At 48.8% G+C, this 111,474-nt stretch carries 105 protein-coding genes and 1 tRNA gene; 69 read left to right on the top strand and 37 right to left on the bottom strand.

From position 1 onward, the window contains the following. The first annotated feature begins 123 nt into the window (after window positions 1-123). From MN202_RS15120 to MN202_RS15140, 5 genes are all read left to right on the top strand, one after another. The gene (locus MN202_RS15120) at window positions 124-747 is read left to right on the top strand and encodes a hypothetical protein (protein WP_335736973.1); all 624 of its coding nucleotides are present in this window, start codon (window positions 124-126) and stop codon (window positions 745-747) included. 81 nt (window positions 748-828) lie between these two features. Next, window positions 829-1,374 carry a hypothetical protein gene (locus MN202_RS15125; RefSeq protein WP_335736974.1) on the top strand — a complete coding sequence of 182 codons (546 nt, stop codon included), beginning with the start codon at window positions 829-831 and terminating at the stop codon, window positions 1,372-1,374. 82 nt (window positions 1,375-1,456) lie between these two features. Beyond that, window positions 1,457-1,951 carry a P-loop nucleotide/nucleoside kinase family protein gene (locus tag MN202_RS15130; RefSeq protein ID WP_335736975.1) on the top strand — a complete coding sequence of 165 codons (495 nt, stop codon included), beginning with the start codon at window positions 1,457-1,459 and terminating at the stop codon, window positions 1,949-1,951. Window positions 1,952-2,065: 114 nt separating this feature from the next. After that, on the top strand, window positions 2,066-2,560 hold the full coding sequence (locus MN202_RS15135; protein ID WP_335736976.1) for a hypothetical protein: 495 nt from the start codon (window positions 2,066-2,068) through the stop codon (window positions 2,558-2,560). A gap of 90 nt (window positions 2,561-2,650) precedes the next feature. Then, the gene (locus tag MN202_RS15140; RefSeq protein WP_335736977.1) at window positions 2,651-2,857 is read left to right on the top strand and encodes a hypothetical protein; all 207 of its coding nucleotides are present in this window, start codon (window positions 2,651-2,653) and stop codon (window positions 2,855-2,857) included. Between the two features lie 154 nt (window positions 2,858-3,011). Here MN202_RS15140 and MN202_RS15145 read toward each other — a convergent pair whose 3' ends face one another. Then, window positions 3,012-3,674 carry a lysozyme inhibitor LprI family protein gene (locus MN202_RS15145; protein ID WP_335736978.1) on the bottom strand — a complete coding sequence of 221 codons (663 nt, stop codon included), beginning with the start codon at window positions 3,672-3,674 and terminating at the stop codon, window positions 3,012-3,014. Between the two features lie 471 nt (window positions 3,675-4,145). Between MN202_RS15145 and MN202_RS15150 the strand changes: the two genes are divergently transcribed. Together MN202_RS15150 and MN202_RS15155 are read left to right on the top strand one after the other, a co-directional pair. Further along, a complete protein-coding gene (locus tag MN202_RS15150; protein ID WP_335736979.1) occupies window positions 4,146-4,754 on the top strand; it encodes a cold shock and DUF1294 domain-containing protein in 609 nt (202 codons plus the stop codon). Window positions 4,755-5,112: 358 nt separating this feature from the next. Further along, window positions 5,113-5,838 carry a hypothetical protein gene (locus MN202_RS15155; protein WP_335736980.1) on the top strand — a complete coding sequence of 242 codons (726 nt, stop codon included), beginning with the start codon at window positions 5,113-5,115 and terminating at the stop codon, window positions 5,836-5,838. A 117-nt stretch (window positions 5,839-5,955) separates the two neighbouring features. Here the strand turns inward: MN202_RS15155 and MN202_RS15160 are convergent, their stop codons facing one another. Both MN202_RS15160 and MN202_RS15165 read right to left on the bottom strand, forming a co-directional pair. Then, the gene (locus MN202_RS15160) at window positions 5,956-7,599 is read right to left on the bottom strand and encodes a response regulator (protein WP_335736981.1); all 1,644 of its coding nucleotides are present in this window, start codon (window positions 7,597-7,599) and stop codon (window positions 5,956-5,958) included. Window positions 7,600-7,773: 174 nt separating this feature from the next. After that, complete coding sequence (locus tag MN202_RS15165) at window positions 7,774-8,487, bottom strand: PEP-CTERM sorting domain-containing protein (protein ID WP_335736982.1); 714 nt, start codon at window positions 8,485-8,487, stop codon at window positions 7,774-7,776. Window positions 8,488-8,801: 314 nt separating this feature from the next. On the opposite strand from MN202_RS15165, the gene MN202_RS15170 reads away from it, so the two are divergent. After that, window positions 8,802-9,110 carry a DUF6482 family protein gene (locus tag MN202_RS15170; protein WP_335736983.1) on the top strand — a complete coding sequence of 103 codons (309 nt, stop codon included), beginning with the start codon at window positions 8,802-8,804 and terminating at the stop codon, window positions 9,108-9,110. A 6-nt stretch (window positions 9,111-9,116) separates the two neighbouring features. Here MN202_RS15170 and MN202_RS15175 read toward each other — a convergent pair whose 3' ends face one another. Both MN202_RS15175 and wecA read right to left on the bottom strand, forming a co-directional pair. Then, entirely contained in the window at window positions 9,117-10,277 is a 1,161-nt protein-coding gene (locus MN202_RS15175; protein ID WP_335736984.1) for a polysaccharide pyruvyl transferase family protein, read from the bottom strand. Between the two features lie 23 nt (window positions 10,278-10,300). Continuing rightward, window positions 10,301-11,371, bottom strand: coding sequence for a UDP-N-acetylglucosamine--undecaprenyl-phosphate N-acetylglucosaminephosphotransferase (gene wecA, locus MN202_RS15180; RefSeq protein WP_335736985.1), 1,071 nt, complete (start codon window positions 11,369-11,371; stop codon window positions 10,301-10,303). A 188-nt stretch (window positions 11,372-11,559) separates the two neighbouring features. Between wecA and MN202_RS15185 the strand changes: the two genes are divergently transcribed. The 5 genes from MN202_RS15185 to MN202_RS15205 are packed head-to-tail and all read left to right on the top strand — an operon-like array spanning window position 11,560 to window position 16,252. Next, window positions 11,560-12,615, top strand: a complete 1,056-nt coding sequence (locus MN202_RS15185) for a glycosyltransferase family 4 protein (RefSeq protein WP_335736986.1) — start codon at window positions 11,560-11,562, stop codon at window positions 12,613-12,615. Then, a complete protein-coding gene (locus MN202_RS15190; protein ID WP_418334551.1) occupies window positions 12,608-13,369 on the top strand; it encodes a WecB/TagA/CpsF family glycosyltransferase in 762 nt (253 codons plus the stop codon). The genes MN202_RS15185 and MN202_RS15190 overlap by 8 nt, the downstream gene beginning before the upstream one ends. Window positions 13,370-13,378: 9 nt before the next feature. After that, entirely contained in the window at window positions 13,379-14,284 is a 906-nt protein-coding gene (locus tag MN202_RS15195) for a glycosyltransferase (RefSeq protein WP_335736987.1), read from the top strand. Next, window positions 14,284-15,567 (top strand): O-antigen ligase family protein, encoded by a 1,284-nt coding sequence (locus tag MN202_RS15200; protein ID WP_335736988.1) that lies wholly within the window; start codon window positions 14,284-14,286, stop codon window positions 15,565-15,567. The genes MN202_RS15195 and MN202_RS15200 overlap by 1 nt, the downstream gene beginning before the upstream one ends. Then, window positions 15,551-16,252, top strand: a complete 702-nt coding sequence (locus tag MN202_RS15205; protein WP_335736989.1) for a hypothetical protein — start codon at window positions 15,551-15,553, stop codon at window positions 16,250-16,252. The genes MN202_RS15200 and MN202_RS15205 overlap by 17 nt, the downstream gene beginning before the upstream one ends. On the opposite strand, the gene MN202_RS15210 is transcribed toward MN202_RS15205, so the two are convergent. The 5 genes from MN202_RS15210 to MN202_RS15230 form a co-directional block, all read right to left on the bottom strand. After that, window positions 16,231-17,373, bottom strand: coding sequence for a PAS domain-containing protein (locus tag MN202_RS15210; protein WP_335736990.1), 1,143 nt, complete (start codon window positions 17,371-17,373; stop codon window positions 16,231-16,233). The genes MN202_RS15205 and MN202_RS15210 overlap by 22 nt on opposite strands. A gap of 90 nt (window positions 17,374-17,463) precedes the next feature. Continuing rightward, window positions 17,464-18,798 carry an O-antigen ligase family protein gene (locus MN202_RS15215; RefSeq protein ID WP_335736991.1) on the bottom strand — a complete coding sequence of 445 codons (1,335 nt, stop codon included), beginning with the start codon at window positions 18,796-18,798 and terminating at the stop codon, window positions 17,464-17,466. A gap of 98 nt (window positions 18,799-18,896) precedes the next feature. Further along, on the bottom strand, window positions 18,897-19,334 hold the full coding sequence (locus MN202_RS15220; RefSeq protein WP_335736992.1) for a hypothetical protein: 438 nt from the start codon (window positions 19,332-19,334) through the stop codon (window positions 18,897-18,899). After that, window positions 19,321-21,300 (bottom strand): EAL domain-containing protein, encoded by a 1,980-nt coding sequence (locus tag MN202_RS15225; protein ID WP_335736993.1) that lies wholly within the window; start codon window positions 21,298-21,300, stop codon window positions 19,321-19,323. Before MN202_RS15225 ends, MN202_RS15220 begins: the two co-directional genes overlap by 14 nt. A gap of 84 nt (window positions 21,301-21,384) precedes the next feature. Then, the gene (locus MN202_RS15230) at window positions 21,385-21,990 is read right to left on the bottom strand and encodes a transglutaminase-like cysteine peptidase (RefSeq protein ID WP_335736994.1); all 606 of its coding nucleotides are present in this window, start codon (window positions 21,988-21,990) and stop codon (window positions 21,385-21,387) included. A 460-nt stretch (window positions 21,991-22,450) separates the two neighbouring features. On the opposite strand from MN202_RS15230, the gene galU reads away from it, so the two are divergent. From galU to MN202_RS15280, 10 genes are all read left to right on the top strand, one after another. Beyond that, window positions 22,451-23,416: a UTP--glucose-1-phosphate uridylyltransferase GalU gene (galU, locus tag MN202_RS15235; protein WP_335736995.1), complete on the top strand. Its 966-nt coding sequence runs from the start codon at window positions 22,451-22,453 to the stop codon at window positions 23,414-23,416. A gap of 106 nt (window positions 23,417-23,522) precedes the next feature. Beyond that, a complete protein-coding gene (locus MN202_RS15240) occupies window positions 23,523-24,866 on the top strand; it encodes a UDP-glucose dehydrogenase family protein (protein WP_335736996.1) in 1,344 nt (447 codons plus the stop codon). A gap of 4 nt (window positions 24,867-24,870) precedes the next feature. Next, complete coding sequence (locus MN202_RS15245) at window positions 24,871-25,842, top strand: NAD-dependent epimerase (protein ID WP_335736997.1); 972 nt, start codon at window positions 24,871-24,873, stop codon at window positions 25,840-25,842. Further along, window positions 25,835-26,695 (top strand): ATP-grasp fold amidoligase family protein, encoded by an 861-nt coding sequence (locus MN202_RS15250; protein ID WP_335736998.1) that lies wholly within the window; start codon window positions 25,835-25,837, stop codon window positions 26,693-26,695. The genes MN202_RS15245 and MN202_RS15250 overlap by 8 nt, the downstream gene beginning before the upstream one ends. A gap of 41 nt (window positions 26,696-26,736) precedes the next feature. Beyond that, a complete protein-coding gene (locus MN202_RS15255) occupies window positions 26,737-27,513 on the top strand; it encodes a WecB/TagA/CpsF family glycosyltransferase (protein ID WP_335736999.1) in 777 nt (258 codons plus the stop codon). Window positions 27,514-27,585: 72 nt separating this feature from the next. After that, window positions 27,586-28,746: a polysaccharide biosynthesis protein gene (locus tag MN202_RS15260; protein WP_335737000.1), complete on the top strand. Its 1,161-nt coding sequence runs from the start codon at window positions 27,586-27,588 to the stop codon at window positions 28,744-28,746. Window position 28,747: 1 nt separating this feature from the next. Further along, window positions 28,748-29,686 carry a glycosyltransferase family 2 protein gene (locus MN202_RS15265; protein ID WP_335737001.1) on the top strand — a complete coding sequence of 313 codons (939 nt, stop codon included), beginning with the start codon at window positions 28,748-28,750 and terminating at the stop codon, window positions 29,684-29,686. Between the two features lie 22 nt (window positions 29,687-29,708). Further along, window positions 29,709-30,977 carry an O-antigen ligase family protein gene (locus MN202_RS15270; protein ID WP_335737002.1) on the top strand — a complete coding sequence of 423 codons (1,269 nt, stop codon included), beginning with the start codon at window positions 29,709-29,711 and terminating at the stop codon, window positions 30,975-30,977. After that, window positions 30,978-32,114 (top strand): endo-1,4-beta-xylanase, encoded by a 1,137-nt coding sequence (locus MN202_RS15275; RefSeq protein ID WP_335737003.1) that lies wholly within the window; start codon window positions 30,978-30,980, stop codon window positions 32,112-32,114. It abuts the gene before it with no gap. 23 nt (window positions 32,115-32,137) lie between these two features. After that, window positions 32,138-33,055, top strand: a complete 918-nt coding sequence (locus MN202_RS15280) for a glycosyltransferase family 2 protein (RefSeq protein WP_335737004.1) — start codon at window positions 32,138-32,140, stop codon at window positions 33,053-33,055. A gap of 196 nt (window positions 33,056-33,251) precedes the next feature. On the opposite strand, the gene MN202_RS15285 is transcribed toward MN202_RS15280, so the two are convergent. Next, window positions 33,252-33,887: a PEP-CTERM sorting domain-containing protein gene (locus tag MN202_RS15285; protein ID WP_335737005.1), complete on the bottom strand. Its 636-nt coding sequence runs from the start codon at window positions 33,885-33,887 to the stop codon at window positions 33,252-33,254. Window positions 33,888-34,526: 639 nt separating this feature from the next. On the opposite strand from MN202_RS15285, the gene MN202_RS15290 reads away from it, so the two are divergent. The 9 genes from MN202_RS15290 (at window position 34,527) to MN202_RS15330 (ending at window position 45,197) form a co-directional block, all read left to right on the top strand. Then, window positions 34,527-35,924, top strand: coding sequence for an undecaprenyl-phosphate glucose phosphotransferase (locus tag MN202_RS15290; RefSeq protein ID WP_335737006.1), 1,398 nt, complete (start codon window positions 34,527-34,529; stop codon window positions 35,922-35,924). 12 nt (window positions 35,925-35,936) lie between these two features. Further along, entirely contained in the window at window positions 35,937-37,130 is a 1,194-nt protein-coding gene (locus MN202_RS15295; RefSeq protein WP_335737007.1) for an outer membrane beta-barrel protein, read from the top strand. Continuing rightward, window positions 37,130-37,654 (top strand): polysaccharide biosynthesis/export family protein, encoded by a 525-nt coding sequence (locus tag MN202_RS15300; RefSeq protein WP_335737008.1) that lies wholly within the window; start codon window positions 37,130-37,132, stop codon window positions 37,652-37,654. Before MN202_RS15295 ends, MN202_RS15300 begins: the two co-directional genes overlap by 1 nt. Further along, window positions 37,655-39,841, top strand: a complete 2,187-nt coding sequence (locus MN202_RS15305) for a GumC family protein (protein ID WP_335737009.1) — start codon at window positions 37,655-37,657, stop codon at window positions 39,839-39,841. 3 nt (window positions 39,842-39,844) lie between these two features. After that, complete coding sequence (locus MN202_RS15310) at window positions 39,845-40,597, top strand: tyrosine-protein phosphatase (RefSeq protein ID WP_335737010.1); 753 nt, start codon at window positions 39,845-39,847, stop codon at window positions 40,595-40,597. After that, window positions 40,597-41,304, top strand: a complete 708-nt coding sequence (locus MN202_RS15315; RefSeq protein ID WP_335737011.1) for a hypothetical protein — start codon at window positions 40,597-40,599, stop codon at window positions 41,302-41,304. The genes MN202_RS15310 and MN202_RS15315 overlap by 1 nt, the downstream gene beginning before the upstream one ends. A 135-nt stretch (window positions 41,305-41,439) precedes the next feature. Next, window positions 41,440-43,182 carry an ABC transporter transmembrane domain-containing protein gene (locus MN202_RS15320; RefSeq protein WP_335737012.1) on the top strand — a complete coding sequence of 581 codons (1,743 nt, stop codon included), beginning with the start codon at window positions 41,440-41,442 and terminating at the stop codon, window positions 43,180-43,182. A 144-nt stretch (window positions 43,183-43,326) separates the two neighbouring features. Beyond that, window positions 43,327-44,649, top strand: coding sequence for a PP2C family protein-serine/threonine phosphatase (locus MN202_RS15325; protein WP_335737013.1), 1,323 nt, complete (start codon window positions 43,327-43,329; stop codon window positions 44,647-44,649). 53 nt (window positions 44,650-44,702) lie between these two features. Then, window positions 44,703-45,197, top strand: coding sequence for an STAS domain-containing protein (locus MN202_RS15330; protein ID WP_335737014.1), 495 nt, complete (start codon window positions 44,703-44,705; stop codon window positions 45,195-45,197). 20 nt (window positions 45,198-45,217) lie between these two features. Here MN202_RS15330 and MN202_RS15335 read toward each other — a convergent pair whose 3' ends face one another. Then, window positions 45,218-46,369, bottom strand: coding sequence for a GGDEF domain-containing protein (locus MN202_RS15335; RefSeq protein WP_335737015.1), 1,152 nt, complete (start codon window positions 46,367-46,369; stop codon window positions 45,218-45,220). Between the two features lie 194 nt (window positions 46,370-46,563). On the opposite strand from MN202_RS15335, the gene MN202_RS15340 reads away from it, so the two are divergent. The 3 genes from MN202_RS15340 to MN202_RS15350 all read left to right on the top strand — a co-directional run bounded on the left by MN202_RS15340 (window position 46,564) and on the right by MN202_RS15350 (window position 49,929). Beyond that, a complete protein-coding gene (locus MN202_RS15340; RefSeq protein WP_335737016.1) occupies window positions 46,564-47,916 on the top strand; it encodes an amidohydrolase family protein in 1,353 nt (450 codons plus the stop codon). 15 nt (window positions 47,917-47,931) lie between these two features. Beyond that, window positions 47,932-48,486 carry a YdeI/OmpD-associated family protein gene (locus tag MN202_RS15345; RefSeq protein ID WP_335737017.1) on the top strand — a complete coding sequence of 185 codons (555 nt, stop codon included), beginning with the start codon at window positions 47,932-47,934 and terminating at the stop codon, window positions 48,484-48,486. Between the two features lie 225 nt (window positions 48,487-48,711). After that, window positions 48,712-49,929 carry a serine hydrolase domain-containing protein gene (locus MN202_RS15350; RefSeq protein WP_335737018.1) on the top strand — a complete coding sequence of 406 codons (1,218 nt, stop codon included), beginning with the start codon at window positions 48,712-48,714 and terminating at the stop codon, window positions 49,927-49,929. Window positions 49,930-50,059: 130 nt separating this feature from the next. Here the strand turns inward: MN202_RS15350 and MN202_RS15355 are convergent, their stop codons facing one another. Together MN202_RS15355 and MN202_RS15360 are read right to left on the bottom strand one after the other, a co-directional pair. Then, the gene (locus MN202_RS15355; protein WP_335737019.1) at window positions 50,060-50,716 is read right to left on the bottom strand and encodes a hypothetical protein; all 657 of its coding nucleotides are present in this window, start codon (window positions 50,714-50,716) and stop codon (window positions 50,060-50,062) included. 37 nt (window positions 50,717-50,753) lie between these two features. Further along, window positions 50,754-51,590 (bottom strand): DUF2306 domain-containing protein, encoded by an 837-nt coding sequence (locus MN202_RS15360; RefSeq protein ID WP_335737020.1) that lies wholly within the window; start codon window positions 51,588-51,590, stop codon window positions 50,754-50,756. Window positions 51,591-51,898: 308 nt separating this feature from the next. Here MN202_RS15360 and MN202_RS15365 point away from each other — a divergent pair, with 308 nt between their 5' ends. The 5 genes from MN202_RS15365 (at window position 51,899) to MN202_RS15385 (ending at window position 57,671) form a co-directional block, all read left to right on the top strand. Continuing rightward, window positions 51,899-53,005, top strand: a complete 1,107-nt coding sequence (locus MN202_RS15365; protein WP_335737021.1) for a helix-turn-helix transcriptional regulator — start codon at window positions 51,899-51,901, stop codon at window positions 53,003-53,005. 137 nt (window positions 53,006-53,142) lie between these two features. Continuing rightward, the gene (locus MN202_RS15370) at window positions 53,143-54,675 is read left to right on the top strand and encodes a carbon-nitrogen hydrolase family protein (RefSeq protein ID WP_335737022.1); all 1,533 of its coding nucleotides are present in this window, start codon (window positions 53,143-53,145) and stop codon (window positions 54,673-54,675) included. Window positions 54,676-54,773: 98 nt separating this feature from the next. Continuing rightward, window positions 54,774-56,495 carry a phosphate ABC transporter substrate-binding/OmpA family protein gene (locus MN202_RS15375; protein WP_335737023.1) on the top strand — a complete coding sequence of 574 codons (1,722 nt, stop codon included), beginning with the start codon at window positions 54,774-54,776 and terminating at the stop codon, window positions 56,493-56,495. A gap of 39 nt (window positions 56,496-56,534) precedes the next feature. Next, the gene (locus MN202_RS15380; protein ID WP_335737024.1) at window positions 56,535-57,179 is read left to right on the top strand and encodes a hypothetical protein; all 645 of its coding nucleotides are present in this window, start codon (window positions 56,535-56,537) and stop codon (window positions 57,177-57,179) included. 75 nt (window positions 57,180-57,254) lie between these two features. Next, window positions 57,255-57,671 (top strand): YbaN family protein, encoded by a 417-nt coding sequence (locus MN202_RS15385; protein WP_335737025.1) that lies wholly within the window; start codon window positions 57,255-57,257, stop codon window positions 57,669-57,671. A 32-nt stretch (window positions 57,672-57,703) separates the two neighbouring features. Here the strand turns inward: MN202_RS15385 and MN202_RS15390 are convergent, their stop codons facing one another. Next, window positions 57,704-59,467 (bottom strand): alpha-amylase domain-containing protein, encoded by a 1,764-nt coding sequence (locus tag MN202_RS15390; protein ID WP_335737026.1) that lies wholly within the window; start codon window positions 59,465-59,467, stop codon window positions 57,704-57,706. A 227-nt stretch (window positions 59,468-59,694) separates the two neighbouring features. On the opposite strand from MN202_RS15390, the gene MN202_RS15395 reads away from it, so the two are divergent. Both MN202_RS15395 and MN202_RS15400 read left to right on the top strand, forming a co-directional pair. Beyond that, complete coding sequence (locus tag MN202_RS15395) at window positions 59,695-59,883, top strand: VOC family protein (protein WP_335737027.1); 189 nt, start codon at window positions 59,695-59,697, stop codon at window positions 59,881-59,883. A 36-nt stretch (window positions 59,884-59,919) separates the two neighbouring features. Beyond that, on the top strand, window positions 59,920-60,873 hold the full coding sequence (locus MN202_RS15400; protein ID WP_335737028.1) for a carboxylesterase family protein: 954 nt from the start codon (window positions 59,920-59,922) through the stop codon (window positions 60,871-60,873). Window positions 60,874-60,994: 121 nt separating this feature from the next. Here MN202_RS15400 and MN202_RS15405 read toward each other — a convergent pair whose 3' ends face one another. After that, window positions 60,995-61,882: a LysR family transcriptional regulator gene (locus MN202_RS15405; RefSeq protein ID WP_335737029.1), complete on the bottom strand. Its 888-nt coding sequence runs from the start codon at window positions 61,880-61,882 to the stop codon at window positions 60,995-60,997. 115 nt (window positions 61,883-61,997) lie between these two features. Between MN202_RS15405 and MN202_RS15410 the strand changes: the two genes are divergently transcribed. The 3 genes from MN202_RS15410 to MN202_RS15420 are packed head-to-tail and all read left to right on the top strand — an operon-like array spanning window position 61,998 to window position 63,199. Beyond that, window positions 61,998-62,600 carry a glutathione S-transferase family protein gene (locus MN202_RS15410; protein WP_335737030.1) on the top strand — a complete coding sequence of 201 codons (603 nt, stop codon included), beginning with the start codon at window positions 61,998-62,000 and terminating at the stop codon, window positions 62,598-62,600. Further along, window positions 62,600-62,983 carry a nuclear transport factor 2 family protein gene (locus MN202_RS15415; protein WP_335737031.1) on the top strand — a complete coding sequence of 128 codons (384 nt, stop codon included), beginning with the start codon at window positions 62,600-62,602 and terminating at the stop codon, window positions 62,981-62,983. The genes MN202_RS15410 and MN202_RS15415 overlap by 1 nt, the downstream gene beginning before the upstream one ends. Before the next feature lie 9 nt (window positions 62,984-62,992). Continuing rightward, window positions 62,993-63,199 (top strand): 2-hydroxymuconate tautomerase family protein, encoded by a 207-nt coding sequence (locus MN202_RS15420; protein WP_335737032.1) that lies wholly within the window; start codon window positions 62,993-62,995, stop codon window positions 63,197-63,199. A gap of 40 nt (window positions 63,200-63,239) precedes the next feature. On the opposite strand, the gene MN202_RS15425 is transcribed toward MN202_RS15420, so the two are convergent. From MN202_RS15425 to MN202_RS15435, 3 genes are all read right to left on the bottom strand, one after another. Next, window positions 63,240-65,111 carry a M48 family metallopeptidase gene (locus MN202_RS15425; RefSeq protein ID WP_335737033.1) on the bottom strand — a complete coding sequence of 624 codons (1,872 nt, stop codon included), beginning with the start codon at window positions 65,109-65,111 and terminating at the stop codon, window positions 63,240-63,242. 163 nt (window positions 65,112-65,274) lie between these two features. After that, the gene (locus MN202_RS15430; protein WP_335737034.1) at window positions 65,275-65,610 is read right to left on the bottom strand and encodes a hypothetical protein; all 336 of its coding nucleotides are present in this window, start codon (window positions 65,608-65,610) and stop codon (window positions 65,275-65,277) included. A 143-nt stretch (window positions 65,611-65,753) separates the two neighbouring features. Continuing rightward, entirely contained in the window at window positions 65,754-66,647 is an 894-nt protein-coding gene (locus MN202_RS15435; protein ID WP_335737035.1) for an AraC family transcriptional regulator, read from the bottom strand. 207 nt (window positions 66,648-66,854) lie between these two features. Here MN202_RS15435 and MN202_RS15440 point away from each other — a divergent pair, with 207 nt between their 5' ends. From MN202_RS15440 to MN202_RS15470, 7 genes are all read left to right on the top strand, one after another. Continuing rightward, the gene (locus MN202_RS15440; RefSeq protein WP_335737036.1) at window positions 66,855-67,610 is read left to right on the top strand and encodes a HesA/MoeB/ThiF family protein; all 756 of its coding nucleotides are present in this window, start codon (window positions 66,855-66,857) and stop codon (window positions 67,608-67,610) included. A 132-nt stretch (window positions 67,611-67,742) separates the two neighbouring features. After that, on the top strand, window positions 67,743-69,314 hold the full coding sequence (locus tag MN202_RS15445; RefSeq protein ID WP_335737037.1) for a glutamate synthase-related protein: 1,572 nt from the start codon (window positions 67,743-67,745) through the stop codon (window positions 69,312-69,314). A gap of 73 nt (window positions 69,315-69,387) precedes the next feature. Continuing rightward, entirely contained in the window at window positions 69,388-69,819 is a 432-nt protein-coding gene (locus MN202_RS15450) for a VOC family protein (RefSeq protein ID WP_335737038.1), read from the top strand. Window positions 69,820-69,844: 25 nt separating this feature from the next. Beyond that, window positions 69,845-70,375: a DinB family protein gene (locus MN202_RS15455; RefSeq protein WP_335737039.1), complete on the top strand. Its 531-nt coding sequence runs from the start codon at window positions 69,845-69,847 to the stop codon at window positions 70,373-70,375. A gap of 76 nt (window positions 70,376-70,451) precedes the next feature. Further along, on the top strand, window positions 70,452-71,096 hold the full coding sequence (locus tag MN202_RS15460) for a hypothetical protein (protein ID WP_335737040.1): 645 nt from the start codon (window positions 70,452-70,454) through the stop codon (window positions 71,094-71,096). A gap of 140 nt (window positions 71,097-71,236) precedes the next feature. After that, on the top strand, window positions 71,237-72,097 hold the full coding sequence (locus MN202_RS15465; protein ID WP_335737041.1) for a DUF5694 domain-containing protein: 861 nt from the start codon (window positions 71,237-71,239) through the stop codon (window positions 72,095-72,097). A 133-nt stretch (window positions 72,098-72,230) separates the two neighbouring features. Beyond that, on the top strand, window positions 72,231-73,001 hold the full coding sequence (locus MN202_RS15470) for a hypothetical protein (RefSeq protein ID WP_335737042.1): 771 nt from the start codon (window positions 72,231-72,233) through the stop codon (window positions 72,999-73,001). On the opposite strand, the gene MN202_RS15475 is transcribed toward MN202_RS15470, so the two are convergent. From MN202_RS15475 to MN202_RS15495, 5 genes are all read right to left on the bottom strand, one after another. Beyond that, window positions 72,965-74,287, bottom strand: a complete 1,323-nt coding sequence (locus MN202_RS15475) for a HAMP domain-containing sensor histidine kinase (RefSeq protein ID WP_335737043.1) — start codon at window positions 74,285-74,287, stop codon at window positions 72,965-72,967. The two genes, MN202_RS15470 and MN202_RS15475, sit on opposite strands and share 37 nt — an antisense overlap. Further along, window positions 74,284-74,979, bottom strand: a complete 696-nt coding sequence (locus MN202_RS15480) for a response regulator transcription factor (RefSeq protein ID WP_335737044.1) — start codon at window positions 74,977-74,979, stop codon at window positions 74,284-74,286. The genes MN202_RS15475 and MN202_RS15480 overlap by 4 nt, the downstream gene beginning before the upstream one ends. 28 nt (window positions 74,980-75,007) lie before the next feature. Then, entirely contained in the window at window positions 75,008-76,138 is a 1,131-nt protein-coding gene (locus MN202_RS15485) for a type 1 glutamine amidotransferase domain-containing protein (RefSeq protein ID WP_335737045.1), read from the bottom strand. Window positions 76,139-76,247: 109 nt separating this feature from the next. Next, window positions 76,248-78,758: an ABC transporter permease gene (locus MN202_RS15490; RefSeq protein WP_335737046.1), complete on the bottom strand. Its 2,511-nt coding sequence runs from the start codon at window positions 78,756-78,758 to the stop codon at window positions 76,248-76,250. Continuing rightward, a complete protein-coding gene (locus tag MN202_RS15495) occupies window positions 78,748-79,449 on the bottom strand; it encodes an ABC transporter ATP-binding protein (RefSeq protein ID WP_335737047.1) in 702 nt (233 codons plus the stop codon). Before MN202_RS15495 ends, MN202_RS15490 begins: the two co-directional genes overlap by 11 nt. Before the next feature lie 166 nt (window positions 79,450-79,615). Here MN202_RS15495 and MN202_RS15500 point away from each other — a divergent pair, with 166 nt between their 5' ends. The 3 genes from MN202_RS15500 (at window position 79,616) to rsgA (ending at window position 81,425) form a co-directional block, all read left to right on the top strand. Next, entirely contained in the window at window positions 79,616-79,849 is a 234-nt protein-coding gene (locus MN202_RS15500; protein ID WP_335737048.1) for a ribbon-helix-helix domain-containing protein, read from the top strand. Continuing rightward, a complete protein-coding gene (locus MN202_RS15505) occupies window positions 79,830-80,099 on the top strand; it encodes a type II toxin-antitoxin system RelE family toxin (protein WP_335737049.1) in 270 nt (89 codons plus the stop codon). Before MN202_RS15500 ends, MN202_RS15505 begins: the two co-directional genes overlap by 20 nt. Before the next feature lie 288 nt (window positions 80,100-80,387). After that, complete coding sequence (rsgA, locus tag MN202_RS15510) at window positions 80,388-81,425, top strand: ribosome small subunit-dependent GTPase A (protein WP_335737050.1); 1,038 nt, start codon at window positions 80,388-80,390, stop codon at window positions 81,423-81,425. A gap of 182 nt (window positions 81,426-81,607) precedes the next feature. Here rsgA and MN202_RS15515 read toward each other — a convergent pair whose 3' ends face one another. After that, a complete protein-coding gene (locus tag MN202_RS15515) occupies window positions 81,608-82,354 on the bottom strand; it encodes an SDR family NAD(P)-dependent oxidoreductase (protein ID WP_335737051.1) in 747 nt (248 codons plus the stop codon). Window positions 82,355-82,463: 109 nt separating this feature from the next. Between MN202_RS15515 and MN202_RS15520 the strand changes: the two genes are divergently transcribed. Next, window positions 82,464-83,399, top strand: a complete 936-nt coding sequence (locus MN202_RS15520; RefSeq protein ID WP_335737052.1) for a LysR family transcriptional regulator — start codon at window positions 82,464-82,466, stop codon at window positions 83,397-83,399. A 149-nt stretch (window positions 83,400-83,548) separates the two neighbouring features. Further along, entirely contained in the window at window positions 83,549-84,910 is a 1,362-nt protein-coding gene (gene hemN, locus MN202_RS15525) for an oxygen-independent coproporphyrinogen III oxidase (RefSeq protein WP_335737053.1), read from the top strand. Between the two features lie 41 nt (window positions 84,911-84,951). Here hemN and MN202_RS15530 read toward each other — a convergent pair whose 3' ends face one another. The 4 genes from MN202_RS15530 to MN202_RS15545 form a co-directional block, all read right to left on the bottom strand. Continuing rightward, on the bottom strand, window positions 84,952-86,226 hold the full coding sequence (locus tag MN202_RS15530; protein WP_335737054.1) for a GGDEF domain-containing response regulator: 1,275 nt from the start codon (window positions 86,224-86,226) through the stop codon (window positions 84,952-84,954). A gap of 259 nt (window positions 86,227-86,485) precedes the next feature. Beyond that, window positions 86,486-86,562 (bottom strand) — tRNA-Val (locus MN202_RS15535). 129 nt (window positions 86,563-86,691) lie between these two features. Further along, window positions 86,692-87,702, bottom strand: coding sequence for a DUF3080 family protein (locus MN202_RS15540; RefSeq protein ID WP_335737055.1), 1,011 nt, complete (start codon window positions 87,700-87,702; stop codon window positions 86,692-86,694). Between the two features lie 3 nt (window positions 87,703-87,705). Further along, complete coding sequence (locus MN202_RS15545) at window positions 87,706-89,064, bottom strand: MATE family efflux transporter (RefSeq protein ID WP_335737056.1); 1,359 nt, start codon at window positions 89,062-89,064, stop codon at window positions 87,706-87,708. Between the two features lie 60 nt (window positions 89,065-89,124). Here MN202_RS15545 and MN202_RS15550 point away from each other — a divergent pair, with 60 nt between their 5' ends. Next, window positions 89,125-89,754: a riboflavin synthase subunit alpha gene (locus tag MN202_RS15550; RefSeq protein WP_335737057.1), complete on the top strand. Its 630-nt coding sequence runs from the start codon at window positions 89,125-89,127 to the stop codon at window positions 89,752-89,754. Here MN202_RS15550 and MN202_RS15555 read toward each other — a convergent pair. The 3 genes from MN202_RS15555 to MN202_RS15565 are packed head-to-tail and all read right to left on the bottom strand — an operon-like array spanning window position 89,751 to window position 91,660. Beyond that, window positions 89,751-89,951: a CPXCG motif-containing cysteine-rich protein gene (locus MN202_RS15555; RefSeq protein ID WP_335737058.1), complete on the bottom strand. Its 201-nt coding sequence runs from the start codon at window positions 89,949-89,951 to the stop codon at window positions 89,751-89,753. The genes MN202_RS15550 and MN202_RS15555 overlap by 4 nt on opposite strands. A gap of 23 nt (window positions 89,952-89,974) precedes the next feature. Further along, on the bottom strand, window positions 89,975-90,739 hold the full coding sequence (locus tag MN202_RS15560; RefSeq protein WP_335737059.1) for a pteridine reductase: 765 nt from the start codon (window positions 90,737-90,739) through the stop codon (window positions 89,975-89,977). Between the two features lie 60 nt (window positions 90,740-90,799). Next, window positions 90,800-91,660 carry a fructosamine kinase family protein gene (locus MN202_RS15565; RefSeq protein WP_335737060.1) on the bottom strand — a complete coding sequence of 287 codons (861 nt, stop codon included), beginning with the start codon at window positions 91,658-91,660 and terminating at the stop codon, window positions 90,800-90,802. 376 nt (window positions 91,661-92,036) lie between these two features. Between MN202_RS15565 and thrS the strand changes: the two genes are divergently transcribed. The 4 genes from thrS to rplT all read left to right on the top strand — a co-directional run bounded on the left by thrS (window position 92,037) and on the right by rplT (window position 95,195). After that, window positions 92,037-93,947 carry a threonine--tRNA ligase gene (gene thrS, locus MN202_RS15570; RefSeq protein WP_335737061.1) on the top strand — a complete coding sequence of 637 codons (1,911 nt, stop codon included), beginning with the start codon at window positions 92,037-92,039 and terminating at the stop codon, window positions 93,945-93,947. Window positions 93,948-93,989: 42 nt separating this feature from the next. Further along, window positions 93,990-94,532 (top strand): translation initiation factor IF-3, encoded by a 543-nt coding sequence (gene infC / locus MN202_RS15575; RefSeq protein ID WP_335737075.1) that lies wholly within the window; start codon window positions 93,990-93,992, stop codon window positions 94,530-94,532. Between the two features lie 88 nt (window positions 94,533-94,620). Next, complete coding sequence (gene rpmI, locus MN202_RS15580; RefSeq protein WP_027672243.1) at window positions 94,621-94,818, top strand: 50S ribosomal protein L35; 198 nt, start codon at window positions 94,621-94,623, stop codon at window positions 94,816-94,818. Window positions 94,819-94,835: 17 nt separating this feature from the next. Beyond that, window positions 94,836-95,195, top strand: coding sequence for a 50S ribosomal protein L20 (rplT, locus tag MN202_RS15585; RefSeq protein ID WP_068235207.1), 360 nt, complete (start codon window positions 94,836-94,838; stop codon window positions 95,193-95,195). A gap of 64 nt (window positions 95,196-95,259) precedes the next feature. On the opposite strand, the gene MN202_RS15590 is transcribed toward rplT, so the two are convergent. From MN202_RS15590 to upp, 3 genes are all read right to left on the bottom strand, one after another. Next, on the bottom strand, window positions 95,260-96,369 hold the full coding sequence (locus tag MN202_RS15590) for an META domain-containing protein (protein ID WP_335737062.1): 1,110 nt from the start codon (window positions 96,367-96,369) through the stop codon (window positions 95,260-95,262). A gap of 59 nt (window positions 96,370-96,428) precedes the next feature. Then, a complete protein-coding gene (locus tag MN202_RS15595) occupies window positions 96,429-97,319 on the bottom strand; it encodes an alpha/beta fold hydrolase (protein WP_335737063.1) in 891 nt (296 codons plus the stop codon). Between the two features lie 69 nt (window positions 97,320-97,388). Next, window positions 97,389-98,015, bottom strand: a complete 627-nt coding sequence (gene upp, locus MN202_RS15600; RefSeq protein WP_335737064.1) for a uracil phosphoribosyltransferase — start codon at window positions 98,013-98,015, stop codon at window positions 97,389-97,391. A 117-nt stretch (window positions 98,016-98,132) separates the two neighbouring features. Here upp and MN202_RS15605 point away from each other — a divergent pair, with 117 nt between their 5' ends. Next, complete coding sequence (locus MN202_RS15605) at window positions 98,133-100,352, top strand: S9 family peptidase (RefSeq protein WP_335737065.1); 2,220 nt, start codon at window positions 98,133-98,135, stop codon at window positions 100,350-100,352. A 54-nt stretch (window positions 100,353-100,406) separates the two neighbouring features. On the opposite strand, the gene MN202_RS15610 is transcribed toward MN202_RS15605, so the two are convergent. Both MN202_RS15610 and MN202_RS15615 read right to left on the bottom strand, forming a co-directional pair. Next, window positions 100,407-101,663: an HD-GYP domain-containing protein gene (locus MN202_RS15610; protein ID WP_335737066.1), complete on the bottom strand. Its 1,257-nt coding sequence runs from the start codon at window positions 101,661-101,663 to the stop codon at window positions 100,407-100,409. 116 nt (window positions 101,664-101,779) lie between these two features. Next, the gene (locus MN202_RS15615; protein WP_335737067.1) at window positions 101,780-104,383 is read right to left on the bottom strand and encodes a TonB-dependent receptor; all 2,604 of its coding nucleotides are present in this window, start codon (window positions 104,381-104,383) and stop codon (window positions 101,780-101,782) included. A gap of 477 nt (window positions 104,384-104,860) precedes the next feature. On the opposite strand from MN202_RS15615, the gene psrA reads away from it, so the two are divergent. From psrA to MN202_RS15645, 6 genes are all read left to right on the top strand, one after another. Next, window positions 104,861-105,547, top strand: a complete 687-nt coding sequence (psrA, locus tag MN202_RS15620) for a TetR family transcriptional repressor PsrA (RefSeq protein WP_335737068.1) — start codon at window positions 104,861-104,863, stop codon at window positions 105,545-105,547. Between the two features lies 1 nt (window position 105,548). Continuing rightward, window positions 105,549-107,864: an acyl-CoA dehydrogenase gene (locus MN202_RS15625; RefSeq protein WP_335737069.1), complete on the top strand. Its 2,316-nt coding sequence runs from the start codon at window positions 105,549-105,551 to the stop codon at window positions 107,862-107,864. A gap of 70 nt (window positions 107,865-107,934) precedes the next feature. Beyond that, the gene (locus MN202_RS15630) at window positions 107,935-108,429 is read left to right on the top strand and encodes a GNAT family N-acetyltransferase (protein ID WP_335737070.1); all 495 of its coding nucleotides are present in this window, start codon (window positions 107,935-107,937) and stop codon (window positions 108,427-108,429) included. Window positions 108,430-108,551: 122 nt separating this feature from the next. Beyond that, window positions 108,552-109,346: a PEP-CTERM/exosortase system-associated acyltransferase gene (locus MN202_RS15635; RefSeq protein ID WP_335737071.1), complete on the top strand. Its 795-nt coding sequence runs from the start codon at window positions 108,552-108,554 to the stop codon at window positions 109,344-109,346. A 66-nt stretch (window positions 109,347-109,412) separates the two neighbouring features. Next, window positions 109,413-110,264, top strand: coding sequence for a ThiF family adenylyltransferase (locus MN202_RS15640; protein ID WP_335737072.1), 852 nt, complete (start codon window positions 109,413-109,415; stop codon window positions 110,262-110,264). Between the two features lie 175 nt (window positions 110,265-110,439). Beyond that, window positions 110,440-111,342: a PEP-CTERM sorting domain-containing protein gene (locus tag MN202_RS15645; RefSeq protein WP_335737073.1), complete on the top strand. Its 903-nt coding sequence runs from the start codon at window positions 110,440-110,442 to the stop codon at window positions 111,340-111,342. The last annotated feature ends 132 nt before the right edge of the window (window positions 111,343-111,474 follow it).

Consider the following 111,474-nt stretch of genomic DNA (forward strand, 5'->3'; position numbering starts at 1 on the left):
ATAAGCGAACCGGGCCGTTCAACAGGCGTTTAGCCGTCACTGAACAACGTGCCGGATAAAACGCTAAAGCGTTAGCAAAATGAGGGCGCAGAATTGATACATAGCTCAATAAAAGATAACTGGATGCGGGTTGAGATCATGCAGTCTATTGCGAGTGCATATTTCTCAGCAACACGCGGCTCAGACTTTAGGTCCAGAATTACTCAGGGAGGGGCTCCGTTCCCGTTTGATGCCATTCAGTATGAAACAATGGAAAAAGAGTCGTGTATTGTTGGAATGGTCATGGCATGGTCAGTCATCACTTTGGAGTCGTTAGTTAATCACGCTTTAGCAGAAAAAATTAATAATAAAGTATCCGCAATTATGGCTATAGAATATCCAGGTCAGATAACCGAAAAATTAAAAATTGCCAAATCAGCCAGATCAGAGTTAGCAAAAAAAATAGCGATACTCTCTGATAACCGTCAAGGGAGTGATGTGTATATACAGTTAGCAGATAAGATAACTGAGGATCGGAATATTATTGTTCACGACAAACCGTTTGAGCTAACTGATCTTGAAAATGGCGAGGTAAAAATCACACACTTTAAATCTCGCGGTAGAGAAAATGAACGTAAGCCAAGGTATGAAAATTTAGCTGATTTTTTTATGGATTGCGAAAATGTAAGCAATTATATTTATTCTTCTTCTGCACTTAAAGAGGCAGGTGTTACTGAAATTTCTTTTGCCAGCTTAATAAATAGCTAGCTTTTTTGCTGATTTTGCTAACTAAATATCTTCAGATTCGATAAATTTTTTGTAGCTTTTATATATTGAAAGGGATTTAAAATGAAATATTGGATAATTGCATTAGTCATCGCCGCTTTATCTTCTTGTTCCAGCATGCCTGGGATGCCTGGTTTTATTGATGTTAAAGAGTCGAAATTTGATGGTTCTAAAATTGTATCGATGGAGCCTGCGTTCGTAGGCTATTCAGATCAAATAAAGATGGGATTGTACTGGCAATCAACACTTCCTGAAGAGGTAATATTACTCACTGTTTGGGTAAGGGGTGCAGAGTTATTTTCGAGTGGAAAATCGCTGCATTTCAACGTGGATGGTGAGTTTTACAGTTTAGATGCAAATGATGACTCATTTAACGTCAAAACAACTAACGGAGGAGTATACAACTCAGTAATGATTCCACCATCAAACTGGTCAGGAATAACGTACCGTACAAGCAAGAATTTTATTAAGAAAATTAACAGCGCTAAAAAAGTAATTGTTAAAGTAGATTTACGTGCTGGATATTTGGAAGGAGAACATACTGTATCCAATCCAACTAGTTCCAAAACGGGATTTGTAAATTTTTTCAAAAAAATTGATTCATATTAATTGAGTATTTACTGCTAACAAAAAAAGCCAGCCGACGCGAACCGCGCGCCTGCTTTGAGCGTTATGCAATACGAGGTAAGAAATGGATAAAGGAGTATTAACGTTTTTCTGTGGAAAAATGGGGGCAGGGAAAACTACGAAATCTCGTGAAATTTCCCAAGAGCGAAATGCCGTTTTACTCTCAGAAGACGAGTGGCTTTCATCACTTTATCCAAATCGTATCAAGACGTTAGCGGACTACATTGAATATTCTGGCCTGCTGAAGCCTCAAATGAAAAGATTGGTTCAGTCAATCTTGGCATCTGGCGCTAACGTGGTAATGGATTTTCCAGCAAATACAATCCAACAACGAGATTGGTTTAAGGCTATTTTTTCAGAAATTCAGGCACAGCATGAGTTAGTTTACATCGACCAACCTAATGAAATTTGCTTGGAGCAAATCGCAAAACGGCGGATAGAACAGCCAGAGAGAGCGGCGACTGACACTGAAGAAATGTTTGAGTTGGTTAGCAAGTATTTTGTTGCACCCACTTCTGATGAAGGGTTCAACACAACTGTCATTTCAGTAAATGCATAACAAGGCGCGCCACTTTGCGGCCTTCGGCCGCAGCGACGCTCACTGCGTTTCGCGCGCGTGCGCTTATCGTTATGTGCCTCTATGAATAATCGAAAACTCTTCTCGGAAGAACGAATGTTTTACGATCTAGCTCAAGCGCAAAGTCTGATTGGGAAAACCCTAGCAGGCGTAAGGAATGTTCAGTATTACTTCGAGTCCGAAAGGGTAACCGATGATATAGGCGACATTGAGTGGCGTTGCACTGATGGGACCGTTGTTTCAATGTTCTTGCTCACAAATGGTGAGAGTGTTGGTGCAGACACCTTGCCCGCTGAAGTACCTCTAGCTTTCGATCTTCAAGTAGGTGAGCGATGCTCATGGCAAGCCGAAGACCTTCTTTTAGCACTAACCGCAAATCACTTAGCAGGTGAAAATATTGCGAGCGTACAGGCCCACGTGGACTGCCATATCAATTATGGCTACAAAGTTTTATCTGGATTCAAAGTGGCATTCGAGTCTGGAGAATTTATTTTGTACTACAACCGTGGCGATGATAGTGCTGCTCTACTTAACCAATTACCCAGCATTTCGGAAAGCATCAAGAGCGAACTTCTAGAATCTGTGTTGTGACACACAACAATTGGTTCAAATCGTTCGCTTCGCTCACAGGGACGGGCTAAAGCCCGCCCCTTAACCAAACGTTAAATGCCTCGGGGAAGTATGAAGCACGAACTATGGATGGATGAAGAAGGTTTAGGAACCTTTTGCCTTGCAGGAGAGCGAGGAGATGATGCTAGAGCACTCCTCGAACCCGGCTCAAAACTTGTTTGGAGCTGTGACGCTAAAGACTTTGGCATTATTCAGCCGCTGTTAAAAGGCAATCGGGTATTTGTGCATATAAAAGCGCTGCAAAACCGTTCGCACTAAGCCGTGAGCGCAGGTTTGGTTACTCTGTTGACTCCGAGAGGCTAATGGGTGACCCCAATTATTTACCGCTATTATTTTTGAGATACGCTGAAACCGGTAACGCTATGAACCCAATACTGATATCGATAGCCTTATTGATTTGCCGTAATCTATTTTAATTCTTGTTGCTAGTTACATTATTGGGTTTCACTTGCTCGCTTTGCAGAGCTTCTATACGTTGTTTATATTTGCTGATTGAGCAATTAAGTTTTGCGCCAATTTCTTTCCAGCATTCATTTCGAACTTTTATCCAACTAATTTGCTTTTGTTTTAACTCACGTATCGCTTTTTCTGAGCCCTCAGGCTTTGTTTTAGCGGCTGCAATAGCATCTTGATAAACTGACGCTAACTTATTATCCAGTAAAATCAGTTCGGTGTTGCCACAAATTAAGATCTCAATTTCATGGGGGTGAGCAGTATTGCAACTAAATGAAGGTTTTTCAGATATATGATTGCCTTCTTTAAGATACTTACTAAGTATCCATCCAGTTTGACCATGCACACTTACATGGCACCATGCACTATCTTTAGATGTTTTTCTTTCTTGCTCTGTCATTTCTTGCCATTCCGACAATGAAACAAAGCCAGTACAGCCTAAATTTTTAATTCCATTTGTGTCAGGCGGAACAAGTAAAACCAACTTGCTGTCATCCTGCATTTTTTCAAACATTTGTATCGAGTTATCACTCGAGATCCGAAAATAATCCGGCCCATCTGCAGTCGCCATAGTTAATGGTGTAAACAGAGATAGACTTAAAAGAAATAACACTTTGTTCATTAAGAATCCTTTGAGATTTAAGTTGCAAAGTTAAAATAGCGGCTTTGCTTCAGGGGCAACTTTTTCACATTCGCCCGAAAATTCATTAAGCCCACTTGCAAACACAATAGTTCCTGTCGTTCGGTCAATACGGATTTTTGGCTTCACCAGTTACTTCTGTGCTGGTGAGTTTGTAATCACGAATAACTCAAATTGTTAGCAAAAGTAAATAGTAGCACAGTGTATTTTTAAGCCATCAGGTTGTTTGAAAAGTACACCACGCAATGTCTGCGCTGGATGTTTGTTGATAATTTTTTGACGAGCGTTTTCACCCAAAGCAGACAGAACATGCATCTATAGTGCTTTAAAAAACCACAAGGTCACATTCTTGCTTTTGTCTTGTTGACTAACAGAGCCTCACGAGTTTCAATCGTTGTCAAATTTGCAAAAAGCCTAGCAGTTAGGCAGTAGCCCGAAAAGCAAGGAGCAGTAATGCTGGTAAAAGGAAAAATTACCCAGTGGGATGACGATAAAGGCTTTGGCTTTATTCAGCCGCTGTTAAAAGGCGAGCGGGTTTTTGTGCATATAAAAGCGCTGCAAAACCGTTCGCGCCGTCCGGTGATGGGCGAGGTGGTTACTTATACGGTCGGTAAAGATGAGCAAGGCCGGTTGCAGGCACAGCAGGTCACCTTTGCGGGTGAAAAACGCAAACTTAAAACCGCAAAGCGCGCTACAACGTGGCCGTTGTGGTGTGTGTTGGCCTTCGCTGCAGTGTTGAGCGTTGCTGTTGCTATGACCAAACTGCCGCTGTATGTGCCGCTGCTCTACGCCGGGCTGAGTGTTGTGACCTTTATGGCGTACTGGCTGGATAAACGTAAAGCGCAGGCCAAACAAAGTCATAAGCGTACGCCCGAATCCAGGTTGCAATTTATGGCGCTGCTGGGCGGCTGGCCCGGTGCTTTACTGGCGCAAAGTTATTTGCGGCATAAGTCACAAAAACGCGCTTTTCTACAGGTGTTTTATTTTGCGGCTTTGCTAAATCTGATTGCCCTGGCCTGGCTACACAGCCAGCATATGCTGCCAGCCGGTATTGGCGGATAGCCGGCAAAAGCAGCCAAAACCACAGGTATCGCCGCTTTGGGCGCTATTAACGCAGCAGCTGGCTGATAAATACCGTGCTCGGCGCTACCTTAGCTGGCTGAAAAAACACTGACAGGTGTTGCTGTTGTTACAGCTTTTGGCTTGTTTGCTGTAGGTTAATGCTAATGTGTCAAAATAATTTACATTAAGTCTGCATTTTTGTTGAATTTAAAATTATTTTTTATTTAAAACATGAAGATAAATTGTTGGTGTTTAATTTGCATGGTCCGCCGGATTTCGAATTATGCTGGTATAAGGCGCTAGGAATCGTGGTTTTAACTTTAGTTAAAGTAAATAATTAAAAAAAGGATGTTTTTGCATGAAGAAGTATTTGATAGGGTCAGCACTGGCCTTGTGTTGTCAGGTAAATATCTCACAAGCAGCAATTATACAGTACAACGATTTAACCAGTTTTAATGCCGCGCTAACTGCCGGTACCACAACGTTGGAGACCTTCGACGATGCCTTAACCGGCCTGCTTACCTTAGGTGATGAACGGCTGTTTGATGGCTTTGGTTTTTCATACACAAACTCAGTTGGTGGAAATCAGCGTGCTGGCATCTATAGCGCGACTCAAATTGGTCAAAATTCAGGGACCGCAATAAATAATACCAATAGTGTAGGTTGGGGCGAGTACCTGAATGGTAGTTATGTAAGTGGCGGTGATGGCCCTAATATAGTGTTCCGTTTTTTTGCACCTATTACTGCTTTTGCTTTTGATTTCTCTGATTCCGACCCAACAGACAGCTACAGCGTGCGGTTTGATACCGAGGCACCGTTTGCGTTAGCTGTTGGCTCTGGTGCTACACAATTCACCAGTTTTTTTGGTTTTGTCAGCACAGAGCCATTTTCAACTATTACGTTTAGCCAAACGGCAACCGGCGGTATAACCGAAACCTTTTCCATCGATAACATCCGTACTAACGGTTATAGAACGCCAGAAGATGCTGCAGCTGCGGTGTCGGCACCGGCATCGGTAGCTTTATTCGGCCTGTCGTTGTTAGGCTTGATGATGCGCAGAAGAGCGTCGCGTAATAAGGCGTAACAATATCGCTGTGCAGGCTAAACTAGTTAAAAAGGCGCTTTAAGCGCCTTTTTTATTACCACTAAGCTGTGTTGAGCTTGCTGTATAAACCGGGCTAAAGCCCGTCAAAGTCGCTGCTTATTCTTCGGTTTCTTTGCTGCGTGGCCGCAAATCGGGGTGCTGTTTTAATACTGCCGTGAGGTATTTACCAAAGCGCGACCGGTTGTCGTCGTTTAACTCGCTTTGGCTAAGCAGTTTAATCGCTGCACGACAGTAACGGCTTGTTACCTCATTTAGTACGGCGCCCTTGCTCATGGCCTGCAGAATATTCAGGGCCAGAGTAGGGTTGGTCGGCATATGATCGAAGGTTTCGCCAAACAGATCCACCGCCCGGCTGTATTGCCCCTGTTGATAAGCGTAGCTTGCCTCGTTGTTGATTTGCTTAATTTTGGCTTTTAACTCGTCATGGCGCCTTTGTTCGATGTTTTTCATAATACGCTGGGTTTCAGTCAGCATGTCATCGTCTTTTAACATAGCCGCCATTTGCTCGATATAGTGTTGGCTGGCGTATAAGTCGCCCAGTTCAAAATAGGCTTTGGCAGCGTCAAGGGCGGAATCTGTGGTGGTGTGCTCATCTTGATTAAGCGGCACTTCGCGGATCATTTTGCGTGCTTTTGGAAGTTCGCCCCGGGCGGCAATAATACGGGTTTTTAACAGCGCGGTTTCACGCTGGTGTTTTTTAACGTCAAAACGTTTGGGTAAGGCGCTCACCAGCCGCTCGGCATGGCCCAGCATCACAGCGCGCTCCAGAATATTAACGCAGTATGATTGGTCGATAATTGCCCGGGCCTGGTTCAGGTAGTTATCTACCGTGTCGTGGCTGGAGTGACGGGCTTCAGTGACCAGGCGGGTACAAATACGCACACAGGCGGCTTTGTCATTGGTGATAGACGCCAGATTGGCCAACGCTTTTTGCCGGACAATATTTTTCGGTGACAACAATACTGCCTGCTGCAGTGTCTCAAAGGCTTTTTCGTAGCGACCATATTTGATATAGAGCCGGGCTAGCCAGTCCAGCGCTTCGACTTTGGTGTCATCGAACTGGGTTAAATCCGCCAATTGCAGCTCGGTATCTTCCCAGCGGTCCTGGTAAAAGCAAGCAACGGATAACCCCAGCCTGGCCCAGTTAAGTGATTTGTACGCGGTGAGCTGCTGATAAAAGGCTTCAGCGTCGGCGTAACGTTGCAGTTTTAGTAGCAGTTCACCTTTAATACGGCGGGCAGCCATACTGTGGTCGTTTTCCTGGCGGATGACACTGTCACATTCGTCCAGCGCCAGGTTGTAATCTTGCTCATACAGGGCGTAATACACTTTGCGCAGCCCTATACGGCTTTTAATGGCTCTGACTATGCGCTCTTCCAGCACTGGGGCGGAAAAGGGTTTTAGCAGGTAATCATCAGGTTGCAGTTCTATCAGGCCATGCACGATCTGGCGCTGGTTTTCGGCGCTAATAATAATAAAACAGCATAGCGGGCTTAATAGCCGGTCATTTTTCAGCACTTCAAACAGCTGATAACCGTCTTTGCCATCGCCAAGGTTAATATCGCACAGGATAAAATCGAACGGGATTTCATAGCACTTAGCAATAGCTTCATTGGCATCGCGCGCCAGATGGATGGCGTCAAATCCCAATTGCTGCGTCATGCCCTTAATAGAAGCGCGAACAGGGGCGCAGTCGTCAATAATCAGTAATTGTTTACAGCGAAAAAAGCTGGCATCCATAGCAACACGCTAAAACTGCATTTACATAACCGGATACTAGAGGATGGCAACACTTAGGTAAAGCCTGTCGCCATTGCAGTAACTAAAAGTAAGCCATAATGTGGCAATGGCGAATTATTCTGTTTTGGTATTACAAAAAAAGGCACTGTTAGCGCCTTTTTACTTCAATGGAGGTTACTTTTTCTGCCGGCGAGAGGTAACTAAGCCGCAGATTGCCAGACCGAACATGGCCAGTGTTGCCGGCTCTGGTACTGTTGGGATTCTAATTTGTTGGCGGTCGCCGATAGTGAAGTCATCAAAACCGAAAAAATCGGTGCCTGCTGCGGTGTTGCCAAAACTAATGCTGGTGTAGGCGTTATTTACGTCAATAAAGCCCCAGAACAGGTTGGCACCATTTATACCATTAATGCTGTTATCGATAACCAGATTGGTAACGACATTATTGATATCAAGCAGGGCAACAGTGATCTGGCCATCAAAGTCACCAATGTCGGTACCAAAAAAACCAAAGGCTGAGATGGCAGTATCAAAATTGATACTAAATAGACCGCTGATTTCCCACCATTGCGAACCGCCGGCAGAGGTATTAAAACGACCCGCACCGGTGGTGTTAGCAATTTGGCCACCTCCAGTCATGGTAGCCGTAATATTTCCGGTTGAACCTGCAAACAAAATATCTAAAGGAGCAATTGTAGGTATACTGAAGCCCTCAAAATCTTCTGTGCCGACGCCTGTCAGGTTAGATAAAAAACTGGTTTGTGCCGCCGCCGGATCCGCACCTATGGCAAAAGGATCGGTTTGGTTTTCACCAAAAAATATAATGGGTGCAGCCTGCGCACTCATGGCTGATCCTGCCAGTAGTAGCGCGGCTAAACATCTTTGTTTCATAGTAAAAGTCCTTATTCTCGATTGCTGATATTTTTATAAAACAGTTACTGCAGTTATGTTGAAGCAACTAACAGACCAATGTTTATAGTCTAATAAAATCAGTTTGTTAGTGTGTTTTTGAAGTCGGGTTTTAGTTGGCTTGTAAAAAAACAAGACGGTTACACAGCTTTGATGCAGCTGGTAAAATTTGGTAGTCAGGTTAAATAGCAGGGTATTAGCTGTGGTTAGTACAAAAAGCAGTTTTCTGCTTAAATAAAAACTGTCTAGTGTTACACAACGTAGCTAACAGAGGGTTCTCTATCGGAGGTTGCACTATGCCTTATCATCGTGTTGCACATTTAAACCATCAGGATGTTCGTATTAATGAACTGGTTATCCATTCGTTTGAAATGGGGGTATACCTAGCAGAAGCCGATTACGACGGCCGTACAGCATTTTTGGTAGACGACGATAATAAACCGCAGAGGTTTCACAGCTTAGATGAAGTAAAGCTGGCGTTGGACCGCTGCACTATTTACCAGGCGTATTTAGTGCACCAGTCGGCTTATGATGAAATGTGCGGTGGCGCAGACAAAGGAGACAACACTTTAAAAGTGCCTATATTTGTGCCTGGAGTTGGCTGATTAATATCAGCTTATTGCCTGATACAAGCGTTGCCACATAGCACTGTTTTGTTGTTTTAACAGTGCGGCGCGCTGCTTTACCTCTGTTTCCAGTATGGTTTTGCTGTCAAGCAGGTGTTGCAAAGCACTGAGTAAACTTTGTTCGCTAAGCTCGGCGACACAATAATCGCCCATGCCAAAATCTGACATCATGGCGTGATATTTATGGCTCCAACTGGTCGCGATACAGGGCACACCCTGGCTAAGCGCATTGACCGCGCCGTGAAAGCGCGAGCTAATTGCCAGTTCAGCTTTGCCGATAAAGGCTTTAACGGCCAGTGGATCTTCGATCTGAATGATTGTGCATGCTGCTTTAGCGGCAATTTCTTCACACAGTTGTGCATCTTCTTTGCCTTCATGGTTTACCAGCACGCATTGCATACCTTCGGCGGTCAGTTTATTGGCTGCAGCAGCAAAGGCGGCAATATAGTCAAACCGTTGTTGCTCGGCGTTGGCATGGTTAAACTTCGAGACCACTTTGTTGTTTGGAATAAGCGCCGCATAAGGGCCTTGTATTGATGGTATTTCGTGGTTGGCCCGGGCAGTTAAACTAACGGTGAAGTCCGGCGTGAGTACTACCGAGTCAGGCAACGTTGGCATACAGCTTTGCAGATGTTGTAGCGACACCGGATCGCGGACAAAAATCAACCGTGCGTGCTGAATAATATCGCGCATCGCCGCTTTGCTGTCAGCAGATGTAAAAGGGCCAAAGGCTTGTGGCATAAACACAAAGGGTTTGCCGGCTTTAGCAAAACGTACTACCTCTTTAGCGGTATTTTGTAGAAAACGCAGTGGCCACTGATCGCCATAGGCAAAACCGCTGGCTTCCAGCACCAAATCAACCTGACGCTCGCTTAGCATGCCGTAGCGGTTAAATAAGCGTTGCACAGCGCCTGGCAACTTGCCAATAAGCGGTGTCAGATCGAGGCCGCCACGACGGAAAGACAACTTTTGCCAGGCGCCTAAACGTGCCCGCTCCGGATAGGGCAAATTAGGGCCGGGCGACAACACCAGCTCGACCGGGCGTGGCAGTTGTTTTAACCCCTGCAGACAGGCCAGCAACATTAAATAGGCGCCTTTATTGCGAAACTGTACACCTTTAATTTCAACGAAAAGCGGTTTGTTCATAAGTCACCTGAAATACAAAGTTATTATTTAATTGTTTGGCGTTGTTGCAGTACCTTGTGCCGCAGCTTTGAAACAATGCGCCAGATATGCTGCAACAGATATAAATAAGCAGCAAACAGCAGTAAAAATAGCAGCAGCATAAAATAGTCCGGCAGAAGCAGGTATTCGCCGATAATACCGATACAGGCAAAAATACAGGCCAATGAAGTAATAAGCGCCAGTGACTCGCGAGAGGTTAAACCAAGGCGCAGCGAGATATGGTGCAGATGTTCACGGTCGGCGACAAAGGGCGACTGCCCCTTACGAATACGCCTTAGCATAATGGCCACCATATCCATCAGTGGAATGGCAATGATCCACAGCGCCGTTACCGGACGGAAACTGGCAGTTTCGCTTTGGGTGCCAAGCAGCAATAACCAGATCACGCTAAGACCAATTAACATACTGCCGGCATCGCCCATAAAAATACGATAACCGGGGAGCAAATTCAGATTACAGGCCAGATAAGGCAACATGGCCAGCGCCAGTAACCAGGCCAGGCCGGCGTATGTTTGCTGGCCCCACAGTGACATAAAGATGGCAATACTGATAAAGCTAACCAGGCTTAACATACCGGCCAAACCGTCGATACCGTCTGTCATATTAAAGGCATTAATGGCCGCAATCACCGCCAGCAACGTTACCGGCAGGCCAAATACGCCCAGCTCAATAACGCCAAAGCCAAACAGATCACCCAGGCTGGACAGATGCAAGTCCAGGCTGTAGGTCATGCCCAGCGCCACTAAAGTTTGTACCGCCAAACGCAGTTTAACGCTCAGGTCCAGATAGTCATCAAACACCCCAAGCAACACTATGCTGCCGGTGCAGAGTAAAAAGTACAGCGGCTGCAGCGTCGTGTCGGCAAATAACAGTAATGCCAGTGCCAGGCCACAATAGGTGGCGATACCGCCAACAAGCGGCACCGCGCCCTGATGTTGTTTACGCCCGCGTGGTATGTCAACCAGTCCCACCCGCACGGCAACCGGCCGCAGCACAGCTATTGCCATACAGGCACAGATAAAGGCGCTGCTAAACATCAGTAGGGATTGCTGCATTATCTTGTCCGTTTTTGTCTGCCATACACTGTGCATGCTGCGCCCGGCATCATTCAGCAGGGCGTCAGCTAAAATAAGTTACTAATACTAACCGTAGCTTAAGCGCAATGCGCTATAAACTAAGTGTTTTTTTTTCTCACAACACGTATTGTACACAGCCGGTACGGCTGCCAGGAAGAATTCTCAGCGTGCAAACTATTAAGCCAAATATTCTTATTATCAGTAATATGGGCGCTAAGCCTTCAGCGCCGTTTCAGGGCAAATTTGTCCATAATCAGGTGTGGGCACTGGCCCCGCTTAACCCTGCTTATCATTATATGCGCTGGCATAGTGACTCTTTGCTGAACAAATTTTTAAAGTATCCGGTGTTTTTACTCGATTTTATCTGGCGTTTTCTGCTCAGCCGCCGCCGTTTTGATATTGTGCATGTGCATTATTTTTATCCCACCATTTACCTGGCATTACTATATCGTGCACTGCGTAACCGCAGGCTAAAAATAGTTGTTACCTGCCACGGTAGTGATATTTATTTGTATCAAAGGCCGGCTAAACTATACCGCTATTGCGCTACTAAGGTTGATCAGTGGATCTTTGCCAGTAGCGCTTTGCGCAAGCAATTTAGCTTGCCGGTTAAACGCGCTGTCGTACTTAGCGCCGGTATTGCCGAGCTGTATGGTCAGAGTGAGCCTTTGAGCTGGCAGCAAAAAAGCATTGATCTGTTGTACGTCGGCAGCCTCGATGTCAACAAGGGTATGGATCGCTTATTAACCATCTTGCCAGAGCTGGCAGATAAAAAAGTCGTTATTGCCGGCAGCGGCCCAATGCTGAGCGCCTTGCAGCATGCGGCCAGGCAGTTTCCTAACGTGTTAGTTGTCGGGCCAAAAGACAGCAATGCGTTAAAGCAGTTATACCGCCAGGCGCGTTGTTTTATCAGCTTATCGCGACATGAAGCTTTTGGTTTGGTAATGGCAGAAGCAATGGCAAGTTACACGCCGGTTATTGCCACCGCTACCGACGGCGCGGCAGAGCAACTTCAGCACGACGTTAATGGCTATGTTGTTAGTCAGCATAATGATGAGCAACAGATCTGCAGCGGTTTACTAAACGCGATTAATGAATTGTTCCAGTCGCCACAGCAGTATCATGCTATGCAACTGGCGGCGTGGCGCAGCGCTCAGCCGTATTTACTGAGTAATATTGCCCGGCAGTTGCAGCAGTTATATCAGGAGTTAGCGGATGAATGAGGTAAAACACAGTGTAACGGTGCCAGCAGCGCCCGTTAGTGTGCCGCAGGTGCAGGTCGGGCCGGTACAGGTAGCAGCCTTTAGCGATATGCAGCAACTGCTGGAAACTTTGCTGCCGGATGATGCCAGTGTCTTTGCCGGTTCGGCCATTGCCATTAATCCGGAAAAAATTATGTCAGCCATGCGTGATAATCAGCTGTCGCAGGTTATTGCTGCTGCCGATATCCGTTATGCCGACGGCATAGGCGTGGTTAAAGTGATGCGCCAGCGCTTGGGGCAGCGGGTACAGCGTATTCCCGGCTGTGAGTTATGGCAGCAACTAATGCTGAGGGCTGCCCGGCTTAACACACCGGTGTTTATTGTCGGCGCCAGGCCGGATGTTAACCGGCAAACCGCGCTAAAGCTGCAGGCACAACAGGTTAACCTGGTTGGCGCAGTGGATGGTTATTTTACTGATGAAGCGGCGCTTATTGCTCAAATTAAGCAAAGTGGTGCCCGCATTGTCAGTGTGGCGATGGGATCGCCGAAGCAGGAATTGCTGATCCAACGTATCCGGGCTCAGCATCCGGATTGTTTTTATATGGGTGTGGGTGGTACCTATGATGTATTTACCGGCAATGTAAAACGGGCGCCGCCGCTTTGGTGTAAGCTGAACCTGGAATGGGCCTACCGCTTGTTAGCCCAGCCCAGCCGTATTGGCCGCCAACTGGGGCTGGCACGTTATGTCTGGTGGTATTGGACCGGTAAAATCTGAGGCAGAAAAATGACGAATAATAACGCAGCAATGCCACTGATCAGTGTCTATATGCCAACCTTTAACCGGGCGCAGATGGCAATCAGTGCCATTGAATCGGTATTGGCGCAGGACTATCCGAATATTGAGTTACTGGTTGTCGATGATGCTTCAACCGACGATACCTGGGCGGTTCTGACTAACAAATATATTAACGAGGCACGCATCCGCTTTTTCCGCCAGAGTAAAGGTCAGGGCGCCTGTGCGGCGCGTAATCGGGCTATCAGTGAGGCAAAAGGCGACTTTGTTACCGGTATTGACGATGACGATGAGTTCTTACCACATCGTTTAAGCAGCCTGTATCAGGCCTATGATGACAACTACAGCTGTGTTTGCAGTGGCTATATATGGGATTATGGGTCGGTGCAAAAAACACTGTACGCCAGACGTGATGTGGTTAACTTAACCCAGCTGCTGGACTTACATACCTTGTCTAATCAAGCCCTGGTAAAACGTGAGCGTATGCTGGCCCTTGGCGGTTTTGATACTGGTCTGGCTGCATTTCAGGATTACGATATGTGGGTGCGGGTGGTGCAGGCTTATGGCCCGGCACTGCGTATTGCACAGCCCAGCTACAAGGTTAACGTCGGCCATGAATTGGGCCGGATCACCAACTCACCGAAACGGTTGGATGCGCACAAACAGTTTGTCGCCAAGCACCGGGTGCATATGAGTGAGCGCAATTTACAAAACCAAATGTTTTACCGGCAGATGATGCAACAAAGCCCAATGTCGCTGCCTGCGTTGCTAAGCAGTATCCGCTATGGTCTGGTTAAGCTGAAATGGCGTTACTACCTGAAACACAAACTGGGGATACTAAGCCGCTGGCGCATCAAACTGCTGAGTAAAGGTGTCATGGGGTTGTTTAAAAAATAATGCTCAGTGCCAGCATCTCACTGCAACGGCAACAGGCCACGGAAAAGCTGTTATGTTGGCTGATGCCATGGTTCTTGCTGATTGATTGTATCAACGGTGCCTTGCTGCAGCTCTCTGGCAGCAGCTATGGGCTTTCGGCCGCCTACAAACTGACGTTACTGTTACTGATGGCGTACAGCACCTGGTTGCGGCAGCCGAAATACCTATTGGCTTTGCTGCTGGCACTGCTATTAATGCTGGCCGGGCCGGCGCTGCACTGGCCACAGCTGCCTTTGCGCTGGATGCTGGCAGACATGCAGCTGGCGCTTAAAGTGCTAAGCCCGCTGTTGGCACTGTTATATCTGGTTGGCCTGGCTCAAAATTCTGCTCCGTTAGCCAAACGCCTGTTGTTACACACAGTGTGGCTCAGTGCTGTGGTGCTGCTGCTGAATACCCTGGCCGGTGCGGCAGGTTTGGGCTTTAGCGCTTATCAGCCTTTAGAGGGCGTAGCGCAGACGTTTTTGGGCATAAAGGGCTTTTTTTATTCGACCAATGAGTTATCGGCGGTGCTGCTGGTGATCAGCTGCGCTTGTCTGGTGCTAAGCTGGCCGCAGCATAAAGTGAATTATGTGCTGATCAGCTGCTGCGCTTTGCTGCTGGCAGTGCTGATGCTGACCAAAACCGGGGTATTTGGTGTCGCCTTGCAGGTTATTTTTATACCGCTGCTGATGCAAGACGCAGCATTTTGGCAGCGACAACGCCGTGTTTTGTTAATAGCCGCAGCGTTGCTGCTGGCAGTGCTAATGCTGTTGCTGCTACACGGCCAATATTTGCTGCAGCTGTTGGGTATTTACGACAAACTGAATTTCGTTTACCAACAACGTGGCCTCAGCGGTATTTTGCTGTCATCGCGTGACTATTATGCCAGCCGGATCTGGCAAACTGCGGCCGACAACTACCCTGACTGGCAGCGTCTGGCCGGGTTGGGGCAGGGCGCTATAGCGCTGCAGCTAAAAAAATACTTTGCCGAGCTGGACTGGTTTGATCTGCTGATTTTCCATGGCCTGGCCGGTTTGCTCAGTGCAGCACTGGTGTTTGCCGCCTTTATCCGCCACAGCTGGCAGCAGCGTAATTATGGTGCGGGGCGCAGTGTACTGTTACTTAACCTGCTGCTGGTGTTGGTGTCGTCACTGGCCGGGCATGTACTGACTTCAGGTATGCTATGGCTGCCCTGGGCGATGTGCAATGCATTGTTGTGGCAACAGGCAGTTGGCAAAGAGAGAGCGAATGAAAGATATACTTGAACCTTTTATGTTTCCGCAAAATATAATGCTGTACGCTCTGTTACTGGCTTGTTGCTGCTATCGAAAAAAAGGCCTCTGGCTGTTGCTGGCGTTTTATTATCTGGCCGGTAACAGTTTTGTGGCCAATCAGCTGCGGGACTGGTATGGCAGTTACAGCAACAGCTACACCTTAAGCGCCCAAAGCACTGTGGTGGTGCTGGGCTGTGGCGGTTCTGAGGCGGCGTTGCCAGCCTGTGCTAAAGCGCGCTTGCAGCAGTTGGCTGCTTTAATGCCGGATGGCGGCAGCGTTATTATTACCAGCCGTTACTGTCAGCCTTATGTCGATTATTTGCTGTCTATGCCAGGCAATTACGCTATTGATTGTTTTTTTGGTGGCGATAACACCTATAAAGAATTTAATAGCTTAGCAGCGAAGCCGCAGCTTAAACCAGACTATATTCTGACCAGCGATTTTCATGCCTGGCGGGTAGCGCAGTTGACAGAGTATCATGGCTTCAATGCCAAAGTAGTGGCCAGTTCCAGCCAGACTTTTCGCCCACTTAACTGCAGCTACAATTGCTTTTTTACCGTCAACCTGAGTAACTTTGATTTTTACAGCAAGCTGATGTCGGAATTTGCCAGCTATGCTGTTTTTGTGCTCAGCCGTAACCGGACCGACTGGTATCAGCCGGATGCCGTGTTATAAGGTGGAACGGGCGCTGCTTTGTTGGCAGCACCCAGCGCCATGGCTGAGCCTAGCCATTTTTCTACCTTGCCGTCAGTGTCGTTGACGGCAACAGCCTTGACCAGATGCCAGACATACTGTCCGTCCAGCCGGCGCATACGAAACTCTATGCTGTAAGCATCGCCGCTTTGCACGCAGTGCTGCCAATGCGCCATAACGGCGTCACGCTCGTCCGGATGTACTATGTCAAGCCAGTCGCGCAGCAGCTCCTTTTCGGCTTTGCCAGTGAAGGTCGTCACGGTTTGATTAACAAAAGTGAGGTTGCCGTCGCTGTCTGCAGTCCAGACCATAATGGGCATACTGTCAGCCCATAGCTTAAACTGCTGTTGTTGTTGCGCCAGCCGCATACTGATTTGATGCGCTGAGTTAACGTCCTGCACTATACCTTGCATGCCGGTGCCGATATCCGGGGCGGGATAGCCGACTATACGCAACCAGTGGGTTTTGTTGTCCTCAAGCCGGTAAGCGCAGTCTATGTCAAAGGCTTGTTGCAAATCGATGCAGTCACTTAGCAGTTGCTGCAGAGCCAACTGGTATGGGCTGTGAAACAAAGCACTGAATTGGCTTATGGTTAGTCGGTTGCGGCTGCTTGCCGGCAACAAGGCTTTGGCTTCAGCAGACAGTGACAACTTATGATTGTGTGGATCAAAGGTCCAGCGACCAAAATGCGTCAGTTGGTTAATTAACTGCATCTGTTGTTGTTGCCGTAGCATATTGACCTGTTGCCGTGCCTGTTGCATTTGCAGCACTATGGCCGCACGCATTTGCAGGTAAATCAGCAGCAAGCATATACAGGCACCGATGCGGTTAGCTAACACATAACCGAATGCAAAACCTTGCGGGGCAGACGGGGAAATAAAAATACCTAATATAATTAGCAGCATAGCGCTGTAAAAGCAGAAGTTTAATAAACGCAGTTTATTGGCGAGACTGGCTAACAGCAGCAGCGGGGCATATAAAAAACCATGTGCAAAGCCAAGCTGGGTTTGGCTATCAGCAGCAAATAACAACAGCATCAGCAGATATATCAGGTACTGGCTGTTGTCGCTATCCCTAAGCTGTTCGATCCATTGGCTTATCAAAGGTTGTACCGAGTTTGGCGTTTCGTTAATTATGGTACAACAGTTAGTAATGTAAAAATTTAATGTTTAATAAAATAGCAATCAACTGGTTTATTGTTGCAAAAAGCCTGGTTGTTGGCTGTTATGGTAAGCCAGTTGGCTAAGTGCCAGTATGCTGACAAATAACAAGGCATTAGCCGGTGCCTGCAGGTTAAAATCTACTGTGTTGTGCAGCAGCATATGCAAATTAGCCATCATAGCGCCAAAGGCAACCCCTTTGTAAAAGCGGGTGTTACGCCGGCGCATAGTTTGCAGGCATAGCCATAGCGCATACAGTTGCCAGGCGCCCAGCAGTAGGGTTAGCGGCACGCCGAGCTCGATAGCAAATTGCAAATAATCATTGTGAGCATGATCATAAAATCCGGTATACACGCCTTGTTGGTAAGCCGGAAACACCGTGTAAAAGCTGCCGGCGCCGCTGCCGGTTAACCAATGCTGTTCCAGCAACGGCATACTGTGTCGTACCACTTCATCACGGGTTTCACCGGCAAAGCTGGTTTCTTCAAGCCGTTGTTTTACTTTTTCTACGCCAAACATGGCGCCGATAATAATTAAATCCAACACAAAAATACTCAGTACCAGCGGCTTTAGCAGTCGCGGCGGTTTTTTATAACAGAAAATAGCCAGTAAGGCGGTGACGGCCAGCGCAACAAAAAATGCACTGTTACCCATGCGCGAGCGACTTAATATCAGGCCGATTACCATTACGACTACCGCCAGCCGCAACAGCATCTTGGTACTGAGTAAGGTGCCGAGCGCATCGCGTAGTTTAGCTTTAGTATTGCCGCGGTGTTTTTCTGTAGCCAGCTCACTGATGATCCAGCCAATAGCCAGGCTAAGGCACAATGCCAGATAGTTAGCAAAATGGTTTTGGTACACAAAGCTGCCGCGGGCGCGATCGCCCTCAGCAACAGCGAATAGTGGTGATAACTCCAGGCCGGCCAGATTGATCATACTGCCATAGGCGGCTTGCAAGGTACCGCTGATCACTATAGCCAATACCAGGGTTTGCATGCGCGATACGCTATCTATGTATTGGCATAGCAACCAGATAAACAGCAGCAAAAACAGGCTGCGCTGCGCTAACATCAGGCTGTGATAGGGATCTGCTGATGAAATGCCTGGCACAAGTTGCATGGCTTGCAACAACATATAAGCTGCGGTGAGTGCCGGTACCGCTAAAAATCTGGCTATCCAACGTGCACGCAGTAGCGGCATAGCGCTTTGAAAAGCATTAACACAATGCAGGCCAACACCCAGTGCTATCAGGCTATGTAATACCGACCAGGCCCAGATGCGGTTAGAACCGAGTGGAATAGGAGCCCAAATTAGGATCAGGCCCAAAAACAGCGGCATAAAGCGGCTTATTGATGTTTGCGTGGTCATGCTGATATTACTGCTGGCAGTCCGTTGTCAATAACGATGAAACAATCTTTATAAAACAAAAAGGGCCAGAGGCCCTTTTTTAAACAGTGATGTGCTGCTTAGTTACCAGATACGGTACCGCCGCCGCCACCGCCGCCGCCGCCGAAGCCCGGTGCGCCAGGCGCTGGCAGAGAAACGGAAGTCGTTGAGCCAGTAACCTGAAAGCCGGCAGTTTGGCCGGCAGCAGTTTGCGTGTCAGCAACAACCTGAGCAACTTGTGTCGGATCAACACCTGCGCCTACTGCAGCGGTCAAAATAGTATCAGCGTCAATGCCTGCTTCTGCAGCTGTCTTTAAAATAGCGTCGATAGTCGCCTTATCACCGTTGGCGGCCGCGATAGCATCGGCAATCAACTGGTTAGCTGTTTCTGGAGCAGCGGCAAGTTGTGTTGTTAAATTAGTAGCATTAAATTGTGCAGGTTCCTGTGCAAATACTGCGCCTGAGCACAATAACATAGTGCACGCGGTACCCAGCACCAGAGCTTTACGAAGCATCATAGGTATCTCCATTGGGGTTAAGTAATTGGGTAAGAGTATAGGGGATTTTGTTTTTGCTGGCATCTTCTTTTTTGCTTAAAAGGGTAAAATTTGTTATTTCGTTGACAGCGAAGCCTTGAAATCCATCTATATTCAATAGCTTAAGTTTGTTTATGAAATTTTTACTTTCAAGGTGAGTTGTTAACACTTTAATGCCTACACTATGGCATATTTGTGTCAAGGTGCTGATAACAAACCGGTTATTGTCAAGATCCGGCGCTGCTGAAAAACTGGCATCAAGTTTAACATAATCAATGTCTAAGTTCTGAATATGGCGTAAAGAGGTTAAATTTGCACCGAAGCGTTCAATTACTACACTTATGTTACGTTTTTTAAGCTCAGTGATAAGCCGGGCGCATTGCTCTGGTAATTGCAGCAGGCTGCTTTCTGCAATTTCGACCAGCAAGGCTGGCAGTTGGTCTGCCTGCTGATCCAATTGTTGCAACAACCAGTTGCTAAGGACGCTGCTTTGTAAAACGGCTGAACTGATATTCAGGGCTACAGCGCCGCCTTGCAGTTGCCGTAGGTTATCGAGGCTAAACTGCAGCATTTGTCGCTCCAGTTCATCTGCCAAGCCAAGTTTTTGCGCCATGGCCAGCACTTCCAGTGTCGACAGTTGTTGCTGATCGACCACAAAGCGTAATAAGGCTTCGGCGTACAACAACTGGCCGTTGTTATCGACAACTGGTAACAATAACAGTTGTATATGTTTGCTGGTTTGGCCGCTGCTTAACAGGCGCTGTAACAACGCTTGCCACTGCTCGCGGCCAATTGCCGCCACTTCGGTGGTTTTGGCATCGATATGCCAGCTGTTTAGCATAAACAGCGTATCCTGAGTTTGCAGGCTATCAAGCCGGGCCATCATTTTATCAAAGGCTTCGTCAGGTGCGACTAACAAGCTAACGGCACTGGCAAAACCATTGTCGTAACGGGCACTGTCATGGTTTTGCAACAGTTGCTGCAACTGCAGATCGGCATCGGTTGCCTGTTGTTTGGTTAAAGTGCCAAGTAAGATAAACTCAGAGCCTGAAACGCGGTAAGTCTCAAGCTGAGGGTGCAGTTGCTGCAACAACTGTGCAGCCTGTTTCACATAGTCGTCACCGCTGTTAAAGCCGAGCTCGGTATTTACCTGTGACAATGAGTTCAACGTGATCATTGCTACATACAAATCATTGTGGGCTTGTCTGGCGTCGTCACGCAACGCGGCTAATCGTTGCTGCATGGCGCGGCGGTTAGGCACTGCGGTAAGGGGATCAAGATAAGCTTCTTGTAGCAGAAGCTCTGCTTGCTGGTTTTGTTCGTTAAACACCTGGCCAATATTACGTACCATCACATTTAAAGCGGACATAACAGTGCGTAGTTCACGGGTGTTAGTGCGGTGCTCGTTCTGGCGGAACTCTTTGCGCGTGACGGCCTTTGCCTGTTCGGCAATATGGTAAAGCGGTTTTAGTAGCGCCCGTAAAATAAAATGGATGCTCAGCGCTGCCAGTAAAAATAACAACAACGCTGACAAGGCATTGCTTTTAGTTTGCTGCCACAGTGCCTGCTGAGCCAGGCCGGTGTGCGATTGCACAGTTAACTGCCCCAGGTTTATCCAGCCATCGCCAATCTCGCTTTGCATCAGTGGCGCATTCAGTGCAAAACGATTGGCAAACCATAGCGGCACATCGGCTTGTTGCTGATGCTGCAGGTTAAGCAGTTCTTGTTGCTCGTTGTTAATAAAGCGGATTTGCTGGTAATAGCCAGAATCAAACAAACTGCTGGCCAGCGTATGTACCAGTACCAAATCGTTGGCATCGCTGGCGCTGATAGCCAGCCCCAGGTTATGCGCCGCGTCACGGGCATGTGAGGCCAGTTGTTGATCCAAATAATCGCGCATGGCATAAGTGCTGTTTAGCAGGCTGGCGGCGAAAGCAAAAAAAGTCATGCAGATGATCAGCGCATAAAACTGCGATCGTAAAGAAATTCCGTTCTTAAACACGCTTATAACGTCCTTGTAATACCTGGCTGCCTATTTATCATGTTCTATACGTTCGAGCAACTGTTTCCATTGTGATACACCGGGACTGTTTTCCACTTTTGTCCCTAACCCCTGCGCTTTTGCCATCCATACTCCGCTGGCATTAAAGGCATATACCGGCCGCAGATCGGTGCGTTTATTAGCCGGCATAATAGTGGGGTTAATATTGTCCAATACCAGCGGATACTGGCCTGGTTTTTCGGTGTAGGTCAGCACCATGTGTGGCTCATCCCAGTTCAGCGCCCGCACATACATCAGCCGTAATTTGGTTTCGTCTACACCCATAGCGCGCAGGGTAAAATATTTTAAAATGACATAGTCTTCGCAATCACCGGCTGCCGATTGCAGACTTTGTAATGGTGTGGCCCAGTAGTCACTTTTGCCCCAGTGACCCATGTCATTTTTGTAGCTAACCTGACGGTTAGCAAAGTCGTTGGCTTTGTGTAGCTTTTGCCAATCGCTGCTGCCGCGGCCATCATTAATCAACTGTTGCCAAAGCTGCAGCCGGTTAAGTGCATTTTCGCCATATTCAGCCAGGGTAGTTTGTAAAAGTTGCGGGCTAAGACTAAAGGGCTCGGTGCGGGTAAACACCGCCATACTGCACAGTGCAGCGCAAAAAAACAGCAAACAGGCAAATGTACGCCTTGGTAAATAAAGCGCAACATTAAAATTTAATCTTGGTAACGTCAAACTGTAGCTTAGGCGCAATATATAACAGCCATTGGTAATCAATCACTTATCTTGCCTGACTATAGCTGTTGCGCCTTCGCAGCGCAATTTGCAAGCGGCAAACGTCAGCAAAATGTCACAAAGCACAGTTAAATTAGCTTTGACATTCTATTTTCTGGACGTAAAATTGCAACGCTTGACAGGATGCAGCACCCGGTGCCATGGATGAACGCCTTACCGCTTCAGGTATTTCCTCGTTGTTTTGCTATTTTACCTCTGAATTAATTATAAGATGCTGAATTCTGGCTTCACCTGATAATGTTGCAAAAATGTATTTTTATTGTGTTTTAAATGATTGATTGGATATTTAGCTTTTAAGGACGTTTCTATGTCATCTTCGTTATCTACAGGTTTACCTAATCGCATTACTAAAGCTGTTATCCCGGTAGCAGGTTTGGGTACCCGTATGTTGCCAGCTACCAAGGCGATGGCAAAAGAAATGTTGCCGGTTGTTGACAGACCGCTTATCCAATATGTGGTGCAAGAAGCCGTTGCCGCAGGCATTACTGAAATTGTACTGGTAACGCACTCATCAAAAAACAGCATAGAAAACCACTTTGATACCAGCTTTGAGCTGGAAGCTACGCTGGAAAAGCGGGTAAAACGGCAGCTGTTAGAAGAAGTGCGTGCCATAGTGCCGAAAAATGTCACTATTATATCGGTGCGTCAGCCTGTAGCACTGGGGCTGGGCCATGCCATTTTATGCGCCCGCCCTGTGGTTGGTGACAATCCCTTTGCCGTATTGCTGCCAGACGTATTAATAGATCAATACCAGTGCAACCTGAAGAAAGACAATCTGGCCGCTATGATCGCGCGCTTTAACCACAACAGCGCCAGCCAGATAATGGTAGAGCCGGTACCACATGACATGGTTAACCAATACGGCGTGGTGGATTTAAACGGCACTGATTTAGGTGCAGGTTGCACGGCAAAAATTCATGATATGGTGGAAAAACCCGCCTTAGAAGATGCACCCAGTAACTACGCCATTACCGGCCGTTATGTGTTATCTGCTGCCACCTGGGATTTACTGGAGTATACTCCGCCAGGCGCCGGTGATGAAATTCAGCTTACCGATGCTTTACATCAACTGCGTTTATTAGAGCAACTCGAAGCCTTTCGCATAGTGGGTAAAAGCCACGATTGCGGCACCAAGCTGGGGCTGCTGCAAGCCAATATGGAATACGGCCTGCACCACCCGACACTGGGCGCACCGTTAAGGGCCCATATGCATAAGCTTATCAGCGAGCCGCTAAAAAAGGTTGAGCTGGAGTTAGCGGTTGCACAGTCGTAATATAGCCATCCGGTTTTAAATAAGCAGCGAGTGAGGCTTTGCCGTTAAGCGCAGGTAAATGCCGCATTTTGCATGCTGACACAGTAATTTTTAAGGAAGACGCGTCGTGAAAGTAACAGTATTTGGCATTGGTTATGTAGGCTTGGTGCAGGCGGCAGTGTTAGCCGAAGTAGGCCATCAGGTAATGTGCGTCGATGTAGACCAAAAGAAAGTAGATAACCTGAAAAAAGGTATTATTCCAATATATGAGCCGGGCTTAACGCCGCTGGTAGAGCAGCATTATGCTAATGGCAATCTGCAATTTACTACCGATGCCCAAGATGCCGTAGCACATGGTGAAGTGCAGTTTATTGCCGTCGGTACCCCACCTGATGAAGACGGCAGTGCCGATTTAAAATATGTACTGGCGGTAGCTGAAACCATCGCCCGCTTTATGAGCGAGCCTAAAGTTATTATTACCAAATCAACGGTGCCGGTTGGTACTGCCGATAAAGTCACCGCCAAGGTACAACAGACTCAGGCCAGCCTGAATAAAACTGTTGAATTTGATGTGGTGTCTAACCCTGAGTTTTTAAAAGAAGGCGCAGCGGTAAACGACTGTATGCGTCCGGACCGCATCATCGTTGGCACTTATAACAACAACCCGATTGATCTGATGCGCGAGCTGTACGAGCCCTTTAACCGTAACCACGACAAAATGGTGTTTATGGATGTGCGCAGCGCCGAGCTTACCAAGTATGCCGCTAACTGTATGCTGGCGACCAAAATCAGCTTTATGAATGAAATGGCCAATTTGGCCGAAATTCTCGGTGCCGACATAGAAAACGTGCGCAAAGGCATAGGTTCTGATCCACGTATCGGCTATCACTTTATCTATCCGGGTTGTGGTTATGGCGGTAGCTGTTTCCCTAAAGATGTGCAAGCGCTGATCCGTACCGCTGAGGGCGAACATTACCAGCCGAAAATTCTGCAGGCGGTTGAAGAAGTAAACAACCGGCAAAAATTCAAATTGCCTGGTCTGGTAAAGCAGCATTTTGGTGCTGAACTGGCAGGCAAAACCTTCGCACTATGGGGCTTAAGCTTTAAGCCTAATACCGACGACATGCGTGAAGCCAGCAGCCGTACCCTGATTACCGAGTTGATAGCCGCCGGTGCCACGGTTAAAGCCTACGATCCGGAAGCGATGGAAGAAACCCAGCGTATCTTTGGCGTAAGCGACGAATTGGTGCTGGTAGGCACCAAAGAGGCCGCGCTAAAAAATGCCGATGCCTTAATTATTTGTACCGAGTGGCAGCAGTTTAGAGCGCCTGATTTTGACCTGATTAAGCAGCAGCTGAAAAACGCCGTTATTTTTGATGGCCGCAATATGTTTGACCCGGCTCGGTTAAGCAAAAAAGGCTTTGTTTACTACGCCATCGGCCGCGGCGAAAGCGTAAAAAAGGTTAACTAATACTATGAAATACTTAGTAACAGGCGCTGCTGGTTTCATTGGTATGCACACCGCCAAAGCCTTACTTGAGCAAGGCCATGACGTAGTGGGTATTGATAACCTGAACGATTATTACGATCCGGCGCTAAAGCAAGCCCGTTTAGCCCAGTTGGCACCTTTTACCAATTTTCGTTTTATTAAACTGGATTTAGCCAACCGCGAAGCGATGGCGCAGCTGTTTGCCAGCGAGCAATTTCAGCGGGTTATTCACCTCGGTGCCCAGGCCGGGGTGCGCTACAGTATCGAAAACCCCATGGCCTACGTCGACTCCAACCTGGTTGGCACCATGACCATTTTAGAGGGCTGCCGGCACAATAAGGTTGAGCATTTGGTGTATGCCAGCTCCAGTTCGGTTTATGGCAACCAGCAAAAGGTGCCGTTTAGCGAAACCGACAGTGTAGACACGCCCATTTCGCTGTACGCGGCCACTAAAAAATCCAATGAGTTAATGGCGCACACCTATAGCCATTTATATCAGTTGCCAACTACCGGTTTGCGCTTTTTCACCGTTTACGGCCCTTGGGGCCGGCCCGACATGGCACCCTGGTTGTTTACCGAGGCGATAAGCCAGGGCAGGCCAATTAAGGTGTTTAACAACGGCGATTTAATGCGCGACTTTACCTATATCGACGATATTGTAGAGGGCATAGTGCGCATACAAGATGTGCTGCCAAACGCCGCGCAGGGCGTGCCCTACAAGCTGTACAATATAGGTAATAATCAGCCGGTTAAGTTGGAAAGCTTTATCAGTACCATCGAACAGGCTCTGGGCAACGTTGCGCAAAAGCAGTACCTGCCAATGCAGGATGGCGATGTGTATCAAACCTATGCCGATGTAAGCAGCCTTAGCGCAGTAAGTGGTTTTACACCTAAAACGGCATTAGCCGAGGGCATAGCGCAGTTTGTCGAGTGGTATAAAGGTTATACCAATGATTAAAAATTATATTAATCATCTGCTTTTGTTTTTGCCGCAAAGTTTAAGAATAAAAATTAAGTTTTTTTTGCGGTTAGGTTATTGGCCGGATTTAAATAACCCGATAACTTTTAATGAAAGAATCAACCACAGAAAAATAAATGCAAATAATGAGTTGTTCAATATTTGTGCGGATAAGCTGGCCGTTCGTGACTATATAGCAGATAAGATTGGGTCTGAATATTTAATTCCACTTGTTTACAAAGGCGATTCAGTTACTGCAGAGCAGCTGAAAGCTTTTGGTAAAGATATCATTGTGAAAGCTACACATGATTCAGGGAATGTTTTCATTATTAAAGATAGCAGCGCAGATTATGTGGGTATTGCACGTAAAGTAAATAAGAGCTTATTGTTTGATTTTGGGCGAAGAGCTGATGAACCTTGGTATAGCAAGATAGATGCTAAAATTATTGTAGAGAAGCTTTTAAAAAAAGCGGATGGTTCTCAGCCTGAAGACTATAAATTTCATGTTTTTAACTGCCATGATGGTGCTGAAATTATTCTGCAAATAGATTATGACCGATTTAATGGCCACAATAGAACATTCTACAGCAGAGATGGGGTTGTTCTCGATTTTGGACTAAAACACAAAAATTTGTACCGCAGTTTGCCAAATATTGAAAATTTAGAACTTATGTTCGATTTAGCATTAAAAGCAGCTAATGATTTTGATTACGTTAGAGTGGATTTTTACAATGTTGAAGGGGTAATTTACTTTGGTGAATTAACCTTTGCGCACGGTACCGGTTTTGAACGTTTTTCCAAAAGAGAACAGGATCGTGTTTGGGGAAACTATTGGAAAAAAGCTACCAGATAATATTGTTTTAATTATTAGTTTAATTTGATAAGGATGCTGAAGTGCATAAGCCAGAATTTGATAATGTTAGTGTAGGTGGTATTGCTACGGCTTGTGTCGGCAGAAAGCAGCTTGCTGTTTTGGTTGGGCAAATTTGTGAAAATTATGTAGAAAAACAGTCGCCGTTTGTTATTTTTAGCAACAATGGTCACGCTATTTCTATTTATAACTCGGATAAAGAAGCCCGTGAGCAAATGGACCAGGCCGATTTAGTGCATGCCGATGGCCAAAGTGTAGTGAGCTTTTCGCGCTGGTTCAACAAAACCAATGTGGTGCCAGAGCGTACAGCGACGACAGATATGATTCACGATATTCCGAATTTTTATCAGCCAACCCTGAAGCATTTTTTATTGGGTGGCAAAGAAACCTCGGTGTCTAAAGCCGGAGAAATTCTGGCACAAACCTATGCTAATTTCGATGTTGTGGGCCATCAGCACGGCTACTTCACTGATGATGACGAAACCGCTATTTGTGACGCTATTAACGCCGCTAAGCCAGACGTATTGTGGGTAGGGCTGGGTAAGCCAAAAGAGCAAATTTTCTGCATTCGCAATAAACACCGTTTAAAGGTGCCGGTCATTATTTCCTGTGGTGGTTGTTACAACTACATCACCGGTGAATACCCGCGCGCGCCTATGTGGATGCAAAACGCCGGCTTAGAATGGTTATTTCGCATGGCGAACGACCCGCGCAAGTTGTTCGTGCGCTATTTACTAACCAACCCACATGCCATTTATTGCGTGATAAAGCACGGTTTAGCGAAGAGAACACCAGCTTAAATGTCGGATAAGCTTCCATTTAAACGTGCTGTGGCCGCCATTGGTGGCTCTGCAGGAATGGCGTTAACCAGCTTGGTGCTGGCGCTTTGCCTTATGCAAAAGGGTAGCGCGGAAGAATATGGTTTATTTGCATTTTTACTGGTCACTCAAGCACTTGCTAACGGTATATCAAATGCGTTGCTAGGCTCCCCTGTATTAATTGCTTTAAGCGAAAATACGCCACAGGCCGCGCAAAGCATTCGCAGCTTTATGCTTGCCAATTTATTGCTCAGCTTTCTTTTTGCTGCTGTACAAGCAGTTATTGTGCTGTCTTTTGTTAATTCAATTGATATAGCTCTGGTGTATGCCATCAGTGCTTTTACGACTACCTTGCGCTGGTTTGCCCGGGCTTACTGCAACAATAACCATCAACACAGTAAAGTCGTAACCTCGGATGCTTTATACAGTTTGGTTAGCCTGACAGCTGCCGTAACGCTATATCTTACAAGCAATGTCAGCCTGTTTAGTTTTGGTCTAATTACTGCAGCCGCAGCCGTACTGGCATTGCCAGCCTTAGGAGCTGATTACGCTAAATTGCAATTTGTCAGAGCTTTTAAGGCAAACTTAAAGGGTTTTGTTCAGGGATTTCAGCGGCAGGGTAAGCATGCCCTTGTTGGGGTGATATCCACAGAAGGGACGCTAAATTCTCATTCTTATTTAGTGACAATATTGTTCGGCCCTGCAGGATTTGCACCTATAGCCGCCGCCGCGTTGTTGTTCCGGCCGGTTATGGTGGTGCTAAATAGCTTGACACAGATAGAGCGGCCAAGACTTAGGTCTATGCTTGTTGAGAATCAGTTTGAAGAAGCAAAAGCATCTTTAAGCCGTTTTCGCGTTATAAACATGGTTTTTTGGCTGCTTAATAGCCTTGCTGCAGCAGTAGTACTTATATTTTTTATTAATATTTATTGGAAAGATGCACTATCGCAGCCGGCATTAATTTACGCTGCAATATTTATATCACTGATACGGCTTAGCCGCTCTGTCAGCAGTCCGTTTAGCGTTTTTTTGCAAGCAGCTGATAAGTTCAAAGATTTGAGTTTGGTGACGGTAAAATCATCGCTGTTAACTATTCCACTGGTTTATGTCTCACTGCTTGTTTTTGCGCCATCATTTTCTCTGCTGGGTATATTGCTTGGCGAGCTATTTGCGCTTTGTCTGTTGTTCAGACTCTATCGTAGGGTAAAGCTTTAATATGAAAAATTTAAATGTTGTTATTGGTATACCTACTTTTAAACGCCCGCAGGGCGTCCGGCGCCTGCTGGAGTCTGTTGCAAAACAAGTTGCAGATTTTGATATTACGGTGCTGGTTGCCGATAACGAGGGCGATAGTGGCATTGGTTTAGTAACCGTGCAGCAGATATTAGCGGAAGGGTATCCGCTGCCGTTAAAAGGCATAGCAGTAAATGAGCGCGGTATTTCGCAAGTACGCAATGCTTTAATGCACGAGGCGTTCGACAATATGAAAGCTAATTTGTTGGCGATGATTGACGATGATGAGTGGGTTGAACCGCAGTGGATTGCATCTTTAGTAAAAATTCAGCAGCAAACTAATGCTGATGTAGTAGGTGGCAGTGTTGCACCAGAGTTTGAAGTACCAGCGCCAGTCTGGGCTAAAGGGCTGCATATATACTACCAGTCTGACTCTAATTATTCCGGCACTGTTGAGCTGATAGATGGCACTACAAACGTATTGCTTAGCCGTCATATTGTCGATGCTTATCCTGAAGAGCGGTTTGATCCATTTTATTCGTTGGTAGGTGGCGGTGACAAAGAGTTTTTTACCCGTATTAAACGGCGCGGTGCTACCTTTGCATTTGCGCACGAAGCTCAGGCCCATGAAATTTTTGGCGCCTCACGTCTGACGAAAAAATGGGCTATTGAGCGGGCCTTTCGGATAGGTGCCGGTGATATGCGTATTATCGGTAAAGGCAATCCATCGGTGCTAGTTTGGTTAAAAGAATTAGTTAAACTCTTAGCTGCCACAGTAGTGTCAGCATTATCTATGGTGTTATTGGCTGCTATTCCTCACAAAAGAATGAAAGCTCGGTTAAAACTTGCAAGGCAGATGGGGAAAATCAGTGCTTTTTCGGGAGCCCAAAAACAGGTTTACAGCAATATTCACGGTAGTTAGATAGTGTAGGGTTATAGTTTAAATGTTGCTTACAATTCCGGCTTTTGACAACAAAAATATTGCCAGCATAACGTTGGCTTTAATGTTTGCGTTTGCTTTTATCGGCTTATCCCCGATTGCAGTCATGGACGATTCTAACAAAGCGTTAGATGAAATGGGGGGATCAAGTTTATTGAGACAAGTTGTTTACCTGGTGTTTTTTGCTGTAAGTTTTGTCTGCTACAAAAGCAGAATAAACCCAAATGATTTTAAAAAATGTCTATCACTATGGTTACTGCTTGGTTGGTGTTTATTGTCTGTGTTTTGGGCTGATCATCCTTCAATTTCACTTCGACGAGTTAGTCTGTTATTTATTACTACTGCAACAGTATTTATGCTTATTAATACTCTTAGTTTTGATCAGGTTATATCCAGCATTTCCAAAGTTTTAGCGGGCATGATAGTTGTCAGTGTTATCTCTGTTTTTTTTATTTCCGGTGCAGTTCACACCGGGGCAGAGTTGTTAGATTCAGAATTGGTTGGTAACTGGAAAGGAATTTTTATTCATAAAAATCATGCCGGACCAGCTCTTGTATTTGCAATTGCTCTTTTTCTCTTTAATTTTCAGCGAACTAAGCGGTATGGCTGGTTAGTCATGGTGATTTTGTCGTTGATTTTTTTGTTTTTTACAAAGTCTAAGACGAGTATGGCGCTACTTGTGCCGTGCTTGGCTTTTGGTTTTTGTATGTATAAGCTCACGCTCCATGAGGGGTTAAAACGCGCAGTCACCGTTATGTTTTTTGTATGTCTAACGGCCTTTATAGTTCTGATCCCTACACTCCTAGAGTTCTTTATTGCACTTTTTGATAACCCTGAAGCCTTTACTGGCAGGGCAACTATTTGGAACATGGTCTATCTCCTGATTCAGGATCATTTTTGGTTTGGTATCGGTTTTGGCTCTGTCTGGAGTGTGGGTGAAGACATGAGGTTGGTTGACTATGCGACCGGCTGGGTGGATTGGGTATTTACGTTGACTCACGCACATAATGGCTATCTTGAAATCTTTGCAGCAACAGGTTTTGTTGGATTTTTATTGTGTATTGTTGCACTTGTGATTACCCCATTTTTAAAAGGCATCTCGAATGCTTTTTATGACTCCCGGTTTATATTTTTATACTTCACTACATTTTTGTTTTTTGTTCTGCACAATCTATTAGAAGCGGATTATCTCAACGCAGCTGATGGGCGTTGGCTTATTATTTTAATAATGCACTTTTGTCTGTATCTGAAAAACGAAAGGAGCATGCTGTAAGTGAGTTTTGTTTTTAAGGTACTTATTAAAGCTATCTTGCTGGTTTTTTTTGTGTTTGCATCCGGGATAAGTGCTATGTCACTTAAAGATGCTTACAAAAACGAATTTTTAATAGGCGTTGCACTGGCAAACAAAGATTTAACTAACTCCAGCATTACAACTATCGCTAACAACGAATTCAATACAGTTACAGCAGAGTTCGGCATGAAAATGACGAGTATCTTACCCGAGTCAGGAGTTTACAATTTTGCTTGGACAGATCAGTTATTTGGTTTTGTGAAAAAAAGTGGCCATTTCGTGGTTGGCCATACGCTCGTTTGGCACAAGGCTCTTCCAGAGTGGCTCTTCTGTGACAGAATGGGACAAAAGCTAAAACGCGATCAATTGTTGCTTAAACTGCAGCAGCATATAAATACCTATGTCGGCAGATATCGCGGGCAAGTGCTGGGTTGGGATGTGGTTAATGAGGCCTTCAACTACGATGGATCTTTTCGTAACAGCCCCTGGTTGGAGATAATCGGTGAAGACTATATCGAAAAAGCCTTTGAATTTGCTCATCAAGCCGACCCAAATGCAGAGCTGTATTACAACGATTACGGGCTGGTAAATCCGAAAAAGCAAGCTGCGGTGGTTGCATTAGTCAAACGGCTAAAGAAAAAAGGAATACCTATTCATGCAGTGGGTATACAAGGCCATTACAGTTTGACCTATCCAGATTTAAACAAGCTTGATAAAACCATAGCGCGTTTTGCAAAGTTGGGCGTTAAGGTAATGATTACAGAGTTAGATGTGTCAGTGCTGCCGTTTCCTGGCGTGGAGGAGCGAGGTGAAGATGCTGTTATCAGTGCAGAACGTTTGATCGAATTAAACCCATACCCAAATCAGCTTCCTGATGAGATTCAGCAACAACTTACTAGCCGCTACCGAGATTTGTTTTGTGTATTTTTGAAACATCAAAGTGCTGTTAGTAGGGTTACATTTTGGGGGTTAACTGATTCCCGAAGTTGGCGTAATAACTGGCCTATAGAAGGACGTACAGACTATCCACTTCTATTCGATCGCGCTTTAAATGCCAAACCAGTCGTAGACGCTTTACTGGAATTACCGGCATCACGTGATGATTTTTGTAATTTTTGAGTCAACGACAAGGATTCGTAAAGATGCCACAACCGTTGTTTAGTGTTGTAATACCAGCCTATAACCGGGCGCATTGTATACACAGAGCAATATCTTCTGTTCAGAAACAAACGGAACAACGATTCGAAGTTATTGTGATTGATGATGGATCTTCAGATGGAACTGAACAAGTTATTGCTGAAATATCTAAAGACGAACCTCGTTTGCGTTATATAAAGCAGGAAAATGGCGGTGCCACAAAAGCCAGAAATACCGGCATCAAGTCTGCGTCTGGCAGTTACATCGCATTTCTGGATTCTGACGATGTGTTTTTACCTCATCACCTTGAGCAGGCGATGTCAGTGCTGGACGGAAGTGAACACACCGTTGTTTACACTCAGGTTGTTGTAGATAGGGGCAATAACCTCGAATTCGTAAAGCCTACGCGTGGCCCTAAGGTTGGAGAACACATTTCTGAGTATCTATTTTGCAGCCAGGGTTTTGTACCAACTATCACGCTGGTCGTCCCGACAAAATTAGCTAATGAGGTTTTGTATGATGACACTATTGGCTATGGTGACGATATGGATTTTGCAATTCGTCTGGTAGCGGCAGGAGGTGATTTGACAATGTTGCCCAACCCAGGCGCTATTTGGCAAGACACCTGGAGTGAAAGTCGTTTATCCAGCTCGATTGATCCGGTTAAACGCTTATCTTGGTTAAAAACCATCAAACCGCTGCTCACCAAAAAAGCCTACTATGCGGTGCTTGGACGCTCAGTCGCTAAAGGGTACTCACAACGTGGGCAAAAGCTAACAGGGTTTCGTTACTACTTTAAATCTTTGTTTAATGGAGGTTTCACGCCAAAATCGGCTGTGATGTATTTTTTCCAGATATCGCTATCAAATAATCAGTATCGTAAATTCTCTGATGTACTGGCAAAACTGGGTTTTAGACCCTGACTTTATGTTGGCGTGATGACGGACAGTCATGATCAAATGGATGCTGCTGGAATAAATATAGTGCCTAAGGTCTCTTAGGCATTTCCGTTTATTAATAACGTGATAAGTCAGATAGTTAAAAGCTGTAAAACATTCTGACGCAAAACAACAGGCCCCGCATTGCGGGGTCTGTTGTTTTTAGAGCTACTATTGTTTACTACTTGGCCGTTTTTCTGCGGCTAAAGCCCAGGCCGGCTAAGGCCAGGCCAAATACTGCCAGGCTGGCCGGTTCTGGTACTACTGAGAATTGTACCTGTGTAACCGTGTTGTTGTTGCCTTCAAAACTGGACACCGCAGCCCAGCTACCCGTTAACCAGCTGTTGTCAGGTAAAAAGCTACGAACGTCACCGGTCCAGAAATCAATGCCGGTTAAGCCCGGGGTTGTTTGCAGGCTTTCTACATCGTCCCAGGAAATATAGGCATACCATGAGGTAGCAAGATCCCAGCTATTCGTCGTGGTGTTGAAGTGGTAAAACTCGGTAAACCATTCTAACAAACCATCATCCCAACCCAGGCCAGAGTCACCATTGTCGGTTGTGCGATCCAACGCGGCTAAATCCAGCCGGCTGGCGATACGGATATCATCGTTCATAGAAAACAGATTTTGTGGCAGCAAGGTGGAGCCGGTGGAATACGGCGTAGGGAAGCCACCTACGTCGCCATTACCTGATGCCAGGTAGCTGACCGCGCCCGGCGCAACGCCAGTTTGCGAAGTTTGAATTAACGCCGCCTGGCTGCTTAAGCTCAAGCACAGGGCGGCAACAGATAAAGCAGACTTTAAAAAAATGTTCATATTTATCACCTATGTTATAAAACTGATATGTTTTAGCAATAATCGAGCCAAAAATAAAAGCTATAAATAACAGTAAGATATAATTAGCATTGTTTCTAAGTGTAAGATTTTATGACATAAATTTGCGTTGTTGGCCAATACCGGCTGACAGTGGCTGGGCAGGACAAAACGTAGACTTAGCCCATTTATATTCGAATCGTCGTCTTAATGTCATAATGGCATGCTGTAATTTGTTTAAAAAGTAACCTTTAAATGTAACTACTATGTATTTTGTGCTTTGCCTAGCTCATAAGGTATTAATAAATAAGGGTAATATATTTTAATTAGAAATAACTGTTACAGCATTAAATAGATATTAAGGCACCATATTAGTGAGTTGTTGCACATAAATTGTGCAGGTAATTTGCGGTTAAATTGCTGTTTTCTATTTGTAGCCTGTTTTTCTTGCATTAGACGGGCAATATGGTAAATTGTCGGCGTTTTAAGTACAGCGCAATTTTGCTATGTCCAGCGTTACCCTACGCAGTGCCAGAGAGCAAATAACACCTGACAGACTTCAGCTTAAGATGTCAGGGGGTAGGTATAGGACAATTTTGCTGAGGCTGTAACGCTTTACCCCGGTTAAATGGAGTTAACACAGTGAACAAGCAAACCTTTCGTTATACGGGGCATGCCTCGTCTGTTATTTATCGTTTGATCGATCTGCTGATATTAGCTGCGGTGTTTGTCGTTGGCGTTAAGCTGTACGACGTTACACTAAACAGCAAATATGCACTGCTACTGTGTGCTTATCTGGTGTGTTATTCCTATCTGGCTGAGTCAGTGCAACTGTATCGCTCGTGGCGCGTTGGCCGCTTTTCCCGCATGTTAGCGCTACTGGCCCTGGTACACACGCTGGCGTTTTTACTGGTACTGGCAGCCCTGTTTGTATTTAAACAATCGGAAGCCTTTTCGCGCGCTGTATTAGTGGGCTGGTTTGTTGGTTCTATTTGTACTCTGGTGTTATGGCGCTGTTGCGCCAAAATGGTCAAAACCGTGCAGCGTCGGCGCGGTTTAGCTATGCAAAAGGTTGCCATTATTGGCGCCACTGACAGCGGGTTTAATTTGTTCCGGGAAATATCCAACCACCCCGAATTGGGTTTTGAATGTATTGGCTTTTTTGATGATCGTGCTGTCGAGCGTCTGCCACAAGGCGTGCAATCGCATTTGTGTGGCGGTTTTAACCAGGCTGTAGAGCTGGCCCGCAGTGGTGAACTGGTTAAATTGTATATTTGCTTGCCGATGCTGGCTGAGCAGCGCGTAGCGCAAATGATAACTGAGCTGGGCGATACTACCGTCGACGTTTTACTGGTGCCAGACTTTTTAATGAAGAACCTGATGCACGGCCGCATTGGTAATGTCGGTGATGTAGACACCATCAGTGTGTTTGAGTCGCCGGGTTTTGGCATACAGAATTTTTATAAGCGCAGTTTTGATCTTGCGTTTAGTTTTACGGTGTTAGTGGCTATTTCTCCGTTGCTGCTGTGTATTGCGTTGGCGGTAAAACTGACGTCTAAAGGCCCGGTGTTGTTTAAACAAGACCGCTATGGTCTGGATGGCCGTCGCATTGGCGTGTACAAGTTCCGCTCTATGCGCACTATGGACAACGGCGGTAAGGTGGTGCAGGCAACACGCAACGATAGCCGCATTACCCCTGTTGGTGCCTTTTTACGCCGCACTTCTCTGGACGAGCTGCCACAGTTTTTTAATGTCTTAATGGGCGAAATGTCGGTTGTTGGGCCGCGGCCGCATGCTGTTGCACACAACGAAGAATATCGTAAACAGGTTGCATTTTATATGTTGCGCCATAAAATGCGCCCCGGCATTACCGGCTGGGCTCAGATAAATGGCTGGCGTGGTGAAACCGACACGCTGGAGAAAATGGAAATGCGGGTCAAGTTTGATCTGGATTACATTCGCAACTGGTCGCTGTTATTCGATATAAAAATAATCTTAAACACCTTGATCAAAGGTTTTGTTAACAAAAACGCTTATTAATAAGGACGTTCAATGTTTAAACTTTCTCCTGTCACTCTTGGCTTAGTTGCTTTGGGCTTAACTACCCAGCTTAGTGCAAATGAATTTGCTGTAGCCAGTATCGCCACTGAGAGCGGCATCGATTTCACTCCTATGCTGCAGGCGCGTTTGGGCCATAACGATAACATCGCCAGTGCCAGTGCGAATGAAGAGTCCAGCTGGATTTTAGCCCTGACACCTAGCTTGCGCGCTATGCTGCAAGACGGTGCCAATCTGTATACCTCTTCAGTCAGCGTTGCCAGCGGCACTTATTTTTCCAGTTCTGATGATAACTACCTGGATTTCTTTGCTGATGCCAAGGCAAAAATTGAGTTAAACCAAAGCCACCGTTTTGAAGTGGGTGCTGAGTATGTGGCTGGCCATGAAGATCGCGGTACCGGTGTGTCAGAAGGTTTAGGCAATGCTCAGCAAAAGCCTGCCGAGTTTGATACCTACAACGTTAAAGGGCATTACGAATACGGCGCTATGTCGACACCGGCCCGTCTGCGTTTAATGGTTGGTTTATACGACAAAGAATTCAGCAACTATGAAAACCTGACACGTTTCCGTAACTATGACAGCCTATCTTATGGTGCGGCGTTTTATTACGATACTCAGGCAACGACGCGGGTGGTGGCTGAAGTAACCCGTGAAGACATCGGTTACGACTTAGTGGATCCAACCGGCTTACGTGACAGCGTGACGACCAACTACCGCGTCGGTATGGAGTGGGAAGCTACGGCGTTAACCTCAGGCAGTTTCCGTATTGGTTATCAGGATAAAAACTTTGACAGCGCCCAGCGTAAAGACTTTAGCGGTGTTACCTGGAATGCTTCGGTTGCTTATGCGCCGCTGAGTTACTCTACCATTCAGCTAAGCACGGGCCGTCAGGCTAAAGATCCAAACGTACAGGGTGATTACGTCAAAGAAACCCTGCACAGCGTAAGCTGGAAACATGACTGGTCTGAATTATTCTCCAGTTCTGTTGGCTTTAACTACAGCCATGAAGATTATTCAGGTGCAGATCGTACTGATAAAACGAAAGGCTTTAATCTGGCGGCGAACTACTTGCTGCGCAGCAATTTATTGCTGACAGCCGGTACTGACTTAACGCGGAAGTCTTCTACCGTGGAAAACATACGTTTCGATAGAAATGTGTTTTACGTTGGGGTTCAAGCGGGTTTCTGATGCTGACACTGAAACAACTAATGTTACTGGGAGGGCTGGCGTTTGCCAGCCTGAACGTTTTTGCTGATGACAGTTATCTGTTAGGCGCAGGCGATAAAATTGATATCCGGGTGTTTGGCCAGGATGATTTAGCCCTGCAAACCCAGCTTACCGATAGCGGTACTATTAACTATCCGTTTTTAGGCAGCATAAAGGCCACCGGCTTAACGCTAAAACAGCTTGAGCAGCTTATTTATCAGGGCCTTAAAGGCGATTACCTGATAGAGCCCAATGTGTTTGTTGGCATAGAAGAATACCGGCCATTTTACATTCATGGTGAAGTAAAAAAGCCGGGGGCTTATCCTTATCAACCGGGGATGACAGTCAACCAGGCGGTGGCGCTGGCCGGCGGCCTGACCGAACGTGCTTCACGTGATCGTATTGTTATTGCCCGCGAAGCTAATAAAGCCCAAACCGAAAACGGTACGCTAAACAGCCGGGTGCTGGCAGGTGATACCCTGACTATTTTACAGAGATTCTTTTAAATGCAGCTTGACACAACGCGTGCTGATGGCGCCGCTTCGGCAGTTCAGGTTATTGATTTAAAAAAGACCTTTAACGTAATTTATCGTGCTAAATGGCGCATCATGGCCTTCACGCTGTTATGTGGTGCGTTGGCAACGCTGGTGTTGTTAAATATGGCGCCGGTGTACCGCGCGACCTCAACATTATTGTTAGAGGCGACTCAGGCACGGGCGATAAAAATTGAAGAAGTATATGGCTTTAACTCATCGCAGCAGGAATATTACCTGACGCAGTTTGAGGTATTAAAGTCGCGCTCTATAGCGGAGCAGGTATTTAACCGGCTGGACGTGGCCAGCCATGCCGAATACCAGAGGAAGCCGGGTTTTAAACAGCAATTGCTGGCACTGCTGCCGTTTTTACCGCAGCAGGGTGAAGAACACGATGCCGAGTATGCGGCTTTTTTACTGCGTAAGCAGCAATTGGATGCCTTTGTTGCCAATATCGATATTGCGCCGGTACGGCGTACTCAGTTAGTGCGGTTAAGTTTTAGTTCGGAAGATCCGCAGCTAGCGCGCGCCGTGGCAAATGCCCTGGGCGATGAATATATTAACAGCCAACTGGATGCACGGTTAGGTATTACGCAAAAAGCCAGTAGCTGGCTGGGCGGCCGGGTTGCTGAATTGCGTGAACGGCTGGAACAAAGCGAGCTGAAGCTGGAGCAGTTTCGCGCTGAGCATAATCTGGTTGATGTTGAAGGCGTAACCTCGCTGGATCAGCGTGAACTGGAGCGATTAAACGAACAACTGTCAGAAGCCCGCGCCCGGAAAGCTGAAACGGAAGGCTTTTTGACGTTGGTACAACGCTTTCGCCGTGACGACATTCGTGGCCTGGAAAGCCTGCCGGAAATTACCTCGCATGTGTCGATACAAAACGTAAAGCGTGAGGTGTTGATCACTGAACGTAAAGTATCAGAACTGGCTAAGGTTTTTGGCCCTAAACACCCAAAGATGATTTCGGCTCAGGCTGAACTGCAAACGGTGCAAAAAAGTCTCGCCCAACAAATATTGCGTCTGATCGATGGTGTGGAAAAAGAAGCTCAGGCTGCTGCCGAGCGGTTAACCGCGCTGGAGCAACGTTTTGCCCAAGCCAGAAGTCGTTTTTCCGGTTTAGGTTCTGTTGAAGCCGATTATCGCCGTCTGGAGCGGGAAGTGCAAACTAACCGTTTGTTATTTAACAACTTTATGGACCGGCAAAAAGAAACCGAGGTAACAGGTGACTTTGATGCGCCTATTGCGCGCTTTACTGATTTAGCCGGCTTGCCGACCGAGCCGGAAAAACCAAACAAAAAGCTGATTTTACTGCTGGTCCTGGTAGCGGCCGGTGGTTTTGCTACGGTCATGGCGCTGGTATTTGATGGGTTAAACGATACCGTTAAACACTTGGCTGATGTCGAAAATATGTTGCATCAGCGCGCACTGGGCTTTTTACCGCGCGGCGCGAAAAAAGCCGGCGAAACCCAGCGGGCGCGTGCGTTTTTTGACCGCACACAACGGCAGCATAAAGAAGCGGTGGCCAATATCCGCACCGGTTTATCGCTGTTGGCCATAGATAAACCGCTGAAGGTGATTGAAGTTACCTCATCTTATCCGGGCGAAGGCAAAACCTCTGCCAGCCTAAACCTGGCGTTTGCCTTTGGCGCGCTGGAGCGGGTATTGCTGATTGATGCTGATATGCGTAAACCTACATTGGGCGCTAAATTAGGCTTACCGGGCTATCAAACCGGCCTGGCCAATGTGCTGTCGGGCACGGAAAAGGTCAGCGATTGTATTGTTAGAGATGAGCAAAGTGGTGTCGATGTGCTGACTGCCGGTGCCGTGCCACTTAATCCGCTGGAATTACTGGCCGGTGGCGCCTTTAACAAGCTGCTGGAAGAGTTAAAAGCCGATTACGACAAAATCATTGTTGATACGCCGCCAGTGCAGCTGGTCAGCGACGGTTTGTTACTGGCACCGATGTGTGACGCTGTTATTCTGGTAGTAAAAGCCGACCATACCCGCAGCCCGGCGGTTAAAAATTCGATCGCGAAGATCAATCAGGCGCATGGTAATCTGTATGGCGTAATTTTAAACCAGATGGATACCGAAAAAGCAGCCAGTTACTACGGCCAGTATGGTCAGTACGGTTACTACGGTACAGAGCAGGCATAACTTTTGATTGATTTACATTGTCATATTTTACCGGCAATAGATGATGGCGCCGCCGATATGGCCGAAGCGCTGGCCTTGCTGCGTCTGGCGCAGCAGCAGGGCATCAGCCATATGGTGGCAACACCACATGTGCAGTCGGGTTACTATGACAACAGCGTAACGGTCATTACCGAAGCTCTGCAGGGGCTACGCCAGGCTGCCGCCGAAGCTGGTATTGATATACAGCTGGCCGCTGCCGCCGAGCTGAGGGTGGAACCGCAACTTATACCGCTGGCCGAGCGTAAAGCCCTGCCTTTATTGGGGCATTATCAGAACGATATGTTGTTGCTGCTGGAGTTTCCACACAGCCATATTCCGCCAGGCAGCGACAAGCTGATTAAATACCTGGCCCGGCTCGGTTACCGTATTATGGTGGCACACCCGGAGCGCAACCGCGAACTGCAACAAGAGCCAACTAAAATTAACCAGTTAAAACGACTGGATTGTTTGTTTCAGCTTACTGCCGCCTCAGTGTTGGGTGTAATGGGCGACAAGCCTATGCAACTGGCCCGGCAGTATCTGAACGACGGTATTTTTACTGTAGTGGCGACAGATTGCCACTCACTAAAGCGCCGGCCGCCACAATTGGCGCAAGCTAAAGAGCAGATCGCCAGCTGGCTGTCGCCAGAGCTGGCGCAGCAGCTTTGCGTGGATACGCCGGCGCAGATCAGCCAGTCGCTGTTTGCCAGCGCTACCGGCGTCAGGGTTGCCAGCTAATGCAAGCTAGTATCAGCCGCTGGTGTTATCCGCTGATCGCGCTGCTGATGCTGGCAGCGCTGGTGCTGCTGGTGCGCCAGGGGCTGGCCAGTGCTTATCATTTTAAATCGGTGTTTTATCTTGAGCAGTGGCATCGCAGTAAAACACTGACGGCAAGCGCTTATCAGGACGCGAAAATCGCTGCCGAACGCGCTGTGCAATTGGATAACGCAAATCCGCATTACCGCTTAATGCTGGCCCGCACACTGGAGTGGGGCCACCACCAACAGTTAGAACAAATTGACACCATGCGGCTTAACCAGCTGTACCAGCAAGCATTGTCGCAGCGTACACAATGGGGCGATGGCTATGCCGCTTATGCCTATGCTTTGGCCTGGGTACTAAACCAGCCCGGCGCTGCGGCTGCACAATTGTTACAGGCCGAGCAGTTCGGGCCTTATATGCCACAGCCGTTACTGTTAAGTGTCAGGCTGGCTGGCGAATTTTGGCCTCAGCTGCCGGCTGAATTTAAAGCGCAGTACTTTCGTAATGTGCTGAAGCTGGCGAAAGCCTATTACCCGGTTTACCGCCAATTTGTCTCAATATCCCGCCAAAGCCCGCTGCAAAAAGTGCAGTGCGCTTATCTACGGCAACAGCAACTTAGCAGTGATGAGTTTAGCCGCTTGCAACGTGATCTGTGCCGGCACTGGCCTAAAGTTAACGGTTAAAGCATTGCTGGACGGTGTGCTTTGCGTATACTGTTGCCGCTTAAGCTTATGTTTTATCTGCGCTGTTTTTTTGTAGAAGGCTAATACCATGAATATGTGTGCTGCTGTTGGTTGCTATTTAACGGCGAGGCTTTGATGCAAGCTAACATAGCTGTACTGCCCTGGCTGGGCAGTTTTTTACGGCCTTACCGTAACCGGGTGCTGCTGGCACTGGTATTTTTACTGATAGGCTCGCTTAGCTGGCTGGCGCTGGGGCAGGGTGTGCGGTTGCTGGTTGATGAAGGCTTTGTTGCCGGCAACAGTGAGCGGTTAAATCAGATCACTCTGGCTATTTTGCTGCTGTGTACTTTGACGTCTGCTGCCGTTTTTTGCCGCTTTTATTTAATGACCTGGCTGGGCGAGCGGGTCAGTGCCGATATCCGTAATCGTGTGTACCAGCATATGCTGAAGTTGTCACCGGCGTTTTATAGCCAGATGCGCACCGGCGAAGTGATATCACGCTTTACCGCCGACACCACCTTATTGCAAAGTGTGGTCGGCTCCAGCCTGTCGATGGCGCTGCGCTCAACGGTAACGGCTCTGGGTGGTTTACTGATGATGGCGCTTACCAGTTTTAAAATGACTGGTTTAGTGCTGCTGGCGGTACCACTGGTACTGCTGCCGATCATAGTACTGGGACGCAAGGTGCGTAAGTTATCGCGCGCCAGCCAGGACAGGTTGGCTGACGTGGGCGCTTACGTCGATGAAAGCCTGCATGAAATTCACACCGTGCAAGCCTACGGCCATGAAGAGCACGATAAAACACTGTTTGTCGATCGTATCGAGCAGGTAATGCAGGCCGCCAGGCAACGTATTTTTTATCGCTCGTTGTTAATTGCCGCAGTAATGCTGTTAAGTATCAGTGCCATGGTGCTGATAAGCTGGGTTGGCGCCCGTGATGTGATGGCCGGCAACGTCAGTGCCGGCGAGCTGACCGCCTTTATGTTTTATGCGGTAATGGTAGCCGGCAGTGCCGCCACCATCAGCGAGGTAATAGGCGATATTCAGCGCGCGGCCGGTGCCACCGAGCGCTTAATTGAGCTGGCCACCGCGCCGGTAGAGATCGCCTCGCCAACGCAACCGCTTAGCCTAAACCAGTCGGTTGCCGGTGCGCTGAGCATCAGAGAACTTAATTTTGCCTATCCACTGGCGCCGGATAACACTGTGCTCAGCGCGCTGAGTATTGATATTAAACCCGGTGAGCGTATTGCTTTGGTTGGCCCCAGCGGCGCCGGTAAAACCACCTTGTTCCAGTTGCTGCAACGTTTTTACCAGCCCACAGCCGGGCAAATTTTACTCGATGGGGTTGATATCAGCGCGCTGGATTTAGCCGTGCTGCGTGCCCGTTTTGCCCTGGTACCGCAAGAGTCAGTAATTTTTGCCACTTCGGTGCTGGAAAACGTGCGTTATGGCCGGCCGGATGCGACAGAGCAAGAGGTCGTTGATGCCTGTATTGCCGCCCGGGCTGCGGGCTTTATTGCAGAGTTCAGTGATGGTTATCACACCCAGTTAGGCGAGCGCGGCGTGCGCTTATCCGGTGGCCAAAAGCAGCGTATCGCCATTGCCCGCGCCATTTTAGCCGACCGGCCGGTATTGTTGCTCGATGAAGCCACCAGCGCGCTGGATGCGGTTAATGAGCAGCAGGTGCAACAAGCGCTGGATAATTTAATGCACGGCAAAACCACGCTGATTATTGCCCATAGGTTGGCTACCGTGATTAATGCCGACCGCATTTTACTGCTGGAGCAGGGCCGGTTAGTGGCCAGCGGCAGCCATCAGCAGCTGCTGCAGAGCAGCGCCTTGTATCAGCAGTTAGCCCAGCTGCAGCTGCTAAACTAAAGCCGCGGCGCAGCCGTGACAAAGCAGTGCCATAAATTAGCCGCAGTTAGTGTTGGCTATTGCGCAGCTTAGCACCCTGGCAGCTATAGTTAACTGACGTCGCTTAAGATGGCGGACAGCTATAGCCAGCAGAGGACAGACCTTATGCCGCAGGATTTTGACGGACCAGAGCACAGTGGCGCAGATGAAAACGTACTGGTGTTTGCCGCTGATGCCGACATTAGCGATGAGCCACTGGCCAGTTGGACAGTGCTGATAGTGGATGACGACAACGAAATTCACCAGATCACTAAACTGGCGCTGCGCGATTTTAGTTTTCAGCAACATAAGCTTGAATTTATCAGTGCATACAGCGCCGCCGAGGCGCGCGACGTTCTGGCACAACATCCGGAAATTGCTTTAATTTTGCTGGATGTGGTGATGGAAACTGATGACGCCGGCTTAACTTTGGTGCGCTATATCCGCCAGCAACTGCATAATGATGTAGTGCGTATTATTCTGCGCACCGGTCAGCCCGGCCAGGCACCGGAGCAGCGCGTCGTGCAGGACTACGACATTAATGATTATCGGGCTAAAACGGAGCTGACGGTACAGCGGTTGAACACTACAGTGGTGTCGGCGCTGCGGGCCTATATTGCCATTGAGCAATTAGCCCGGTTAAATGCCAGCCTGGAGCAACAAGTGCAGGCCAGGACGGCAGAGTTGCTGGCGAGTAATCAGCAGCTGACACAATCTCTGGCAGAGCTGGAAGCCGGTGAACGGGCCGGTAAGCAAGTGCAGTTTAAAATGTTGCCGCCACAGGATTTTCGTGTCGCGCAGTTTCAGTTTAGCCATGCGTTGTACCCGTCTGAATTTATGAGTGGCGACTTTGTCGACTATTTTGCCGCCGATGAGCACAAGGTGGTGTTTTATATAGCCGATGTGTCGGGCCATGGCGTGGCATCGGCCTTTGTTACCGTGTACTTAAAACGTTTTATCAGTGCCAACCTGGAGCGATACCGGCGCGGCAGCTCAGCGTTGGTTACCGATCCGGCCGCTTTATTAGCGCAATTGAACGCGGAACTGTTGCAGGAAAAAATCGGCAAATATATCGCATTGTTTTATGCCGTGCTGGATACCGAAAGCGGCGAACTAACCTATGCCAATGCCGGAGCCTTTCCCTGGCCGTTGCTGCATCAAGCAGGCCACGCCAGCTATCTGCCGTTAAAAAGCACACCGGTCGGGATGTTTGATTTTGCTACCTATGCTAATCAAAACCTGCAATTGCAGCAGGGCAACCGGCTGTGGTTGTTTTCTGACGGTATTTTAGATTTGCTACCGCAGCAGGATACTGAGCAAAAGCTGCAACATTTGCAGCATAGCAGCGCACAGCACAGCGATATTGCAGCTTTACTTCAGGCGTTGGCAATAAAGCCTGAGCAGCCATTACCGGATGATTTAACTATACTGACACTTACATGGCATTAGCGGCTGCGGCCTGTGTTGTCGGGCCGCTGGTTTAAAAAGCGGGTGAGGTTAGTATGACAGAACAACAGCAAATATTGTTTGCCTGTATCGATAACTGTTGCTACTTCAAATTGTGTGGCGAGCTGCGCTACACCAATGCTACCGGGATGGACGATCTGGTAGAGCGGCTGTTTCGCCAGCAGTCAGGCTGCAAACAGGTGGTGGTGGATTTAAATGCCGCCAGCTTTATGGACAGCACCTATGTTGGCCTGTTAGCCAGTCTGGCGCGTTACTGCCAGCAGCAGCAATTACCACGGCCGACGTTGTTTTCTACCCACGCAGAGGTGAATGAACTGCTGTTTAGCCTGTGTCTGGATCAGGCCTTTGACATAGTGCAACAAGCCACCGGGCAGGACTATGCTATGACAGCCATCAGTGGGCAAAACTACAGCGAGCAACAGCAGGGCCAGATGATCCTGCGGGCGCACGAAGCACTGATTGCACTGAATGACAGCAATAAATCACAGTTTCAGCCGGTTGTTGACATTCTTAAGCAGCAATTAAGCTGAACAGTGTCAGCTGTGCCTAGCTAGGTTGGCTGATAGATGCGGTAACCGCCGCGGCCGGCGTTTTTTATCTGGTACATAGCGGTATCGGCTTTGTCGAGTAAGTCGCCAAAGGCGGTGCCGTGGCTAGGGTATAAGCTGATACCGATACTGGCACCAAGCTGATAGCTGTTGTCAGCAATATGATAGGGCTGCTGCAGACACTGCAGAATTTTTTCAGCAATCTCTGCCGCCTGGCTTTGTTGCTCCAGCTGGGTGGCAATGACAACAAATTCGTCTCCACCGATACGGGCACAAATGTCGGTGCTGCGCAAACAGGCTTGCATCCGCTGGGCAACCTGTTGCAGTACCAAATCACCCACTTTGTGGCCTGCCTGATCGTTAACCGGCTTAAACTTATCTAAATCAATATAATACAGCGCCAAAAATTGATGCGGCCGGGTTGCCAGTTGCAAGGCTTTTCCAAACAACGCATCCACATAGCGCTTGTTACTCAGGCCGGTAAGCGGATCTTTATACGCCAGTTCCAACGCCTTGCTTTCTGAATCCAGTAAACGTTTTTGAAACAGCGACAAAACTGCGGCAATTAAAGCGGTGTATTGCATCACCACCAGCGCCGTGCCAATAATAAAAGCCACAGTGCGCCAATCCTGATAAAAAACTCTGGAGATCGGCACAAACAGTAACCAGTGCAACATTAACAGGCTGCAGGTCAGCACTATAGTCAGTTTAATGCCGTGATATAACGCCGCAGTGCCGCGCCATACTGTGATAATAACCAACAGCAAAAAGGCCGCGTTAAACAGCGCCAGTCCGCTGCTGTAGAGTGCGGCCGAATAATTAAAAACATGGGCACTTAATAGCCATAGTTGCATTAATAGCGTGCTGAGCGTCAAAGTGCGATTGCTCAGTACAGCACCGAAAAACTTGCCTGTACCGATCAGTAATAGCAGCTTTTCCGTTACGCTAAGCAAGGCGTACAACAGTTTAGCCAGGGCGGCATCATCTGCTTGTACACTGAGAAAGGCCAGACGGGCAACAAAAGCAACGAATATGGCCGCCGCCCACCAGCCGCAGCCCGGGTTAGTGCGAGGCACCCGGCTGGCAAGCAGCAGTAGCAAAAAAAACACAAAATAAACTGCGCTACCCGCGCTGTGAACTATCTGAAACAGCATATCTTTGCACATCCATCTGCTGCCTGTGGCGGCGGTGATCCATTTACTCTGTTGTTAACAATAGCCAGTAGTGGCATAAGCGCAACAATTTTTCTGCCGGTACGCCATTTGCAAACCACAGCAGAGCGCGTTAGTGTTTTATAACCAGTACAACAGGCCGCTACGTCATTAAATAGCCGCAACAGGTGGGACTCATGACTACATTTCCAGCTAAGTTAACAGGATTATTCACCGTAGTTTTTATACTGCTACTGTGTAGCGGCGTGCAGGCAGCGGGCGTTACCGTGTTTGATCAGGTGCATGTATTACCGATGGACTCAGAGCAGGTGCTGCACAATCAGCGCGTACTGGTGCAGGGCGATCGCATTATAGCTGTGGCGCCAGCAGCTGAACTGGCGCTGCCAGATGGCGCCACGGTGATTGACGGCGCCGGCCGTTACCTGATGCCCGGCCTGGCTGAAATGCACGGTCATGTGCCGCCATTGGTAGACTTTAGCGGTATGCCGGCGCGTTATTTGGACGATGTATTAACGCTGTATCTGGCAGGCGGTGTCACCACAGTGCGCGGCATGCTGGGACACGATCAGCAACTGCGCTTAAAAGACGATATCGCCAGCGGTAAGCGGCTGGGGCCAACGTTGTACCTGGCCGGACCCAGTTTTAACCAGCATACGGTAACATCGATAGAACAAGCGCGTGAACGGGTGCGTCAGCACAAAAAAGAAGGCTGGGACTTACTGAAAATTCATCCCGGTTTAAGCCTTGAGCACTATCAGGCAATAGCCGATGAAGCAAAACAGCAAGGCATCGACTTTGCTGGCCATGTGCCGGAGGCAGTCGGTATTGAGCAGGCGATATTGCTGGGCAGCCGCACCATCGATCATCTGGATGGTTATATGGCAGCGCTGGGTGGTTTTGACAAAGCACTAACCGCAGCCGATATGGCGCCGTTGGTGGCGCTGAGCAAAAAACACAATGTCGCCGTGGTACCAACTCAGGCGCTGTGGCAAACCATTATCGGCGCCTCCGATGCGGCGCAATTGCAAAGCTATGATGAACTTAAATATATGCCGGCGCGGGTTATCGCCGGCTGGCAGCGGTATGTGCAACAACCCGGTGGCGCTTACTACAGTGGTGACAGTGCTGCAGTGCATGCGCAAAACCGCCAGCTTTTGTTGCGCGCGTTATATGAAGCCGACGTAACGATTTTAATGGGTACCGATGCGCCGCAACTTTACAGTGTGCCCGGTTTTTCGCTGCGCCGTGAATTGCCCAAAATGCAGCACGCCGGCATCAGTAATTACGACATTTTGCGCAGTGGTACCGTATTAGTAGGCGAGTATTTTGCCGATAAAGACCGTTTTGGCCAGCTAAAAACCGGTCAGCGCGCCGACCTGTTATTACTGGATGGCAATCCGTTGCACGATTTAGCGGTGCTATATCAGCCGGCCGGCGTTATGGTGCGCGGCCAGTGGCTAAGCCGGGCAACGCTGGATAGTAAATTAGCTGATATAGCGGCCGCGCGGCTGGCAGAAAATCAACCCTGAGGAAGCTAACGTAAGATGAGCCAAAACGACACCTACTCAGAGTTTAGCGCCATAGTGCATAGTCCGGCGCAGCCAGGCGATGCTCTGTTGCAGGCTTTTGTGCTGCTGCCCAAAGAGGCCAGTGAAAAACTACCCAGGCGCGGCAGAACATCGGTAACAGGCCATATAAACGGCCTGGCGTTTCAGGCCACACTGGAACCTGATGGCCAGCTAAGCCATTGGTTAGCCTTAAGCGAGCCGTTGCTTAACGCCGCCGGCGCCAATATTGGTGATGTTGCCCACTTTGATATTAAGGCGGTAGAGCAAGAGCCTGAACCTGAGCTACCAGCCGATTTGCAGCAGGCGCTGGCCGCCTCCGCTACAGCCAGCGCAGTCTGGCATGACACCACCACCATTGCCCGGCTGGACTGGGTCCACTGGATCACGTCAGCCAAACAAGCGAAAACCAGAGCAAAGCGGGTCAGTGATGCCTGCAATATGCTGGCAGAGGGCAAACGGCGGGTATGTTGTTTTGACCCTTCCGGCTTTTACAGCAAAGCCTTCAGTGCGCCCAAAGCGGCGGATTATTAGCCTTGAGAGGGCATTTATGCAAAATAGCAGCGCCGAAATGTCGCGTCCTGTGTTTTGCTTTTCTGCTCGTTGGTCAAATAGCGCATTAGTTGGTTTAACTTCGCGTAGTCAGGTGCTGCACTGGTATTGGTGGTGCAGCTAAACAGATACATATCAATAAGATATGGCTATGGCCCGTTCTTTGCTGACCTGTTTCTTTTACTCAGCTATTGGATGGTTAAACCAATGAAAAAATACGTCTTAGCGTTATTGTTGTGTCTGTTGACGCTGTTTATCTACTTTTTGCCACGGCAGGCTGTGTTAAGTGACAACATGGCCGGCACCAATGAATTTATTGCTGCCTTAATGCAGGAAGCTGCCATTCCGGGGCTTGCTGTGGCCAAAATCAATGCCGGTGAGCTGGTTTACCGGCAAACTTTTGGTTATGCCGACATTGCGCAGAAGGCACCGGTGCGGGATAGCACCATGTTTAATATTGCCTCCATCAGTAAACCTGTAATGGGCTTGGTATTGTTGCAGTTAGTGCAGCAGCAACAGCTGGCATTGGATGAGAATATTAATCACTATCTGCCGTTCAAGCTGGATAACCCGCATACCGAAGGTGAAGTCATCACACTGAGGCACTTGGCCAGCCATTCCTCTGCTATCGCCGATTATTATGATTTAAGCAGTTACGCCGAAAATAAAGACGCTGACATCAGTTTACATGCTCATCTGTTGGCGTTATTAACCCCCGGCGGCAGTAAATATGGCCAGGGGCAGTATTTTTTAGCGCAAATGCCGGGTGATGCACGACGCTACAGTAATCTGGCGGCCGGGCTGGCCGGCTACCTGGTTGAAGCGACAACCGGCGAGACACTGGCGCAATACAGTAAAGCAAAGCTGTTTGGGCCATTAGGGATGCAGCACACCAGCTGGCTGATAAACGATATAGATTTAGCAAAGGTGGCGCTGCCTTATGAAGTAGAGCAGTGTGTGCCGTATTTACCCCTTTGTGCCGACACTGAATCGCCCCGGTTAAATCAGTTAATAGGCCACTATATTAACCCTGATTATGCCTTTAAACACTTTCGGCCTTACCCGCATTTTGGTAACCCGCAATATCCCGATGGCGGCATACGCAGCAGCATTCACGACATGAGTGTTCTGTTAACCGCAGTGCTGCGTAATAAAGACCGGCATGGCGAGCCACTGTTGTCTGATGCACTGTATCAGGAAATGCTGGCGCTACAGTTGCCGGATGTTTCACCGAGCCAGCGCTTTTTCTGGCGCGACAACAGCAAAGGCTGGACAGGCCATATGGGCTCGGATCTGGGCGTTTACACGGCGTTGTATTTTGACCACATCAGCGGTGATGGTTTTATTATTCTGATGAACCGCAGTGCCGATGCTTCAACCGAAGTGGCAATGAAAAAATTGGCCGACCGCTTGATGGCACTTTAGCCCAATACACTACTAAGCAGTAATACATTGTAGTTAGTTAGGGGTATTACCACGCTGCGGTTGCAAGCTGAGGCAGAGCAACAACCGGAAGCCATCGCCAGCAGGCTGCAGCGCAGCATAGGTTGGGTTGTTAAGCGCGCCTTTTTAAGCCCCAAATACTTACCCGTACAAGCCAATAGGTCGTTAAACACAGCACCAGCAATACTGGTGCTGCAAGCGTAACGCCATGTCTGATTACTTCGGGAATAACCTGAGATTGGCCAAGAAAAAACGAGGCTGTGGCAATAAACAGCGTAAAACCTATCCGCCAAACGTGGCGAACTAACTGCGATTTTCGGCTAAGTCTTTCTTGTGTCATCAGGCGGATATCTGAAATTGCTGCCAAAAGGGATATTGAACCAAACACCATGATTACTTGAATAGGTTGGCCGTCTATCGACGTTTTACCATTATGCAATAAGGTTAAACCGGTGTAGATGGCGTAAATGCCAATGGCAAAACCTAACATCATCAAAACAGAATGGACTATTCTGGCGTGCTGCTTTGGCGGATGTACGGTTAAAAAAGCTGTAGTTACCAGGTAAAAGGTGACAAGTCCGGCAACCATATTGAGCGTTTCTTTACTGATAAACGCCAGCAGAGCACCCGAGGTAGTCATAACAATCATAGACAGCACAAAAGTAAGCCCGAATTTTCTATGTAAATTGCCGCCTTTCATAACGGCAAAACTTAAAGTACCACTAACCAGTGCGACCGTGCCTGTCAAAATATGCAAGTAAGTAAGCACAATACAACCTCCTCTATTTGTTTAAGCTGTAGTTGTGCTATGCGCCGATTTTGGGGAGCCATGAAACACTGCTGATCGCAAATATGCCTATTGCCATCGCAGCGCAAAACACAAAGATGAGACTGGCCACGGCAGTCTGGTAGCGTTTGTTTTTAGGCTTGCTGGCCCAAAAATACAGTTCCAGCACTGCTAGCGGCAGCAAGTACTGGGCAAAGGACACCACTTCGAGGAAGGGGCCGGTGAAGGTTTTGCCATCGATGCCAATGCCGCCTGTAGCGATAAACCAGCCAAATATCATCAGTCGAAGAAACCACACAGCGCTGACTACCATAAACAGCCGCAGTGCCCAGCGACGGTGCGCGGCAAAGTTGCGTTTGATTGCGTAGTAAAGTGCTATGGGTACAAAAAGCATTACCAGCAAGCCGCTGCCAGTGACACCAATATCCTGGATCAGTGAACCGATGACTCGCTCCCGCGACCAGGTAAGGTAGAATCCAGCGATACTGATAATTACCGAAGCGATCATAAAAAACCAGCCGCTGCATCGGTGCAGTAGGGGTAGCGTATTACGGATGGCCGGCACCAGCTGAATTTGACCGGCGGCAATAATCAGGCCCGCCACCAGAATATGAATTGCCAGTGCCATATTGCCAATGCTGTCTCCGGCGATAAAGCCATTTGCCAGTTGGGTTCCTGCAAAGCCGCCGACGCCATCCCCGGCAAACCGCAGGCCGTAATAGCCCACGATATACGCCACGAACAGCCACTGGCCTATAGCTGTGACGATAAACCAGGTTTTTGCAGAGCGGGCAAGCCAGTCTGGTTTTCGTTTCTGCGGTAAAGACGTGTTGGCGTCAATTGTAATATCGGTCATTGGGTTTCCTTGTATTTTTAGTGGGCATATATCCGACGCGGCTTGCTATATATCATCGGAATAACCACTTTATTTTTGTTTAACATGTTCTGGCGGCTTGTTGCTTTGAAACACAGTCATCCTGCCAGCCAACAGGGCCCTTATCGCGCCAAATTTCAAATTCGGCGCATGGTTTTATGCTCAAAATCAGGTTTTTATCGGCGGTAACTTTTTGTAACACAGCAATCAGCAATAAAGTAGAATCGCACTTTGACGTTAACTTCAACCAGCTGTTAGCATTAAGCGTTGCGGCTTGAGGGAGAGGCAGGGTGTACCAGACTATTCATATAGTGTTGCTGATTGTCAGCTTTGGCTTGTTGTGCAGCCAACTGTTCGTGCGGCAAAAAAAGCTGGTGCATCTGCTGTTTGCTGCATTCTGCGGTTCTATGGCGATTACCGCGATTAAACGCCTGGGTGGTGACGGCTTTGGTTTTTACCAGTATTTGCTGGCGATGGGCGTATGCATGACATGCAACGGCTATTGGCTGGTGGCCCGGGCGTTATTTAGGCAAGGCCGGGCTATTTTATTACGGCATATTCTGGTTGCCGCTGCGATTGGCTTGTTATTAGTAAGCTTGCAGGCCATGCAGTTAGTGCAACAATTCTGGCCGGAAAGCCAAACATTGCTGGCTTCGGCCCGTGTGGTTTGTAAAGAGCTGCTAATCTTGCTGTCTTCCGCCATTTTAATGCTTACGCTGTGGGAAGGATGCCGGGGTTATAGTCAGGCACGCGGTGCTGAGCGCAGGCATCGGCAGGTGTTTTTGGCTACCTATGGTGGCGCCATAGCAATTTGTGGTGTTATCGCAAAAATATGGCTGCCAGCCGAGGGGGCCGCGTTACAGCATGATGTACTTAGTGCAGTGGCGGCCTTAACCATATTGCTGGTGACGCAATGGCTTATTTATAGCCGCTTTAATAAGCCGCTTTTTGCTCAGCCACAGCGTACTGCTGACGCAGCAATAAAAACTCAGGTTGAGCCTGAGCCTGCACAGACAGCGTCTTTGGCAGCAGCGTTAACGCAGGCGGATAACCAGCTTTGCGACAACATTCGCCAGCTGCTATTTCAGCAACAGCTGTTTTTACAGGCTAATTTACGCTTAACCGATCTGGCGAAATTGTTGGATGTACCGGAATACCGCATCAGCAGACTGCTCAGATCACAGTTTCATGCCAGTAATTTTAACCAGTTTATTAATACGTTACGTATTGAGCATGCAAAAACATTGCTGTCAGATCCTGCCAAAGGACATTGGCCGGTAGTCGTGGTTGGCCTGGAAAGTGGTTTTGCCTCGGTCGGTCCTTTCACCCGGTCTTTTAAAACGCTGGTGGGTTACACCCCGCATGAGTTTCGTCAAACGGTGCAGTGGCGGGAATAACAATACGCCAACGTTATTTAATGCCGCTATATTGCGGCAATCTGCAGTGGCTGGCCGCCCGGGCTTTGCTGTGAATGCGACCATGTTGCGCCTGGCTGTGTTACCCTTAATGTAGTACTGCAATCACAGGAGACATTATGGAAGCCAATCATGTTGAAGTGCGCCATCTGACCCATGAGGATATGTCGGCGCTGCGTAAAGCATCGGAGCAGGTGTATCAGGATGCACCTTTGCTGGCCTGGACCGAGCCGGTGGTTAATACCTTGCTAACCAAATTTCCTGATGGCCAGCTGTGTGTTTGTGTCGATGGCAAAGTCGTTGGCTGCGCCTTTTCGCTGATTATCGATTACAGCAAATTCAGTGACGAGCATACCTATGATCAAATTGTCACCGGCTTCTCTTTCAAAAATCATGATCCTAATGGCGATGTGTTATACGGCATAGAAGTATTTATTCACCCGGATTACCGTGGCCTGCGTTTGGCGCGCCGCTTGTATGATGCCCGCAAAGAGCTGTGCGAAAACCTGAATTTGCGCGCCATTATGGCCGGTGGCCGCATGCCAAACTATACCGATTACGCCGATAAACTCAGCGCCAAACAATATATTGAAAAAGTAAAGGTACGGGAAATTCACGATCCGGTACTGAGTTTTCAGCTGGCCAATGGCTTTCACGTGCGCAAATTACTGAAGGGGTATCTGCGTGGTGATACCCAGTCGCAGGAATATGCCACCTTGCTGGAATGGGCCAATATTTACTATACCAAGTCGGTTAAGCTAATTAATGCGCCCAAGGCGGAAGTGCGCTTGGGATTGGTGCAGTGGCAAATGCGCAATATGAAGGATATCAATCAGCTGTATGAGCAGATGGAGTTTTTTGTTGATGCGGTGTCCGACTACAAAAGCGACTTTATTTTGTTTCCCGAGTTATTTGCCGCGCCGCTGATGGAGCATTACAACCACTTAAGCGTCACTGAGAGTATCCGCCAACTGGCCAAATACACTGAAACCATCCGCGATAAATTTGTCGAATTCGCCATCGCGTACAATATCAATATTATTACCGGTAGCATGCCGTACCTGATTGACGGCAAACTGTATAACAGCGGCTTTTTATGTCGCCGTGACGGCAGTTGGGAGCAATACGACAAGGTGCACGTTACCCCGGCAGAAAAGCGCAACTGGGCCATGACCGGTGGCAATAAGGTTGAGGTATTTGACACTGACTGCGGCAAGATCGGTATTATGATTTGCTACGATGTTGAATTTCCGGAATATGCCAGGCTGTTGTCCGATCAGGGCATGAACATTTTGTTTGTGCCGTTTTTAACCGATACGCAAAATGGCTACACCCGGGTGCGGCACTGTGCTATGGCGCGGGCGATAGAAAACGAGTGTTATGTTGCCATTGCCGGAGCGGTAGGTAACTTAGCCAGGGTAAATAATATGGATATTCAGTACGCGCAGTCGGCATTGTTTACCCCGTCAGACTTTGCCTTTCCGACTACCGGTATTAAAGCTGAGGCTACGCCCAATTCCGAGATGCTGCTGATAGTTGACGTCGATCTGGATGCATTAAAAGAGCTGCATACCCATGGTAGTGTTAACACCATGAAAGACCGGCGTCATGATGTGTACCAGTTATCGCTGCTAAAGCCGCCGCAAAAATAGCGAAGTACAGCGGTAGTAAAACGTCATTGTCATGTTGCTGCAATATCTGGCGGTTATTTTAACTATGTTGTTTTATCAGTAGTTAATCAGGTGCAGCAGTGAGTTCAACTTCTATTCATGCGACAAAACTAGCGTCTGCGCTGACGCAACTGGTGCAACTGTGCCAGAGCAATTTTCAGATCCAATTGTCGGTGCAACAGCTGCAAAGCGATGTGCCATACCGCGATACGGTACTGGCTGAGCTGGCGCAACTGGATGATGCCAGCCTGCAAGCTTTAATTACTCAAATACGCCAGCTTGCCGCTGAAGCTGACACTGTTAGCGCAGCGCCGGCTGCCACGCCAGGCAGCGCAGCTAAACCGGCAGCGGCAACAGTGCCGGTCAGCATGCGCTGGTATGGCCTGGCAGCACTATTGCTACTGAGTACTGCAGCCGGTGCCTGGTATCTGGCAGGCAGTAACACTGAACCTGCAGCGGTGCAGGCTGCGCCTCTTGCAGCTGCTGCCGGCGTGACGGCATCAGCGTCGGCTGCAATGGCCGCAGTGCCTGCCAGCGCTGCGCCAGAGGTACGGTTGCCGCTGCTGCGTGTACATGGCTCCAATACTGTGGGCGAGAAACTGGCGCCGGCATTGCTGGAGGCTTTTTTAGCCAGCCAGGGCGCCTCGCAATTTAGCTGGCACACGCAAAACTCAGACGTCGAGCGGCTACTGGATTTTAGCGACAACACCGGGCCAAACCGGGTTCAGTTGCATGCACATGGTTCAGGTACCGCTTTTAAAGATTTGTTAAGTGGTAAGGCCGATGTTGGCATGTCATCCCGTCGTGTTACCGGTGATGAAACTGATAAAGCCCGCGCTTCGCTTGGCGATTTAAGCAAAATAGGTAATGAACATATTATCGCGCTGGACGGATTAGCGGTTATTGTTAATCAAAACAACCCGTTAAAGGCTATATCAACTGAAACGTTGGCGAAAATGTTTTCCGGCGAGATCAGCAACTGGTCGCAACTGGGCGGTGCCGACCGGCCCATAGTACTGCTGGCGCGAGACCATAACTCCGGGACCTATGATACCTTTAACAGCCTGGTGCTGAAAAAATTTGCCAAAAAGCTCAGCGAAAAAGCGCAACGCTTTGAATCCAGTACTGAGCTGTCGGTAGCAGTATCGCAGGACGAAGCAGCAATAGGCTTTATTGGTTTAAATTATATTTCGTACAATAAAGCGCTGGCGATTTCCGAAGGCGCCGACACCACACCAATTTACCCAACCCGCTTTACCGTAAGCACCGAAGATTATGCGCTGTCGCGCCGGCTGTATTTGTATACGCCAACCTCGGCCTCTCAACTGGCAAAAGATTTTGCCCAGTTTGCAATTTCAGAGCCGGGCCAGGCGCTGGTTGAGCAAAGCGGTTTAATCTCGCAAAACATCCGGGTTGAACAAGTTTATCCGATTGAAGGCGCACCGGCGACCTACAATCGCTATGCCGGCACAGGCCAGCGTTTGTCGTTAAACTTCCGGTTTAATTACGGCGAAAATGATTTAGACAACAAAGGTAAGCGCGATTTACAGCGTTTAATCCGTTTTATGGAACAAAACAGTGGCCGCCGTCTGGTATTGATGGGTTTTTCAGACTCAATTGGCGCCGTGGCAAAAAATACTGAGCTGGCGCTGCGCCGTGCTAAAGCGGTTGAGCGTGAATTGGTATCGCGTGGTATTGCCGTGATGGCGGTTGAGTCATACGGCGAGCTGTTGCCGGTTGCCAATAACGACACCGACGCCGGACGTGAGCGCAACCGCCGGGTTGAGGTGTGGGTTATCTGAGCCCCACAGCTGTTGCAAACTAACTAAAAGGACAGGCTTATGTACCGGTTTTTATCTGATGCCATTAATTTAAAAGCGGTATTTGGCAGTTACAGCACCGTAGAGGCACTTAAAGTAAAAAGCTATATTGAGCTGGTGCTGCTGCGGCTGAAAATTCCATCTAAAACCCTGTTAGAGCATATGCAACAAGAGGGCATTGCTTTAAGTGATTTTGTAACAGCGCCGGCGACCACGGCTGATTGGGCCGCATTATCTGAAACTGTGATCCGCAGCCATTTACGCGCTACCTTTTTATGCCCAGACAAGCTACATGCGGCACTGGCAGCGTTAAGTCTGGCGCAACAGGTAGAAATTCGAGATTTGCTTTTGGTCGTCAGTAGTTATTTACGCTTGCCATCAGAAACCCTGCTGCGAAGGATGGAAGAAGAGGGGCTGACACTGGATAAACTGGGTGTCAGTACAGCGGCGACAGATAAAGTGGCGCAGGTACGGCAGAAGCTGAATGCGCTGGCCCGGCAAGAACCCGCAGGGCAGGGGGTAACAGATACCGATTCGCTGGCCAGTGTTAAACAGCGCATTAGTGAGTTAAAAAAGCACAGCAATGACACGGAACAACAACCGCCGGTGCCGCAGAATGTGGTGAGCCTGACAGGTGCAGTTGGCAAGTTAAAAGCCAGTATGTAGCTATAGCTTTGTCCGGTGTTGTGCTAAATTGTGCCGGTTAACTCAGAGCAATAATTACCGGAGCACAACGTTTTTATGCTGCACTACGGCCGCATCTTGTTTTGGCGTACGCTGGCGGTGGTCAGTTTGTTATTGGGCCTGATTGGCATTCCGCTGCCGGTACTGCCGACAGTGCCTTTTATGTTACTCAGTGCCTGGGCAGCAGGAAAAGGCTGGCCGGCACTGGAGCAACGCCTGTTGGCACACCCTCAGCTTGGCCCGCCCATTCTGGCCTGGCGCCGCTACGGGGTAGTACCGCGGCGCGCCAAATATCTGGCCAGCGTCATGATGTTGCTAAGCGCACTGCTGCTGCAACTGTCTGCTGCGCCGCTAATATTAAAATTGCTGTTACCCTGCACTTTGCTGCTGCTTGCGGTTTGGCTCTGGCGTCGCCCGGAACACGTTACGCCGGCCACTCAAGCGGAAAACCGCAACGAAACGGCCGGCAACTGAAAGCTGCGCTGAGCCGTTTTGCAGTCAGGCGGTTAAAAACCGCCGTTAAACTCCGGATGCAGGTTGCTCTGGTCGTGGTTATTGCCGCTTTCCCAGTTTTGGCCGCAACTGCCACTTGGGCCTTTGCGGGTTTTCCAGTTAAAGTTGCCCGGATTAGCAATGGTTAGCTGCCAGACATTACCTGCTGTCCAGCTGCCTTCAATGCCACAGCCCCAGTTGCCAAGGGCGTTGTCGCTGCCGGTAAAATACAACGAATAACCATAGCCGACATCTTTTGTCATCTTAAGCGTAACAGTACCTGGTTGCTGGCCGCTGCCGGCCTGTGGCACCCACACCGACCAGCCACTGCCTTCGCTGACATTGAGCGGAAAATTGGCATAACCCTGGGCGTCGCTGGTAACAGTGCCGGCAACATTGCCGGTGTAATCATAGAAAACAGTATTGGCTTGCTGGCTATTGATCAGAAAGCTCTGCTGGGTACCCCAATTGCGGCCGGATATCAGCATTACCAGGCCGGTGCCGGGCACGTCGCTTAAACCGCCGCGCACATAAGCATACACGGCCTCGGTATTGCCGCTGTATTCATGGCCTGTGCCGTAGGCAAAATAACGGCGGGCTTCAATCAGCTTATCCAGCGTAGGCGCCATGCCAAACTCGTCATAATCGCGGGCAAATACCGTCGGTACGCCGTGTTCACGCAGTAAAATATAGGCATAAGCCTGATTTTTGTAGTTGATAACCTGCGGCATACCATAAGGGTTGCCAGCACGGCTGGTATCGTGGTTATCGACAAAGGTGACCGCCCGCTCGCGATGCGGGCTGTTAACCAGGCCGCCCCACCAGCGCATGTCTTTGCTGCCGCCACTTAACGCTACAAAATCATCACGCAGTTTAAAATCAAAAGCACGCAGGTGCGGCGTATTTACCGCGTCCAGATAGCCGTTAATGTCACTGACCCAGGCTTCTGCTACAAAGAAGATATCTTCGCTGGTAGCAGCCTGCACATGGTTGATCCAGTCACGGGTGAAGTCGGTATCAACATGGGCAATGGCGTCCATCCGAAAGCCGCTAAAGCCTACATTGTTAATAATCCACTCACCCCAAGCTTTCATTTCCTGCTGTACCTCAAAGCGGTTGTAATCAACATCTTCTCCCATCAGGTAGGGAAAGTGGTAGGTATTGCCCCACCATTTGCCGGGGTACAGGGTATTGTCAGAGCCGGTAAACGCGGTCCAGTCCCAGGTAAAGTCGTGCCACAGGTAACCCCAGTTTTGTTCGGTGTAGTGCGCCTGCCGCCCTTGTAGGTAGTAACGGGTCCAGGCGCTACCAAAGCCAGGTATCAGTTCCTGCGCATCGGCGCCCATACGGTGGTTAAATACCACATCAAAATAGGCATCTATCCCCAATTGCTCAAGCGCGCTCAGCGCCTGTTGCAACTGTTGCCGGTTGCCATAACGGGTGGCGGTGGTACCTTTTTGAGCAAACTCCCCCAGATCCCAAAAATCATACACATCGTAGCCGACACTGTTGCTACCGCTCATGCCTTTGGCCGGTGGCGGTAACCAGATAGAGGTAATGCCGCGCTCGGCCAGCGGTGTGGCCATGGCAGGCAAATCTGCCCATAAACCAGGATAAGCGTCCCAGTAGAACGCCTGATACAGGGTGTTATTGACTTGCGCTGCTGGAATTTGTGGCAGCTCGTTGGCAGAGATAGCCAGCGAAAAGCTCAGTGCGAATAAGGCCGTAACGCAGTGGCGTAAGGCTGTGTGCAGCGCTAATTTAGCGGTTGTAAGCATAATGGTACCTGAAAATAAAAGGTTTATTTCCGATCTGTCGTTGTACCAGCGCACCTTATGCCGTGCTACGAGCGTTCCCGCCTTGCTACCTCATATGTCTGCAAACGCGACAAGTGATACCAAACAGACCCCGGTTGTTCTGCCATAAAACAGCTCAGAACTACATTGTTATGGCCAAGTTGGTGCATTGACACAAGATGAATACGTATGCAACGATAAGTTAACCTTTGTTTTGCACCAAAACCGGGAAAGATGGCGGTGCCAGCATCACTATGCCGGTGTCCGATCAGTTTTGCGGCGACCGCACTGGCTGTTTGTCGGACCCGTTCGGCCATTGCTGGATGATCTCGGCCCATATAGAAGATGTCAGCGAAGAAGAGATGGCAAAACGGGCGGCACAAATGTTTAGCCAGTGATACAGTAGACCAAACACCTTTAGCCATGGAGTCGTGATGAAACAGCCGTTCGCCGCAGTTATAGCCGCAATATTTGTCATGGCACTTTGCGTATGTGAAAGCCCTGCTGCGACAGCGCCACAGGCAAACAGTGCTGCCCAGTTGTTACGGCTTAATTATCAAAGCAGTATTGACCAGTTAACACGGCAGTATTTTGTTTATTTACCGGCTGGCTATCAGCAAAGCAGCGCAAAAAAATGGCCGCTAATGCTGTTTTTACATGGTAATGGCGAGCGCGGTAATGGCCTGGATGAGCTGGACTATACGCTAATTCATGGCCCGCTGTATGAAGCCTGGGTGCAAAAGCGTGATTTGCCATTTATTATCGTGGTGCCGCAGTTGCATATGTTTAGCATGGGGCAGGTACCTTATATTGCTAATCGCTCGCGCGCCGATATTCCGACACGCTTAGCCGAAGGGGTACCGCCGCGGCCGCAGATGTTTACATCTGATCACGCTATAGTACCGGCAACGGCAGTCAGTGATATGAGCCAAGTCGCGCCGTTACTGCCCGACGGTTGGCAGCTTGCCGAGCAGGATCTGCTGGCGCTACTGCAAAAGGTGCAGGCGAGCTACCACATCGACGCCAGCCGGTTATATTTAACCGGCATCAGCTATGGTGGTTTTGGCAGCTGGTTTATGGCCAGTAAGCATCCGCAGTTATTCGCTGCCGTTGCACCTGTTGTCGGCTGGGGCCATCCGGATTTAATGCCGCCTATTGCACAGGCTAAAACACCGCTGTGGGTATTCGCCGCCGGGCGTGATTCGGCCGTGAACAAAAACTACTTTTACCCCGGTATTGAAACCTTACGTCAGCTTGGACATGACAAGCTGCGTTTTAGTATGCTGGAACAGGCTGCACACGATGCCTGGCGTCAGATCTACGCCGGCGACGATTTGTACAATTGGCTGCTGCAGCAACAACGCCCAACAGCTAACCAACCACAATAAGGAACCAGATTGGCATGACAGTGACTGATACCTACTCTGAATTTGTCACCACTTAAGCCATTGGTTAGCGTTAAGCGATAGTTTGCTGGGCGCAGCAAAGCCTTTAGCGCGCCCAAAGCGGCTATAGATACGGATGCCGGCTAAACCAGGATTGCAAAAATTCAATTAACAGCGTTAAGCGGGGTGGGGTAAATTGCCGCACCGGATACAAGGCATATAAGGTCATGTTCGGTTTGTGCTCGTTTGGCAGTATTTCAACCACCTCGCCGTCTTGCAGCGCCTGATGGCTGATAAAACGCGGAATAAAGCCCACCCCCATGCCTTGTTTAATCATCTGCAACAAAAACACCGAATTATTAGCTTTTAGCTGGCCGCTAATCGGTACGCCGTCTTGCCCTACCGGCCAGATATGTTTATGCCGAAAATAACTGTACTCAAAGCATTGATGTTGCGCTAAATCCTCAGGGCGATTGATAGGGCCGTGCTGGCGCAAATACTGCGGTGAGACACAGATGCTGTAGCTAAACTGGGTTATGGTTTGGCCGACATAGGCCGAGTCAAACGCCTGGCTGGCGACACGTAAGCCCAAATCAAAATTGTGCTGCAGCAGGTCCTGCGCTTCATCGCTTAGCTGTATATCCAATTCAATTCGCGGGTAGCGCCGCATAAATTCGGCAAAGGCCGGTGCCAGCGCGGTCAGGCCCAGTGCCATAGCGGCATTAATTCTCAGTTTGCCCTGCGGTATTTGCTGCTGTTGTTGGATCCGGGCTTCGCTGTCTGCAATCTGGCGCAGGATTTCACGACAGTGCTGCAAGTAATCGCTACCGATTTGTGTCAGTTGTAGCCTGCGGGTAGATCGTTGCAACAATCGGCTACCCAGTGCAGTTTCCAATGCGGTGATCTGCTTGCTTAGCATCGATTTGCTGCAGCCATTTTGCTCCGCCACCTGGCTAAAACTGCCCAGCTCTGCCACCCGCACAAACAGCTGCATGGCTCTTAATTTGTCCATATTGTTTCCTTAGCGGAAATAAAGTTGTTCGATTATAGCTATATATCAATGTAATTGGCAGCGCTATAGTGGCGTTGCTTCGATGCTTTTGGCTACTTAACTATAGGAATTCATTATGTATAAATTGTATTTTTCTCCAGGTGCCTGTTCGTTAGCGGTGCAGGTTGTATTGCGCGAGCTGGGACAGCCGTTTCAACTGTTTAACAAGGCCAGCGTGGCCAATTATCAGCAGATCAATGCCGTCGGTGCAGTACCAGCTTTAGAGGTTGACGGCACTTTGCTGACAGAAGGCGCAGCCATTATGTTGTATTTGCTGGACAAGCACGCCAACGATTTAATGCCGGGCGACGCAATGGCGCGTCAGCAGGCGATCCAACAGCTGATGTTTGCCAATGCCACAGTGCACCCGGCGTACAGCAAGCTGTTTTTTATTAACAACCAACTGGCAGACGGAGCTGTTAAGCAGCAACTGTTGCAAGCGGCGGCAGATCACATCAGCAAACTGTGGCAGTTAGTGGAAAACCAGCTGCAAAGCCAGCCTTATCTCGGCGGCCAATACTATTCTGTGGCGGATATTCTGCTGGCAGTGTATGCCGGTTGGGGCCAGTATTTTCCGGTCACTATCGATATAGGCCCGCGTGCTCAGGCGATGATTGACAAGGTGCGGGCGTTACCAGCCTATCAGGCAGCGGTCGCGGCAGAGCAGCAGGCAAGCTGATGGCGGCCATGGCGCACCAGGCCGAGCTGGCGGCCATTACCACGTTGCTTGGGCATTACTTTGACGGTTTGCATCGCGCTGACACAGCGCTGCTAAGCAGCATATTTGATGATGCTGCACAGCTGTACGCCCCCGGCGTGCGCCGCAGCAAGCAGCAATGGTTGGATCTGGTCGCAAACCGGCCGGTACCGGCGGCGCTGGGGCATGCTTTTGCTTATCAAATCCTGTCAATTGAACAGACCGGCGAGCAGGCGCTGGCAAAGGTAGCCTGTCCTTTGCTGGGCCGGCACTTTATTGATTATCTGAGCCTGCTAAAAGAGCAGGACCAGTGGCGTATTGTCGCTAAGCTGTACGCCGACAACCCTTTTATAAATACTCATTAGGAGTCAATTATGCCGTACGTTAATATCAAAATAACCGACGAAGGGGTGACCACAGAGCAAAAGCGCAAGCTGGTGCAGGGCACCACCCAACTGTTGGTTGACGTGTTGGGTAAAAGCCCGGCCACCACCTTTGTGGTAATAGACGAAGTCAGCACCGATAACTGGGGCCTTGGTTATCACCTGGTCAGCGAACTGCGTCAGGCTGCAGCTCAGTAACGTGTTGCTGCGGCGGCGTCAGGTTGTGCCAGGTAATGCTCTAGTCTGCGTTATATACCTGCTGACCGACGTTCTTAACTTTGTTGCGTAAGTCTTTGTGAACAAAGTCTTTATTAATAACAAATACCGGGAACTGCCCGCCCAGCTTGTCGGCCACTTTTTGCATCAGACTGTCGCCATTACTGCGATACCAACGAGCTGTAATATACAAAATATATGAAGGCTCACTTAGTTCTGGCGGCAATTTACGTTTGGCTAAAACGGCGCTTTTTAATGCCGGTACTTTGCTTAAGCTCAGTTGTAGTAACCCGAGTTCTTTTGCACTGAGTTGAGGAGGCTGCACCAAATCCTGTGCGCTCAGGTTATGCCATCGGCTGGCCAGCGTTTCGCAGTGGTCATAGTGGTTATCCAGCGTGGTTTGCCAGTGCTGTTTTGCATCAGCGTTGTGTTGTTGCTGGGCCATCTGCAGCAACTGTTGCAATGCGGCTTCACGCCAGTCAAAGCTATTGCTGACCTGTACAAACAAGCGCTCAGCCTGATTGGGATCGGTAGCTTTAAGTTGACAGGCGAGTACAAAAGCCAGATCGGGATTATCATTAAAACGCTGTTGCAGTAACTGCAGTGTGCTGCGCGCCTTGCTGTTTTCAGGAAATTCGCTTGTTGAATTAAGCCAAACCAAAGCTTGCTCCAGGCTAAAAGCTGTACTGTCTGTCTGGCTAAGAGCAGCCAGATCAGCCGCAGCTTGCTGATGTGCTGCATACTGTTGCTGCCAGCTCTCGGTCACAGCCTGTTGCCACTGTTCATTGTAATGCTGCAGTAAAAGCGGCAGTTGATTACCTAAATATCGCTCTGCTGCTGTAGCGTTTGTACTTAGCAGCACTGCCTGGTCTAGCCCCAGCGCCTGTAAGCGTTGACGTAAGCTTGGATGGGTGTCATCTGCGTCGGCCGCTTCTGCCAGCGCCTCGGTTAGCTCTGCCGACTTGGCTTGTTGCCGGCGCTGTTGTATAAAGGCCGCCAGTTGTTGATAAGCATCCGCTGGCGCAGCCTGTTCGCTGTCGGCTTGGCTCCAAAGCCTGCACCAGAATTCTTGCTGCAGCGCCTGATTGAGCAACCGGCTGTGACATAAGGCGCTGGCGGTAGCTTGTGCGCCAACAACCTCGGCACTTATTTTATCGGCTTCGTATTCGTTGTATCGTGCCAGTGCAAAGGTATAACCGCTAAAAGTTAATGCGTACCAGGAAAAGAAGCGTCGCAGAGGCGTCGTTATCATGCTTTGCTGCTGTTGCAAAGCGTCATCAATACGTTGCCAGCTCTGGCGTATGCGGTACACCCAGCCACTAAATTTGGCATGTGAGCCACTTAAATGGCCCATTTCATGTGCCAGTACAGCTTTGCCTTCATCTGGCGACAATGCCAGTAATAACTCCAGCCCGACCACCAGAGTATTTTTATGCCAGCCAAATAAACCCAGTCTGGGGGTTTGGGCGATAGCGGCATTCATTTCGGGTTGTAACACTATCCGATGAATCACCGGCGTCGCTAAGGTTTTTTGCAGTGACGCCACCTCTTGCCAGAGTGCAGGAAAGTCGGCCTTACTAAGCTCATAACCCTGTGGCGCGCTAAGCTTTACCCATACCGCTTTAAACAGAAACCAGATAACAGCCAGTAACAGCAAAATAAGTTTGCTTTTGATCAGCATAATCAGCATCACGGTGCCAAGCGTCGCCAGCCAGACCGAGCCGCCAATAGCACCCAGTATCAGCATAAACAACACACCAATAACGGCGTAACCTAATACACCCAGCCACAAAACTTTTTGTTTGTAACTTTGCGGCGACACACTGAGTTGGTATTCAGCATTTTGTGCCAATTGAGCAAAGCGTTCGCGTAGTTCTGTCCTTGATATTGTCATCTGGTTCATCCTTCAATTATCGCCAGCAATATAAAATAACTTGTATAAATAGGGTAGTATTTGTTTACTTTTAGTTGCTGTTTGGCAAGCCTTTGCTTAAGGCACTTTGTACTGTTTGCTTAAATTGGTCACAGTTTGGCATCTGTATTAAGGGCAGTGTTTTTCAGTAACGCTGATAGTCAGCGTGCATAAACTGCTGCCAGGTGCCATTTTTTTTCACCCAGTCTGTAACAGACAGGCCGCCGTCGGCATTTAATGCATAGCGCGTCTTGCCTTGTTCGGTTTCTGCGCGGCCCCAATAGGTTGTTAATACTCCGTCGGCGTAAGTCGCCTGTAACGGATGTAGCGAGCCATTGGTATCACTCCAGTATCCTGCAAAACCATCATCAGTGCGCCGGTATAGGCCCTCGCCGGCGAACAACTGGCTTCCATCTGCCTTGCTGACCTCATACACCACCCGCAGCAGGTTTTTGTGTCGCCCATCAGTCCATTGCAGCAAGCAGCGTGCGCCCGGCGCAAACGCCTGGCAATCTGCCGTCCATGTGCCTTTCAAGTTGTTCAGTATTTCTGGTTCCGCTGCTTGCACACTGCAGGATGTATTCATCGTTACAAGAGCCAAACCGGCTAGCCATATTAATCGTTTCATATTTGGTTAATCTCGATGGGTAGATAGATGTCCGTGCGCCACTCTGTAACCGGTGTGCTTTCCGGATCGTCAATATAATGGGTAAAGAGCGGGGCGTTGCGCAGTTCCATGCCGGCTTCCAATGCCATGGCATAGAGGCCGTCAATCACGTCCAGCAGGGCGTTGTAATCGCCGACATGGCGCACGGTGAGGCAGGGGCCAGCGGGTAGCTCGGCCCAGCGTATCCCTGGCGGCGGTGCGTCTGTGGTTTGTGTAACAGAGAAAGCGCAGTCGAAGCGAAAGTGCTCGGGAGCGGTAGTGCGTGGATCATCTGGCCATAATCCATGAATACCGCGCACCGCGCCTGGCCCGATCCATTGCGCTATCGTCTCGAACAAGCGGCCGTAACCATTAAACAGGCTGTCATAGGCACCGGTATTGCGTGTCGCCAGGATTTTCAGAGGCTGCAGCTCAACTATGCTTACTGCAATGGTTGGCACCTCTTCGTCCGGCGTTCGCAGGCCATGTGTGATGCGTGCAACGAATGCAGCCATCTTAGCTGGGTCTGCCCTTAGCTCGCTGGCACTGGCGCCGGTGAAGGCTTTTAATGAGCGCGCAAATGATTGGCCACTGGCATAACCTGCAGCCTCTGCAACTTCAGCTACCACTGCGTGCTTATTTTGCATCGCGACCAGCGCGCGGCCCATTTGCACACGGCGCAGGCTCTCGAACACCGTTTCTCCGGTCATCACGCGCCAGACCCGATGAAAATGAAAGGGTGAGATAGCCGCTATTCCAGCTAACTCGTGTAGTGTCGGCTGCGCTTGCGCTCCCAACGACTCAATGTAGGCCAGCACTTTCTCAACCCGAGTGGCATAGCGTTCAATTTGAATAACCCGTATCTGCTGCATGATTGTCTCCATTGCTGCTTTAAGTGCGATAACACCATATACGAATTCAAGGGTAAAGCGCGTACCCGATCTTGCTAAGTTACTGCGTTTATCTTCGCTGTGGATTACTACAAGTTTATGGGGCCGCACTGAGTTAATTTGCTGAAATTAACCAACTTACATAAACTGGCGCAGCGATTAAAGCCAGAATAATTGGGTAGGACACTGATGACAAAACAACTCAGCCAGATGCAGGCCATGCGCTATAGCCGGCAGTTGATGCTGCCAGCGCTGGATTTTCGCGGCCAGGAAGCACTGCTGACAAGCAAGGTGCTGCTGATTGGCATGGGCGGCCTGGGCTGCGCGGCGGCTCCTTATCTGGTGGCCAGTGGCGTCGGCAGCATAACACTGGTTGATGACGACACTATTGACCGCAGTAATTTACAGCGGCAAATACTGTACCGTGAAGCCGATATTGGCCAGAGTAAGGCCGGGCAGGCGGCAGCAAGCTTACGCCAGCTTAACTCTGAGATTGCAATAAATACCCTGCAGCAGCGCTTAACTGCGGACGATCTAGCGCATTTGGTGGCGCACTATTCACTGGTGCTTGATTGCACCGACAACCTCAATACCCGCAACGCTATAAACGCTGCCTGCGTTAACGCCAGGGTGCCGCTGGTGTCAGGTGCTGCTATCCGCTTTGAGGGCCAGCTGGCCAGCTTTAGTATGCAGGGCGACGGGGCTTGTTATCACTGTTTAAGCCAGCTATTTGGCGAGCAACAGCTGACGTGTATGGAAGCGGGTATTTTAAGCCCGGTGGTCGGCATTATCGGTAGCATGCAGGCGCTGGAAGCGGTAAAAATACTGGCCGGTGTCGGCACACCGCTATATGGCAAATTGCAGCTGTTTGATGGCTTAAGCAGCCAGTGGCGCCAGTTTGATTTAAATAAAGATCCGCGTTGCAGTGTCTGTGCCACAGTCTGATAACCGGGCTGTCTGGCGGTGCCGGTTCGCCGGTAGGGGCAGTATTAGGTTAAACTTCATCCGGCATTAATTGGCGGCTTTGACAGCTTTACCGCTATAGTTGCTTACTACAGCACTAGCCGGAGCCTGACCATGACAAAACCCATTATCGCAGATAACAAACCGATAAAAGTCAGCTTAACAAAAGGTTCAGAATACTACTTTTGCGCGTGCGGCCGCTCTAAAAGCCAGCCGTTTTGTGATGGCTCGCATGCCGGAACCGGTATCAAACCCAAAGCTTTTGTAGCTGATGAGACCGGCGATGCATTTTTGTGTCGTTGCAAACATACAGCGAATGCGCCGTATTGTGACGGCACGCACAAACAGTTTGGCGCTGAACAGGTGGGCACGGAAGGCCCGGGGTTATCAGCAACAACGTCAACAACATCGGCATCCGGCGCGCCGCTAGCTAAAGCCACAGCTGAAGAGCCAACGGTGGAATTTATTCATCAACTGGCGCGCGAAGGTTTGTCTAAATTTGGTCATCACGGGCCGATGACCTCGATGGGCGTGCCCAGGCATAAGTTACCGCAGTGGGACGATTTGCAAATTATGGTGGCGCAAATGGCCACCAAGCCGCTGATGGAAGATATCCCGGTGGCGACTGAGCTGGTGATTGGCCCCGAAGCGAAAAAACCGCTGCTGCTTAAGATACCGTTATTTGTCTCCGATATGAGCTTTGGCTCGTTATCAGAAGAGGCCAAAATTGCACTGGCGCGCGGCGCCGAGCTGGCCGGGACGGGTATTTGCTCAGGCGAGGGCGGCATGTTGCCAGAAGAGCAGGCCGAGAATTCGCGTTATTTTTATGAGCTTGCCAGCGCGCAATTTGGCTATCGGGAAGAATTGTTAACCCGGGTGCAAAGTTTTCATTTTAAAGGTGGCCAGGGCGCCAAAACCGGCACCGGCGGCCACTTACCCGGTATTAAAAACAAAGGCAAAATTTCGCAAGTCAGGGGTATTGCAGAGGGCACGGCGGCCATATCACCGCCAACATTTCAACATATGTCCAGCGTCAGTGATTTTGCCCGTTTTGCCGCTCGTGTGCGTGAAATTACCGGTGGTATACCGGTCGGCTTTAAACTCAGCGCTAATCATGTCGAACGTGATATTCAGTTCGCACTGGATGCTGGTGCCGACTACATCATTCTGGATGGCCGCGGCGGCGGCACCGGGGCTGCACCTGAAATGTTCCGCGATCATATCAGCGTGCCGACCATACCAGCGTTGGCCCGTGCCCGCCGATATCTGGATGCGCAAAAAGCCAGCGGCCGGGTAACGCTGATAATCACCGGTGGGCTGCGTGTGCCAATAGATTTTGTTAAAGCCATGGCACTGGGGGCCGATGGTATAGCGCTGTCAAACAGCGCTATGCAAGCCATTGGTTGTGTTGGCGCCAGAATGTGTAACAGCAATAATTGCCCGGCTGGTATTGCCACACAAAGGCCGGAACTACGCCAGCGGCTTGATATTGATGTCTCTGCCAAGCGGCTGAATAATTTTTTTCGCGCGTCAGTAGAATTAATGCAGGTAATGGCACGCGCCTGTGGTCATGACGCGTTAAGTAAGTTTAACCAGCAAGACTTGGCGACCTGGAACCGGGAAATGGCCTATTTATCCGGCGTACGCTTCTCCGGCATCGAAGGTGTTAACTCTGGTGCCGGCTAATAGGCTGATGATTTTTCTTCAGTGGTTAAAATTGTTGTAGAATCGGCAGCAAACAAAAATCGGAAGCAAACAGATGTCTGAGTCGCTACAACAACCCGAGCAACAACCGGTACAGCAAAAAATCGGCAATATCGCGCTATTGGTAGCCGATTACGACGACGCCATCGCGTTTTATACCACTAAACTGCAATTTAACCTGATTGCCGATACCGATTTAGGCGGCGGTAAGCGCTGGGTTGAAATTGCACCGCCCAACAGCAGCGGCAGCCATTTACTGTTAGCCAAAGCCAGCAATGCGCAGCAGCAGGCTGCGGTGGGTAACCAAAGTGGCGGCCGGGTATTTTTGTTTTTGCACACCAACGATTTTTGGCGCGACTATCACGCCATGCAGGCCAAAGGCGTTAAATTTAACGAGCAGCCCCGGGAGGAAAGCTACGGTACTGTGGCGGTATTTCAGGATTTATACGGTAATAAGTGGGATTTGCTGCAGTTGAACCAGCATTAAATCCGTATCTGGCAAAGGAGAGTACATGACAGCACATCAACAGCAAATGCAGGGCTTTGCCAAATATAACCGTGAGTTTAACGCCCGGTTATATCAGCTGGTGGCCACTTTAACTGAAGACGAGCGCAAGAAAGATCTCGGCGCGTTTTTTGGCTCTGTGCACGCTACGCTCAATCATATACTGCTGGCCGACCGCATCTGGCTGGGCCGTTTTGCCCATGCCTTTCCTGCCATGGCATCGTTGCAACAGGCGGAACTGGTGCAGCACTTTAGTTCACTACGCGATGAACTGTATGCTGATTTTACTGTGCTTAGTGCGCAAAGATGCGCAACCGATGAGGTCATTAGCCGCTTTGCCGACGAGTTAACCGATACGCAGCTGGTAGGCATTATGCGCTACAGCAATTCGCAAGGCCAGCAACGCGAACACCCGACCTGGGTAGCGGTTGCGCATATGTTTAATCACCAAACCCATCACCGCGGCCAGCTCAGCACGCTATTACACCAGCTTGGGCATGATGTTGGCGTGACGGATTTTGTGGCTTATGTGCCATGACTAACTGCGGACCTAATAGTGCAGTGGCTGACATTATCAAACTAATGCCGGGATACTATCTGGTTAGGAATCAAACTTGGGTTCATTATTTCAATTAATTTTCGTAGGAATAGGCTACGTTTTTCTGGCTACTGTTGCAGGCTTTGTACTGCTGTTGCTAGCTAAAGTGTTGAGCCTTTTTGTCAGCAGAAGCATGGTTCCTGTCGGGCAGTTTTTTTGGTTTCCAATTAAGCTGGGGCCATACTTTTTGTTAGCAATCATTGCAAATATTTTCGTCTGTGGGCTGATTAGGAACGTCGATCCGCCGTTAACAGATTACTGGTCACTGCCTGTTGCGGGACAACTGACTCTGGGGGCTATAGATCAACCTGATATCTGGAACTTGTGGCCAGAGAGAAATGGTGGTGAGGTATTAGTTAGTGACATAGTGTCAATGGGCGTAACTGACAATACCGTTTATGGTAAAACCAAGTCGGATGCCTATTTCATTTATTCGCTAAATGCTGCTCAGCAATTTAGCGACCTGTCTGAAGATCAATTTAACCCAGAAATCATCAAGATAGCTGGTGAGAACCCAACGTTGCAACGCCCGTCAGATTACTATTACGACAATCGCGATACCGGCGATTTAATTACTTTACTGCTAATTCTGATTTACCCGCTGTGTCGATTTTATAAGCTGTGTAAAGATTTTCATGACAGGCTGATGCATTCAGCCTGATGTAGTTCGTTGTAGCACGCGAAGTTGTGACTAAATATCGGGCACGCAGCTTCGTTGAAATTACGGGTTTACGTTGTGCTATTGCTGCTCCGGCTAATGTTGGCTATGCTGGTGCGAATTTAAGCGTTTGGCCTATATCAATGAAAAATATCATGTTTATACTGGCGCTGTGCCTGGTTGGCTGCAGCAGTGCAACCGATAGCGTGTTGCGGATTAAGACAGAGCCGGTTAATGCCAATAAAATTCAGGTATTGAATGTTGGCAGCTTTCACTTTGGCGCGACCAGTGACGCCAACAGCGTTGATTTTGATGAACATAGCCAGGCTAATCAGCAGGCTGTTAAAGACATTGCAATATTACTTGCCCAATTTAAACCCACCATAGTTTGCCTGGAGTTTTTACCACAAGATATGGCCCGTATTAATCAGGCCTATCAGGCGTTTTTAGCTAACCCCACGCGGTTAGACACCCACTATGGTGAGTTGAGTATGCTGGGTTTTGATGTTGCCAGATTAAGTGGCGTGGCAAAAGTGTACGGCATTGACCACCATCTGGGTTACAACTACAGCCTGGGTGATTTTATCGAAAACAGCCCTGAGCTGGAAAACGCGGTAGACCGGCAAACCTACCTGCAATTAACCCATCAGCCATTTTTGCATTACCCCCGATTAGCTGAGCTTAATCAGCGCTTTGAGCAGCTCTCGTTATTGCAGCAATTACAGTTAACCAATCATCCGTTAATGCTGGATCACTCGCTTAATACCAATGCCGATAAGCTGTTTTACGTCGGCATTGGTGATGGCTTTGAAGGCGCAGAGCAGGCGGCGCAGTTTTATCTGCGCAATATGAAAATTTATACCAATTTGAACCGCATTCCGATGACGGAAAATGATCGGGTACTGATTTTAATGGGCTCTGCCCATACGGCTATGCTCAGGGAGTTTATTCGTCGCAGCCCTAAATTCGACATGGTGAATACACTGGATTATTTAACGCCGTAACCTTTAGGCCAAACGCGCTGAAAACACCGCCTTGTCCACGCTTCGGGCAAGTTTCTGCAAAGTTGATTTCACGCCGCTTTCACACGCCTTAGGTTAATTTGATTGCCTGTTTGGTTTATCAATAAGGCATAGTATGGCTAAAAAATATTACCGGTTGCTGCTTGGCATTGGCTTGGCGGCGCAGCTGCAGGCAGCTGATATCAGTGGCACAAAACAGCAGGCGCTGAATGCGCAGCCTTCTGCTGCCGATTTGCAGCGCACTATTGCCGCTGCAGTTAGCCAGTTTGAGCAACGATCGCGGCGGGACTGGGCTTATCGAATTGATCGCTATGAAAACGAAGAGGGCGATATCAGCAGCAGTATCGAGCTGTTTGACCCGGCAAAAGCAGCAGACAACCAATGGCAGTTACTCAGCATTAACGGCCGGCAGCCGGATAACAAACAGCAGCGCAAGTTTGCTGCGGCAAAACAACAGCAGGTTAAGAAAGCCGGGCAACAGAATTTTTCTGTCAGGCTAAGTGAGCTAATTCAGCTAGAGAGCTTACAGCTGACGTTTGAGAACCCGCAGTATCTGCAGGCCAGTTTTCAGGTGTATTTAAGTCAGCTGGGAGAGGATGTCAGCAAAAAACTGCAAGGCTCGCTGCGCTTTAATAAAGCACAGTACTATATCGACAGCATTGAAATTAGCAACACGGCAGACTTTTCGCCGCTGTTTAGTGCCAATATCAGCGAATTTAACCTGACGCTGCGCTTTACTAAAATCGACAATGCAATATTGCCACTACAGCAGCAAATGCGGATGAAGGGCACCTTTGCTTTTTTTACGCAAATTGATGAAGTCTCAACCGATACCTTCTCAGACTATCGTTATGTGGCAAAACAAACGCTGACCGTCGTGCCCTGATCACTGCTTACGCTCATCTGCCAGCCCTGATGTTCACATAATCGTTTGACGATGGCTAAGCCAAAACCAAAGCCGGTACTGTGCCGGCCTTTTACCCCCGCCTCGGTGATATGCGGGTAAATATCGGCCGCTATGCCAGGGCCGGTGTCGCGGATCAGCAGGCAGTTAGCATTAAAGGCAATGCTGACCTCGCCGGCTTCGGTGTATTTAAAGGCATTGCTCAGCAAATTATCCAGCAGCACTTTTAGCATGTCGGCATTGGCGTTAATGTTAACCTGGCAACTGTCACACAGCTGCACTGTTACCGGCTTGCTTTGTAGCAGCAGGCTGTTATCCAAAATGGCCCGCTCGAGCTGCGGCATCAGTGCCGTGCTGTTGTGTTTAACGGCGGTATGTTCTTCTCTGGCCAGAATAAGCAGCGTTTGCACGGTTTTTTCCATTTGCACTGCGGCGTCATAAATTCGCGTCATTAACTGCTGTTCGCCGCCAGGCGCTGCCTGCAGCTGAGCGGCCGCTTTACTGCCGGTTTGTTGGCTTTGCCATAGTTCAACCGCGTTTTTAATCACCGCCAGCGGGGTGCGCAGCTCGTGGCTGACATCGGCGGTAAAGCTTTTTTCGCGCTGCAGTGCGCTGGCAATGCCAGTCAGGCTCTGCTGCAGTGTGCGGGCTAAAATGCCCACTTCATCGTTGGCAAACTGGCTGGCAAATTGGTTGGAAAAACGCTGCGGCAGCTGCTGTGACGGCACACTATCAACCAGTGCTGCCAGCTGTTTTAGCGGCCGGGTAGTTTTACGGCTGACAAACCAGGCGATAAGGCAGGCAATACAGCTTACGATCAAGGCGCTGATAACCAGAAACTGCAGCACACCGCCACGAATAGGCCGCACCAGTAACTGCTGGCTGACTTCGGCCAGTAGCAACACCTCTGGCTGCGCGCTCACCCTGTACAAGTGATAATGCAAACCCTGCTGGCCGAAGAATTCTATGCGCTCTGGCTCTGCCAGCGCTTTGTTACGTATTTCAGCGGGCAGGGTGTCGCGGCTAAAATGCAGTTGCATCGAATTGCTTCGTGGCGCGGGCCAGCGACTTGTTTGTTGATATTGCCTGCTAAGGTAGGCCGCTTCCTGTTGCAACTGTTGTTCAATAAAGCTGTCTTCCAGCGTGTACATCAGCACAAAGGCGATAAGGCCGTACACCGCAGAAATTACCAGAGTGAAAACACAAAACTGCAGCACGATACGGCGGCTTAAGCTGTGAAATTTCGCCTTGTTGTGTCGTGCGCTCATGTAGCGGCTATCTCCAGCGTAAAACCGACACCAAATACCGTTTTTAACAGCGGATAAGCAAAAGGTTTATCCAGCACAGTACGCAGCTGATAAATATGTGAGCGCAGCGCATCAGATTCGGTCGGCTCGTCGCGCCATAGCTGCCGGCTTAGTTCGCTGCGGCTGACCACCTGCGGGTAAGCTTCGGCCAGCAGCAGCAAGATTTTATAGCCCATAGCATTAAGGGCCAGCTGCTGGCCATCGCGTTTGGCTATGCGGCGCTGTTTATCCAGCTCCAGCGGCCCCAGGGTTATGCTGTGTTGCTGTTGCAACAGATGGCGGCGCGACAACGCCAGGCAGCGCACTTCCAACTCCTGCAACGAAAACGGCTTGGTCAGGTAATCGTCGGTGCCGACCTGAAAGCCGCTGACTTTATCTTCAATGCTGTCTCTGGCCGTCAGCATCAGTAGCGGAATATGCCGCTCTGCCTGTTGGCGTAACTGTGTGCATAGCTGCAGGCCATCCATGCCCGGCAGGTTCAGATCCAGAATGATCAGGTCGTAATATTGTTGCAGTGCTAAGGCTAGCCCGTGCTTGCCGTTAGTGGCAAAATCAAAGATATGGCCTTTTTGCTCCATATAGCCGGCGATATTTTTCGCAATGCTCAGCTCATCTTCAATCAGCAGTACCTGCAGGGCAGCGGGCTTGTTCATTACTTAATCCAGTTCATACAGTTTAAGGCTATAACGTCGCCAGCAGTGCTGTGGCGGCAGCAAAATCGGGCTTCGTGGCTAAAATCTGCTGCAGGGTGGCCCGTGCGGCGGCTTTGTCACCCAGTTTAAGCTGCGTTTGCGCAACAGCCATATCCAACGCCGGGTTGTTAATGGTGCTTTGGCCGGCTTGCATCAATACCAGCGCCTGTTGTAGCGCTTGGGCAGTACCGGCACTATGACGATAGTAATACCCGTACATGCCGAGTAATTCAAGCTGATACTGCGCGGCATCGGCTGCTAGCAGTTGCGCTGCAGTCATGTTGCCGTTTAACCAGCTGGCCACCAGCGCCAGCGTAGCATCATCTTTGTACGGTGCCATCGGCAGCAGCGTGATGCCAAGCGCTTTTACCAGCTCGCGGGCTACGACAACGGTAGACGCCGGGTTCTGGCCGGTGATCAGCCGGTTATCCACTGCCACATGGCTTAGCATCATTGGACTGGATTGAAAGTGGCCGCCGCGCTCAATCAGCTTGTCCTGCAGCATAAAGTCAAAGTCAGCCAGCCATTTTTTACCAAATAAATGCTCTTCTTCGTTGCTAAAGCCGTTTACTACTTTATTGGCAACCAGATAGCTGCCGTCGGCTAATTTAACGTTAACCAGCGCCGCCGGGCCATGGCATACCGCGGCCACGGTGCCTTGCTGCTGATAGATGTCAGCGATCAGCTGCTGCAGAGCAGGATCTTTGGGCAGATCGAACATGGCACCTTTGCCGCCAACGATAAAAATGCCGTTGTAGTCGCTGGCCTTTAGCTGCGCTGTGCTCAGGCTGTTGTTTAACTTCGCCATAATCGCCGCATCGTTCAGCACTTGCTGGTTATAGCTTTTGGCTGGATCGTATTTATCAGCCTGTATTTTGCCGCCTTGCGGGCTGGCAATATCCACCCTGATACCATGCGCCTGAAATACCAGGTAGGCTTTGGCAAATTCATCAAACTCATAGCCCGGCGTTTGTTGTTCGGGCTGGCCATAGCCACTGAGTATCATAACAATGCTTTTGCTGTCGGGCGTGGCGGCAAAAGCCGGGCGATTGGCCAGCGCACCAAACAAGGCGCTAAGCAAGCTAACTACAAGCAGAATATAGTGTGTCGGTTGTTTCATGGTGTGCTCCTTATTCATGGGGTTGCGCTGCCAGCATGGCAAAGCCGCTGTGAAACGCATGTGAAAAAGCCATGTGAAAAATGACGCTGCTGTATATGTGCCATGCGTTTTACTCCGCCAGCAGCTGGCGCACCGAGCCGGACAAACTGCGTTGACTTAACAAAATTCCCAGTGCCGTCACCAGCGATAAGATGATGGTCACAGTAGCCAGTAGCCAGCCAAAATCAGGCTGATAAGGTAAAGCGAACTGCGACTGATAAATCAGCAAACCGGCCAGCCAGGTAGCGACAATGGCGCTGGCGGCGGCAACTGCGCCGGTTACCAGCCACTCGATGCTATTGAGCTGCAGACAGGTGCGTTTTGACAGGCCGAAACTGAGAATAATGCTGTTCTTTTTCTGCTCCTGTGCTTCAACAGCCTGCACCGAAGACACGATAACAATGCTGGCAAGCAGCGTAATTAAGCCGGCAAAAGCACTGATAAGCTGGGTAACCATAGCCAGGCTGCTGTCAAAGCGTTGGGTCAGCTCTTGCAGCGATACCATGCGCAGCGTCGGGTGTTGCTGCCAAAGCTGGCCAAGCAAGGCAAACTGCTGTGGCTGTAATTCCAGGCTGGCCATGGCGTAATGCGGCGCGCTGATATGTGCCAGTGCAGCAGGCGGCATTTGCAGCCAGAAGGTAATGGCGCCGGCGCCGCTTTTATAGGCATGTGTGGCGGTTATGCTGAACTCGACATAGTGCCCGGCAATAACCAGGCCTAACTTGTCGCCCAGCTGCAGGCCCAGGTCGGTCATCACTTCCTGCTCAACCGACAGTTGCTGCCAGTTGTCAGCTGAGCTTTGCCACCATTGGCCGCTAACCAGCCGGTTGTTACCGGGTATTGCAGCGCTCCAATGCAGCCGCACCGGACGGCTGAAGGTCGCCAGACTGTCACTGGGTTTTTGCATGACATCAGACAGCAGGCCGCCGTTGACATGGGTAAGCTGGGCGTACATAAAGGGTTTGTGCTGGCGTATCGCAATGGCATGCTGCGCGGCCCATAACTCAAGCGCGGCCATTTGCGTGGCACTTGCCTGCGACACCAGTAAATTGCCATCATGCGCCCGTTGATGGGCGGTCATACTGTCGCCTAAATCTTTTAGCAGCATTAAGGTAAACAGCAACAAAAAGGCCGCCAGCCCTATGCCTAAAACTTGGGTGGTTTTGCTCAGCAGGCGCTGCTTCATCATATAGAGCGCAAATGGCAGCAAACCGGAAAACGGCTGGCTAAGTTTTTCGCCAAGCGACAGAACCAGCCAGCTCAGCGCTAACAGCAGCACTATACTTATTGCCATGGCGCCAAGCAGCATGGCGCTCAGCAGGGCATTATCGGAGTAATATAACGCCACGGCGGCCAGTACCAGCAAAGCGCAGCCAAGTACGATAGCGCTACTGATGCGCTGCTGCTGTGGCTGAATTAACTGTCGTACTGAGCATTGCCACAGCGCCAGCCACAGCGGTAGATTGAACACAAAAAAAATCGTCGCACCGGCGACAACGGCTGTTACGGCCAATACTATGTCGGGCTGCCAGGTCAGGGCGGTAACGCTGCCGGCCAGCTCTTGCCCGGCAAAGGCATGCAGTTTAAGCCATTGCAGCAACAACCAGTGACACAGTGCGGACAGCGCCAGTACCGGCGGCAACAAGGATAAAAAGCCGAAAAGCCAGTTAAGTACGGCAATCAGCAACACGGTTTGTTTTGTTGCACCCAGGCTCAGGCACACTGCACTGAATAATTGCTGTTGCTGCAGCTGGGCCCGGCTAAGTTGTTGCATGGCGATGGCGGCCATAAAAAATAATAATACCGAGGCTAAGCCAATAAAATTCTCGGTGCGTTGCCAAAACAGGGCTAACGGGTGGGCACCGTGCTTATGGTGCAGCTGCGCAGCCGGTAACTGGTTTTTTTGCCACTGCAAAATAGTGGCAATTTGCTGAGCATTGGCTGAGACCAGATAGCGGTGCTGAATGATATCGTCGGCAGCACTAAACTGCTGCAGATCAGCGCGATGCAGCAGGGCGCGCATTTCCACGTTATGGCCTTCCATCAGCCGGTCTGGCTCGTGCAGTAACACACGCGCCACAGTCAGCTGCTGGCCGCCAATGTGCAGTTGTTCGCCGATCTGCAGCCCTAAGCCAGCCAGTAAGCGCGAATCAAGCCAGATTTCACCGACCGCCGGGCCCTGGCTGCTGGCACTGTCTGGCTCGCCGGCGTAGGCGGCGCTTTGCAGTTCTCCCTGCAACGGGTAATCTTCGGCCACGGCTTTTAGTGTTGCCCGTTGCCACTGGCCGTTGTGGGTTAGGGTAGTGGTTAAGCTTTCAGTGAGTACAATTTGCTCTGCCATCGCACTGAGCTCGGTATATTGGCTGGCTGTCAGCGCACGCGGTTGGCTTAGCACCAAGTCGGCACCCAGCAGGTTGGCTAAGTTAAGGCCCAGATAGGCCTGAATATTAGCGCTGGTTTGGCTTAGCGTAACGATAAACAGCAGCAGTATGCCTTGTACCCAGCGCAGCACGCGCGCTTTGCTGTGCTGCTTTTGCTGCTGATAACAATGCCAGGCCAGTTGCAGCTTCTCAACACGCATGCGGCACCTCCGTCTGCGTCTTCGCCAGCAAGGCACAGTTGCCATTATTAAAAGCCAGCACCTGCTGTGCCCGCGCGGCCAATGGCGCACTATGGGTTACCATAACCAGCGCCGCACCATTTTGCCGGCAGCAACTAAATAGCAAGTCGGCTACATCGGCGGCGCTTTTGCTATCCAGGTTGCCGGTGGGCTCATCAGCGAAAATAAACTTAGGTTGAAACACTAAGGCTCTGGCAATGGCGGCCCGCTGCTGCTCGCCACCACTCAATTGCTGTGGCTTGTGGTTAAGCCTGTGGCCCAGGCCGACTTTTTCCAGCCAGGCGCTGGCTGTGGCTTCGGCATGTTTTTCGCCGCGTAGTTTAAGCGGCAAAGCCACATTGTGTAGTGCGGTAAGCTCCGGCAATAAATGAAACTGCTGAAACACAAAGCCAATGTCTTGTCGCAGCTGCGTCAGCGCCATGCTGCGGCCATGTTGCAGGTAGGCTACCTGGCCGGCACTTGGCAGCTCCAGCCCTGCCATCAACATTAATAAACTGGACTTACCCGAGCCCGACGGCCCGGTAATGGCATAAGACTGGCCTTGTTCAATGTTCAGGCTCAGCTGCTGAAACAACTGCACCTGATGGCCTTGGTGGCTGAAGCTGTGGCTGACGTTGGTCAGCAAAATGCTACTTAACGCAGATAGTGACATGCTGTTATCTCTTCAATGGCTTAGTCATCGAAGCGTAACGATTGCGCCGTGAAACAGATGTGAAATACCGCTGTCGGCTCAGCGCGCTGTTGCACCAGCTTAGCTTCTCGCCACTAAAACGTTATGATGCTATAGTGTTGTAGTGTCATTCTATTTGAGGTGGTGTATGAGCACGTTATCCAAACGATCAACCGTCTACTTTGAGCCGTCTATTCATCAAGCGCTAAAGCTTAGAGCGGCCTCTTCAGATACGTCGGTTTCAGAACTTATCGATGAAGCGGTAAGATTACTTATGCGCGAGGATCAGGAAGATCTTGCTGCGGTGAGACAAAGAGCCAATGAAGCAGAAATATCTTATGAAGAATTACTAAACAGTCTGCATGCCGATGGCAAAATATAAAATATCGTTCAAAAAATCGGTTGCCAAAGATCTAACGGCATTACCAAAAGCAGATATAAAAAAAATACTAGCCAAAATTGATTCACTTGCTGAAAATCCAAGAACAGAAGGCGCTATCAAGCTAAGTGGTCAAGATCTGTACCGTATCAGGCAAGGGCTATATCGAATTATCTATGAAATCAAAGATAGCCAGTTAGTGGTGCACGTTATAAAAATCGGGCATAGAGCAGATATATATAAACATATCTGATAAGCGTTTATTGAACAAAACCAGATTGGCTTTTGCCGTTTACTATCGGTATACTTTTTTGCGTTGTTCAGCCTGAGAAGGAAAATTTGATGATTGTTGTAATGACCCACCCGGCGAAGGCTGCGGCGTAAGTTAAAGCTTTACCTTATACGTTAACCTGCCTTTGCCCGGTGTTTGCTGACCGGGAACTCTGCTAACCGCTTAATACGGTTACCTTTGCCTTATTCCAGAGCTCCTACCCATTTTTACTGTGCACGCAGTGCTTTACTGTGGGCAGAAGGAAATGACATGAACTTACCCTCAACATTACAACACCTGGGGTGGCAGGCTTTTTTTCAACAACAACTTAGTTTGCCCGAATTTGAAAACAGCATTATCGCCCGGGTAACGGCACACCACCGCAGTGGCTATGAGCTGATAACATTACAGGGCCCGTGCCGTTTAAATGCCAGCGCCATGTTGCCACCGATAACCATTGGTGATTGGCTGCTGTTAGATGCTGCAGGCGGTCTTATGCGGCTGTTAACAAGAAAGTCGTTGTTCAAACGCAAAGCGGCCGGCAGCCAGCTAGCCGAGCAACTTATTGCTGCTAACGTTGATACGCTGATTATTGTCTGCTCGTTAAACCATGACTTTAACTTAAGCCGGATAGAGCGTTACCTGACTCTGGCTCACGACGCCGGTGCCGAACCGTTATTGGTATTAACCAAGATGGACTTATGCGCCGATATCGACGCCTTTTTGCAGCAGGTTAACCAGCTGGACGCCATGCTGATGGTCGAGGTAGTTAATGCGCTCGACGCCAGTTGCAGCACTACCTTGCAGCACTGGTGTAAAGCCGGCAATACCCTGGCAGTGGTGGGCTCTTCTGGTGTCGGTAAGTCGACGTTAGTGAATACCCTGACTGGCAGCGGCATGCAAAAAACCGCGGCAATAAGGGCTGATGACAGTAAAGGCCGGCATACCACAACAGGGCGCTCCATGCATTTTATTGCCGGTGGCGCCGTAGTAATTGATACGCCCGGTATGCGTGAACTGCAACTGACAGACTGTGACGAAGGAATTCGCCGTGCTTTTGCCGACATTGACGCCTTAGCCAACCAGTGCCGCTTCAGCGACTGCCAGCATGTTGCTGAACCTGGCTGCGCGGTACAGCTGGCTATTGCGCAAGGTGCGTTAGATGCAAGGCGGTTAACCAACTACCAAAAACTAAATACCGAACAGGCACGCAACAGCGCATCACTGCAGCAAAAGCGCGCCCACGAGCGGCAATTTAGCAAGCTGGTAAAGTCGGTTAAGGCACTTAAAGCAAAATACCGCGATTAGTGCGGCACACGCCGCCTTAGGGCGGCGTTTTTTGACATCGGTGCAAAGCTCAGCAAAAGGTTGTACACCAAAGCGCGGTAGGTTCTTAGCCGCATTTTTCAACAACCTGATAAAAAACAACAAGCTCATAAGTTTAATTTTGTAACCAAACCCCTAAAGCTTCTTATTAGCTATTGACGCAACTAAAGTCCAAATCCACCATCGATGTCAATATACGCATTACGTAAACCAACACTGGCATCAGAGATTAAATAATTGATGGCAGGAATAAGGTCATCGGGCACTAAAACCCGACCAACGGGCGTACTACTGAGTGACTCAAAAAACACACTGATTGCGCCATCGTCCATCCCTGCTTTGGCCTGAATTTCGGTGGCGGTTACACCTGGACGAATCGAGTTAATCCGAATGCCACGCGAAGCCAATTCTGAATTAAGCACTCTTGCTAAGCCTTCGAACGCAGCTTTACTGGCACTATAAACGCCAGCACCGGTAAACGCTTTTAATACTGCAACACTCGATACAAAGACTACACTGCTTGGATTTTTCAAACATGGCAGTAACGCCTGTAACATTAACGCCGGGCCATTAAAATTGACCGCCATAGTACTGGTAAAGTTTTCTAAACTCATTTGCTCAAATGGCGCCGGATAAAATACGCCGGCATTTAAAATCAGGCCATCGAGTTGAATGTTGTCGCGCTGAAGCTGCATGACCATTTGCTGAATTTGTTCAACATTGGCGTTGTCACACAATACCGGGGTCACCTGTTCACCAAGCGCCTTCACCGCGTGGTTTAAGCGCGTCTGATTTCGGCCTGTGATCACTAATTTAGCCCCTTGTAGCAACAACGATTGTGCTGAGGCAAAACCTATACCTGCTGTCGCGCCAGTGATTAAAATGGTTTTTCCTTGTAACGAAGTTTGCATTGCTGATGTCCTGTCGATAATAAGTTGACGACGCACAGCATACCCCGCAGAATCGTTTCCAATAAGGCATCAAAAAAGAAACTCATTGTTTCTGTAAGAGAACGTATTTATGAATATCGACACAACAACATTGCACCTTCAGCTGCCTAATTTATATCTGTTTCGTCGTGTTACCCAGCTAGGCAGCTTTCAAGCCACCGCAGACGCGCTGCAATTACCCCGTTCATCAGTCAGTAAAAAAATAGCCCAGCTTGAACAACATTTAGGCTTAAGATTGCTGCAGCGCAGTACCCGGCAATTAAACCTCACCGATGCTGGCAAAGAGTTACTTGTCATCACTGACTCACTTGCTGACTTATTGAGTAATACCGCTAAACTGACCGAACAGGCACACATCAGGCCAAGTGGACGGGTAAAAATCAGTAGCTCGACCCTTATCGGCCAACGTTATTTACTTCCCTTGTTACCCGATCTAAAGCGGCTGTTTCCTGAGATAGTAATAGACATTAACCTTGATGATCGGGTAGTTGACCTGATTGAACTGGGGATAGACATTGCACTGCGGGTCGGTCAATTACCCGATTCATCTTTAGTTGCCCGTCAAATTGGCATTAAATCATGGGCCTGTTTTGCCAGTCCTGCTTACCTGCAAAATGCAGCTAAGCTTGATGAACCAAGCGACCTTAGTGCACATCAATGCATCATCTTTCGCCATCAAAAACTAGCCATGGAGCACTGGCACTTTTGCAGCCCAATTGGCGATATTCAAACCATCCACATTTCGCCTGCTACAGCATCTGACGATGGCCGCACCTTAGTTGAACTTGCCTGTATGGGCATGGGCATCATTCGGGTTGACCCTATTTTAATTAAACCCGAATTACAGGCAGGAAAATTAAAGGCAGTCTTAACAGCATGGCATCACCCCGATGCAGCCCCGATTCACCTGGTTTGTTTAGAAAAAGAGGCACGTAGCCGGGCCGTAAACGAAGTGTGGCAATACCTCAGTAAGGAGCTTGCTCAGGCGCTTAATCAAGCCCATTGATGCCTGGCCGCGAAGCAAAGCGCGCTGCTAGCGTTATAGCCATTGTTGAATCAGGAGCCGCCTGCTTGATACACATCAAGATGTGATTCGGCTTAACCTCCTATACTGCGTTTTGGCACAACGTCATCACAGTATAAAACGAGGTCAAGATGCAAGGGTTTAAATGGGACGCCAGGTTAATCGACAAATACAATATTAATGGCCCGCGTTATACCTCGTACCCAACCGCACTGGCGCTAAACAGCAACTTTGACCGTACGCAAATTCAGACGGCTATCAGCCAGGGAGCAAACCAGCTTAGCCTGTACTTGCATATCCCGTTTTGCCATAAGCTGTGTTATTACTGTGGCTGCAATAAAGTGGTGACCCGTCATCAGCACAAAGCCGACATTTACCTCGATGCTTTAGCACGGGAGATGGCGTTATATCAGCCATTGCTTGGCGATAAGGTGATTAACCAGCTGCATTTAGGCGGCGGTACACCGACCTTTTTAACCGAAGCGCAGCTAAGCCGGCTGATGGCGCTGTTGCAGCAGTACTTTAACATTAAGCCTGATGCCGAAGTCAGCATTGAAATAGACCCGCGCAGTTGCAGTGACGACAAGTTACGGCATTTACGTACCCTGGGTTTTAACCGTGTTAGCTTTGGCGTGCAGGATTTAGATGAAACAGTACAAATTGCCATTAACCGGCCCCAGGATACCGATCTTATCCGCCATCAGGTTGCGCTTAGCCGTGAGCTGGGCTTTAGCTCGATTAATCTTGACCTTATCTATGGCCTGCCGTTTCAGCACAGCGCCAGCTTTGCCGCAACGGTAGAGGAGATTATCCGCTTAAATCCCGATCGTATTTCGTTATTTAGCTATGCCCATTTACCCGAGCGCTTTGCTGCCCAGCGTAAAATACCCGATGCCAGCCTGCCGGCTGCGCCGTTAAAGCTTGAGCTGATGCAGCTGGCGATTAATCGCTTTGTTGGTGCCGGCTATCAATTTATCGGCATGGATCACTTTGCTAAGGCAGATGACGCCCTGGCCAAAGCACAACAAGCCGGTAAGCTGCAGCGCAATTTTCAGGGCTACACCTGCGCCGGTCAGGATGCACTAGTTGGCCTGGGCGTATCCAGTATCAGCCAGGTAAACGGGGTGTTGTGGCAAAACAGTAAAGACTTAGCACAATATTATGCCGCAATAAACAGCGGCCAGCTGCCGGTAGAGCGCGGCTTTAGTTTAGATGCCGATGACAAATTACGTGCAGCATTAATCAGCCAGCTAATCTGTCATTTCGAACTTGATGTCGAGGCCTTTAGCCGACAGTGGCAGCTAAGTGGCTTTTGGCAATACTTTGCTGAAGCATTAGAGCGGCTTACTGCCTTTATGGAAGACGGCCTGGTTGAGGTGTATGCCGGGCGGATAAAAGTAACCGACAGTGGCCGGTTGTGGGTACGCAGTATCTGCGCCTGTTTTGATGCCTATCTGGCACAAGGCCAACGGCGCTATTCTAAGGTCATTTAACTTAGCTGGTGTTTGCGCGCTGGCAGGATATTGCCACTGATTTAAGGCGCCAGGGTAACCACCTGATTGCGGCCTTGTTGTTTGGCTTGATACAACGCTTTATCGGCACGGGCAAACACTTCATCGAAGTATTCGTCCTGCGTCGCACTGAGACAGGTTACGCCAATGCTAACACTGGTGCTGATGCCTTCAGGTTGCAGTTGTTGCAACGTTTTGCACAGCTGCCGGGCTTTTTCACTGGCGGCATTTAGTGTGCAGCCGGTTAATAACACGACAAACTCTTCTCCGCCAAAACGGGCTATGTATTCATCTTCAGAGCATTGCGCCTGTAAGGCGCTGGCAATACGTTTTAATACCCGATCACCGGTTTGATGGCCATATTGATCGTTAATTTGCTTAAAATGATCGACGTCCAGCACCAGCGTGGCTAACGCACTGCGCTGGCGGTTAGCGTCGACAAAACGGCGTTTGGCCAGTTCGGTAAGAAAATGCCGGTTATATAAACCCGTAAGATGGTCTTTTGTCGCCAGTTCCAGCAAGCGTTGCCGTTCGCGGGTCAGTTGTTCAACCAGACGGGTGGCGGATATCAGGTTATTAATGCGGGCAAAAAGCTCTTCGTCCAGCACAGGTTTGGAAATATAGTCATTGGCACCGGATTGCAGCGCCTGAATGCGCCGGTTGACGCTTTCCAGGCTGGTAACGGCCAGAATGGGGGTTTGCGCAAAGCGATGATCTGCGCGCAGCTGCTGAATAAACTCTATACCGGTTTCATTATCCTGCAGTACGATATCTGTCATGATCAGCTCGTACATGTGGTTATCAAGTAACTGCAGCGCCTGTTGGATCGAAAACGCATGATCCATCTGTAAACCAAGCCGTTTTAGTTTGGCATCTGTCGCTTTGGCCACCGTCAAACTGTCTTCCAGGTACAGCGCTTTACCGCTGATGTTATATCGGAAGGGCCCCAGAGGGATCAGCGCATGCAGGCTTTCTTCTAACCGCGGCAAATCATCTTTACGGATAATATCACTGGCACCGGCAGTCAGTGCTGATGACAGCAACTCCGGATCGGTCTCTGAGGTAACAATAAAGATCGGCACTTCGCTGTCACGCTGCCGGACATGCTGACAAAAATCGATACCGGTTAAATCGGGCAGATACATGGCAACGCAAATCATCTGAAAGCGTTGCTGGGTTAACGCCCGAAAGCCGGCAGTTGCCGAGTCGACAAAACTCAATTGAAAATCGTAGCTTTGCAGCATGCGGGACAAAATACGCTGATAAGTCGGGCTGGGTTCCACAATCAGTGCGTGCATGCAGTAGCCTTGGCTTTTAAAGGGAATATTAAGTTTACCGCAAGATGGTGGTAGTGTGAAAAAAATGCTGCAAAAATATGCTGTTGTAATTTTGCCTATTGTTAGCAGCCAAGCACCTTGGCCCATACCGCAGCACAGGCACACCATACGGCACTGCAATCACCCTGTCTGATAAAGCAAGATAAAGCCAAGGAGCTGGCGGCATAAGATAGCAGAAACAAAAACGCCACCCTTAAGGTGGCGTTTTTGTTAGAATTTTTGGTGCGTCCTAGTGGACTCGAACCACCGACCCCCACCATGTCAAGGTGGTGCTCTAACCAGCTGAGCTAAGGACGCACACTTTGCGTTGCGCGCTTGGCGAACAACGGCGGCTATGTTATTGCGCCACTGCTATATTGGCAAGTGTTTTTATGGTTATAGCGTGAGTTTGCTGTATTTTTCGCCGCTTAGCGATGCAGGGCAGTGTTAATGTTGCCGGGTAAGTTGCAAAGGACATTGCCGGTTTAGCTGTTGCCACCAGCTTACATGTTGGCCCAATTCAGTGCGCATTAACTGATAATTGCCGGCAAAGCGCTGTTGCAGTGCCGGCTGTAGCGGCGTATCACGGTACAGTTCCTCAAGCAGCGGCCAGAGTTGTTGCTGGTATTTTTCCAGATTAACCGTGTATTGCTGCACCTGGGCAATAAAATATTTAGCAAAAATATTGGCCAGAATATCCAACTGTTGTTTATCTGGCTGCGGTTGGCACAGGCTAACGGGTGTAACGCCAGCCAGCTGCTGGTTAAGTTGCGCCAGCTGATGAGCGCTGATGCGCAGGCTGTGTTGCAACCGGCCCAGCACATTGTAGCGATATAACTGCTGCAGCTGCTGTTCAATATCAACCTGACTGGCGGCCTGCCAGTTTTGCTCGACGATGAATTGTTGCAACTGGTTTAATGCGCGCAGTGCCTGCCAGGTTTCGCTTAAACCGGCAATTTCTGTAACTGCCAGACTGTTGCGTACACCCAGCAGCTCTTTGCGCAACGTATCGTCGGTTAACAGCATATTGTTAAAGGCATTGGTGATACTCAGTTGTTTTTGCTGATACACCTGCTGCAACTGCTGCTGCAGCGCGGTATTGTCCCAGCTTAGGTTAAGGCATTGCTGTAACTGGTTGAGAAAACGCAGCTCATAGCTAAGTTGTTTGCTGGCACTGTACACCCGGCCGAGGCTGGAATTACGCTCGCCAATAAGGGTGTCTAATCCGCAGCGGCGGGTCGCTAAGGTGTCTGTCAGATCGATGCGCAGATCGGGTAGGGGCTGTTTTATATCGCGTGGCTCTGCCAATGGTGGTGCAGCGGGCAGCGGTAAATTAACTGTTTCGCTTTGCAACACCCGCGCCAGACGCTGTTGATAGTCTTGCAGCGCCTTATCACCGTTATTATCTGAGCAGCCAATCAGGTTAATTAGCAGTAGAGCGAGCAGCCAAACCTTCATGTTCTAACCTGCCTGTTGTTCTAACTTAAGTAAGGTGCGTTTTAAGATAATGGCCAGCAATACTGCCGCGACGCTTAAACCGGCGATAATACCGATCCAGAAGCCGTGAGCCCCCATAGGTGCCACCAGCCAATTGGTTAAACCCAATACGGCACCCAGGCCAAAGCCGATTGGCCAGTAAGCAATTAAGGTAATAAAAAATACCGGTTTAGTCACTTTCATACCGCGCAGCGCGCAAGCCGACACCACCTGAATCGCATCCGATACCTGATAAAAGCAGGCCAGAATTAACAGCGACGCTGCCAGCGCAATAACGCTCTGATCCGGTGAGTAGAGGGCGGCAATACTGCCACGCAGCAAAAACGTTAAACTGGCAATTAAAAACGACATCAGTACGGCCAGCACTATGGCGGTCGATACCGCTTTTTTCAGCTCCAGTATGCTTTGCTGGCCTACCAGATGGCCAACGCGGATAGTGGTGGCCATACCAAGCGATAATGGCAGCATAAATACGATACCACTGTAGTTTTGTGCAATTTGATGGCCGGCCACCATTATAGGGCCCAGGTGCACTATGGCCAGCGGTATGCAGGCAAATAACGTCACCTCAAAGAAGATAGAAAATGCGATAGGGGTGCCGATACAGATGATCTGCCAGATGTCTTTTAGGTTAACCCGGTAGCTATCCGGCTGCGTGCGGTAATGTGCTGTGCTGCGGCTATACCAGCCATAAAGCAACATGGCGATAAACATGGCGACAAACACCAGTGCGGTGGCAATACCACAGCCGGCACCGCCAAGCGCCGGCATGCCGAGCTTGCCGTAAATAAATACATAGTTGGCCGGGATGTTTACCAGGATGCCAACGAAGCTTATCCACATGCTGGCTTTGGTATTGCCAATGCCCTCAAACATACTGCGCAGCACCATATAACCGGCTGCCGGAAACAGGCCAAAGCTGACATAGTACAGATAATCGAGCGATTTTTGCCGCAGAGTGTCATCCATGTTTAACAGATCAATGGGGACATGCACATATAACATCAGTACAAAGAGTGCTGCGGCCAGCGCCATAGCTAAATACATCGCCTGTACGGTGAAGTGGGTAACTGGTTTGGTTTGTCTGCTGCCATAGTACTGCGCCACTATCGGCGTTAGCGCCAGTAATAAACCCTGCATCGTCATCACTACCGGAAACCATAAACCGGATGCCACAGCAATAGCGGCCATATCGACCGCGCTGTAGCGGCCAGCCATTACGGTATCAACAAAATACATCAGGGTTTGGGTTAGCTGCGCCAGCACGATTGGGCCGGAAAGTTTCAGGATGGTTCTGGCTTCGAAGCGGGAAAAAGGTAACATATGCAGGTCTGTTGTATCAGCAGCGTGTAGTGGCGCGCAATGTAGCACAATTGGGGGTTTATGTTTACCGGAATAGTACAGACTAAAGCGCAAGTGACACAAATACGCGACGAAGCGGCGTTTCGTCAGTTAACGCTGCAGCCTGGCGCGGCCTATTTGCGCGATGTCGCCCGGGGCGCCAGTATCGCAATTAATGGCGTTTGTTTAACCGTAACGGATTTTGACAGTGCGGCCGGTTGGGTTTGCTTTGATGTCATCGCCGAAACTTTAAGCAAAACTAATCTGGGCGCTATACAGCCGGGTGATGCCGTTAATTTTGAGCGCTCATTAAGCTTTGGCAGTGAACTTGGCGGCCATATTGTCTCTGGCCATATTCAAACTACGGCAACGATAACCGCACTGGACAAGACGGCGAATAACTGTGCCATGCGTTTAACCCTGGCGCCGGATTATATGCGTTACATATTAAGCAAAGGCTTTATTGCAGTAGAAGGTTGCAGTTTAACGGTGGGGGAAACCTATAGCGATGGCTTTAGTTTATACCTGATCCCGGAAACGCTGGCCATTACCACCCTTGGGCTTAAACAGTTGGGCGATACGCTTAATATCGAGCTCGATCAGCAAACGCAAACCATAGTGCAAACGGTAGAACGGATTATGGCCGAACGCTTTGGTGCTGCCGGCGGCTAATAATACTGCTCGTCATCGGCATCAATAAACAGCTGTATGCTGTGGTGTTGTTCGTCTTTATGCACTTTGACATGGATCGGATTGCAGCAGTTGCTGCAATCTTCGATAAAGTCCTGATCGTCGTCGGTCACTTCAACACTCAGGTGCGTTGCGTGGCCGCAAAACGGACAGCTGATGGTTTGCTGCAAAATGCTCATAGTGGCTCCTACGCCAGCATCGTTCAGGCTTTGCTGGTGCTACTTAAACTGCGACCGCCGTCTACCGCCAGAATTTGGCCGGTAATATAAGGCGAACGCGCTAAAAATAGCACCGTATTGGCAATATCCTCTGGCGAGCCTAGCTGTTTAAGCGGTATCTGCCGCATAATTGCTGCTTTATCCTGCTCGTTAAGCTGCACAGATTGCTCGGGCGGCCATAAAATTGCGCCTGGTGCTATACCGTTAACTCTTATTGTAGGTGCTAATTCTAACGCCAGCGATTTGGTCATCATTAAAAGTGCGGCTTTGGCCATACAATACAGACTGTGGCCCGAAAGCGGCTTGTCGGCATGAATATCCACCATATTAATAATGGCGCCCTGTTGCTTAGCTAAATGCGGCGCTAATGCCTGGCTTAAAAAATACGGCGCTTTGACGTTAGAGCCAAATAAATCCTGCCACTGGTGCACTGTTGCCTGGCCCAGCGGCGTAGGAAAAAAACTCGAGGCATTATTCACCAGCAGGTCAAGCCGGCCAAAGCAGTTAACTGCTTCATCTGCCAAAGATGCCCAGCGGTGTTCATCAAGTAAGTCGGCTTGTAATACGGCGGCACTGTTTGCACGCTGCGCATTTAATTGCTGCGCCAGGTCGTCAGCGGCCTGCCGTGACACATTGCAGTGAATTATAACGTTATAGCCGGCGCTGTGCAGGGTAATAGCCGTCTGGCGGCCAAGCCGTTTTGCGCTGCCGGTAATAAAGGCAGCGGCTGCGGCGGAATTCTTTATCATGCTTTAACTATCTCTGTTTGGATGAATGCTGCGGTTATACCGGCACAGCGCTAACAACGATCAGTAGAATAATTGTTTAATCATTTCTTGCGCCTGCACCAGATAGGCACCACGGAATATGTAGGCATGGTTAAGTACATGATAAAGATTATAAACATCTTTGCGTTCATTAAAAGCCTGGTCTAGCGGATACAGCTCATTGTAACTTTGATAAAAGGCATCCGGGAAACGGCCAAATAAGGTACTGTAAGCGATATCGGCTTCGCGGTCACCAAAATAGCAGGCTGGGTCAAACACGGCCGGGGCGTCGGAGCAAAAACCAATATTGCCGCGCCATAAATCACCATGCAGTAAACTGGGGGCCGGTTGATAATGCTGCAGCCGCTGCCGGCATTGCTCTACCAGATAGTCAATTTTACCAAAGCCAAAGCCTTGCTCCAGCAATAGTTGCAGCTGCCAGCCCAGACGTTGCTCAGAAAAAAAGCTGCTCCAGTTGCTTTGCCATTTATTCGGTTGCACGGTACTGCCAAGCATATTGTCCCAGTCAAAGCCATACATCGCCTGATCATGCTGTTTATGCAGCAATGCCAGTTGCTGTGCCAGATTACGCCAGCCATTAACGCTTTCGCCTTGCATCGGTAAATATTCCAACACCAGAAACGCCTTATCAACGGTTTGGCCAGTACAAATAACCTGCGGTACCCGGATGCAATGCGCCTGTTGTAAGGTTTGCAAGCTTAGGGCTTCGGTTTCAAATTGCTCCAATTGTTCGCGTTGGTTTAACTTAACAAAATAGTGCTGGCCGCTACCGCTTATATGCCAGGCCAGATTAATGCTGCCGCCATCCAGTTGGGTTTTGTGCTCAATCTGAAAACCACATTCCAACTCACTATTGATATGCTCAGCTAATGCCTGCCACATGCGTTGTCTCCTTTAATACCGAAATTCAAGTATGGCCGATAAAGCAGAAATTTCACGCGGATAAATTAAGCTGTGTCATTAAGATATTATTTTTTACTAAACAACAGACACCGCAGCTAAAGAGAACAGCGACAGCAGAGAGATAACGCCCGTGCAGATTTGCGATGGTACTGTATAAAGCTGTCATTTACCTGTATGATGCCGGGCGGTTTATTGCTGCTTTTTTGCAGTAAAAGCCGAAAAAACGTGTACCACGTTGTGTACCAAACAGCCCTTAGTAAGGGGTGTCAACTGACACGCAAGGCGCACGCAACAACGATTTAGGTAATTAATCATGTGACCCTTGGTATGGGCCACCACTGTATAAGGATTTATCATGCCAGTTATTACTCTGCCAGATGGCAGCCAGCGCGCTTTTGATCATGCTGTTTCCGTTATGGATGTTGCTAAAGACATCGGCCCTGGCTTAGCTAAAGCCACTATCGCCGGTAAGGTGAATGGTCAGTTAGTCGATGCCTGTGACCCTATCACAACAGATTCAACCTTAAGCATTATTACCAGTAAAGATCAGGACGGCCTGGAAATTATCCGCCATTCCTGCGCGCACTTATTAGGCCATGCCATTAAGCAGCTATGGCCAAACGTAAAAATGGCCATCGGCCCGGTAATTGATAATGGCTTTTACTATGACGTTGATTTAGACCAGCCAATTAGCAGCGATGACTTAGCCAAGCTTGAGCAGCGCATGGTTGAACTGGCAAAAACCGAATACGACGTGATTAAGAAAAAGGTTAGCTGGCAGGAAGCGGTTGATACCTTTAAAGCCCGTGGCGAAAGCTACAAGCTTGAAATCCTCGAGCAAAACGTCAGTAAAGACGATCAGCCGGGTTTGTATCATCACGAAGAATATATTGATATGTGTCGCGGCCCGCATGTGCCGAATATGCGCTTTTGCCAACACTTTAAAATTATGAAAGTAGCCGGCGCTTACTGGCGTGGCGACTCAAAAAACAAGATGCTGCAGCGTGTCTATGGCACGGCCTGGGCGGACAAAAAGCAACTGGCGGCCTATTTACTGCAGTTAGAAGAAGCTGAAAAGCGTGACCACCGTAAAATCGGTAAGGCGCTGGGCTTATTTCACTGGCAGGAAGAAGCGCCGGGTATGGTGTTCTGGCACAACGACGGCTGGACCATCTTCCGCGAGCTGGAAAGCTTTGTGCGTGAAAAGCTGGGCGAATACGACTACGACGAAGTAAAGGGTCCGTTAATGATGGACCGCGTGTTGTGGGAAAAATCCGGCCACTGGGAAAAGTACGCCGACAATATGTTTACTACCCAGTCTGAGCACCGTGAATACGCCATTAAGCCGATGAACTGCCCGGGCCACGTGCAGATATTCAACCAGGGCTTAAAATCATACCGCGATTTACCGCTACGGATGGCCGAGTTTGGCTGTTGCCACCGTAACGAGCCATCAGGCGGCTTACACGGTTTAATGCGGGTGCGTGGCTTTACCCAGGACGATGCGCATATCTTCTGTACTGAAGATCAGGTGCAGGCCGAAGTAACGAAATGTATCCAGATGGTATTTGATACCTACAGCACCTTTGGCTTTAAAAACGTCGCAGTAAAACTGTCAACCCGGCCGGCACAGCGTATCGGCACTGATGATATGTGGGACAGAGCGGAGCAGGGCTTAACCGAAGCATTAAAAGCCAATGATATTGCCTATGATTTACAGCCAGGCGAAGGCGCCTTTTACGGCCCGAAAATTGAATTTACCCTGCACGACTGTTTAGGCCGTGCCTGGCAGTGCGGTACCGTTCAGCTAGACTTTGCCTTACCGGGCCGTTTAGGTGCTACCTTCGTCGCTGAAAGTGGTGATAAGCAAACACCGGTGATGATCCACCGCGCTATTTTGGGTTCAATTGAGCGTTTTATCGGAATTTTAATCGAAGAATACGCCGGTTTCTTCCCTGCCTGGTTAGCACCAACTCAGGTGGTGGTGATGAACATTACCGATAATCAGGCCGAATATGTGCAAAATTTAGTAAAAACTTTCAAATCTCACGGTATTAGAGTCATAAGTGACTTGAGAAATGAGAAGATAGGCTTTAAAATCCGCGAGCACACGCTTAAGCGCATTCCTTACCTTGTTGTCGTTGGTGATAAAGAAATGGAAGCCGGTGATATTGCACTGAGAACGCGCAAGGGTGAAGACTTGGGTAAAATGTCGGTTGCAGCCTTTGTAGAAAAGCTGACAACAGAAATTAATAACCGGGTTTGAGCTTAATTAAGCGTAAAAGAATAATTTTCGGAGGAACATACTATTAAAGTAGGAAAGAAAACATTACCTGCAAACCGTCCTAACAGGATCAATGAAGAAATTAACCTGCCAGAGGTACGGTTAATTGGTATTGAAGGTGAGCAACTGGGTGTAGTAAGTATTGCTGAAGCCATTCGTTTGGCCGAGGAAGGCGGCGCCGATTTAGTAGAAATTAGCCCGACAGCCGAACCGCCAGTATGTAAGTTGATGGACTACGGTAAGTTCCTGTTTGAAAAGAGTAAAGCTCTTAAAGAGCAGAAGAAGAAGCAAAAACAGATCCAGATTAAGGAAATAAAATTCCGGCCTGGAACTGATGAAGGCGATTACCAGGTAAAACTACGCAACCTGCGTCGCTTCATTGAAGAGGGTGACAAAGCTAAAGTAACGCTGCGCTATCGTGGTCGTGAAATGGCGCATACTGAGATAGGCATTGAGATGTTAAATCGGATTAAAGAAGATTTAGCTGACATTGCTGTGTGCGAATCTTTCCCTTCACGGGTGGAAGGTCGCCAGATGATCATGATGCTGGCCCCAAATAAGAAGTAATAAGTGCTTTCAAGTGTAACCCTACACGGTAACGGGTGGGGTTGACGCCTTATTATTCGTTGTAACTTAACAATGCGAGTTTTTAACTATGCCAAAGATGAAAACCAATAAAGGTGCTGCGAAGCGTTTCAAAAAAACGGCTTCTGGTAGCTTTAAACGTAAGCAATCACACCTTCGCCACATCCTGACGAAGAAGACCTCTAAGCGTAAGCGTCAGTTAGGTCCAAAAACCTTAGTCGCTAAAGTAGACATCGCCGGCTTAGTCCGTTGCATGCCTTACGCATAATTAATTAGGAGTCTGACATGCCAAGAGTTAAACGTGGTGTAACGGCGCGCGCGCGCCATAAGAAGGTATTAAACCAGGCTAAAGGTTACTACGGTGCCCGCAGTCGTGTTTATCGTGTTGCTTTCCAGGCTGTAATTAAAGCCGGCCAATATGCTTACCGTGACCGTCGTCAACGTAAGCGTCAGTTCCGTCAACTGTGGATCGCGCGTATCAACGCTGCGTCACGTATGAACGGTTTATCATACAGCCGTTTCATTGATGGCCTGAAAAAAGCCTCAGTAGAAATCGACCGTAAGATATTAGCTGACATCGCCGTATTCGACAAAGCAGCGTTCACTGCTTTAGTGAGCAAAGCGAAACAAGCCTTAGCTGCTTAATTTAAGTTGCTAATAAAAAAGCCACCTCAGGGTGGCTTTTTTTATGGCTGCAGCAATGCCAGCGTTAGTTAACTGCCGGGGTAAATTGCAAAATTAACTGGTTATTTTTAAACAGTTGTAATTTGTCGCCGTTAACTTCGGCTCTGTCGGCAGATTGCAATGAACGGGTAAATTGTTGTTCAAGCTCGCTGCTTTCGGCACAAAATTTACGCGTGCTGATAAGCGGCTGGACGCTAAGCTGGTTTGAACGTTGTTTATAGTTACCGTTAAAGTTATTACAGCCGGCAAAACCGTATAACCGTTCGTTTTGATCGAAAATTACCCGCACATTGAGCTGTTGCGGGATGTAACGATCGGTCAGCTTTTCGGCGCGCCAGACAATGCCTTGTATTTTGCCTGGAGTATTTTGATCCGGGCAGATAGCACCGGGCCAGAATTGCTCAAATTTATCGATAAATAACATCTGTTGCTGCTCATCCTGACCGCGACGTCCCTGCAAGGTGGCAATAACCGCTTTACCTTTATAGCGCTCGTCCTGCTGATATTGGCGCATTACCGGTAAATGAAACTGTGTATTGGCCACATTCAGCGTATCGCCAGTGCGGCAACTGGTAAAAGTAGCCAGGTTATCCTGCAACTGGTACAGACCTAACATAGCCTGACGCGTATCAAGCTTTTTAAATTCGCTTTCGCGTTGCAGCTGATAATTCAGATTACTGGACACGGGCTTTCCGCTTAAATCCAGCATAGTCAGTTGATTATTCGATAAAAAATGAAACGCCGGCAGGGTTTGCTGCTGGTTTACAAGGTGCAGATTACGCTTTTCAAGTAACCAGACACCTTTGACGATTTCAACTTTACTGCGCTCCAGATACTCCTGGCGTGCTTCAAAGCGGCCATCACGATACAAATTAATGTGGTAATGAATGCCGGGGCAGTCTGCGCACGGCAAAGTACCACTAAAGCTCATATCGCTATCGATAAAAATATGTTCAAAGTCTGTCGCAACAGCCTGGGCAACAGCAGAATCTTCTACCACGACGTCTTCAGCTACGGCCGGAACTTCCGTTCGGGCAGGTGGTATAAGTTGGGTTTCAGCGGTTTGTCGGTCTGACGGTAACTGACTACAGGCTGACAGTAGCAGGGCTGTGCTAATGAGCAAGCGCTTTTTCATCTGGATCCCCTGGTAAAGGTTTTCGCTATTATATCGGATTTCAGCATCGGCATTAACTGCTATTTGTCGCCGGCAGTCAGGCGTTTAATCGCTTGTTTTATGACGGCTGCGGCTTGATTGGGCGCCTCCTGCATAAAACAGTGGCCGCCACTGAACGGTTCGACACTGACGGCGGGATTACGTTTCTGCCATTTTGCCAGCGCTTTGACGATAAAGTCATAGCTTTTATCTCCGTAAATCACATGCACCGGCGGGCAGGGAGTAGCCAGCTGTTGCCAGAGTTTATCCGGATAAGAGGCAAAAATCTCTGCTTCACGTTGTGGCAGACACTTTAAACTTAAGCCGTGTTCAGTCGGTTTTAACGCATGCTCGATATACGCTGCCAGTGCATCGGCGTGCCAGTTAGCAAACATACCGCGGTTGGTCAGATAACTTGCGGCAGTGTCACGGTCTGGCCAGTGCTGGCGCCGGCGCAGAGCTGCTTTGGCCAGCGGGTTTTTGTGATACAGCCGCACGCCATTGAGGGTGCTCATTAGCGTTAGCATAGTGGGGGTAAAAAGCACCGGGTCGAGTAAGATTGCGCCGTTAAACGGGCTTGCCGCACTGGTATGAATTAAAGCAGTTAACACACCACCAAAACTGTGGCCAACAGCGAATACCGCGACACCTGGATACAGTGCCTGATGGGCCTGCCAGGCTGCACTGGCCAGTTCGGCACTTTTATTCCAGCCAACAAAAGGACCGCCATGGTCACTGTCACCGTGCCCCTGGGCGTCAGATAAAAATAAATCAAAATCTTCTGCTAGTAGCTGCAACATCGGTTGGTACATGCGGCTGCAAAAACCATTACCATGCAACATATGCAGCACTGGCTTGCCGCTGGCTTCGCTGCGGTAACCGCGCAGGGTAAAACCGAGCGGCGTATGATAACACCAGGGTACTAACTGCAAAGCACTCTCCTACAAGGTTAAAACGGCGTTAAAGTGCCATGCTTTGCCAACTCAGACAAGGGCCTTCTGTTATTTGGTGCCAAACAGTTTATCGCCGGCATCACCCAGGCCCGGCAGTATATAGCCGTGCTCGTTCAGACAGCGGTCGACGGCGGCGGTATACAGCTCCACATCTGGGTGTGCCTGTTGCAGGGCTGCTATACCTTCAGGTGCGGCTACCAGCACCAAGGCTTTAATATGTTGTGCACCCTGTTGCTTTAATAAATTGATGGTGGCGATAAGTGAGCCGCCGGTAGCAAGCATAGGGTCAACGACGATAGCCAGGCGCTGATCTAAGTCTGACGCGAGCTTGTGAAAGTACGGCACAGGTTGCAGGCTTTGTTCATCGCGGTAAATTCCTACCACACTGATACGGGCACTGGGCAACAGCTCCAGTACACCGTCAAGCATGCCCAGGCCAGCGCGCAGTATCGGCACTATGGTTACCTTTTTGCCCTGAATTTGCTCTATTTGTACCGGGCCACTCCAGCTGTCTATTGTAACCTGTTCTGTGGCTAAGTCTTTGGTGGCTTCGTATGTCAGCAGGCTGCCCAGTTCAGCGGCCAACTGCCTAAATTGCTTGGTGCTGATGTCTGCAGCACGCAACAAGCCAATTTTATGTTTTACCAGCGGGTGCTTAACTTCTGTCAGTTTCATGTGTTAATTCCTCTGTTTAGCGCATATAAGCATACTGCAATCGGCTTTTTCTTGCAGTTTGCGCTGAAGCATTATACAAACGGCAAGCATAATTAAAGCAACGTCGCAGGGACAACAATGCAAGTTAAATTACCACGTTTTGTACTGACACTCAGTTTATTACTCGGAGGGGCTACCATGGCGGATGCGAAGCAACTTGAATTAGAGCGTCTGTTTGCTGATCCGGCACTAAGTGGCACTACACCCCGATCATTGACGATGGCGCCGGATGGCAGCCGGGTAACCTACTTAAAAGGCAAAGCTAACGACGCCAACAGGCTGGACTTGTGGCAGTACCAGATTAAAAGTGGCCAACACAGTGTGCTGGTTGATGCCGACACCCTGATAAGCGGAGCTGAAGTACTGTCTGATGAAGAGAAAGCCCGCCGTGAGCGCATGCGGTTGTTCGCGTCTGGCATTATCAGCTACAGCTGGTCGAAAAACAGCGATGCGTTGTTGTTCCCATTAAACGGTGATTTATATTATTACCAGCTAAAAGATAAAACGGCCAAAAAGCTAACCAATACCAGTGAGTTTGAAACCGACGCAACGATATCGCCCACTGGCCGTTATGTGGCTTTTATTCGTGCGCAAAATCTGTTTGTGTTGGATATCGCCAGTGGCAAAGAAATGCAATTAACTTTCGATGGCGGCGGTGATATTAAAAACGGTATGGCCGAATTTGTTGCCCAGGAAGAAATGGGGCGTATGACGGGGTATTGGTGGGCGCCGGATGACAGCAAAATTGCTTTTACCCGTACCGATGAGAGCGGTGTGGCAGAAGTCGTGCGCAACGAAATTTATGCCGACGAAATTAAGCTGTTTAATCAGCGTTATCCTTATACCGGCACCGCTAATGCGAAAATTCAGTTGGGGGTTGTTACGCTGCAAGATGGTAGTGTTAACTGGATATCGCATGGTGATGACGACGATATCTATTTACCACGGGTAGAATGGAGTAAAAGCTCACAGTACCTGAGTTATCAGTGGCAAAATCGCAGCCAACAGCTGTTAGAGTTACGTCTGGTCGATTTACACAACAATCAGCAAAAGGTGTTACTAAGTGAGACCAGCAACACCTGGCTTAACCTGCACGATGATTTACATTTTCTGGATAACCAGCAAGGCTTTATCTGGGCTTCAGAGCGCGATGGTTATAAACATCTGTATTACTTTGACTTTGATGGCAAATTATTACGTCAACTGACCTCTGGTGCCTGGGTGATTGATGAACTGGATGCGGTAAACGAAAAGCTTGGCATGGTGTATTTTACCGGCCGTAAAGATACGCCGCTGGAACGTCATCTGTATCAGGTCAGTTTAAAAGATGGCGACATTAAGCGCTTAACTGAAGCCGGATATGACCATGCTCTGGTACTGGCCAAAGATGGCAGTAGTTTTATTGATAGTTTCTCTAATGTCAGCACGCCGAATAAAGTGGCGCTGCGTGCTATAGATGGCCGGGTGCTAACCTGGCTGGAGCACAATGAATTAAACAGCAGCCATCCGTTAACGGCTTTTCATGGTGCGCTGAACGCTCCACGTTTTGGTACCTTAAAGGCCGAAGATGGCCAGACCATGCATTATCGCATGTTTGCCCCAGCCACTTTTGCAGAGGGAAAAAAATACCCGGTGATCGTCAGTGTCTATGGCGGCCCGCACGCACAGCGCGTAACAAATAGCTGGAGCCCGCGCGATCTGTATTTACATTATCTGGTGCAACAGGGCTATCTGGTATTTCAGTTAGACAACCGTGGCTCTTATAACCGTGGTAAGGCGTTTGAAGACCCAATCTACAAAAAGCTGGGTGATATAGAGCTGCGCGATCAAATTCGTGGCGTCGAATACTTGCGTAGCCTGCCTTATGTTGCAGCAGATAAAATTGCCATTTATGGACACAGCTATGGTGGTTACATGGCCATTATGGCGATGTTTAAAGCCGGCGATTATTTTGCCGCAGGCGTATCAGGTGCGCCTGTTACCGATTGGGCGTTGTACGACACGCATTACACCGAGCGTTATCTTGGCCACCCGGAAACCAATGCGCAGGGGTACAGTGATAGTGCAGTGTTTCCTTATGCTGATGGCTTAACCGGTGACTTGCTGATATATCACGGCATGGCAGATGATAATGTGTTGTTTACTCACAGCACCAAGCTGTACAAGCAACTACAGGATAAAGGCTTGATGTTTGATATGATGAATTATCCCGGCAGCAAACATTCAATGTTTGGCCAACCGGTACAGACCCATCTGCATAAAAGCATTACGCAGTTTTTTGACCGTCATCTAAAGTAATGTCTGCCTTGTAATAAGCAGGCCGGCAATTGCCGGCCTGCTTAATTATCTGGCTCAGGGCTTGCCCTGCAAATGGTAACTCACCTGAGCTCTGGGGTTCAGATACTCTGCAACTTGTTGCGGCAACGATTGAATTTTTAATACTTTACTGATGCCAACTTTATCAGGTTCCAGCGTGAGTACCGGGGCTTCCAGTCTGGGGACGTCAGCATCGTATACCATGACATTAGGGCAGAGCAGATTGTCACTGTTAACCGACATCACGATACCGATACGCTGATCAGATAGCATCACTATAGTGCCCGGCGGATAAACCCCCATCATTTTTATCATAATACGCATTTCCAGCTCTGGCAGTTTACCTTTCATGCTACGGTACATATACGACAGTGCATGGTGTGGTGAACGGGCTTTACTGATATCCAGTGGGTGGCACAAATTATCAAAAGCATTAACCACACAAACAATACGGGCCAGTTTGTCGATTTGCGCTTCTTTTAAGCCTTTAGGATAACCGGTGCCGTCAATCAACTCATGGTGTTGCTCGATAATGGGCCAGGCTTGTAATGGAAAGGTATCGGTTAAGCCGACCAGCTCAACACCATATTTAGTGTGCATTTTCAGCAGGTTTTCTTCTGGTTGGCTCAAAGGTGTTGTTTTACGCAAAATTTGCGATGGTATTTTTATTTTGCCGATATCATGAAACAACGCGCCCATACCTACGGCTTTGATGTCTGCCGCATCGAGTTTCAGGTTTTTCGCCAGCATCATCGATAAGGTGGCAACGTTCAGTGCGTGATAATACAGACCTTCCTGCTCTTTATTAGCTGATGTGATTAAATGTAGTATCAGTGAGTCGGCGCCAAGTAACACATCGGCCATGGCGCCGATCAGGCTGCCGGCGTCTTCGATGGCATTAAGTGGCCGGCCATTGATTTTAGCCATTAATGCTTTTACCTGAATAAGTGATTGGGCGAAGGCTTTTTCGGTTTTCTGGATATCGCGACGGTTTGCTTTGGCCTGCTCAATGCGCTGCATTTTTTCCTGTTGCAGTTTTAGTTGGGCTTCACTGGCGGCCATATTAAAACTGGCCTGCTCATCGTCGGACAACTCAGGCGGTTGCGCTACCTTTTTACTTTTGTCAGGGTAAAACAATACATAGTCTAAATTCAACGAGCGGATAATTTGCAGTTGCTGGCTGGTTTCTATGATCATATTGCCGGACAAAAACGGATGCTTCATCCAGCTGCCGGGTAGCTTCACGGCATAACCCAGTTTCAGTTCTTCTGGTTTAATTTTTAATACAGACAACCAAGGTGCTCCTGAGACGATAATTGTAATTAGTTTATGCGGCTTAACAGACATTACCAATGATACAGAACAAAAAAGGCCAGAAAAATTCTGGCCTTGCTTGCATTAAGGGGTTATCAGAAGCGGATAGTGTAACGTACTGTCCATAAACGGCCGATCCAGTCGTGAACTGAGCTGGCGTAACCATTGGTTGGTGAGGACGCATAAGGTGGTTTTTTATCGGTCAGATTGCGCACCGAAAACTGCAGAGATTGCTGTTCGGTAATGTCGTAACCCAGACTGCCGCTAAAAATCAGCCAGGCATCAACGGTTTCATTTCCGCCAAATTTAAAATCGCCATCACCCAGCTCACTAATGTAGTGTCCGGACAGGCTGGCACGCCAGTTATTGCGTTGCCAATCTGCGCCAAAATCGGCTACAAGATCTGGCCGGGCAATTTCGTTGGCACCACTTAGCTTACCCAGTAAGTCTTCTTTGGCGCTATCCGGGGTGATCTGGCGTTGATAACTAAATGTCTTAGTGCCTGCGGCGAACAGTTTAACGCTACCAAAGTTGTTCATGTCTATGCTGTAATTAATTTTTACATCAATACCATCGGTTTCCTGGCTACCTACGTTAAAGAAACCGGTACGCAAAAACACTAAATCATTGCCGCTATCTAACACACAACCAAATTCGCCGTTCAGCGCCGCTATGCTGCTGGTGACAGGGGCACTACCAGCAATACAAGCTTTAAGTGTGGTATTGGCATCTACATCGACAATATCAGTGTGCTCATAGCGCCAGTAATCTGCAGTAATTTGCAGATTATCCGTCAGATTCCAGGAGAAACCGGCGTTCACCGCTTCCGAGTTCTCAGCATCTAAACCGCGATTACCAATGGTCTCCTGATCCAGCTCCAGTTCACCAGCAGTGGCACCGAAGTCGCCACATAAGGCATCAAAAGGCTGATCTGCGCCACAGTTTATATAGGCGCTGCCTAAAGACTCACCAGCCCCTAACTGCGATAGTGACGGTGCTCTGAAGCCGGTGCTCCAGGAAGCGCGTAAGATCAGATCGTCGGTGGCACGGTAGCGCAGTGATAATTTCGGGTTAACATCACCACCAAAGTCGCTGTAGTGGTCATAACGCAGTGCCGCGATCAGATCCAGGCTGTCTGTCAGTGGCAGATTAAACTCGGCATAAGCGGCGTACTGGCTACGATCAGCAGCAGCATCACTGGCACCCAAAGCAAATACACCACCGTCTTTGGCAATTTGCGCCGGGCGATCAAAAATATCTTCGCTTCGGTATTCTGCGCCAAATACTGCACTGACATTGCCTGCTGGTAACTCCAGTGCCAAATCGCCGGCGATGTTGGCATCGACAGACAAGACCTCTGACTCACCAACACGCGGTGCCAGCTCACGTACTGCCGCTATTGCAGAAGCACTGTTGTCACGGGACAGGTTGAAAGGATCAAAACTGCCGCTGCTGATAGCTGCATTGACTTTATCAATGCCCATATAACCCTGGACATGGCGAATTTCATTTTCAGTTTTGCCGTAGCTGGCCGCCGTTTCCCATGACCAGTCCGCTAACTCGCCACGCAAGCCTGCCAGCAGGCGGAAACTGGTGGTGTCATAATCCTGAACCCGGGTTTCAGCAAAACGTGAACGAACCCGTATTTGATTGACAGCGCCATCTTCAGCATCAATATCGCGGGCCCATTGTGGTACCAATGGCGAGTTGCCTGCGACTCTGACATCAAAGGCTGCGGCTGAATCATAGGCAGAACCGGTATTGTGTTGATACATGGCTTCGGCAAAAAATTCCTTGCCGCCGCCCAGTTGATACAAGTGGTGCACAGTGGCACCCAAAGCGGTGGTATCAGGTTGAATTGCACGTTGTGTTACGTAGTCATAGCGGCAGCGGCTACCACCATTGCTGGTATTGCCTTCACACCAGGGCTCGGCATAGTCGCTGCCATCAATACTGACGCGGGTGCTGGAGTTTAGGGTAACGGTGATCGGACGCTCGCTGTTAAACAGCGCCTTACGGTCAAAGTAATCAACTACCACAGTGGTATTGCTGTTAGCGGTATTAAAGCCACCAACATAGGTCAGGTTGGTGCGGCCAAAGTTGCTGCTGGCAGTGTCGTCGCCATAAGAGGCGGAAATTTCGTGACCCTCGACATCTTTGCGCAAAATAAAATTGATAACACCGGCGATAGCGTCTGAGCCGTATACCGACGAGGCACCGTCGGTCAGGACTTCAACCCGCTCCAGCGCAGACATGGGGATCGTATTAACGTTAACAAAAGAGTCAAATCCATTGCTGAAAGAGTCTACCGCTACCCGCCGCCCGTTAACCAGCACCAGGGTAGAGCTACTGCCAAGGCCGCGCAAGCTCACGCCGGCTGACCCAGCCGGACTGCCATCGGCGCCACCCACACCGCCATTTTCAGTAAAGGTGCCGGCACTGGATGCCTGTGGTAAATCACGCAGAAAATCACTTAGTGTGTTGTAACCGCGTGAGGTTAAATCATCACGGTCAAAAATCTGTACCGGGTTAGCGCCTTCCATATCCACGCCTTTTAAGCGTGAACCGGTGATCTGAATTTTCTCAATTTTTTCCTGTTCGGCAGCAGCTTGTTCAGCCGCTTGCAGGTTATAACCGGTGGTGGCCAGTAATATCGCCATACTCAGGTTGGATCGCTTCATTTTTGCTTTAACAAACATACACATTCCTCTGGATAGTAAACGCCGCCTTAACAGGCGATCTGATTAAAAAGCAGTAAAAATGCGTCAAAGCAAAGGCCACGCAGCTAAAACCACGCTTAAGCCAGCCGCAACTGCAGCACGCTGACAAAAGACAGAATTTAGTTTGAGATGATTAAACCTCTGCCTGACGCAGAGGGAGAACTAATTATTGAACCACTCGGATAAGTAGTATGGCGAGACGTAATAGCCGTAATGATTAACTGCGCATTTTTGCATCGTTACGTCTCCTGAAGTGATAAAGCGGAAGATTTAACCGTTAAACTCGTGCATCTGTGCTTTTCTGTCAAGTGTTTTTTAACAACTGCTGCTGATGTACCCATTTGCCTCGGGTTAATTCAGTCAGGTATGACCAGTTATCGATTTGTCGCTTGACAGTTTTTAGATTCAAACGTACATTTCAAACAGGTGTTTAAAAGGTGTGTTTAACAGGTAATTATGGCAAGTAAGCAAAGTACCCAACATAAAATCCTCGATGCAGCGCAAAGTTTGTTTGCCGAAACCGGCTTCAATGATACGTCGCTGCGGCAGATCACCAGTCTGGCGGAGGTAAATCTGGCGTCAGTGAACTACCATTTTGGTTCAAAGAAAGAACTGATCCAGGCCGTGTTACAACGCTATTTGTTAGTGTTGATGCCAAGGCTGGATCAGGAATTTATCCGCTTATTAGCAGCGCAGCAGCCCAACAGCATTAGCCAGGTGCTTTCGGTATTTGTTAAGCCGTTATTAGAGCTGAACAAAGTGCATCAAAATGGTACCCGGATGTTTTTACAACTGCTGGGCCGCGGTTATACCGATGTGCAGGGACACCTGCGTTGGTTTTTTAATCACCATTATGGCGCTGTGCTGGACAAACTGGTGTTACTGGTGCAGCAAGCCTGTCCGGCTTTGCCACCCAGTGAGTTGTTCTGGCGGCTGCATTTTTCGCTTGGCACTGTCGTGTTTACCATGGCATCTAACGAAGCGCTGGCCGAAATTGCTGAAGCTGATTTTAACGAAAATGTCGATATTGAAGGCGTGATCCTAAGATTACTGCCTTATTTATCTGCAGCTATAGCTGCACCTGTTCCCACAATAGCTCAATTTAGTCAAACCGTGCCTGTAGCGGCCGGTGAAGGAAGGTAATATGTTAGCTCTGTTGATACTGCTTGTTGTATTGGCGCTGATTTTCGGTGTGGCCGATATCCGCCGCAACTTAATCACTAAGCCGGTTTTTACGGTATTTAAGAAAATTTTGCCGCCATTGTCTGACACTGAGCGCGAAGCCATGGAAGCCGGCGACGTCTGGTGGGACGGTGAGCTGTTTAAAGGCAAGCCAGACTGGCAAAAACTGCATAGTTTTCCTAAAGCAGAATTAAATGCCGAAGAACAGGCTTTTATGGACAACCAGGTAGAAACGCTGCTGAAAATGCTTGATGACTACAAAATAGTCCAAGAGCAGCGCGATTTACCCAACGAAGTCTGGGATTTTGTAAAGCGCGAAGGATTCTTTGCAATGATCATCCCTAAAGCTTATGGCGGCCGCGAATTTTCTGCCATTGCCAACTCAACCATAGTGTCGCGCATAGCTACCCGCAGTTTAACCGCGGCAGTGACCATAATGGTGCCTAACTCATTAGGCCCGGGTGAGTTGTTAATGCACTACGGCACCCAGGAGCAAAAAGATTTTTGGCTGCCAAGCCTGGCGAATGGCACCGACGTACCATGTTTTGCCCTGACCGGACCTGAGGCGGGTTCTGATGCCGGCGGTATTCCTGATACGGGTGTGGTGTGTAAAGGCGAACATGACGGCAAAGAAGTGCTGGGGATCCGGCTGAACTGGGACAAGCGTTATATTACGCTGGCGCCGGTAGCGACTGTGCTGGGCCTGGCGTTTAAATTGTACGATCCTGAACAACTGCTTGGCGATAAAGAAGAGCTGGGTATTACCTGTGCGCTTATTCCAACCAGCCATAAAGGTGTTCAGATTGGTGATCGGCATTTCCCAATGAATATGGCATTCATGAATGGTACCACCTACGGTAAAGATGTCTTTATTCCGCTGGACTGGATAATCGGCGGGCCGGATTACGCCGGTCGTGGCTGGCGTATGCTGGTTGAGTGCTTGTCAGCGGGGCGGGGGATCAGTTTACCGGCACTGGCTACGGCAACCGGCCACTTAGCTGCCCGGATGACTGGCGCTTATGGCTACGTGCGTCAGCAATTTGGTATGTCTATCGGTAAGTTTGAAGGGGTACAGGAGTCTTTGGCGCGGATTGGCGGTTTAACTTACAGCCTGGAAGCCATGCGTGTAATGACCGCCGGTGCCATTGATATGAACTTAAGCCCAAGTGTTGTCACGGCAATTGCCAAGTACCATATGACTGAAATGTCGCGCACCCTGATGAACGATGCCTTTGATATTCATGCTGGTCGGGCTATTCAAGTGGGGCCGAAAAACTATCTGGCGCATGGTTATATGGGGATCCCTATATCTATTACCGTAGAAGGGGCGAATATATTAACCCGTAACCTGATGATTTTTGGTCAGGGTGCAACCCGTTGCCATCCTTATGTACTGGCAGAGCTGGAAGCTGCAGCGAACCCGGATGCAGAGCAGGGCTTAAAGCAGTTTGACGGCTTGTTACTGAAACACATTGGTTTTGCTGTCGGTAATACCTTTGGCGCACTGTGGCAGGGCTTAACGGCTGGTGTGTTTAACAGTGCACCAGTGTCAGGTGAAACCGCCAGATATTACAAGCAGTTAAGTCGCATGAGCCGGGCATTAGCGTTAAGTGCGGATTTTTCAATGCTGATATTAGGTGGCGAGCTAAAACGCCGTGAAATGCTGTCAGCCCGTTTAGGTGATGTATTAAGCCAGTTATATATTGCTTCAGCCGTGCTGAAGTTTTATGAAGACAATGGCCGCCAACAGTGCGATCTGCCCTTTGTACATTACAGCTTGCAGCGCTCGCTGTTTGAAATTGGCCGCGCCTTTGATGGTTTCTTCGCTAACTTCCCAAGCCGGGTAGTGGCACGGTTACTGAAAACGCTGGTATTCCCGTTTGGCATTGGTTACAAGTTGCCAAATGATGATGTGGCGATTCAAATTTGTGAGGCGCTGTCAAAACCCGGTGTAGTGCGTGATCGCTTAACCCACCTGTGTTTTATAGGTGAAGGCGAAAACGACCCTACCGGTTTAATGGAAAGCGCTTTTGTTGCTATGCATACTGCGCAGCCACTGATGAAAAAGATTTATCAGGCGCAACGCGACGGCAAACTGCCACGCAAGCTGCCATTATTGCAAACCATTGAACTGGCAAAAAATGCCGCTGTAATCACGGCGTCAGAAGCAGAGCAACTGGTTAAGATGAATACCCTGCGCTTTAGTGCTATTAGCGTAGACAGCTTTGCGCCAGGCAGCTTAGAGGCAATGGCAGTAAAGCCTGCAGACGCGGCTTAAACATCTTGCTACACTGAAAAACGCCGCTAAGCATCAGGTTTAGCGGCGTTTTTTTTATTGCGGAGAACTTATGTCTGATCAAATACAGCTGCGCCTGGCAACCGAGCGGGACTTAGCCACCATCTTAAATTTTATTAATGGCCTGGCAGAATATGAAAAACTCGCCGATCAGGTTGTCGCAACAGAAGAAAAATTGCGCGGCAGTTTATTCGGAGCTAAACCTTATGCCGAAGTCGTTATTGCTGAATATCAGCAGCAGGCAGCCGGTTTTGCCTTGTTTTTTCATAATTACTCAACGTTTTTAGCCAAGCCTGGCATTTATCTGGAAGATTTATTTGTTTTACCACAGTACCGTGGTAAAGGTATTGGTAAGGTGTTACTCAGTTATCTGGCAAAACTGGCCGTTGAACGCGATTGTGGCCGGTTAGAATGGTCGGTACTGGACTGGAATCAAAGCGCGATAGATTTTTATCAGGCACAGGGCGCTACGATGTTACACGACTGGCGTATCAATAGGGTTAGTGGTGACAATTTGCAAAAGTTGGCACAGCAATATTGCGCTTAAGCTGGAAAATATCAGTTTGACGGCTTTACTCAGGGCTAAAAATGCTGGCAGATGCAACAACTAGGGCTAAGCTTAAAGCCTGAAACATGTGATTGATGGTTTTTTAATAAGACGGATTTTGAATGATGCAATTAAAATCAGATGATAAGCAAAACGGCGCTGACAATACTCAGGATGCCGTAACAGAATCCGTTCATATTTCTGAGCACTTTTCTCATTTTTTGCAGCCGCAGTTGGCTGATACTGCGCAATTAAAGATGGAGGTGTACCGGTTACGCCATCAAATTTATTGCGAAGAATTGCACTTTGAAGAAACCAACGCGGACAAAATAGAAAAAGATGCCTTTGATGACCGCGCGGTACATTGTGTTATCCGGCATTTACAGTCGCAACGCCTGGCCGGTACGGTGCGATTAATTACGTCTACCGCAGATGACGAACTGTTGCCGCTGGAACAATATTGCTCTGCAGCTCTGGGTAATCCTGCATTAGCGCCATCCCGCTTCGAACGGCACGAAATCTGCGAAATTTCACGTTTAGCCGTGCCTTCAAGTTTTCGGAAAAGAGAAGTTGACCAATATGAAGGGGCGGCAACCGGTGTATTAAATGAAAAAACCTTTTCGTCACATGAATTTCGCTGTTTTCCTTATATCCCAATCTGCCTGTACCTTTCTGCTGCGGCTATGTCATACCGAACACGCCGCTATCATGCTTTTGTCATGATGGAGCCATTGCTGGCGCGCAGCATGTCTTTTGTTGGCATTAAGTTTAAGCAGGTCGGTGACACTATCGAGTTTCACGGTCAGCGAGCTGCGTATTATGTAGATTCCCGCGAATTAAAGCAGACGCTTAAACCCTTGTATCTGAATTTACTTAATATGGTTGAAAAAGAAATTTTTGGTGATAAGCAGTCCTGACAGCATTAACAACGGATTGCTTAACCAATTTACTTCTCTCGTCTACATGATAATCAGGGATAAGTCATGTTTAACTATAATACGGCGTTTTCGCGCAATATCGGTTGGGTTACAGAAGCAGAGCAGCAAACACTTAAAACCTGTTGTGTGGCGATTGCCGGCGCAGGCGGTGTCGGCTCAGAACATGTTGTAACATTAAGCCGGCTTGGTATCAGCCATTTTAAACTTGCTGATTTTGATCAGTTTGAGCTGCACAATTTTAATCGCCAGGCTGGCGCCTTTATGTCAACCATCGGCCAGAATAAAATAACTGTGATGGAGCAGATTGCTAAAGATATCAATCCTGACAGCAAAATTGAGTTATTTGAGCAGGGCATTAATGCCGACAATATTGAGCAGTTTCTTGCAGGTGTAGACGTCTATGTCGATAGCTTAGATTTTTTTGCATTGTCAGCCAGGAAACTGGTGTTTCAAAAATGCTACGAAAAAAATATTCCTGTCGTTACTGCTGCCCCTCTGGGGATGGGCTGTGCTTTTTTATGTTTTATGCCTGGCAAAATGAGTTTTGAGCAATATTTTTGCTTTGAAGGCAAAACTGAGGCCGATCAGTTAGTGCAGTTTTTAATAGGTTTGTCGCCGGCGATGTTGCAAAGACAATATCTGGTTGACCCCAGCCGGGTCAGTTTTGCCGAAAAGCGCGGCCCGTCAACACCTATGGCGGTTAAACTGTGCGCCGGTATTGCCGGCACTTACGTTGTGAAGATCATACTGCAACGTGGCGACATCTTGTGTGCGCCCTATGGCCTGCATTTTGATGCATACCGCAATAAGTTGGTAAAAACCTGGCGACCATTTGGTAACCGTGGCCTGATCCCAAGAATTATGTTCCGTATTGCGAAAAAACTGGTGAAAAGTTAGGCGGCCTGCCGATTATTCAGCCTTTACTTTGGGTGTCAGCTTTTTTTGCAACTGGGTGATTTAATGAACAAGCCGATAGCTTAACTTCATGATAATAAGTAAGTTTTAAAATTGGTACGCTCTTTGCTTTTATGTAATGGTTGTATATGACTACAGAGTTTAACAAGGAGTTACCATGAAAAAGTTTATATTAGCAGCAGCGATTCTTGGCACTGCTTCTGCGGCACAAGCGGGGCCAATTTCAATTACCAGCGACTACGGCTCAACAGCAGCGTTTCAGGCATTGGGCGCGAGTAATATCCCCGTTGAATCGGTTTACACCCATGGTTTGGCAGCCGGTGCTGTTACAGACGCTGATGATTTGATTTTTGATGGAGACATCAACAAAATATTAAATTTTAATGACGTTGGTCAAGGCTCTTTTGGTGAATTGGTTCCTATTTTTGGCACTGACTCAACAGGCTATAACAACGATTGGCGTATTACGTTCGAGTACGAGTTTTCCGGTACCGCTTTGCTGGTAGATGGTCTGCCACCATTTGCTCCCGATGGTACCGTTGATGGTGACAATAACGGCCAACTTGATTTTGGCGATGGTATAGTTCCGACCTACACCGCCGGCATTATCAAAATGTTTTACCATGATATATCAAACCCTGGCAGTGCAAATGATGGCGAGCAGGTGTTAGAATTAACCTTAAATTATGCTCAATTGATACCGTTTACACCTAACGTAATATTCTTTATGGAAGTAGATTACGGCTGGTATGGTGGCGGTAACGCCTTTATTGATAACTTTTTTAACGATGTAGAAACCGGCAAATCGTTTTATGAGTTAAGCCAATTAGCACCGCCACCAACTATTGCTTTCCGCCTGGATTTTAACTTAGACGATCCTACTCAACCTAACGCAATACCAGCGTGTGTAAATGCCGATTGTTTAACATTAACGCGGGAAAATGACTTTAATGCTACTGGTATCTTCGCGGTACCTGAGCCAGCCTCTTTAGCAGTATTGGGCCTGGGTTTATTAGGTTTAGGTTTTAGCTCACGTAAACGTGCTGCTAAAGCTGCATAACCTTGATGTTGTGTTTTACCAATTGGTAAAACAATAAAGAAAAAGCCGGATATTCCTAATGCCGATCAGATAAGAATTTTTCAGATCAGTTGACCGATCCAGAGGCTGGTATATAAAGGCCTACAGAATAAC

The organism is Rheinheimera muenzenbergensis, from assembly GCF_036984005.1.
In the GTDB taxonomy this organism is placed as follows: domain Bacteria; phylum Pseudomonadota; class Gammaproteobacteria; order Enterobacterales; family Alteromonadaceae; genus Alishewanella; species Alishewanella muenzenbergensis.

Bases quoted from the DNA above. Each gene is read 5' to 3' on its own strand.
- MN202_RS15565 (WP_335737060.1), bottom strand. From the start codon at position 91,660: ATGTGGCAGGCATTAGCTGAGCATATCAATAGTGAGTTGGAATGTGGT.
- MN202_RS15220 (WP_335736992.1), bottom strand. From the start codon at position 19,334: ATGATGCTTCGTAAAGCTCTGGTGCTGGGTACCGCGTGCACTATGTTA.
- MN202_RS15295 (WP_335737007.1), top strand. From the start codon at position 35,937: ATGTTTAAACTTTCTCCTGTCACTCTTGGCTTAGTTGCTTTGGGCTTA.
- MN202_RS15475 (WP_335737043.1), bottom strand. From the start codon at position 74,287: ATGAGCGCACGACACAACAAGGCGAAATTTCACAGCTTAAGCCGCCGT.
- MN202_RS15160 (WP_335736981.1), bottom strand. From the start codon at position 7,599: ATGGATGCCAGCTTTTTTCGCTGTAAACAATTACTGATTATTGACGAC.
- MN202_RS15320 (WP_335737012.1), top strand. From the start codon at position 41,440: ATGCAAGCTAACATAGCTGTACTGCCCTGGCTGGGCAGTTTTTTACGG.
- MN202_RS15305 (WP_335737009.1), top strand. From the start codon at position 37,655: ATGCAGCTTGACACAACGCGTGCTGATGGCGCCGCTTCGGCAGTTCAG.
- MN202_RS15125 (WP_335736974.1), top strand. From the start codon at position 829: ATGAAATATTGGATAATTGCATTAGTCATCGCCGCTTTATCTTCTTGT.
- MN202_RS15410 (WP_335737030.1), top strand. From the start codon at position 61,998: ATGTATAAATTGTATTTTTCTCCAGGTGCCTGTTCGTTAGCGGTGCAG.
- MN202_RS15480 (WP_335737044.1), bottom strand. From the start codon at position 74,979: ATGAACAAGCCCGCTGCCCTGCAGGTACTGCTGATTGAAGATGAGCTG.
- rplT (WP_068235207.1), top strand. From the start codon at position 94,836: ATGCCAAGAGTTAAACGTGGTGTAACGGCGCGCGCGCGCCATAAGAAG.
- MN202_RS15635 (WP_335737071.1), top strand. From the start codon at position 108,552: ATGATGCAATTAAAATCAGATGATAAGCAAAACGGCGCTGACAATACT.
- MN202_RS15470 (WP_335737042.1), top strand. From the start codon at position 72,231: ATGGCTAAAAAATATTACCGGTTGCTGCTTGGCATTGGCTTGGCGGCG.
- MN202_RS15455 (WP_335737039.1), top strand. From the start codon at position 69,845: ATGACAGCACATCAACAGCAAATGCAGGGCTTTGCCAAATATAACCGT.
- MN202_RS15405 (WP_335737029.1), bottom strand. From the start codon at position 61,882: ATGGACAAATTAAGAGCCATGCAGCTGTTTGTGCGGGTGGCAGAGCTG.
- psrA (WP_335737068.1), top strand. From the start codon at position 104,861: ATGGCAAGTAAGCAAAGTACCCAACATAAAATCCTCGATGCAGCGCAA.
- MN202_RS15495 (WP_335737047.1), bottom strand. From the start codon at position 79,449: ATGTCACTATCTGCGTTAAGTAGCATTTTGCTGACCAACGTCAGCCAC.
- MN202_RS15335 (WP_335737015.1), bottom strand. From the start codon at position 46,369: ATGCTGTTTCAGATAGTTCACAGCGCGGGTAGCGCAGTTTATTTTGTG.
- MN202_RS15615 (WP_335737067.1), bottom strand. From the start codon at position 104,383: ATGTTTGTTAAAGCAAAAATGAAGCGATCCAACCTGAGTATGGCGATA.
- MN202_RS15530 (WP_335737054.1), bottom strand. From the start codon at position 86,226: ATGCACGCACTGATTGTGGAACCCAGCCCGACTTATCAGCGTATTTTG.
- MN202_RS15345 (WP_335737017.1), top strand. From the start codon at position 47,932: ATGAGCCAAAACGACACCTACTCAGAGTTTAGCGCCATAGTGCATAGT.
- MN202_RS15450 (WP_335737038.1), top strand. From the start codon at position 69,388: ATGTCTGAGTCGCTACAACAACCCGAGCAACAACCGGTACAGCAAAAA.
- MN202_RS15245 (WP_335736997.1), top strand. From the start codon at position 24,871: ATGAAATACTTAGTAACAGGCGCTGCTGGTTTCATTGGTATGCACACC.
- MN202_RS15400 (WP_335737028.1), top strand. From the start codon at position 59,920: ATGAAACAGCCGTTCGCCGCAGTTATAGCCGCAATATTTGTCATGGCA.
- MN202_RS15190 (WP_418334551.1), top strand. From the start codon at position 12,608: ATGAATGAGGTAAAACACAGTGTAACGGTGCCAGCAGCGCCCGTTAGT.
- MN202_RS15555 (WP_335737058.1), bottom strand. From the start codon at position 89,951: ATGAGCATTTTGCAGCAAACCATCAGCTGTCCGTTTTGCGGCCACGCA.
- MN202_RS15605 (WP_335737065.1), top strand. From the start codon at position 98,133: ATGCAAGTTAAATTACCACGTTTTGTACTGACACTCAGTTTATTACTC.
- MN202_RS15420 (WP_335737032.1), top strand. From the start codon at position 62,993: ATGCCGTACGTTAATATCAAAATAACCGACGAAGGGGTGACCACAGAG.
- rsgA (WP_335737050.1), top strand. From the start codon at position 80,388: ATGAACTTACCCTCAACATTACAACACCTGGGGTGGCAGGCTTTTTTT.
- MN202_RS15270 (WP_335737002.1), top strand. From the start codon at position 29,709: ATGTTGCTTACAATTCCGGCTTTTGACAACAAAAATATTGCCAGCATA.
- rpmI (WP_027672243.1), top strand. From the start codon at position 94,621: ATGCCAAAGATGAAAACCAATAAAGGTGCTGCGAAGCGTTTCAAAAAA.
- MN202_RS15515 (WP_335737051.1), bottom strand. From the start codon at position 82,354: ATGCAAACTTCGTTACAAGGAAAAACCATTTTAATCACTGGCGCGACA.
- MN202_RS15505 (WP_335737049.1), top strand. From the start codon at position 79,830: ATGCCGATGGCAAAATATAAAATATCGTTCAAAAAATCGGTTGCCAAA.
- MN202_RS15490 (WP_335737046.1), bottom strand. From the start codon at position 78,758: ATGCGTGTTGAGAAGCTGCAACTGGCCTGGCATTGTTATCAGCAGCAA.
- MN202_RS15165 (WP_335736982.1), bottom strand. From the start codon at position 8,487: ATGAAACAAAGATGTTTAGCCGCGCTACTACTGGCAGGATCAGCCATG.
- MN202_RS15170 (WP_335736983.1), top strand. From the start codon at position 8,802: ATGCCTTATCATCGTGTTGCACATTTAAACCATCAGGATGTTCGTATT.
- MN202_RS15315 (WP_335737011.1), top strand. From the start codon at position 40,597: ATGCAAGCTAGTATCAGCCGCTGGTGTTATCCGCTGATCGCGCTGCTG.
- MN202_RS15265 (WP_335737001.1), top strand. From the start codon at position 28,748: ATGAAAAATTTAAATGTTGTTATTGGTATACCTACTTTTAAACGCCCG.
- MN202_RS15280 (WP_335737004.1), top strand. From the start codon at position 32,138: ATGCCACAACCGTTGTTTAGTGTTGTAATACCAGCCTATAACCGGGCG.
- MN202_RS15485 (WP_335737045.1), bottom strand. From the start codon at position 76,138: ATGAAACAACCGACACACTATATTCTGCTTGTAGTTAGCTTGCTTAGC.
- MN202_RS15300 (WP_335737008.1), top strand. From the start codon at position 37,130: ATGCTGACACTGAAACAACTAATGTTACTGGGAGGGCTGGCGTTTGCC.
- MN202_RS15415 (WP_335737031.1), top strand. From the start codon at position 62,600: ATGGCGGCCATGGCGCACCAGGCCGAGCTGGCGGCCATTACCACGTTG.
- MN202_RS15130 (WP_335736975.1), top strand. From the start codon at position 1,457: ATGGATAAAGGAGTATTAACGTTTTTCTGTGGAAAAATGGGGGCAGGG.
- MN202_RS15380 (WP_335737024.1), top strand. From the start codon at position 56,535: ATGTACCGGTTTTTATCTGATGCCATTAATTTAAAAGCGGTATTTGGC.
- MN202_RS15540 (WP_335737055.1), bottom strand. From the start codon at position 87,702: ATGAAGGTTTGGCTGCTCGCTCTACTGCTAATTAACCTGATTGGCTGC.
- MN202_RS15120 (WP_335736973.1), top strand. From the start codon at position 124: ATGCGGGTTGAGATCATGCAGTCTATTGCGAGTGCATATTTCTCAGCA.
- MN202_RS15370 (WP_335737022.1), top strand. From the start codon at position 53,143: ATGGAAGCCAATCATGTTGAAGTGCGCCATCTGACCCATGAGGATATG.
- MN202_RS15640 (WP_335737072.1), top strand. From the start codon at position 109,413: ATGTTTAACTATAATACGGCGTTTTCGCGCAATATCGGTTGGGTTACA.
- MN202_RS15155 (WP_335736980.1), top strand. From the start codon at position 5,113: ATGAAGAAGTATTTGATAGGGTCAGCACTGGCCTTGTGTTGTCAGGTA.
- MN202_RS15545 (WP_335737056.1), bottom strand. From the start codon at position 89,064: ATGTTACCTTTTTCCCGCTTCGAAGCCAGAACCATCCTGAAACTTTCC.
- MN202_RS15360 (WP_335737020.1), bottom strand. From the start codon at position 51,590: ATGACCGATATTACAATTGACGCCAACACGTCTTTACCGCAGAAACGA.
- MN202_RS15435 (WP_335737035.1), bottom strand. From the start codon at position 66,647: ATGCAGCAGATACGGGTTATTCAAATTGAACGCTATGCCACTCGGGTT.
- MN202_RS15225 (WP_335736993.1), bottom strand. From the start codon at position 21,300: ATGACTTTTTTTGCTTTCGCCGCCAGCCTGCTAAACAGCACTTATGCC.
- MN202_RS15205 (WP_335736989.1), top strand. From the start codon at position 15,551: ATGAAAGATATACTTGAACCTTTTATGTTTCCGCAAAATATAATGCTG.
- MN202_RS15250 (WP_335736998.1), top strand. From the start codon at position 25,835: ATGATTAAAAATTATATTAATCATCTGCTTTTGTTTTTGCCGCAAAGT.
- MN202_RS15445 (WP_335737037.1), top strand. From the start codon at position 67,743: ATGACAAAACCCATTATCGCAGATAACAAACCGATAAAAGTCAGCTTA.
- wecA (WP_335736985.1), bottom strand. From the start codon at position 11,371: ATGCAGCAATCCCTACTGATGTTTAGCAGCGCCTTTATCTGTGCCTGT.
- MN202_RS15230 (WP_335736994.1), bottom strand. From the start codon at position 21,990: ATGGCGGTGTTTACCCGCACCGAGCCCTTTAGTCTTAGCCCGCAACTT.
- MN202_RS15520 (WP_335737052.1), top strand. From the start codon at position 82,464: ATGAATATCGACACAACAACATTGCACCTTCAGCTGCCTAATTTATAT.
- MN202_RS15285 (WP_335737005.1), bottom strand. From the start codon at position 33,887: ATGAACATTTTTTTAAAGTCTGCTTTATCTGTTGCCGCCCTGTGCTTG.
- MN202_RS15425 (WP_335737033.1), bottom strand. From the start codon at position 65,111: ATGACAATATCAAGGACAGAACTACGCGAACGCTTTGCTCAATTGGCA.
- MN202_RS15385 (WP_335737025.1), top strand. From the start codon at position 57,255: ATGCTGCACTACGGCCGCATCTTGTTTTGGCGTACGCTGGCGGTGGTC.
- MN202_RS15465 (WP_335737041.1), top strand. From the start codon at position 71,237: ATGAAAAATATCATGTTTATACTGGCGCTGTGCCTGGTTGGCTGCAGC.
- MN202_RS15590 (WP_335737062.1), bottom strand. From the start codon at position 96,369: ATGAAAAAGCGCTTGCTCATTAGCACAGCCCTGCTACTGTCAGCCTGT.
- MN202_RS15150 (WP_335736979.1), top strand. From the start codon at position 4,146: ATGCTGGTAAAAGGAAAAATTACCCAGTGGGATGACGATAAAGGCTTT.
- MN202_RS15135 (WP_335736976.1), top strand. From the start codon at position 2,066: ATGTTTTACGATCTAGCTCAAGCGCAAAGTCTGATTGGGAAAACCCTA.
- MN202_RS15625 (WP_335737069.1), top strand. From the start codon at position 105,549: ATGTTAGCTCTGTTGATACTGCTTGTTGTATTGGCGCTGATTTTCGGT.
- MN202_RS15440 (WP_335737036.1), top strand. From the start codon at position 66,855: ATGACAAAACAACTCAGCCAGATGCAGGCCATGCGCTATAGCCGGCAG.
- MN202_RS15645 (WP_335737073.1), top strand. From the start codon at position 110,440: ATGAAAAAGTTTATATTAGCAGCAGCGATTCTTGGCACTGCTTCTGCG.
- MN202_RS15390 (WP_335737026.1), bottom strand. From the start codon at position 59,467: ATGCTTACAACCGCTAAATTAGCGCTGCACACAGCCTTACGCCACTGC.
- MN202_RS15200 (WP_335736988.1), top strand. From the start codon at position 14,284: ATGCTCAGTGCCAGCATCTCACTGCAACGGCAACAGGCCACGGAAAAG.
- MN202_RS15550 (WP_335737057.1), top strand. From the start codon at position 89,125: ATGTTTACCGGAATAGTACAGACTAAAGCGCAAGTGACACAAATACGC.
- MN202_RS15630 (WP_335737070.1), top strand. From the start codon at position 107,935: ATGTCTGATCAAATACAGCTGCGCCTGGCAACCGAGCGGGACTTAGCC.
- MN202_RS15145 (WP_335736978.1), bottom strand. From the start codon at position 3,674: ATGAACAAAGTGTTATTTCTTTTAAGTCTATCTCTGTTTACACCATTA.
- galU (WP_335736995.1), top strand. From the start codon at position 22,451: ATGTCATCTTCGTTATCTACAGGTTTACCTAATCGCATTACTAAAGCT.
- MN202_RS15500 (WP_335737048.1), top strand. From the start codon at position 79,616: ATGAGCACGTTATCCAAACGATCAACCGTCTACTTTGAGCCGTCTATT.
- MN202_RS15215 (WP_335736991.1), bottom strand. From the start codon at position 18,798: ATGACCACGCAAACATCAATAAGCCGCTTTATGCCGCTGTTTTTGGGC.
- MN202_RS15325 (WP_335737013.1), top strand. From the start codon at position 43,327: ATGCCGCAGGATTTTGACGGACCAGAGCACAGTGGCGCAGATGAAAAC.
- MN202_RS15195 (WP_335736987.1), top strand. From the start codon at position 13,379: ATGACGAATAATAACGCAGCAATGCCACTGATCAGTGTCTATATGCCA.
- hemN (WP_335737053.1), top strand. From the start codon at position 83,549: ATGCAAGGGTTTAAATGGGACGCCAGGTTAATCGACAAATACAATATT.
- MN202_RS15340 (WP_335737016.1), top strand. From the start codon at position 46,564: ATGACTACATTTCCAGCTAAGTTAACAGGATTATTCACCGTAGTTTTT.
- upp (WP_335737064.1), bottom strand. From the start codon at position 98,015: ATGAAACTGACAGAAGTTAAGCACCCGCTGGTAAAACATAAAATTGGC.
- thrS (WP_335737061.1), top strand. From the start codon at position 92,037: ATGCCAGTTATTACTCTGCCAGATGGCAGCCAGCGCGCTTTTGATCAT.
- MN202_RS15350 (WP_335737018.1), top strand. From the start codon at position 48,712: ATGAAAAAATACGTCTTAGCGTTATTGTTGTGTCTGTTGACGCTGTTT.
- MN202_RS15560 (WP_335737059.1), bottom strand. From the start codon at position 90,739: ATGATAAAGAATTCCGCCGCAGCCGCTGCCTTTATTACCGGCAGCGCA.
- MN202_RS15175 (WP_335736984.1), bottom strand. From the start codon at position 10,277: ATGAACAAACCGCTTTTCGTTGAAATTAAAGGTGTACAGTTTCGCAAT.
- MN202_RS15330 (WP_335737014.1), top strand. From the start codon at position 44,703: ATGACAGAACAACAGCAAATATTGTTTGCCTGTATCGATAACTGTTGC.
- MN202_RS15140 (WP_335736977.1), top strand. From the start codon at position 2,651: ATGAAGCACGAACTATGGATGGATGAAGAAGGTTTAGGAACCTTTTGC.